This is a genomic window from Nitrosomonas aestuarii, from assembly GCF_003046585.1.
Taxonomy (GTDB): domain Bacteria; phylum Pseudomonadota; class Gammaproteobacteria; order Burkholderiales; family Nitrosomonadaceae; genus Nitrosomonas; species Nitrosomonas aestuarii.
The window spans coordinates 57,672-173,014 of sequence record NZ_QAAE01000006.1; the positions used below are offsets into that span (position 1 = coordinate 57,672).

The 115,343-nt window shown below is 45.2% G+C and carries 110 protein-coding genes and 3 tRNA genes (2 of these 113 cut by a window edge); 60 read left to right on the plus strand and 53 right to left on the minus strand.

What is annotated here, in order from left to right:
- The 6 genes from C8R11_RS06860 to C8R11_RS06885 form a co-directional block, all read right to left on the minus strand.
- A protein-coding gene (locus C8R11_RS06860) for a peptidylprolyl isomerase (RefSeq protein WP_107795068.1) crosses the window boundary here: on the minus strand, positions 1–425 show its 5' portion. The gene continues 370 nt to the left of window position 1, outside the view; 425 of the gene's 795 nt are visible here — the first part of the coding sequence; it begins with the start codon at positions 423–425; its stop codon lies beyond the left edge, outside the window.
- Between the two features lie 84 nt (positions 426–509).
- Entirely contained in the window at positions 510–812 is a 303-nt protein-coding gene (locus tag C8R11_RS06865; RefSeq protein WP_107795069.1) for a YciI family protein, read from the minus strand.
- Between the two features lies 1 nt (position 813).
- Positions 814–1,425 carry a septation protein A gene (locus tag C8R11_RS06870; protein WP_107795070.1) on the minus strand — a complete coding sequence of 204 codons (612 nt, stop codon included), beginning with the start codon at positions 1,423–1,425 and terminating at the stop codon, positions 814–816.
- A 24-nt stretch (positions 1,426–1,449) separates the two neighbouring features.
- Positions 1,450–2,601 carry an NAD(P)/FAD-dependent oxidoreductase gene (locus C8R11_RS06875; RefSeq protein WP_107795071.1) on the minus strand — a complete coding sequence of 384 codons (1,152 nt, stop codon included), beginning with the start codon at positions 2,599–2,601 and terminating at the stop codon, positions 1,450–1,452.
- A gap of 3 nt (positions 2,602–2,604) precedes the next feature.
- Positions 2,605–2,769 carry a rubredoxin gene (locus tag C8R11_RS06880; protein WP_090696987.1) on the minus strand — a complete coding sequence of 55 codons (165 nt, stop codon included), beginning with the start codon at positions 2,767–2,769 and terminating at the stop codon, positions 2,605–2,607.
- Between the two features lie 251 nt (positions 2,770–3,020).
- On the minus strand, positions 3,021–3,767 hold the full coding sequence (locus C8R11_RS06885; RefSeq protein WP_090697153.1) for an MlaA family lipoprotein: 747 nt from the start codon (positions 3,765–3,767) through the stop codon (positions 3,021–3,023).
- 384 nt (positions 3,768–4,151) lie between these two features.
- Between C8R11_RS06885 and C8R11_RS06890 the strand changes: the two genes are divergently transcribed.
- The 4 genes from C8R11_RS06890 to dapD all read left to right on the plus strand — a co-directional run bounded on the left by C8R11_RS06890 (position 4,152) and on the right by dapD (position 8,429).
- A complete protein-coding gene (locus tag C8R11_RS06890; protein ID WP_107795072.1) occupies positions 4,152–4,739 on the plus strand; it encodes a BON domain-containing protein in 588 nt (195 codons plus the stop codon).
- Positions 4,740–4,815: 76 nt separating this feature from the next.
- Positions 4,816–6,183: an FAD-binding oxidoreductase gene (locus tag C8R11_RS06895; RefSeq protein WP_107795073.1), complete on the plus strand. Its 1,368-nt coding sequence runs from the start codon at positions 4,816–4,818 to the stop codon at positions 6,181–6,183.
- A 162-nt stretch (positions 6,184–6,345) separates the two neighbouring features.
- A complete protein-coding gene (gene dapC, locus C8R11_RS06900) occupies positions 6,346–7,581 on the plus strand; it encodes a succinyldiaminopimelate transaminase (protein WP_107795074.1) in 1,236 nt (411 codons plus the stop codon).
- Positions 7,582–7,607: 26 nt separating this feature from the next.
- Positions 7,608–8,429 (plus strand): 2,3,4,5-tetrahydropyridine-2,6-dicarboxylate N-succinyltransferase, encoded by an 822-nt coding sequence (gene dapD, locus C8R11_RS06905; RefSeq protein ID WP_107795075.1) that lies wholly within the window; start codon positions 7,608–7,610, stop codon positions 8,427–8,429.
- A 97-nt stretch (positions 8,430–8,526) separates the two neighbouring features.
- Here dapD and C8R11_RS06910 read toward each other — a convergent pair whose 3' ends face one another.
- The 3 genes from C8R11_RS06910 to miaA all read right to left on the minus strand — a co-directional run bounded on the left by C8R11_RS06910 (position 8,527) and on the right by miaA (position 10,664).
- Positions 8,527–8,862, minus strand: a complete 336-nt coding sequence (locus C8R11_RS06910) for a BON domain-containing protein (RefSeq protein ID WP_090696996.1) — start codon at positions 8,860–8,862, stop codon at positions 8,527–8,529.
- Positions 8,863–9,420: 558 nt separating this feature from the next.
- Positions 9,421–9,582 (minus strand): hypothetical protein, encoded by a 162-nt coding sequence (locus C8R11_RS16130; protein WP_170841559.1) that lies wholly within the window; start codon positions 9,580–9,582, stop codon positions 9,421–9,423.
- Between the two features lie 110 nt (positions 9,583–9,692).
- Positions 9,693–10,664, minus strand: coding sequence for a tRNA (adenosine(37)-N6)-dimethylallyltransferase MiaA (gene miaA / locus C8R11_RS06915; RefSeq protein WP_244907594.1), 972 nt, complete (start codon positions 10,662–10,664; stop codon positions 9,693–9,695).
- Between the two features lie 215 nt (positions 10,665–10,879).
- On the opposite strand from miaA, the gene C8R11_RS06920 reads away from it, so the two are divergent.
- Positions 10,880–11,071: a DNA gyrase inhibitor YacG gene (locus C8R11_RS06920; RefSeq protein WP_090696999.1), complete on the plus strand. Its 192-nt coding sequence runs from the start codon at positions 10,880–10,882 to the stop codon at positions 11,069–11,071.
- A gap of 42 nt (positions 11,072–11,113) precedes the next feature.
- Here C8R11_RS06920 and C8R11_RS06925 read toward each other — a convergent pair whose 3' ends face one another.
- The 5 genes from C8R11_RS06925 to C8R11_RS06950 all read right to left on the minus strand — a co-directional run bounded on the left by C8R11_RS06925 (position 11,114) and on the right by C8R11_RS06950 (position 16,210).
- Positions 11,114–12,199: a Nudix family hydrolase gene (locus C8R11_RS06925; RefSeq protein WP_342352461.1), complete on the minus strand. Its 1,086-nt coding sequence runs from the start codon at positions 12,197–12,199 to the stop codon at positions 11,114–11,116.
- On the minus strand, positions 12,084–12,950 hold the full coding sequence (locus C8R11_RS06930; RefSeq protein WP_107795077.1) for an ATP-binding protein: 867 nt from the start codon (positions 12,948–12,950) through the stop codon (positions 12,084–12,086). The genes C8R11_RS06925 and C8R11_RS06930 overlap by 116 nt, the downstream gene beginning before the upstream one ends.
- A 49-nt stretch (positions 12,951–12,999) precedes the next feature.
- Positions 13,000–14,226 carry a bifunctional glutamate N-acetyltransferase/amino-acid acetyltransferase ArgJ gene (gene argJ, locus C8R11_RS06935; protein WP_107795078.1) on the minus strand — a complete coding sequence of 409 codons (1,227 nt, stop codon included), beginning with the start codon at positions 14,224–14,226 and terminating at the stop codon, positions 13,000–13,002.
- 186 nt (positions 14,227–14,412) lie between these two features.
- Positions 14,413–15,654, minus strand: coding sequence for a serine aminopeptidase domain-containing protein (locus tag C8R11_RS06940; protein WP_107795079.1), 1,242 nt, complete (start codon positions 15,652–15,654; stop codon positions 14,413–14,415).
- A 337-nt stretch (positions 15,655–15,991) separates the two neighbouring features.
- Positions 15,992–16,210, minus strand: coding sequence for a hypothetical protein (locus C8R11_RS06950; RefSeq protein ID WP_107795081.1), 219 nt, complete (start codon positions 16,208–16,210; stop codon positions 15,992–15,994).
- Positions 16,211–16,348: 138 nt separating this feature from the next.
- Between C8R11_RS06950 and C8R11_RS06955 the strand changes: the two genes are divergently transcribed.
- Complete coding sequence (locus C8R11_RS06955; protein ID WP_107795082.1) at positions 16,349–17,170, plus strand: tetratricopeptide repeat protein; 822 nt, start codon at positions 16,349–16,351, stop codon at positions 17,168–17,170.
- Between the two features lie 250 nt (positions 17,171–17,420).
- Here the strand turns inward: C8R11_RS06955 and C8R11_RS06960 are convergent, their stop codons facing one another.
- Positions 17,421–18,206 (minus strand): hypothetical protein, encoded by a 786-nt coding sequence (locus C8R11_RS06960; RefSeq protein ID WP_107795083.1) that lies wholly within the window; start codon positions 18,204–18,206, stop codon positions 17,421–17,423.
- 190 nt (positions 18,207–18,396) lie between these two features.
- Here C8R11_RS06960 and C8R11_RS06965 point away from each other — a divergent pair, with 190 nt between their 5' ends.
- Positions 18,397–19,065, plus strand: coding sequence for a thiopurine S-methyltransferase (locus tag C8R11_RS06965; protein WP_107795084.1), 669 nt, complete (start codon positions 18,397–18,399; stop codon positions 19,063–19,065).
- Between the two features lie 20 nt (positions 19,066–19,085).
- Here C8R11_RS06965 and C8R11_RS06970 read toward each other — a convergent pair whose 3' ends face one another.
- Entirely contained in the window at positions 19,086–20,000 is a 915-nt protein-coding gene (locus C8R11_RS06970; protein WP_107795085.1) for an ROK family protein, read from the minus strand.
- A 73-nt stretch (positions 20,001–20,073) separates the two neighbouring features.
- Entirely contained in the window at positions 20,074–20,661 is a 588-nt protein-coding gene (locus C8R11_RS06975; protein ID WP_107795174.1) for an NAD(P)H-dependent oxidoreductase, read from the minus strand.
- 557 nt (positions 20,662–21,218) lie between these two features.
- On the opposite strand from C8R11_RS06975, the gene C8R11_RS06980 reads away from it, so the two are divergent.
- The 7 genes from C8R11_RS06980 to C8R11_RS07010 all read left to right on the plus strand — a co-directional run bounded on the left by C8R11_RS06980 (position 21,219) and on the right by C8R11_RS07010 (position 29,431).
- Complete coding sequence (locus C8R11_RS06980; RefSeq protein ID WP_107795086.1) at positions 21,219–23,384, plus strand: VTT domain-containing protein; 2,166 nt, start codon at positions 21,219–21,221, stop codon at positions 23,382–23,384.
- Positions 23,356–24,075: an endonuclease/exonuclease/phosphatase family protein gene (locus tag C8R11_RS06985; RefSeq protein ID WP_107795087.1), complete on the plus strand. Its 720-nt coding sequence runs from the start codon at positions 23,356–23,358 to the stop codon at positions 24,073–24,075. The genes C8R11_RS06980 and C8R11_RS06985 overlap by 29 nt, the downstream gene beginning before the upstream one ends.
- Before the next feature lie 496 nt (positions 24,076–24,571).
- A complete protein-coding gene (gorA, locus tag C8R11_RS06990; protein ID WP_107795088.1) occupies positions 24,572–25,927 on the plus strand; it encodes a glutathione-disulfide reductase in 1,356 nt (451 codons plus the stop codon).
- A gap of 44 nt (positions 25,928–25,971) precedes the next feature.
- A complete protein-coding gene (locus tag C8R11_RS16940; RefSeq protein WP_280523878.1) occupies positions 25,972–26,106 on the plus strand; it encodes a hypothetical protein in 135 nt (44 codons plus the stop codon).
- Positions 26,103–27,422 carry a flavin-containing monooxygenase gene (locus C8R11_RS06995; protein ID WP_107795089.1) on the plus strand — a complete coding sequence of 440 codons (1,320 nt, stop codon included), beginning with the start codon at positions 26,103–26,105 and terminating at the stop codon, positions 27,420–27,422. Before C8R11_RS16940 ends, C8R11_RS06995 begins: the two co-directional genes overlap by 4 nt.
- 195 nt (positions 27,423–27,617) lie before the next feature.
- A complete protein-coding gene (locus tag C8R11_RS07000) occupies positions 27,618–28,037 on the plus strand; it encodes a hypothetical protein (RefSeq protein ID WP_107795090.1) in 420 nt (139 codons plus the stop codon).
- An 833-nt stretch (positions 28,038–28,870) separates the two neighbouring features.
- Positions 28,871–29,431, plus strand: coding sequence for a FecR family protein (locus tag C8R11_RS07010; RefSeq protein ID WP_107795092.1), 561 nt, complete (start codon positions 28,871–28,873; stop codon positions 29,429–29,431).
- Positions 29,432–29,611: 180 nt separating this feature from the next.
- On the opposite strand, the gene C8R11_RS16415 is transcribed toward C8R11_RS07010, so the two are convergent.
- Positions 29,612–29,785: a hypothetical protein gene (locus C8R11_RS16415; RefSeq protein ID WP_219908554.1), complete on the minus strand. Its 174-nt coding sequence runs from the start codon at positions 29,783–29,785 to the stop codon at positions 29,612–29,614.
- A 130-nt stretch (positions 29,786–29,915) separates the two neighbouring features.
- Here C8R11_RS16415 and C8R11_RS16135 point away from each other — a divergent pair, with 130 nt between their 5' ends.
- The 3 genes from C8R11_RS16135 (at position 29,916) to C8R11_RS07030 (ending at position 32,069) form a co-directional block, all read left to right on the plus strand.
- Positions 29,916–30,080 (plus strand): hypothetical protein, encoded by a 165-nt coding sequence (locus C8R11_RS16135; protein ID WP_181258193.1) that lies wholly within the window; start codon positions 29,916–29,918, stop codon positions 30,078–30,080.
- A gap of 510 nt (positions 30,081–30,590) precedes the next feature.
- Entirely contained in the window at positions 30,591–31,511 is a 921-nt protein-coding gene (locus C8R11_RS07025; protein WP_146159089.1) for an alpha/beta fold hydrolase, read from the plus strand.
- 69 nt (positions 31,512–31,580) lie between these two features.
- On the plus strand, positions 31,581–32,069 hold the full coding sequence (locus C8R11_RS07030; RefSeq protein ID WP_107795096.1) for a hypothetical protein: 489 nt from the start codon (positions 31,581–31,583) through the stop codon (positions 32,067–32,069).
- 200 nt (positions 32,070–32,269) lie between these two features.
- On the opposite strand, the gene C8R11_RS07035 is transcribed toward C8R11_RS07030, so the two are convergent.
- Positions 32,270–32,713 carry a hypothetical protein gene (locus tag C8R11_RS07035; RefSeq protein WP_107795097.1) on the minus strand — a complete coding sequence of 148 codons (444 nt, stop codon included), beginning with the start codon at positions 32,711–32,713 and terminating at the stop codon, positions 32,270–32,272.
- Positions 32,714–32,802: 89 nt separating this feature from the next.
- Here C8R11_RS07035 and C8R11_RS07040 point away from each other — a divergent pair, with 89 nt between their 5' ends.
- On the plus strand, positions 32,803–33,348 hold the full coding sequence (locus tag C8R11_RS07040; RefSeq protein WP_107795098.1) for a DUF3617 domain-containing protein: 546 nt from the start codon (positions 32,803–32,805) through the stop codon (positions 33,346–33,348).
- Between the two features lie 64 nt (positions 33,349–33,412).
- On the opposite strand, the gene C8R11_RS07045 is transcribed toward C8R11_RS07040, so the two are convergent.
- Together C8R11_RS07045 and C8R11_RS07050 are read right to left on the minus strand one after the other, a co-directional pair.
- Entirely contained in the window at positions 33,413–33,739 is a 327-nt protein-coding gene (locus C8R11_RS07045) for a hypothetical protein (protein WP_107795099.1), read from the minus strand.
- The gene (locus tag C8R11_RS07050; protein WP_181258194.1) at positions 33,736–34,299 is read right to left on the minus strand and encodes an EndoU domain-containing protein; all 564 of its coding nucleotides are present in this window, start codon (positions 34,297–34,299) and stop codon (positions 33,736–33,738) included. Before C8R11_RS07050 ends, C8R11_RS07045 begins: the two co-directional genes overlap by 4 nt.
- Before the next feature lie 128 nt (positions 34,300–34,427).
- Here C8R11_RS07050 and rimO point away from each other — a divergent pair, with 128 nt between their 5' ends.
- Positions 34,428–35,771, plus strand: coding sequence for a 30S ribosomal protein S12 methylthiotransferase RimO (gene rimO, locus C8R11_RS07055; protein ID WP_107795101.1), 1,344 nt, complete (start codon positions 34,428–34,430; stop codon positions 35,769–35,771).
- Positions 35,772–35,792: 21 nt separating this feature from the next.
- On the opposite strand, the gene C8R11_RS17060 is transcribed toward rimO, so the two are convergent.
- Positions 35,793–35,954, minus strand: a complete 162-nt coding sequence (locus C8R11_RS17060; RefSeq protein WP_342352462.1) for a hypothetical protein — start codon at positions 35,952–35,954, stop codon at positions 35,793–35,795.
- A 77-nt stretch (positions 35,955–36,031) separates the two neighbouring features.
- Here C8R11_RS17060 and C8R11_RS07065 point away from each other — a divergent pair, with 77 nt between their 5' ends.
- The 4 genes from C8R11_RS07065 (at position 36,032) to C8R11_RS07080 (ending at position 37,525) form a co-directional block, all read left to right on the plus strand.
- A complete protein-coding gene (locus tag C8R11_RS07065) occupies positions 36,032–36,403 on the plus strand; it encodes a hypothetical protein (RefSeq protein ID WP_146159091.1) in 372 nt (123 codons plus the stop codon).
- Positions 36,404–36,477: 74 nt separating this feature from the next.
- On the plus strand, positions 36,478–36,693 hold the full coding sequence (locus tag C8R11_RS07070) for a hypothetical protein (protein ID WP_107795103.1): 216 nt from the start codon (positions 36,478–36,480) through the stop codon (positions 36,691–36,693).
- A 24-nt stretch (positions 36,694–36,717) separates the two neighbouring features.
- Positions 36,718–37,029: a c-type cytochrome gene (locus C8R11_RS07075; RefSeq protein WP_107795104.1), complete on the plus strand. Its 312-nt coding sequence runs from the start codon at positions 36,718–36,720 to the stop codon at positions 37,027–37,029.
- Between the two features lie 85 nt (positions 37,030–37,114).
- A complete protein-coding gene (locus C8R11_RS07080; RefSeq protein ID WP_090697045.1) occupies positions 37,115–37,525 on the plus strand; it encodes an OsmC family protein in 411 nt (136 codons plus the stop codon).
- 204 nt (positions 37,526–37,729) lie between these two features.
- Here C8R11_RS07080 and C8R11_RS16945 read toward each other — a convergent pair whose 3' ends face one another.
- From C8R11_RS16945 to C8R11_RS07110, 7 genes are all read right to left on the minus strand, one after another.
- Positions 37,730–37,864 carry a VOC family protein gene (locus C8R11_RS16945; protein WP_280523879.1) on the minus strand — a complete coding sequence of 45 codons (135 nt, stop codon included), beginning with the start codon at positions 37,862–37,864 and terminating at the stop codon, positions 37,730–37,732.
- Between the two features lie 66 nt (positions 37,865–37,930).
- Positions 37,931–38,098: a VOC family protein gene (locus C8R11_RS16680; protein WP_244907586.1), complete on the minus strand. Its 168-nt coding sequence runs from the start codon at positions 38,096–38,098 to the stop codon at positions 37,931–37,933.
- Between the two features lie 589 nt (positions 38,099–38,687).
- The gene (locus C8R11_RS07090; RefSeq protein WP_244907587.1) at positions 38,688–39,467 is read right to left on the minus strand and encodes a DUF5995 family protein; all 780 of its coding nucleotides are present in this window, start codon (positions 39,465–39,467) and stop codon (positions 38,688–38,690) included.
- A gap of 161 nt (positions 39,468–39,628) precedes the next feature.
- The gene (locus C8R11_RS07095) at positions 39,629–41,023 is read right to left on the minus strand and encodes a phenylacetate--CoA ligase family protein (protein WP_107795105.1); all 1,395 of its coding nucleotides are present in this window, start codon (positions 41,021–41,023) and stop codon (positions 39,629–39,631) included.
- Between the two features lie 10 nt (positions 41,024–41,033).
- Complete coding sequence (locus tag C8R11_RS07100) at positions 41,034–42,134, minus strand: glycosyltransferase family 4 protein (protein WP_244907588.1); 1,101 nt, start codon at positions 42,132–42,134, stop codon at positions 41,034–41,036.
- 139 nt (positions 42,135–42,273) lie between these two features.
- Positions 42,274–43,101, minus strand: coding sequence for a DUF3025 domain-containing protein (locus C8R11_RS07105; RefSeq protein ID WP_107795106.1), 828 nt, complete (start codon positions 43,099–43,101; stop codon positions 42,274–42,276).
- Positions 43,098–44,423: an MFS transporter gene (locus C8R11_RS07110; protein WP_107795107.1), complete on the minus strand. Its 1,326-nt coding sequence runs from the start codon at positions 44,421–44,423 to the stop codon at positions 43,098–43,100. Before C8R11_RS07110 ends, C8R11_RS07105 begins: the two co-directional genes overlap by 4 nt.
- Positions 44,424–44,571: 148 nt before the next feature.
- On the opposite strand from C8R11_RS07110, the gene ppa reads away from it, so the two are divergent.
- Positions 44,572–45,120, plus strand: coding sequence for an inorganic diphosphatase (gene ppa, locus C8R11_RS07115; RefSeq protein ID WP_107795108.1), 549 nt, complete (start codon positions 44,572–44,574; stop codon positions 45,118–45,120).
- 128 nt (positions 45,121–45,248) lie between these two features.
- Here ppa and C8R11_RS07120 read toward each other — a convergent pair whose 3' ends face one another.
- The 3 genes from C8R11_RS07120 to C8R11_RS07130 all read right to left on the minus strand — a co-directional run bounded on the left by C8R11_RS07120 (position 45,249) and on the right by C8R11_RS07130 (position 47,908).
- Complete coding sequence (locus C8R11_RS07120; protein ID WP_107795109.1) at positions 45,249–45,665, minus strand: hypothetical protein; 417 nt, start codon at positions 45,663–45,665, stop codon at positions 45,249–45,251.
- A gap of 158 nt (positions 45,666–45,823) precedes the next feature.
- A complete protein-coding gene (locus tag C8R11_RS07125; protein ID WP_107795110.1) occupies positions 45,824–47,230 on the minus strand; it encodes a zinc metalloprotease in 1,407 nt (468 codons plus the stop codon).
- 42 nt (positions 47,231–47,272) lie between these two features.
- The gene (locus C8R11_RS07130; protein ID WP_107795111.1) at positions 47,273–47,908 is read right to left on the minus strand and encodes a hypothetical protein; all 636 of its coding nucleotides are present in this window, start codon (positions 47,906–47,908) and stop codon (positions 47,273–47,275) included.
- A gap of 187 nt (positions 47,909–48,095) precedes the next feature.
- Between C8R11_RS07130 and C8R11_RS07135 the strand changes: the two genes are divergently transcribed.
- Positions 48,096–48,671 carry a hemerythrin domain-containing protein gene (locus C8R11_RS07135; protein ID WP_107795112.1) on the plus strand — a complete coding sequence of 192 codons (576 nt, stop codon included), beginning with the start codon at positions 48,096–48,098 and terminating at the stop codon, positions 48,669–48,671.
- Positions 48,672–48,809: 138 nt separating this feature from the next.
- On the opposite strand, the gene C8R11_RS07140 is transcribed toward C8R11_RS07135, so the two are convergent.
- Positions 48,810–49,202: a hypothetical protein gene (locus C8R11_RS07140; protein ID WP_090697062.1), complete on the minus strand. Its 393-nt coding sequence runs from the start codon at positions 49,200–49,202 to the stop codon at positions 48,810–48,812.
- 561 nt (positions 49,203–49,763) lie between these two features.
- On the opposite strand from C8R11_RS07140, the gene C8R11_RS07145 reads away from it, so the two are divergent.
- Complete coding sequence (locus C8R11_RS07145; RefSeq protein ID WP_107795113.1) at positions 49,764–50,507, plus strand: EI24 domain-containing protein; 744 nt, start codon at positions 49,764–49,766, stop codon at positions 50,505–50,507.
- 9 nt (positions 50,508–50,516) lie between these two features.
- Here C8R11_RS07145 and C8R11_RS07150 read toward each other — a convergent pair whose 3' ends face one another.
- Complete coding sequence (locus C8R11_RS07150; RefSeq protein ID WP_107795114.1) at positions 50,517–51,035, minus strand: GlcG/HbpS family heme-binding protein; 519 nt, start codon at positions 51,033–51,035, stop codon at positions 50,517–50,519.
- 197 nt (positions 51,036–51,232) lie between these two features.
- Here C8R11_RS07150 and zapD point away from each other — a divergent pair, with 197 nt between their 5' ends.
- Positions 51,233–51,988 carry a cell division protein ZapD gene (gene zapD / locus C8R11_RS07155; protein ID WP_107795115.1) on the plus strand — a complete coding sequence of 252 codons (756 nt, stop codon included), beginning with the start codon at positions 51,233–51,235 and terminating at the stop codon, positions 51,986–51,988.
- 51 nt (positions 51,989–52,039) lie between these two features.
- Here the strand turns inward: zapD and C8R11_RS07160 are convergent, their stop codons facing one another.
- The 8 genes from C8R11_RS07160 to C8R11_RS07195 all read right to left on the minus strand — a co-directional run bounded on the left by C8R11_RS07160 (position 52,040) and on the right by C8R11_RS07195 (position 59,992).
- Positions 52,040–53,608: a GTPase family protein gene (locus C8R11_RS07160; protein WP_107795116.1), complete on the minus strand. Its 1,569-nt coding sequence runs from the start codon at positions 53,606–53,608 to the stop codon at positions 52,040–52,042.
- Positions 53,605–54,834: a YcjF family protein gene (locus tag C8R11_RS07165; RefSeq protein WP_107795117.1), complete on the minus strand. Its 1,230-nt coding sequence runs from the start codon at positions 54,832–54,834 to the stop codon at positions 53,605–53,607. Before C8R11_RS07165 ends, C8R11_RS07160 begins: the two co-directional genes overlap by 4 nt.
- A complete protein-coding gene (locus C8R11_RS07170; RefSeq protein WP_107795118.1) occupies positions 54,834–55,388 on the minus strand; it encodes a DNA-deoxyinosine glycosylase in 555 nt (184 codons plus the stop codon). Before C8R11_RS07170 ends, C8R11_RS07165 begins: the two co-directional genes overlap by 1 nt.
- 9 nt (positions 55,389–55,397) lie before the next feature.
- Positions 55,398–56,144 (minus strand): 2,3-bisphosphoglycerate-dependent phosphoglycerate mutase, encoded by a 747-nt coding sequence (locus C8R11_RS07175; RefSeq protein WP_107795119.1) that lies wholly within the window; start codon positions 56,142–56,144, stop codon positions 55,398–55,400.
- Positions 56,141–57,241 (minus strand): fatty acid desaturase family protein, encoded by a 1,101-nt coding sequence (locus C8R11_RS07180; protein WP_244907589.1) that lies wholly within the window; start codon positions 57,239–57,241, stop codon positions 56,141–56,143. Before C8R11_RS07180 ends, C8R11_RS07175 begins: the two co-directional genes overlap by 4 nt.
- Positions 57,238–57,681 carry an HIT family protein gene (locus C8R11_RS07185; RefSeq protein WP_244531764.1) on the minus strand — a complete coding sequence of 148 codons (444 nt, stop codon included), beginning with the start codon at positions 57,679–57,681 and terminating at the stop codon, positions 57,238–57,240. The genes C8R11_RS07180 and C8R11_RS07185 overlap by 4 nt, the downstream gene beginning before the upstream one ends.
- A 22-nt stretch (positions 57,682–57,703) precedes the next feature.
- Positions 57,704–58,447, minus strand: coding sequence for a phosphocholine cytidylyltransferase family protein (locus tag C8R11_RS07190; RefSeq protein ID WP_244907590.1), 744 nt, complete (start codon positions 58,445–58,447; stop codon positions 57,704–57,706).
- Positions 58,448–58,828: 381 nt separating this feature from the next.
- Positions 58,829–59,992: a cysteine desulfurase family protein gene (locus C8R11_RS07195; RefSeq protein ID WP_107795179.1), complete on the minus strand. Its 1,164-nt coding sequence runs from the start codon at positions 59,990–59,992 to the stop codon at positions 58,829–58,831.
- 365 nt (positions 59,993–60,357) lie between these two features.
- On the opposite strand from C8R11_RS07195, the gene C8R11_RS07200 reads away from it, so the two are divergent.
- Complete coding sequence (locus C8R11_RS07200) at positions 60,358–61,044, plus strand: spondin domain-containing protein (RefSeq protein WP_107795120.1); 687 nt, start codon at positions 60,358–60,360, stop codon at positions 61,042–61,044.
- A 678-nt stretch (positions 61,045–61,722) separates the two neighbouring features.
- Here the strand turns inward: C8R11_RS07200 and C8R11_RS07205 are convergent.
- On the minus strand, positions 61,723–62,340 hold the full coding sequence (locus C8R11_RS07205) for a DNA-3-methyladenine glycosylase family protein (protein WP_107795121.1): 618 nt from the start codon (positions 62,338–62,340) through the stop codon (positions 61,723–61,725).
- Positions 62,341–62,701: 361 nt separating this feature from the next.
- Between C8R11_RS07205 and trxA the strand changes: the two genes are divergently transcribed.
- From trxA to C8R11_RS07265, 10 genes are all read left to right on the plus strand, one after another.
- Positions 62,702–63,028 carry a thioredoxin TrxA gene (trxA, locus tag C8R11_RS07210; protein WP_090697079.1) on the plus strand — a complete coding sequence of 109 codons (327 nt, stop codon included), beginning with the start codon at positions 62,702–62,704 and terminating at the stop codon, positions 63,026–63,028.
- Between the two features lie 176 nt (positions 63,029–63,204).
- Positions 63,205–64,464, plus strand: a complete 1,260-nt coding sequence (gene rho, locus C8R11_RS07215) for a transcription termination factor Rho (protein WP_090697080.1) — start codon at positions 63,205–63,207, stop codon at positions 64,462–64,464.
- 639 nt (positions 64,465–65,103) lie between these two features.
- Positions 65,104–67,596, plus strand: a complete 2,493-nt coding sequence (locus tag C8R11_RS07220) for a sensor histidine kinase (RefSeq protein WP_244907591.1) — start codon at positions 65,104–65,106, stop codon at positions 67,594–67,596.
- The gene (locus C8R11_RS07225) at positions 67,593–68,030 is read left to right on the plus strand and encodes a response regulator (RefSeq protein WP_107795123.1); all 438 of its coding nucleotides are present in this window, start codon (positions 67,593–67,595) and stop codon (positions 68,028–68,030) included. The genes C8R11_RS07220 and C8R11_RS07225 overlap by 4 nt, the downstream gene beginning before the upstream one ends.
- 20 nt (positions 68,031–68,050) lie before the next feature.
- On the plus strand, positions 68,051–70,501 hold the full coding sequence (locus C8R11_RS07230; protein WP_107795124.1) for an EAL domain-containing protein: 2,451 nt from the start codon (positions 68,051–68,053) through the stop codon (positions 70,499–70,501).
- Between the two features lie 278 nt (positions 70,502–70,779).
- Positions 70,780–70,856: transfer RNA gene (locus C8R11_RS07240), tRNA-Pro, on the plus strand.
- A gap of 36 nt (positions 70,857–70,892) precedes the next feature.
- A tRNA-Arg gene (locus tag C8R11_RS07245) sits at positions 70,893–70,969 on the plus strand.
- An 86-nt stretch (positions 70,970–71,055) separates the two neighbouring features.
- A tRNA-His gene (locus C8R11_RS07250) sits at positions 71,056–71,131 on the plus strand.
- A 916-nt stretch (positions 71,132–72,047) separates the two neighbouring features.
- Positions 72,048–72,707: a PEP-CTERM sorting domain-containing protein gene (locus tag C8R11_RS07255; RefSeq protein WP_107795126.1), complete on the plus strand. Its 660-nt coding sequence runs from the start codon at positions 72,048–72,050 to the stop codon at positions 72,705–72,707.
- 993 nt (positions 72,708–73,700) lie between these two features.
- Positions 73,701–74,204, plus strand: coding sequence for a putative ATP-dependent zinc protease (locus C8R11_RS07265; RefSeq protein ID WP_107795128.1), 504 nt, complete (start codon positions 73,701–73,703; stop codon positions 74,202–74,204).
- A 247-nt stretch (positions 74,205–74,451) separates the two neighbouring features.
- Here the strand turns inward: C8R11_RS07265 and C8R11_RS07270 are convergent, their stop codons facing one another.
- On the minus strand, positions 74,452–77,352 hold the full coding sequence (locus C8R11_RS07270) for a zinc-binding metallopeptidase family protein (RefSeq protein WP_107795129.1): 2,901 nt from the start codon (positions 77,350–77,352) through the stop codon (positions 74,452–74,454).
- 300 nt (positions 77,353–77,652) lie between these two features.
- On the opposite strand from C8R11_RS07270, the gene C8R11_RS07275 reads away from it, so the two are divergent.
- The 3 genes from C8R11_RS07275 (at position 77,653) to C8R11_RS07285 (ending at position 83,256) form a co-directional block, all read left to right on the plus strand.
- Complete coding sequence (locus tag C8R11_RS07275) at positions 77,653–80,514, plus strand: aconitate hydratase (protein ID WP_107795130.1); 2,862 nt, start codon at positions 77,653–77,655, stop codon at positions 80,512–80,514.
- 427 nt (positions 80,515–80,941) lie between these two features.
- The gene (locus C8R11_RS07280) at positions 80,942–81,643 is read left to right on the plus strand and encodes a MauE/DoxX family redox-associated membrane protein (protein WP_107795131.1); all 702 of its coding nucleotides are present in this window, start codon (positions 80,942–80,944) and stop codon (positions 81,641–81,643) included.
- Positions 81,644–81,765: 122 nt separating this feature from the next.
- Entirely contained in the window at positions 81,766–83,256 is a 1,491-nt protein-coding gene (locus C8R11_RS07285) for a protein adenylyltransferase SelO (RefSeq protein ID WP_107795132.1), read from the plus strand.
- An 86-nt stretch (positions 83,257–83,342) separates the two neighbouring features.
- Here C8R11_RS07285 and C8R11_RS07290 read toward each other — a convergent pair whose 3' ends face one another.
- On the minus strand, positions 83,343–86,771 hold the full coding sequence (locus C8R11_RS07290) for a GMC oxidoreductase (protein ID WP_107795133.1): 3,429 nt from the start codon (positions 86,769–86,771) through the stop codon (positions 83,343–83,345).
- 274 nt (positions 86,772–87,045) lie between these two features.
- Here C8R11_RS07290 and C8R11_RS07300 point away from each other — a divergent pair, with 274 nt between their 5' ends.
- The 3 genes from C8R11_RS07300 (at position 87,046) to C8R11_RS07310 (ending at position 90,359) form a co-directional block, all read left to right on the plus strand.
- Positions 87,046–87,972, plus strand: coding sequence for a peptidylprolyl isomerase (locus C8R11_RS07300; protein WP_219908555.1), 927 nt, complete (start codon positions 87,046–87,048; stop codon positions 87,970–87,972).
- Positions 87,973–88,115: 143 nt separating this feature from the next.
- Positions 88,116–89,567, plus strand: a complete 1,452-nt coding sequence (locus C8R11_RS07305) for a metallophosphoesterase family protein (RefSeq protein WP_107795135.1) — start codon at positions 88,116–88,118, stop codon at positions 89,565–89,567.
- Between the two features lie 24 nt (positions 89,568–89,591).
- Complete coding sequence (locus C8R11_RS07310) at positions 89,592–90,359, plus strand: hypothetical protein (protein ID WP_107795136.1); 768 nt, start codon at positions 89,592–89,594, stop codon at positions 90,357–90,359.
- A 167-nt stretch (positions 90,360–90,526) separates the two neighbouring features.
- Here C8R11_RS07310 and C8R11_RS07315 read toward each other — a convergent pair whose 3' ends face one another.
- Positions 90,527–91,273: a substrate binding domain-containing protein gene (locus C8R11_RS07315; protein WP_244907592.1), complete on the minus strand. Its 747-nt coding sequence runs from the start codon at positions 91,271–91,273 to the stop codon at positions 90,527–90,529.
- Positions 91,260–91,436 (minus strand): helix-turn-helix domain-containing protein, encoded by a 177-nt coding sequence (locus C8R11_RS16685; RefSeq protein ID WP_244907593.1) that lies wholly within the window; start codon positions 91,434–91,436, stop codon positions 91,260–91,262. Before C8R11_RS16685 ends, C8R11_RS07315 begins: the two co-directional genes overlap by 14 nt.
- Positions 91,437–91,571: 135 nt before the next feature.
- Between C8R11_RS16685 and C8R11_RS07320 the strand changes: the two genes are divergently transcribed.
- Both C8R11_RS07320 and C8R11_RS07325 read left to right on the plus strand, forming a co-directional pair.
- A complete protein-coding gene (locus C8R11_RS07320) occupies positions 91,572–92,438 on the plus strand; it encodes a pirin family protein (protein ID WP_107795137.1) in 867 nt (288 codons plus the stop codon).
- A gap of 25 nt (positions 92,439–92,463) precedes the next feature.
- Positions 92,464–92,856 (plus strand): DoxX family protein, encoded by a 393-nt coding sequence (locus C8R11_RS07325; protein ID WP_107795138.1) that lies wholly within the window; start codon positions 92,464–92,466, stop codon positions 92,854–92,856.
- On the opposite strand, the gene C8R11_RS07330 is transcribed toward C8R11_RS07325, so the two are convergent.
- Complete coding sequence (locus C8R11_RS07330; protein ID WP_107795139.1) at positions 92,857–93,957, minus strand: aminopeptidase; 1,101 nt, start codon at positions 93,955–93,957, stop codon at positions 92,857–92,859.
- A 463-nt stretch (positions 93,958–94,420) separates the two neighbouring features.
- Between C8R11_RS07330 and C8R11_RS07335 the strand changes: the two genes are divergently transcribed.
- From C8R11_RS07335 to C8R11_RS07380, 11 genes are all read left to right on the plus strand, one after another.
- Complete coding sequence (locus tag C8R11_RS07335) at positions 94,421–95,311, plus strand: diacylglycerol/lipid kinase family protein (RefSeq protein WP_107795140.1); 891 nt, start codon at positions 94,421–94,423, stop codon at positions 95,309–95,311.
- A 128-nt stretch (positions 95,312–95,439) separates the two neighbouring features.
- Complete coding sequence (locus C8R11_RS07340) at positions 95,440–96,276, plus strand: metallophosphoesterase family protein (protein ID WP_107795141.1); 837 nt, start codon at positions 95,440–95,442, stop codon at positions 96,274–96,276.
- Positions 96,277–96,479: 203 nt separating this feature from the next.
- Positions 96,480–98,435 (plus strand): AsmA family protein, encoded by a 1,956-nt coding sequence (locus C8R11_RS07345; RefSeq protein WP_107795142.1) that lies wholly within the window; start codon positions 96,480–96,482, stop codon positions 98,433–98,435.
- Between the two features lie 33 nt (positions 98,436–98,468).
- Positions 98,469–98,786, plus strand: coding sequence for a BON domain-containing protein (locus C8R11_RS07350; protein ID WP_107795143.1), 318 nt, complete (start codon positions 98,469–98,471; stop codon positions 98,784–98,786).
- 111 nt (positions 98,787–98,897) lie between these two features.
- The gene (locus C8R11_RS16950; RefSeq protein ID WP_280523880.1) at positions 98,898–99,032 is read left to right on the plus strand and encodes a hypothetical protein; all 135 of its coding nucleotides are present in this window, start codon (positions 98,898–98,900) and stop codon (positions 99,030–99,032) included.
- A 192-nt stretch (positions 99,033–99,224) separates the two neighbouring features.
- On the plus strand, positions 99,225–100,490 hold the full coding sequence (locus tag C8R11_RS07355; protein ID WP_107795144.1) for a glutamate-5-semialdehyde dehydrogenase: 1,266 nt from the start codon (positions 99,225–99,227) through the stop codon (positions 100,488–100,490).
- Positions 100,491–100,537: 47 nt separating this feature from the next.
- Entirely contained in the window at positions 100,538–102,367 is a 1,830-nt protein-coding gene (lpdA, locus tag C8R11_RS07360; RefSeq protein WP_107795145.1) for a dihydrolipoyl dehydrogenase, read from the plus strand.
- 222 nt (positions 102,368–102,589) lie between these two features.
- Positions 102,590–102,994: a hypothetical protein gene (locus tag C8R11_RS07365; RefSeq protein ID WP_090697165.1), complete on the plus strand. Its 405-nt coding sequence runs from the start codon at positions 102,590–102,592 to the stop codon at positions 102,992–102,994.
- Positions 102,995–103,228: 234 nt separating this feature from the next.
- Positions 103,229–104,023 carry an ATP-dependent zinc protease family protein gene (locus tag C8R11_RS07370; protein ID WP_219908556.1) on the plus strand — a complete coding sequence of 265 codons (795 nt, stop codon included), beginning with the start codon at positions 103,229–103,231 and terminating at the stop codon, positions 104,021–104,023.
- 3 nt (positions 104,024–104,026) lie between these two features.
- Positions 104,027–105,574 (plus strand): inactive transglutaminase family protein, encoded by a 1,548-nt coding sequence (locus C8R11_RS07375; RefSeq protein ID WP_107795147.1) that lies wholly within the window; start codon positions 104,027–104,029, stop codon positions 105,572–105,574.
- Positions 105,555–106,568, plus strand: coding sequence for an alpha-L-glutamate ligase-like protein (locus tag C8R11_RS07380; RefSeq protein WP_107795148.1), 1,014 nt, complete (start codon positions 105,555–105,557; stop codon positions 106,566–106,568). The genes C8R11_RS07375 and C8R11_RS07380 overlap by 20 nt, the downstream gene beginning before the upstream one ends.
- Before the next feature lie 14 nt (positions 106,569–106,582).
- On the opposite strand, the gene C8R11_RS07385 is transcribed toward C8R11_RS07380, so the two are convergent.
- The 5 genes from C8R11_RS07385 to C8R11_RS07405 form a co-directional block, all read right to left on the minus strand.
- Positions 106,583–107,371: a phosphorylase family protein gene (locus C8R11_RS07385; RefSeq protein ID WP_107795149.1), complete on the minus strand. Its 789-nt coding sequence runs from the start codon at positions 107,369–107,371 to the stop codon at positions 106,583–106,585.
- Entirely contained in the window at positions 107,368–109,338 is a 1,971-nt protein-coding gene (shc, locus tag C8R11_RS07390; RefSeq protein ID WP_107795150.1) for a squalene--hopene cyclase, read from the minus strand. Before shc ends, C8R11_RS07385 begins: the two co-directional genes overlap by 4 nt.
- A 131-nt stretch (positions 109,339–109,469) precedes the next feature.
- Positions 109,470–110,270 carry an MlaA family lipoprotein gene (locus tag C8R11_RS07395; RefSeq protein ID WP_244531770.1) on the minus strand — a complete coding sequence of 267 codons (801 nt, stop codon included), beginning with the start codon at positions 110,268–110,270 and terminating at the stop codon, positions 109,470–109,472.
- A gap of 123 nt (positions 110,271–110,393) precedes the next feature.
- A complete protein-coding gene (gene hpnA, locus C8R11_RS07400; protein WP_107795151.1) occupies positions 110,394–111,410 on the minus strand; it encodes a hopanoid-associated sugar epimerase in 1,017 nt (338 codons plus the stop codon).
- A 388-nt stretch (positions 111,411–111,798) separates the two neighbouring features.
- Positions 111,799–112,425: a MotA/TolQ/ExbB proton channel family protein gene (locus tag C8R11_RS07405; protein WP_107795152.1), complete on the minus strand. Its 627-nt coding sequence runs from the start codon at positions 112,423–112,425 to the stop codon at positions 111,799–111,801.
- A 338-nt stretch (positions 112,426–112,763) separates the two neighbouring features.
- Between C8R11_RS07405 and xseA the strand changes: the two genes are divergently transcribed.
- The 3 genes from xseA to C8R11_RS07420 form a co-directional block, all read left to right on the plus strand.
- Positions 112,764–114,110 carry an exodeoxyribonuclease VII large subunit gene (gene xseA / locus C8R11_RS07410; protein ID WP_107795153.1) on the plus strand — a complete coding sequence of 449 codons (1,347 nt, stop codon included), beginning with the start codon at positions 112,764–112,766 and terminating at the stop codon, positions 114,108–114,110.
- A 73-nt stretch (positions 114,111–114,183) separates the two neighbouring features.
- Positions 114,184–114,558 carry a DUF423 domain-containing protein gene (locus C8R11_RS07415; protein ID WP_107795154.1) on the plus strand — a complete coding sequence of 125 codons (375 nt, stop codon included), beginning with the start codon at positions 114,184–114,186 and terminating at the stop codon, positions 114,556–114,558.
- 31 nt (positions 114,559–114,589) lie between these two features.
- Positions 114,590–115,343, plus strand: partial view of a THUMP domain-containing class I SAM-dependent RNA methyltransferase gene (locus C8R11_RS07420; RefSeq protein ID WP_107795155.1) — the 5' portion only. It continues 422 nt past the right edge of the window; only the first 754 of its 1,176 coding nucleotides appear in the window; it begins with the start codon at positions 114,590–114,592; the stop codon falls past the right edge of the window.

Sequence of the window (115,343 nt, forward strand, 5' to 3'; positions counted from 1 at the left end):
ATATGACGTGCCTTATATTCCTTGTCGCCCATTTGCACTTTCAGCATCTCATATTCTCGCTTCAATGTATCTTCACCAACCGCATTGTTTTTGATGTAATCAGCCTGCAATGCTCGTATTAAAGCGGCCTGTCTGGCGATCTCTAATTGAGCGATAACATCGGGATCTCTATCCATCCCTTTTTTAATTGCTTCTTGCGCCAGGATTTCTTCCGTAATCAGATTTTCTCTTAAGGCCTTTCTTAACTCAGGCCCATCTTCCTGGCCTTGAGCACCGCTTGCTTTAACCATTAAATCCAGACGTGACTGAGGAATCGGCACACCATTTACTGTCGCCATTGTTCCTGCTGACTGAGCCTGAACCGTCATAGCCATAAAACCGAAAGAACCAATGATTAAAAGTTGCGATAATTTAGTCAAACGCATGAAATTTCCTTTTTGTCTAATTTGGATAAAATGTCGCCGGTAAGTATACGCTTTAATACAACAAATACACAACAAGCGTCATGACTATTCGGGGAGCACTTTCTTGAAAGGCTTAACGGTCACATGACTATAAACGCCTGCCGTCATATAAGGGTCAGCATCGGCCCACATTTGTGCGGCCTGTAATGACTCAAATTCCGCCACGATCAGGCTACCAGAAAAACCAGCCGGCCCAGGATCTGCACTGTCTATTAAAGGATAGGGCCCAGCCAATAATAAACGTCCTGCTTCCTGCAATTGTTTTAGTCGTTCCAGATGAGCCGGTCGTGCTATCATCCTGCGGTCTAGGCTATCAGGCACATCCTCTGCGTTAATAACATATAACATCTTAATCCTTGTCTGTTCTATTTTCAATTTTCTCTTGAAGTGGCTGATCTTTTGCAACGACCTTATTTTCAGACGCTTCTGGGACAAATGTATTTAAATATTTATTTAACATTGCGATTTGTAAAACTACAAAAACCAACATCAAGCCCATCGAACCAAACAGTTTGAATGTAACCCAGCTGTCTACCGAAAAGTTAAAAGCAATGTAAAGATTAATACACCCCATAAACATGAAAAAAGCAATCCAGCTTATATTGAGCTTTTGCCACACCAGAGACGGCAGTACCATCTGCTTTCCCAGCATCGTGCGAATCAGGTTCTTTCCAAAAATTTGACTGGATATCCATAAGATAATGCCGAGCAACCAGTAAAGCACGGTCGGTTTCCACTTTATGAATAATTCGTCCTGAAAAACCAGCGTAGCACCGCCAAAAAGAATAATCACAGCCAGACTGATCCACATCATGTTATCAACCTGGCGGTGTCGATACCAGACCCAACCTATTTGCACAAAAGTTGCCATGATAGCAACGGCAGTCGCCACAAAAATATCATAGGCCTTAAAAGCTATAAAAAAAACTATAACCGGAAATAAATCAAATAAAAATTTCATAGTCAGAAAAACAGAAAATTCCCGTCACGCAAGAACAGGTGGCAACTTTGCCACCAGATCGTTTTTATCCATAATTGCTTTCCCTAATAACGCAAAGCCCAGCAAGCAACCGGTATCATCGTAAAAAAGTGCTTTCACACCATCGTCATTCGATTCAACCTGCCAAACACCTGCTTTATCCGCATCCGGCGGCGAGACAACCGTGGAACAGGCCGGAGTTTTAACCAAAACAGGCATAGCAGGATAGCGCACAGGCGTTGGATTTCCAGCCAAAGTCGCCGCCAAGGCACGCGCGGCATGTGTAATAGGCATAACGAAAGGCAACACCTTACCAGCCACCTCTGCGCAATCACCCACAGCATAGATATGCGCATCGTTCGTCTGCAGCAGTTGATCGACTACAATTCCGCGATTAATTTGCAAACCGGCTTCCTGAGCCATCTTGGTGCGCGGTTTTAATCCTACCGAAGATAGAACAATATCCGCCCGGATTGTTTTACCATTCGCCAGAGTCAAACACAATTGATTATCAATCTGTTCAACTGACTGCGTCGATGTATCGAAATGAAATACCACACCGACCGCCTCCAGTTTTTGTTTTAAATAAGCACCCGCTGCAGGTGGTATCAATCGCCCTAAAGGTTGCGCAGCAATATCGACGACATCGACATGATAACCGGCTGATGCCAGATCATTTGCAAATTCACAGCCAATAAGCCCTGCTCCAATAATAGCTACTTTTTTCTTGCCAGCCAGTGCATCGCGAAAGTGTTTGTAATCGTCAACATCATTAACCGTAAAAACTTTCGATACACCATTTCCTTGCAAAGGCAACCTTACCTGATCGGCACCAATGGCCAAAACAAGATTGCCATAGGACAACTGCTCATTATTTTTCAGTATAACTGTACGGTTTGTTTTATCAATTGCGACGACGCGTGTATATGTACGAATGGATACATTCAACTGAGAAGCCATTTTTTCCGCATCACCATTGATAATAGACTCGGGCGTTTTTCCGGTTGCCAATGCATTGGACAGCATTGGCTTGGAGTAAAAACCACCATGATCGGCTGAAAGCAACAGAAGTGGTTGATCGGCATCCAATCTTCGCAACTCTCGTGCTACAGCGTAGCCGGCAAGCCCACTCCCGACAATTACTACTGGGTGATTCATATCCTAAATCTCCACCATTTCGAAGTCCGCTTTATTCACACCACAATCAGGACAGGCCCAACTTTCCGGGATATCCTCCCAGCTTGTTCCTGCCTTGATACCATGCGCGGGATCACCAACCGCCTCATCATAAATAAAACCACATATATTACATTGATATTTTTTCATTTTATTTTATGTATCTCTTAAATTGATTTCTCAGATAATTGTTAAATCAAAATGACATATATAAAACCGCTTATTAATCAACGGAGCGGATATTTTTGCCGAAAGAATTCTACCTCCAACCCCAAAAAATGTATAAATAAAAAATGCACGCTCAGAAAAAATCATAATCTGAGCGTGCATTTTTTTCTTAATTTACATGAATAAAATCGTCGGGATGCGAAAGAAAATTCTCAAAGTCTAGCGTATTCAGTTTAATCTTTTAATTCAACATCCTCGTTGTTAATCAAGCTATCACGGCGCTGCAAATACGCATCTCGCACAAATTCATATTTGTCCAGAGCCGCTTCTTCCAGGGTTTTATCGACGTCCAGCAATTGAGCACGTGCATCAATCGCCATTCCTGCTGCCACAGGCGTTCGAACTGCTGTATCGAGCACATCGATACTGTCTAAATAAATAATTGTGGTAACCGGGTGCGCGACCAACGTATCCACGCCGCGACCTACTGCATCTCGCACAGTACTCGGTCCTAAAAAGGGAATGACCAGATAAGGACCGCTGGCTACACCATAACGCCCCATGGTTTGGCCGAAGTCCTCGTTACGTTTACTGATATTAAGATCACTTGCTTGACTGATATCACTGGCTATATCAATTGCACCAAACAAGCCGAATGTTGTGTTAATCAGAAACCGTGTCGCGCTGACAGCTGCACTCTCAAAATTAAGCTGCAAAATCGAATTTGCTGTCACCACGACATCGTTTGCATTTGAAAATACATTGCCTACCACCATTTCAATGGGATCAGGAACGAATCGCCGGTAATTTCTAGCAACAGGTTCCATGATATTTTCATCTATTATTTCATTGAAATTAAAAACAGCACGATTCATCGACTCGAAGGGATCCTCCTGACTATTATTCATTGAGGCACAACCCATCAGAAAAATGCTGAAGGACAACAGTAAAATAATTTTATATTTTGCAAGATATTTCATATTTAATTTATTTTTTTGATTGTTACATGACATGTTGCCATATTTACAAGACAGGTTCAATAAAAGATAGCTTTATTTATACCACCTTAATAAGCGTGATGCTTGACCAGAAACATAAGGTTAATTCCTCAATCTGGAAATTTTGTAACGGCAAATCAGCAACAAACTATACTTCAAAGTCTCCCTGATCAAACAAATCAAAATCCGAAACAATTCACCCATTTAATATAGTAATTAAAAAAAATTTGTACACTGATTTAACTGCAACAACAAATCAAAACCCCCTGAGATTATTGTCTACTCTGTGATGCTTAAGCTTATTGCTTATACGCTTTTTACTGTATTATCAAACCTAAAATCATAGAAAGACCAGGAGACAACGTAATGCAATTTATCGATTATAGAAAATGGTTATTTTTGGTAATTTTTCTCCCGTTTATAACGAGCTGCGCACCCATGGTTGCGGTTGGTGTTGGCGCGGGCGCGGGTACGGGTGCAATAGTGTCGGAAGATCGCAGAACCAGCGGTATTTTCATTGAAGACGAATCCATCGAATTAAAAAGTTCAAGGCGCATTTACGAACAATTAGGCAATCAAGTGCACATTAATGTGACCAGTTTTAATCGTATTGTTCTTCTGACTGGTGAAACACCCAGTGAAACGATGAAAGAAGAAGCCACCCGACTGGTCCGAAGTATTCAAAATGTACGTAATGTGATCAATGAAATCACGGTTGGAGAAAAAAGTTCGTTAGCTTCCCGCAGCAAGGACACTTTTATCACATCCAAAGTGAAAAGCCGTTTCTTGGCTTCGCGCAAATTCCAGATCAATCATATCAAAATCTTAACAGAGAAAGGTGTCGTGTTCTTGCTCGGCATGGTGAGGCGCGATGAAGCCGATAACGCCGCAGAAATTGCGAGTTCCACTTCCGGTGTTTCTAAAGTGGTCAGAGTTTTTGAGTATCTTGATTGATGATATTCGCTGATACTTACTTCACAGTCAATTGGCGTCTAATTTTCACAGTATTCACCACCCGAACATAATCGAAATGCTGCCCGCTGAACTGGTATCAACATTAAACAAAACACTTACACCTGATCAATTTTACACAGATCCCGTAGATTGTTACACCTACGCCTATGATAACAGCCGCAAAGTGTTTCCACCGCAGGCAGTTGTTTTTCCATTAACCGCCGATGAAGTGCAAACAATCGTTTCCCTGTGCAATCAATACAAAATACCGCTGATTCCGCGAGGACGCGGCACCGGTACATCTGGCGGCAGCTTACCCGAACAAGGCGGTATTGCGCTATCTTTGGAGCGCATGCTAAATATCATTTCGGTTGATGTCGCCAACCGCGTCATCGTTACCGAGCCCGGCGTGCTGAATCAAACCGTTCAGGATACCATAAAACCACACGGCTTCTTCTGGCCCCCGGACCCTTCCAGCGCGATGTATTGCAGCATCGGTGGCAATATTGCCACCAGCGCCGGCGGTCCACATGCAGTGAAATATGGCACGACACGCGATCATGTACTTGGACTCAAAGCCGTTACCGGAGCAGGTGAAGTAATCAAAACAGGTTGCTATACTACCAAAGGAGTAGTCGGTTACGACCTAACACGACTACTCATTGGTTCAGAGGGCACATTGGCCGTCATCACAGAAGCCACATTAAAACTCACCGCTTTGCCGAGCGCCGTAGCTGGCATTACGGCGCATTTCCGTGATTTAAAAGGCTGCGTTTCCGCGATCACACAGATTATGTCATTGCCGCAACTCCCCAGCGCATTGGAATTTCTGGATTCCGGATCATTGAACCTGATACGCAATCGCTATCCCGACATGCTTCCGCACAGCGCGAATGCCATGCTGATGATTGAAGTAGACGGCACTGAAAGTGAAATTGCAAAAACCATTACCGTTATTCTGACTGCCTGTAAAACAGACGGTCTGATACAAGCCAGTCAGGCTGAAAACATTGCCGCGCTCTGGAAGGCGCGCAAAGCCCTATCACCCTTACTGCGTGAAATTGCCCCCAAAAAAATTAACGAAGATGTTGTTGTGCCCGTCAGCTCGCTGCCTGAATTCTTAAATGAGCTTACGCGTCTCAGCAGTCAATATCAGATTGCCAATGTTAATTTCGGCCATGCCGGCAACGGCAACATCCATGTTAATCTGCTCATCAATCCAGATGACACCGACGAAGCCACCCGCGCAGAACAATGTTTAGATAAAATTTTTGATCTGGTGATTCGTCTGAACGGCACCTTGTCCGGTGAGCATGGCATCGGCAGCGAAAAACGAGCTTTTATAAACAAGGAAATTGATCAACCGACACTTGCGCTAATGAAAAATATTAAATTACTTTTCGACCCCAATAATATCCTGAACCCAGGAAAACTCTTTCCGTAGCAGAATCAACATATCCATAGCATGTTTTAATTGGCCTTTCTCAGGTTCACGTTCTATAATTCAAATACATAAATATATAAAATTATAAGAAAACTTTGAGACACCTGTTTTTCGTTGCTTTGGCTAAAAACAAGCAACGCAACCAAAATAGCCTGCAACAATATGAATTCTAACCTTAATCATCTGCAGCCCTATCCATTTCAAAAACTGCGAAAATTATTTGACGGCATAAAACGTAACTCTGCACTCACGCCCATTGATCTGCATATAGGCGAACCCAAACATGCTACGCCGGATTTTATACGTCAGGCTGCTATTGATCATCTGGGAGGACTTGCCAATTATCCAACGACACAGGGCACGCCTGCATTGCGCTGCAGTATTGCAGACTGGCTGATGCGCCGGTTTCATTTATCAAGGATCAACCCGGATACTCAAGTTATACCCGTGAACGGCAGCCGGGAAGCGTTGTTTTCTTTTGCACAGGCCATGATTGACGCATCTGCAGCCCATCCACCCTTTGTCGTATGTCCTAATCCTTTTTATCAAATCTATGAAGGTGCCGCTTTGCTCGCCGGTGCCACACCGAAGTTTATCAATACAACAGCGGATAATGATTTCAGACTGGACTGTTCTCAGCTAGCAGACGACATTTGGTCGCGCACACAGCTAATTTATGTCTGCAGCCCTAACAATCCAACAGGCAACGTCATGACGCTGGATGAATGGCACCAATTATTCGAATTATCTGACCGACATGGTTTTGTCATCGCTGCTGACGAATGTTATTCTGAAATTTACTTTGATGAACACAAACCGCCGCTCGGCGCACTGGATGCCGCACAGCAACTGGGTCGCATGGAATTTCCGCGCCTAGTCGTGTTCAACAGCCTGTCCAAGCGCTCCAATGTACCCGGTCTGCGTTCTGGATTTGCAGCGGGCGATGCCCAGATATTGGAAAAGTATTTAATATATCGCACCTATCATGGTTGCGCCATGAATCCCGTATCGCAGGCAGCCAGTATCGCCGCATGGAAAGATGAAACACATGTCGCAGCAAATCGGCGCATGTATTTAGAAAAATTTTTAAAGGTAACTGCTCTATTATCAAAAATTATGCCAAAACAAATGCCTGTGCAGATGCCGGACGCTGGTTTTTATCTTTGGCTCAACACCCCAGTCGCTGATACGGAATTCACCAAACTGCTATATCGTGACTATAATGTCACCGTGTTGCCGGGCAGTTATCTGGGGCGCGCTGTGCGCGGCATCAATCCTGGCGAAAATTATGTGCGCATTGCCCTTGTCGCTTCGCTGGACGAATGCATCGAGGCGGTTAATCGGATAATTGGCTTGTTGGAAAAGCTGGCCAGTCCGAACACAACGAATCTAAAATAACATCTATCTAGAATTTAGGAAAAATTATGAAAGAATTACAGACCACTATCGAAGAAGCATTTGACCGTCGCGCCGAAATCACTCCGCGCAATGTTGGCGCCAATCTTAAGGAATCCGTTGCGCAGGTTATAAATATGCTCGATAGTGGCAAACTCCGCGTTGCTGAAAAGATTGACGGCGATTGGATAACACATCAGTGGATCAAAAAAGCCGTGCTGCTATCCTTCCGCATTGAAGATAACAGTTTTATCAAAGGCGGGTTTTCCAATTATTACGACAAAGTACCCTCTAAATTTGCAGACTTCAGTTCACGCGATTTTCGTGATGGCGGTTTTCGCGTTGTCCCTCCGGCCGCTGTACGCAAAGGCGCATTTATTGCCAGCAATGTTGTATTAATGCCTTCCTATGTCAATATTGGCGCCTACGTGGATGAAGGCACGATGGTCGATACCTGGGCAACAGTGGGCTCTTGTGCCCAAATAGGCAAAAATGTACATTTGTCGGGCGGCGTAGGGATCGGGGGCGTATTGGAACCTATACAGGCCAATCCAACCATCATAGAAGACAATTGTTTTATTGGCGCGCGCTCTGAAATCGTCGAGGGCGTTATCGTTGGCGAAAATTCAGTCATTTCAATGGGCGTTTATATCGGACAAAGCACGAAGATATACAACCGTGAAAACGGAGAAGTGACTTACGGACGCATACCTCCCGGTTCTGTTGTCGTATCAGGCAGCCTGCCATCGACTAATAAAGAATATAGCCTCTACTGTGCTGTCATTGTAAAACAGGTAGACGCAAAAACCCGTTCCAAAACAGGAATCAATGAATTACTGCGTGGAATTTAATAAATAGACTTGTTGATTCGGTTGCACGATTGAATTTCAGACTTCCCCGTCTGAAATCAGGCGGGGAAGTCTGAAATTAATCATCGAGATCTATTTCTTATCGAACAATCACCTGGTTGTCGACATCTTTGACGCCATCTACCATCCAGGACAGCATGTTGATGCGCGTAATATGATGATTATTAGTCACCGTTCCCGTCAATAACACTTTGCCGTCATCAACCTTAATTTCTACATCGCTGCCTTGTAAATCAGGATCGGTATTGACTGCATAAGCGATTCGCGCATAGATCGTCGAATCATCATAATCAATACCTTTAGGTGCCTCTATCCAGGACTCATGCGTTCTTTCCGCATAGTTCTCACACCCGGTCAAAACAAACACCGACATGAACAAAATAGCAGGTGTTGTTAATTTACATAGATTAAACATAAACTTATTTCCTATCTGAGTTATCTCTAAAAAATGCCGACATAGTATGTTTCTATATAATTTTAGGCTCCAACCGCTTCGGTCTCATATTTTTCCCGTCATTTGTGAACTGCATTATTATTTTCGCCAATCTATTTGCGTAAATAACTAAATGTATAGCGAATCATAACGCCACTGTAGCGCGATCGACAATACAAGACAATACAAAAAGAGGAACAGGAAATCACAGACTCGACAACGAAGAAGAAAAGGAGGAAAAATAGGCTTACGGACTGACGAAATCTACCTAAATCATGATAAGGCAATTCAATCTACATGCAAAAAACTCAATAGCAGGTGCTGAAATTTAATTACGTTTGCAGTTTAAGTACTTAAAATTGGCTCAAATACGCATTTACCCATCTAAATCCACTTTTTGCCATCACTGCTTCGTTTCCAACAAATCTCAGCAACCTGTCAATGCTTGAATTGCAATAAATTTATAACTCAGGTATTCAGAATTCATGATAAAAGAAAACATTACAGTTCACTTTTCAATCATTCCCACTACCTTTAATTTTATTCTTCTTCTGCATCTCTTGGACTGGTATCAAAATCAGCTGCATCGTAAGCTGATGGTGTGGGTTTATCCATCAGGTGCCCATCAGGCGTTCTTCTGGGTTCACTGCATGCACTCAAAACAAACACAGCAAAAAAAACTACTAATAATGAATATTTCATACTATCTCCTAGTGATATGTTGTTTAAATATACAAAAATGTTAATTAGAAACCGGATTAACAGTCAATGTACAGTGTTTCAAAAAAATGAATACACCATATTGACAGTCATCAAGAACATCCGGCATTGAAATCTGTTGGTATTCTCATTTCATTCTTGACTTTTGTGCCTATATCTACAGTAAGCAAGAAAGAACATACTCGGTCGGACAAATCACTTCCCAAACAATCGAATTCAACGACTTCATATTTACGCATTATACTGCGTAACCAGGTCAGTTGTCGCTTGGCAAGTTGCCGTGTTGCTGCAACGCCCATGTCAGACAATTCTTGCAAATTGATTTCTTTTTCCAGATAAAGCCAGGCCTGCCGATAACCGACACAGCGCATTGACGGCATCTCGGGTCCTACAGCAAACTTCTTGCGTATCAATGACACCTCATCTACCAGCCCCTGCCGCAGCATGTTTTCAAAACGTATTGCAATACGCTGATGCAATCGGCTGCGGTCTGATGGCTTCAGAACCAGTTTGATTGTTCGGTATGGCAAATCAATTTTTCGTGGCGCCCTGAGTATTTCAGACATGGGGCGGGATGTTAACATGCAGACTTCCAAGGCACGCTGAATACGCTGGCTGTCTGTGGGCTTGATTCGGGCAGCGCTTTCAGCATCCACTTCGCGCAATTTTTCGTGCATGGCTGGCCACCCCAATTTTTTCGCATCGCTTTCAATCACTGTGCGCAATTGGCCATCTGCTGCCGGCAACACAGAAAGCCCGTCCAGCAGCGCCTGAAAATAAAGCATGGTACCACCCACCAATAGCGGTATTCTGCCGCGCTGGGTAATGTCACGCATAACATCCAGAGCATCTCTGCAAAACTGTGCTGCGGAATAATTCTCTGCTGGATCAATCAGGTTAATAAGGTGGTGCGGTATTCTGGCTACTGTTGCCTGATCCGGTTTGGCTGTACCGATATCCATAAAACGATAAACCTGCGCAGAATCAACACTGACAATTTCGACAGGAAATTGTTCGGCAATTTCCAAAGCAATCTGGCTTTTCCCACTGGCCGTTGGCCCCATGATAAAAATAGCAGGAGGCAGGTGATTGCCTTGCGCATTCTGCTTTGCAGCAGCATCCAACAAATTATCGTCTGTTTTTTTTGCAAACATGTAACATAATGATAAGATTATTGACCCTGATTATAGACTTTGCTGTTTTAGTTTAAACGTGACGACAAAACGTTTATTTATCTCATTGATTCGAATACTCCACAAAACAATTGACTCACGAAAGCATGAAACAACGTACCGTAAACTGCCCTCAATGCGGAAAATCAGTTGTATGGCATCAAAGCAATTTATTTCGCCCTTTCTGCTCTGAACGCTGTAAAACAATGGATCTTGCTCAATGGGCGCAGGAATCCTACCGTATTCCGGAAACAAAAAAAACTGCAGAAGATAACGAGCAGCAGTCCAACGATAAATAGAAAACACACAACACTACAAAACCAGTCTGTGTTTCAATAAATCTATATTCCATCTATGCCCCGCATCATGGCGACACCATGCGCACCCAGCTCCTGGGCGACCACCAGATCATCCAGTTTCAAACCACCCAGCGCATATACCGGCAACGGATAATGACGAATCAAAGCCGCGAACTTCTGCCATCCTAGCGGTTTTATTCCGGGATGACTCAAAGTCGGCAATACAGGGCCCAGTACCACAAAATCCAGGCCCAGCTTTTCAGCCTGATAAAGCTCCTCCACATTATGACAGGAAGCGCCGCACCAACCGTATTCCTGATCAGGGCGCTCAGGCAAAGTCATTAGTTGCGGCCCAGTCAAGTGCACACCATCAGCACCTAATTGACGGGACAATACCATATTGCTGTTCAGCAAAACCCGAGCATCAAAATCATGTGCGAGCCAGACGACTTTTTCTGAAAACAACCGCAGCGCCTTTTCATCCATTTCTTTTTCCCGAACCTGGATCAGGCGCAATCCGTTCCGAAAGGCCTGTTCGATCTGCTGTAACGAAGCCTCAACACCCTGTTGTGATGCATGTGTAATCGCATAAACCGATGGCAGCGACAACGCACGAAAAACTGGTGCGTTTGCCGGCAGAATAGGCGAGACCGTTATATTAACTGACGACTGCCAGGACAATTGTTGGCCTTCGCGCCCCCAGGGTTTTCCGTACCACTGTGTAATGCGAAAAAAATGCAAGCACACGGTTGCATGACTATAATTAAATATGCGTGTTATCCACGGGTCCGCTTTTTGAATCTGTATGCCGAGTTCTTCCTGCAACTCTCTGCCCAGGGCCTGTAATGGGGTTTCTTCAGCTTCCACTTTACCACCTGGAAACTCCCAATAACCGGCATAGGGCTTGCCTGCAGGACGGCATGTCAGTAAAAAATTGCCATCAGGTTGAGTAATCACAGCAGCAGCAACCGCCACCACCGTTGACGCATCAGTCGCGGTCATGCCCAAACCATTAGTTGACGCATTGCCGCCGGCCTGCGCAATCACGTGCAAACTGCCATGCCACCCGGCCACTGCGCGAGCCGCGAGCCAGCGCCCACTGCAGTGCTTCCAGTCGCGTCTTCGCATCCATTTCAGCAATACCAAAATCAGTCAGCCAATGGCTCACAATATTCAGGTATTGCGCCTGATCAAACGGATAAAAAGAAATCCACAGGCCAAAGCGTTCCGACAAAGCAATCTTCTCTTCTATCGTTTCACTCGGATGCACTTCTTCCCCCAAATGACGGGTATCGAGATTATCACGCATATACTCCGGCACCAGATGCCGTCGATTGGACGTCGCATAAATCAATACATTATCTGAAACGGTGGCAACGGAACCATCCAGCACGACCTTGAGCGCCTTATAGCCCGGCTCATCCGTTTCGAAAGACAAATCATCGCAAAATAAAATAAAACGCTCCGATCGTCGACGTATGACCGCCACGATATCATGCAAATCCACCAAATGTTGCTTTTCCACCTCGATCAGGCGCAGCCCATCGTTCGCGTACTGATTCAGCAGTGCTTTGATCAACGATGATTTACCCGTTCCACGCGCACCGGTCAACAGCACATTATTCGCGGAAAAACCCTGCACGAACTGACGGGTATTCTGATCAATCCGCTGCTTCTGCCCATCAATACCATGTAACGCATCAAGGTTGATCTGGTGCGGATGCAAAATTGGTTGAAAAAAACTCGTGTTACCTTGTCTGCGCCAATGAAACGCGACTCCGGTTTGCCAATCCGGCTCGGGTTGTTCAGCCGGCAGAAAATTCTCCAGACGGTCCAGAAGCCTGTCCGCACGATCACACAGTTTTTCTAGCTTATCCATAGTTATACTTAGAGACAATTCAGACGCCACCACATCTGAACCAAACAGATCAACTTCTATAATCTGCGTTTATCTTCACATAGTCGTAAGAAAAATCACAGGTCCATACGGTAGCCGATGCAGCACCACGATTCAACACGATTCGCACGACAATTTCAGATTGATTCATCACCTGCTGACCGTCCTCCTCCCGATACGCAAGCGCACGACCACCATTTTCAGCCACCAGGACATCACCGAGATAAAGTTGTATGCGAGTAACATCCAGATCATCAATACCCGCATAACCAATTGCCGCAAGAATTCTGCCGAGATTCGGGTCAGACGCAAAAAAGGCGGTTTTAATCAGCGGCGAATGCGCAACAGCATAAGCCACTTGTTTACATTCATTCACATGCTGTCCATCATCCACCTGTACGGTAATGAATTTGGTTGCGCCCTCACCGTCACGCACAATCATCTGCGCCAACGTTGCAGCAACCGCGGTCACCGTTGCCTGTAACTGCTTAAACGCCACGCTCTCCTGATCACAGATTTCAGCGTGATCTGCACAGCCCGTCGCCATCAATACGAACGCATCATTGGTTGAAGTATCACCATCGACGGTGATGCAGTTGAATGATTGATCTGCCACATTTCGCGCCATCCGCTGCAACATGGCTTGATTGATTTTTGCATCTGTTGCGATAAAGCCAAGCATGGTTGCCATATTCGGACGAATCATTCCCGAACCTTTAGCGATACCGGTAATCGTGATGGTTGCACCATTCAATTCAATTTGCTTGGATACACCTTTTGGCACGATATCGGTCGTCATAATCGCCTGCGCCGCAGCAAACCAATTATCCGGTTTAAGATCCACCAGCGCTGCCGGCAATCCTTTAATCAATCTATCAACCGGTAAAGGTTCCATGATGACACCTGTGGAAAACGGCAATACCTGACAGGGTTCACAGCCCAACAAGTCCGCCAGAGCCATACAAGTCGCACCGGTATGCTGCAAGCCAATTTCTCCGGTACCTGCATTTGCATTGCCAGTATTTACCATCAATGCATGCACAGAAGATTTTGCCAGATGTTCCTTCGCCACCACAACCGGCGCAGCGCAAAAACGGTTTTGTGTAAAAACACCAGCGACATGCGCATCCTTACTCAGCGTCATCACCAACAAATCCTTGCGATTGCTTTTTTTTATGCCGGCCTCAGCAATACCGAGCGATACGCCCGGTACCGGCAACAGATGTTCGGCAGATAAAGTGGGTATATTAACGGGCATAGTTATTCAGTCAGTCAGTCAGTCAGTCAGTCAGTCAGTCAGTCAGTCAGTCAGTCAGTCAGTCAGTCAGATAAAATATACTATGCTACCGTATCTTTATCCAGGATTTAGAAAAAAGTAATAATATTTTAGGCTTGCTTCTGCTTTCTCAGATCAGCTACTTACACCCTGCAAACAGAAATGGCCTCACTGCATTTCTGTTTCTGCATGTTTCATTGCGGCAAGTCGTCGGTCCAGCCATTGCTCAATATTCTTTATAATGGCATTTCTGCGCGGTTTTGTTAAAAACAAATGCTGATGGTAACGCAGCTCCGGCAACGCCAGATATGCATTGTCCTGATGATTATTCAGTGTAGCGTTGACAAAATCTTCGCTGCCCCATGCGGCGGTGATGGGGTCATGGGCCGAATAAATCAAATAATAAGGTGTGGCGAAATCATCCATATGACGACGAAATTGCACAATTTCACTTTCAATACCTTTTATATAACGCAATAAACTGCGGCGGATAATCCAGCCATCAGTTTGCAAGCGCGATCTTTCCTTCTCACTATCTGTCAGATAATCGACAACCCATTCAGGGGTGGTTGGGGTAAAAAAATACCGCAATCCCGGCCAGGAAAACACTTCGAATAATCCATCCAGTACCGGTACGGTCACCAGGGAAAGCATCTGATTGAAGACTAATAATGGCAGGGAATCATTTTGAGGATTCAGAAAATGTGTTTCAGCATGAAAAGACAGCTTGATCAGTGGTCCTGCCAACCAGCCACGCCAACCCGGCGGTTCGCTAACCGCAAAACCCGGAGCTTGTAATATAACGCCCTGTACGCGCCTGATCAAACTTTCTTCTTCCTTATCTTGCATCTGCAACAAATAAGAAGCGGTTATAAGAGATCCCAAGCTATGCGAGATTAGAAATACCGGTTTTTTTGATCCAACCTGCGCGTCACAGATCTGTATCGTTTTTTTAAGCGCGTAATCGAGGTCCCGGCGCATAAGTTCCAGATCGTAGAGTGGCACTTGCGCTAAGTAAGCCTGGCTGACATCTTGTCTGTCCACACCCGGATTAAGCGCTTTTTCTGCCTGTTGTAACACCGGATTAGACAAACCGTGTGCATAATAATCGAAACCGGCGACAAGAAATTGATTGGAGAAATGCCGCGCTACATCGCCGTAACGTCCGATATATTCATTCATCCCGTGAACGAGCAATATACAAGCTACCGGCGAGGTCGTTTCCAATGGCGACAATACCCGCAAAATCAACGGCGGATTATCACCAGACCTGGGGATACTGTATTCTTCTCCCCAGCGCGGATAAGGTTCACTGACATATTGCTGATGCATACAACCAGACAACAGGATCAGCAGCGGCAGGATAAACTTAAAATCAGCAATCTTGAATTTACAATAGGGTGTTGTCATATCTTCCAATCAAAGAGTTCCGACAGGGTATTCCAGGACCATAATGCGGCAATTGAAGTCACTGAAAACAGACAAGTCACAAAAAGAAAATGTTTCAAACGATTATTAGGCATGACTGGTACCTCAATCAAGTTTATCTAGTAACAACTGTAGTGTTTTTAGCGTAATTTGCACATCGTTTATTGCTAGATGGGAAAATAGTTGTTTGATTGTTTCTTCATCTTTTTGCAAAACTGTGTCAAATAACGCACGTCCCCGTACACTGAGCATTATATGTGGAGAGCGTTTGTGACGCGGATTGCCCTGCGCGTCAACTAATCCTTGAGAAAGCAACGAATTAAGGTAGTCTGTACATACTGCCTGGATACCTTGTACTGCTCGGCAATTGCAGGAACCGACAGTTTTTTTGAGAATAAAGAAATTCCATTACCGCCCTATCCGCAACAGAAATTCCATAATCCTCAAGATTCTCACTTGATTGCTGTGCCAAAGCACGAAAAAGCCTGCGTATCAACCAGATAATCTGGTACAGCTCCTTTTCATTGGTTTCTGTCATTCACACACACTCAACAACAAAACAACAACTCACTTGTCATTAATTAAGGTGACAAGTGAGTTGTCAATATAAACAACCTAAATTCAGATCAATTAAAAAAAATCTGGTAATATCTTAAAAAATAGAATAAAAATTATCATGAATACAAAATGCACGAATTGCGGCAGCGACAGTTTTAGAAAGTCCCGCGTGCGTCCGCATGAAAACAAATTGAAAAAATTTTTCCTAAGACCCATACGCTGTCGCGTATGCGGCGGGCGTCAATGGATTCTCAATTCCAAATTTTTTTATACTGTTGCCGCTGTTTTGTTGATGATTATTGCACCTTTCTTAATTGACCGGCTTTTGGAAAGCACTGAAATAAATACCGCTTCATCCGCTAACGATTTTGCAGAGCTCCCTCATTTTCTGGCAAATCACAAGCAACCTGGCTCAATACAGCCTGATCACAGCAAGCAACAAGCTGAAGATAAAAATGCAGCAGTTTCCGATCACAATCCGCCACCTAACCAACATATCCATCAATTAAACCCGGATCCATTAACCGGATCCAGTGAAAACCGCCAAATGCTTATACAACTTTATCATGACAGAGCATTGAATGGTCATGCAGATGCACAGTATCAGCTCGGACTACTCTATTTGACCGGACGCCACACACTTCAAGATTTTGAAGAAGCCGCCAAATGGCTCAAGTTATCAGCGGAACAAGATTATGCATTGGCGCAATATGAATTGGGTATACTCTACCTGGACGGCTTGGCTTTTTCTGTCGATCTGGAGAAAAGCTACAAATGGTTAAACCTTGCAGCTGCAGCAGGTATTGATAAAGCAATTCTTGCGCGAGAAAATGTCACTCGAAAGTTATCCAATGAACAGCTTCTCAGGGCACAAAAAAAAGCACGCGAATGGCTGCACAATCGAGAAAATGAAATTAACGGACATACTGCAATAAACTAAAAACTGATATTTATATTACTTACGTTAGTACGATCATAGCATTAATATCTGTGCTTAACATTCTTGTCAAAAATTAAAAAAGCTCCGTTCCCTTCCACTGCATCTGGCAGTGTAGTTTGGCAGATCGTTGCAGAACGTTTTCGAAGCAACCGATGCAAAGCGGATTCTACGCATAATAGAAGAGTATTTTTAATACTGCAACGGCGCAACGCAGACAGCTATTCAACAATCTTTGAGCAATCAAGCTGATTTAGTTCTTGTATGGCGCATTTAGCGTGCCTCTGACGTCACCATCCTTCGAGAAGATTAGAATAACATTATGGTAACGGGCGTTAAGGGGCATATAAATATAGTCATTTTTTTGACTACCGAACTCGTCCAGAAAAACCTCCAGTTCCTTCTTCATGTCGGCATTATGCGAAATAATTTCATCAATACTTAATTGCGCGGCCGATATCTCATTCCAATTTTCCTTTAAAGGACGATAAAGTTGAAATTGTTCAAACGGTGCCAGCTGTTTTTCAGTCGACAATGTCAATACCTCATGTATCTTTTCAATCTCAAGAGGGCGATAAGCATGAATTAATGCGGGCTTCTCGGCACTGAATTGCGTCAACTGATCGAGAGATATCTGCTGCGCTTGATAATTTTTTGACGGCATGCTGAAAAATTCGCCATCCCAGTGAACAATGGCAACAGGTCGTTCGTTATAAACGGTATAAACACCCCAGACCAGAACGCTTGTCTGCACAAGCGCGATGATTCCCAAATCAAAGCGGATTTCGCGCCCGGATTTCTTTGGATTAAAAATGATCAGGGTCATCAGCGGCCCCAGAACCAGATCAATCAAAGCAACTATCCGGATACCCTGCCAGCCGCCGTCTGCAGTAAAATAGGGAAGCGGATACCACTCAAAAATAATAAAATAGGCAAGAAGCAGAAAAATTACACCGCTGACAGCCAAATGAATCCCCGCCGCTTTAAATTTGGACTTGATTGAAGAAGTTCGTTTTTCCATAGCTATTGTCGCTTCCATTATTACCTCATAGCCTCCTGTATTATAGAATGTACAAATCAGAATTATTAATTCATTCCTGTCGTTTGAAAAACCCCTACTATAACGACAACGGATATTTGCGCTTTAACAACTTGCTGTACTTGGACATCCTTTTCTTTCCATTTTTCAGGAATGAGGACGTAATGAAACACGACAACTCGGTTTTAAAATGACAAAAGAATACTGGCTGGACAGATGGAAACGTGACGAAACTGGTTTTCACCAGCACGTGTTCAATCCATATTTAGTTCAATATTGGGAAATGCTGCAACTACCGCTTGGCAGTCAGGTATTTGTTCCACTTTGTGGCAAAACACGCGACATGATATGGTTGCGCAATGAGGGGTATTCCGTTCTGGGCATTGAATTAAGCACGCTGGCGATCAAAGCTTTTTTTGAGGAAAATAAACTGTCTGCAAATCATGATTCAGGAGAGAAATTTGATTATTACGCAGCCGATGCTATCCAGATTCTCCACGGTGATTTTTTTAACCTGGGCAAGTGTGACTTAAAAAAAATCAGTGCTGTGTATGACCGGGCATCACTGGTTGCGCTTCCACCGGAGACACGCAGGCACTATGTAAATCATATGCTGCATATTCTATCGCCCGCAACAAAAATTCTACTCATCAGCTTTGATTATCCCCAGTCAGAAATGCAAGGCCCGCCCTTTGCGGTATCCCGCGATGAAGTTATCGCACTTTATCAAAATTATGCCAAAATACGCCTGTTAGCAGAAATTGACATACTTGATGAAAATCCCCGTTTTCAACAACGTGGACTTAGCCGACTGCAAGAAAGCATTTTTTTATTGACTCTGCATCGTCCAAATCAATAATGCTCTTATGTTTTCCCACTTTAAATCTTGTTGTTTTTCTGCCAAATTTCGTCACAATGCCACAATTGTGCTGCACCACGTACGCCCGAACTGTCGCCATGCACATTTTTCAATACAGGCGTAATAAATTCATCATTAAAGACATAATGCGCCACACATTCACGTCCTTCGGAATAAAGTCTGTCTACATTTGACAAGCCGCCACCCAGCACAATGACATCCGGATCGAGTATATTCACCACCATCGCCAGCGCCCTGCCAAACCGGCAAAAAAAACGTTGCATGACGGCCTCTGCCAAAACATCACCTTGCGTTGCCAGTGCCACTACTTCGCTGGCCACCAATATATCGTCGCCACCGTGAAGATGAAAATCGGCCGCCAACCCGGGGCCGGAGATCAGTGTTTCGACACATCCTTTTTGACCACAATAACAATCAGGCCCGTCTAATTCCAGAATATTATGACCCCATTCACCACTGATATGCTGACATCCCTGATGCAATTGTCCATTGAACACCACACCACCACCCACGCCGGTGCCCATAATTACGCCAAACACTACACCGTATCCTTTTCCAGCACCATCCAGCGATTCACTTAAAGCAAAACAATTGGCATCGTTAGCAATACGCAGCGGCCGATCCAGCAAGGCCTGCAAATCTTGCTGCAATGGCTGTCCGTTCAGACAGGCGGTATTGGAATTCTTCATGGTACCTGTTATCGTCGAAACAGCGCCAGGCGTGCCGATTCCGATAGAACATTCCGCGCCAGCCTCAGCCTCAAGATCTCTGACCAATTGCGCAATTGTATTCATAATGGCGCGATAGCCTGCAGACTGTTGTGTTGCCACGCGCTTTCTCAGCAGCACTTTACCATCGCTATCCAGCACTACGCCTTCCGTTTTGGTCCCACCCAGATCAATACCAATGCGCATCTTTCTGTACTCAGCATTTGTGTTTAAAAAATCCTTCCAACAACGATCCATTCATCAGGCTAACCATTAATCATCAGTTTCCACATTCCCCAAACTTTCGTATTTTCGTTAACCACCTTACCCGTCGGCCTTCGCTCATATTTTCTATGGAACCAATCAGGGTAGATTTGATTGGCCCGATACCGGAGAGTGCAAGAATATTGCGCTCTAAATTCTTGAGGCCATGCGCAAAGTAGATCCACTGATAAATGAATGCAGGCATGCCCATACAAACAATAATTCGCGCCGATCTGCCTGTAAGTCGTTTTTTTGGCATCTGACCGGAATCACTATATTCGAAGGCAAAGCCGGGTCGCAAGGTTTGTTCAAAAAATGCTTTCAGCAAAGCTGGCATGGTGCCAAGCCATAGCGGATAAATAATGACCAGATGGTTTGCCCAACTGATTGCATCCTGCGCTTGCCTGATCGTATTGATTGGCGTTGCATTTTCAAAATCTTCCTTTGTTCGCAGCAACGGAAAGTCTATTCCCGCCACATCAATACTGCATACCTCGTGCCGTTCATTTTTCGCACCCTTCATATATTCCTCAGCCAGTACATGACAAAAATGACGCGCATGCCCATCGGGGTGCCCTTGAATAACAGTTATTCTTTTTGCCATAGCACTCTCTCCACCTTGTTTATTCAAATTTTCAACCGACATCATTATAATCCCGCTCAGCTAACAGCATATCAGGTTGTTGATGGGCCGTTCTGGAATAGTACAGCCATGGTTCATGCTAACAGGCCATTGAAAATTTTTTCAAGGTAGCCAATGCAAGTCAAAATAGGATAAAAAGCGACTTTTATGCATAATAAATCCGCATCTTGAGGATGTTTTAACATTGCAGCGATAACGCAGATAGCTTTTAACAGCCGGTTAAAACTTGCTTATAATCAGCAGCCCCGCTCTCATGCCATCTTGTTATGCTCAAAGCCTTATCATCAGAAAGTTAAACGAAGCAAAAGCGACTGATTGTCACTTAAAATAATGTGCATATGCAGCAGAATAGATGGTATAAAGAATCAGAAGCTTAATAATCAACTCAATCATCTGCGTTTTCTCATTGACACAAGAACCTTTTGCAAAACCAGCGTCGCCAGGAAGCAGGCCTCTATATGTCAGACTGTCAAGCGCATCTGATATGAATTTTTACAAAAAATACGCATACATAAATCATGTCATCTTTATTACAAACAGATAAAAATTGCTGGCGCATCGAAAACGCCGATCGTGTTAGCTTTCTGATCGACGGCGCTGATTATTTTGCGGCATTGCGCGAAGCGATGAAAAATGCGCAGCATGCGATATATATTCTGGGCTGGGACATTAACAGTCAGTTGGAGATGGTGCGTAATAACGAAAATGACGGCTACCCAAACCAACTGGGCGCATTTCTGAACGCACTCGCACAGCAGAAACAACATCTCAATGTTTATATTCTGAACTGGGATTTCGCCATGCTTTATGCGCCGAGCCGTGAGTGGCTCCCAATCTATCAGTTTGACTGGAAAACGCATTCCCGTGTGCAATTTTGTCTGGACGATCACCTGCCCAGCGGCGCGTCACATCATCAGAAAATGGTTATCATCGACGACGCTCTTGCGTTTATTGGCGGACTGGATCTCACAATGGGACGCTGGGACACTTCGGATCATCTTCACGACAATCCCAGACGGGATCGAATTGACGATAAAATTGCGAGACCGTTTCACGATGTGCAAGTGATACTGGAAGGTGACGTTGCACTCGCACTGGCAGAACTGGCTCGTGAACGCTGGCAAGTGGCTACGACCAAGACACTGCAGCCGGTTGACCGCAAGCAGCCATCAGAGCTGTGGCCCTCGGAAGTGAGTGCCGACATGAAAAATGTTGCAGTAGGATTGGCACGTACTCGCTGTGCATACGAACAGTTAACCGAAGTACGCGAAATACAGCAATTCTATCTGGACGCCATTCAATCTGCAAAACACTATATTTATATCGAAAACCAGTATTTTACTGTCCCCTCTATTGCCGAGGCGCTTCAAAACAGCCTTAAAAAGGAGCAAGGACCGGAAATTGTAATTGTGCAACCAAAGGCAACCGACGGCTGGATGTCACAGCTCACAATGGACGTATTGCGCACCAGGTTGATCAAACAGTTACAACAAAATGACCGGTATAAACGCCTGAAAGCGTTCTACCCCGATGGCCCAGGTCTCAGTGAAAATCCCATCAATGTCCATGCCAAGATCATGATCGTGGATGATACATTAGTGACTGTCGGTTCGGCGAATTTAAACAATCGATCAATGGGACTGGATATCGAATGCAATATCGCGATCGACGCAACATCCGATGACGCTCTGCAACAAAGTATAGCCGGCTTTTACCATCGTCTGCTGGCCGAACACCTTGCCAGCACGCCTGAAGATGTCCAGAAAACGCTGCGTGAAACTAACTCCCTGATCGCGGGCATAGAAAAACTCACCCAGACTGATGACCGGCACTTGAGCATTTTACCGCTTGACCTAGAACCGGAGATTGACCGCATGGTTCCCGACGCAGATATTACCGACCCTAAAGAACCGCTGGAACCGGAATTTTTTATGAGCCGCATTCTGCCCGAAAAATCGATGAAATCCATTAAATCCAGGATTATCAGCTGGCTGGTCATGATTGCTGGAATTGCAGCGCTGGTGGTTATATGGAAGTGGACACCGTTACAAGACTGGGCACATATACAATCCGCATCTTCTGCACTGGCAGAGTTTCACAAAACACCTGCACTACCGGTATGGATTGTAATGGGATTCATGCTGGCAGGATTTGTAAGGTTTCCCATTTCCCTGCTGGTTATACCGGCGGTATTTTTCTTGGGATTGCTCCAAGGTTTTATCGTTTCAATAGTGGGCGGCGTGTTAAGTGCGTTCACCGTTTATGTGATTGGAAAGAAACTCGACCGCAACACTATTCGCAAACTGGCCGGCTCCCAGCTCAATCTTATCAGCAACAAATTTGCACAACGGGGTATCATCAGTATTGTGGCAATGCGCATTGTACCGGCGGCGCCGTTTACACTGATCAACCTGGTCGCAGGCGCCTCGCATTTTCATTTCCGTGATTATATTGTCGGCACAATACTGGGTATGGCACCGGGTTTATTTGCGGTTTCAGTCATCACCAGTCTTGCACTTGCGGCAATTGATAGTCCGGCAACAGAAAATCTGATTTGGCTGGCGTTTGCTGTCACCGTTGCCATGGGTGCTGCGTATATACTGATGAGCTGGATAGCCGGCAAAGCCGGATATCGCAACAAAACCTCAAAAAAAAATGAAATCCGTACTATCGAAGAGGACTGAAATTACTTCACTGACACTCGCCACCTACAATATTCATCGCTGCTTCGGCACCGACGGTAAATTTAAACCAGCACGCATCATTGAAGTCATAAAACAACTGGATGCAGATGTAATTGCCTTACAGGAAGTGGAGACCTCGCGTGACGCAGGATTGGATTTGCTTGAACAAATAAGCCGCCAGACCGGTTTGCAGGCTATCGCGGGCATGACCATGCTCAGCGAAACCGCCCAGTATGGCAACGCACTGCTGACAAGGCTTGATATCGAAGAAATACAACGCGAGGATATCAGCATTCAGGGACGGGAACCACGCGGCGCCATTTGTATTAAAGCAAAGCTGGCCAATAAGGCCATTCGGGTTATCGCCACACATCTAGGATTACTGCCAAGCGAGCGCCGCACGCAAGTGAAACAGTTGCTGAAAATTCTGGAGCAAAACACTACCGACATTTCGGTACTCATGGGTGATCTGAATGAATGGTATTTATGGGGTCGTCCGCTGCGATGGCTGCACCAGCATTTTGATAAAAATATCGCAATCCCCACTTTCCCATCACGGTTTCCTGTTCTGGCTCTGGACCGCATATGGGTGGAACCGAAATCCTGTCTGCACACAGTCACGCCTTACAATACCCGGATCACAAAAAAAGCTTCCGACCACCTGCCCCTGAAGGCAGAATTAATTATCTGATTTTGAAAAAGTTTCAACCCGGATAATCTCTACCAGGGACTGCTACTTGTGAATAATTATCGGATGCACCGTGCATGATGCGACAAAACAGCAATTACAGAAAAACACACCGAAAGAAAAACCCCGGCCTGACATGAAATCAAAGCCGGGGTAGAGCCGTAGGAAGGAAGATAGAGGAGGGACTAATTCGCGTTAAAATTGATTACATTATCGCTCCGAAAAAACAGTCACTTTGAATGTGCAGCTGGCAGCAGAACCAGTACAATTGTAAAATCTAATGCCCACACCGGTATAATTCATGCTACCCGTTTTATCATATAAAGCTGGACTGCAATTATTCTCCGCAACAAAGTAAGTAAGGCTATTATCTGCCCTAAGACGAATAAAAACAATGTGACATATTGCCGCACCCGGTGTCTGATGGAATCTGTACAACTGCTTTTTTGATAAATCAAACAATAATATTCAATAACCGTTTTTAGTATAAAAATTACCTATGCCTCAAAAATTTGACTATATCTGCCTTGGCGCAGGCAGCGGTGGAATAGCATCAGCAAACAGAGCAGCGATGCATGGCGCAAAAGTCCTACTGATTGAGGCCAGACACATTGGCGGCACTTGCGTGAATGTCGGCTGCGTACCTAAAAAAGTCATGTGGTATGGCGCTCATATTTCTGAAGCGATTCATCTATTCGCCAAAGATTACGGTATGGATGTAACCCTTAATAAATTTGACTGGAATCGTTTGGTAAGCAACCGCGAAGCCTATATAGAACGTATTCAGAGTGCCTATGCAAACAGTTTTACGGGTAACAAAGTGACTTTTATCAACGGCTTTGGCCGTTTCGTAAATGACAACACCATCGAAGTGAATGACGAACAGTACAGCGCAGATCATATTCTGATTGCGACCGGTGGCGCACCGATCATTCCTGACATCCCCGGCGCATCACACGGCATTGATTCCGACGGTTTTTTTGCGCTGCGACAGCAACCGGAAAGAGTAGCCGTGGTGGGAGCCGGTTATATCGCGGTTGAGTTGGCTGGTGTGCTGCACGCTTTGGGCAGTGAAACACATCTGTTTGTTCGCAAGCATGCGCCACTTCGTAATTTTGATCCCATGTTATATGAAACACTGGTAGAAAGTATGGCCGCAACAGGCCCGATATTGCACTCTCACAGCATCCCGAAAACGGTAGAAAAAGAGCGCGATGGCAGCCTGACGCTGTATCTGGAAAACGGTGAGCAGTATACCGTTGATACCCTGATATGGGCTATCGGGCGGGCGCCGTCGACAAGCAATATCGGTCTTGAAAATACCGATGTGAAATTGGATGACAAAGGCTATATCATTGTCGACGAACAACAAAATACCCGTGCGCAAGGAATCTACTGCGTGGGCGATTGCATGGCTGGCGGCGTGGAATTGACCCCAGTTGCCATAAAAACCGGGCGTCTGCTGTCTGAACGTCTGTTCAATGGCCAGTCGAATGCTAAAATGGATTTCAACCTGATTCCAACAGTCGTTTTCAGCCACCCGACCATCGGCACGATGGGTCTAACCGAAGCCGAAGCCTGCACCCAATATGGTAATGACAATATCAAGGTATACACTTCAAGTTTTACCGCCATGTATACCGCAATTACCGGTCACCGCCAGCCTTATAAAATGAAACTGGTGTGTGCAGGCAGGGAAGAAAAAGTGGTCGGTATCCACGGTATCGGGCACGCCATGGACGAGATTCTCCAGGGCTTTTCGGTTGCCATCAAAATGGGCGCAACCAAGGCGGATTTTGATGCAGTCGTAGCAATTCATCCTACCAGCGCTGAAGAATTCGTGACCATGCGCTGACGTTTTATTTCGAGTAGCAAAAGAGATGTTAAAGAGCAATAAAAATGTCCAATGTACGCTCGGTGACAATGGCGATTTTTGGCAGGGATAACAGTGTCGCTGTTGATGCATGTCAAGCGGAAGTACTAGAAATTCAGCATCATGCCATTACTATTAAATTTTACAGGAGTAATGCATGAGCAATACACCTATGAAACAAACTGTTGCAGTAATCGGTGCCGGCAGTTCCGGGCTTGCCGCAACCCGCCATTTTCTTTCCCATGGCTTTAAAGTACATGTGTTTGAACGGGAAGACGATCTGGGCGGCAACTGGAATTACGGGAAGCCTTGTTCCCGTGTTTACCGGTCTACGCATACGATTTCTTCAAAACCAGGGACGGAGTATCCGGACTTTCCAATGCCGCAGGATTTTCCTGATTATCCGCACCATTCCCAGATTTTGGCTTATCTGCAGGCTTATGCAGAACAGTTTAATCTACTGGAACATATTCACTTTACCACCGGTGTTGCCCGTGTCGAACCGGTTACAGAGGGTGATGCACGCACCCGGTGGGGCGTGACGCTTGAAAATGGCCGCACAGCGTCATTCGATTGGCTGGTCATTGCCAACGGACACAACTGGTGTCCCGAATATCCCGAATATCCCGGAGAATTTTCAGGACATATTCTGCATTCTGCCGAATATCGCACGCCGGATATTTTCACTGATCGCCGCGCGCTCATTGTCGGCGGCGGCAACAGCGGTTGTGATATTGCGGTGGAGGCTGCACAATTTTCCAATCAGGCATGGCACAGTACCCGCAGGGCTTACTGGTATATGCCCAAGTATATTCTGGGCCGTCCTGCCGATCAGGTTGGAGATCAGTTGCTGGCGTTCGGTCTGCCGCTTTGGTTTCGCCGGCTCGCAGCGACTGTCATACACCGGCTGCTGGTTGGTCGGCCTGAGCAAACGGGCCTGCCGCATCCTGATCATCGATTTTTTGAAACCCATCCCGTAATCAATTCGCTGCTGCCCTATTATGTCGGCCAGGGAGACATCACACCCAAGCCCGATATCGTCCGATTTGAAGGAAACACAGTGCATTTTGTGGATCAGTCTTCAATTGAGGTGGATATCATTGTTTTTGCCACAGGATATTTGATCCGTTTTCCGTTTATTGACACGCGTCATTTGAACTGGCAGGAAGGGCGACCGCAACTGTACCTCAATGTGTTTCATCCAGATTATGACTCCCTGTTTGTCGCGGGACTGATCCAGCCGGACAGCGGCCAGTTTGGGTTAGTACACTGGCAGATGCTGGCAGCGGCGCAGTTCGCAGCAGCCGTACGCGATGGCCATCATTCAGCCGAAGCCCTTCGTCAGCAAAAATCAGATCCCCACCATGACCTTGGCAGCGGTATCCGTTACAAAGCATCCACCCGTCATTACCTCGAAGTGGAACACTGGCACTATCGCCGGTTGCTGAAGAACTGGGTCAGGCGATTCTCGCAATAGCACGACAAATCAACGAAGCATCATATAAATGGCGCTTGCTGCGCTTGACAAGGCTCAAATCACTTATCCGAACATTCCTGTGCAAACCTGCCGTCTAATGGTTTCACTTAGATAAGAATAATAATTTTCCCAATATACTTCAGATATTGACTCATTTACACTTGTCCACAAGTCAATATTCAAGGTATCACAATCATGAAAACAGAAACAAAAACTTATTTCACGATCTTATCAGTCGTTCTTTTCATGATTATCGCTGCACCGATGACCGCATTCGCAACGCAACAGGATGAAAAAGAAAATTTAACGTTGCACAGCAACCAGGAAAATGTCGATCATCATGCTTTGGCATATCACCATGAAGATCTGGCCAAAGGCATGCAGGCAAAAATACAAGAACAGATTGAAGCGTTCAATAATAAGCCGCGCAGCAGTTTTCTGGGTAGAAATGGGCAACATATCAAGAAACATGTTGTTTATAAAATACGGGAATATGAGAAAACTGCCCAGGCGCATATGAAAAAAGCAGCGTATCACAGTCATATGGCTGCAGAACAGTTATATCACGACTCAATCGCCAAATCGAAAAACACTGGCAACGAGATTGACTTGTAGATAAGCACGGAAAATACGTCTGTAACATGAAAGGTTCATTGGCAAAAGCAGCAAAAATAGTTATATTCACAAACCCACTTCGGTGGGTTTTTAATTTTGTAAAGACGCATTTAACTTAACCCGCTGATGTCAATGTATTTATTGATAGCACTGTCAGACAATTTATCAGTAACGCTGACATCAAGCACAACAAATAATATTTTTAATGCTAAATGGCTTCGGAGATATCAAATGGATAATGCATGGTCGCAATTCGTTTGCTCAAAAGTCGAACGTGAATCAGTTCTGATTAAGCAACGAATTATTTGGCTTTTTTTGTCACAGGCAGTATTTTTTACAGTTTTTTTTATTCTTCTTGACAGTGAACCTGCGTCTCAACCGGATTTGGAACTTAACACTATCCAAAAGAGCGCTTTTCTTCTTCCGGTAATTGGCATCATGATTAGCATGTCAGTGCTAATCAGTAATTTAGGCGCATACGTGAATCTGTATCAGGTATCGAGTTTATTATGTACAAGTCTGTTATGTATATGTCTTAATAGCAACAAAGACCGGTCGCCAGTGTTTAAAGGGAAATTTTCTTCTGTTCTCGGCCTTATTGCCTCAACAGGCGTCACATTAGCAATCCTGATCTTGTGGACTGCCATATTGTTCTTTATGACCTGTGATTATCAGTTTCCAAGCTTCCATCTCAGGAATCTTCATATTTGATTATGAAAAACTGTGTAAACATCCCGGTCAGTGCGCAAACATGCATGACATCATCTCTGGATTGCATGTTTGCGCCCGTTATAAGCCTTCAAGTGTTCACTTTCTTCTTATATCAGCGATAGATGTCTGCACCTAAACCTTCCGACCCATCACCCAAAAAACCTTTTGTTTTCAGCTGGCGCCGTTTATTCATACACCTCGCTCTGTTTAGTGTCTGCGCTTTTCTGGGATTGATGTCATGGCATCTCTCCAAACCCCAAAGTATACGGTTACATGAAACAAAGCCAGGCGAATATCTAAACATCAAGGTTACACCGGATATTTATATTTCGCTGGACAGTAGCAGTTCATTTGCCATAACAGACAACGAACCGCTGCGCATAGAACTGTTCAGAGGCAATACCTACTTCGATATCAAGAAGAATCCGGCCGATCACCTCACAATAAAAGTGGGCGATACACTGATCGAGGATATCGGTACGCGTTTCAGCGTTCGCATGCAAAAGAACGGCAATCACATTCTTTCAGTGGCACAAGGACAGGTCAAGGTGCATGTTGTCTCGGGCGTTTACCTGATCAGCGCACTTGAACAGGCTGATTTTGACGGTTACAAGGTCAGTAAACACAGAATGATCAGCGAGCGTGAAGTCGCGCCCTGGCATTCTGATCGGATAACACCTTAGCAAGGCCGTTGAAGAACTGTCTGCATTACCGCAACGACGAAGAGACATGCTCAAATGAATGTACTCATCCCGGCATTTGCGCCAACATTTTTTCGTGGCATCGCCGCCAAAACGGCGCATTGGCAAATTCGATTCTCCAACTGATAATACTGTTGACGCGTCTGCAGATAATGCCTGAGCTCAGAACTGAACACCTGTTAATACTGATGTCTCGCACCCGCTTTGCCTTGCAAAGATATCGCAGAACGCATCTGAAACCAGCAATCCATGCCGCAAAGATTTAAAAATAGCCCGTGATGAGAGCGGGAACAAAACAAGTGGCAGCATCGACTGCTGCGTACCAGCTTCATCCATAAAACCGGTCCAATTGCTGATTATGCGCCGGGTTTGTATGAATCAGTTTTTTTGCATATGGACGGTGCAGCTCAAGGTTTGGCACCGGCCACTACCTGAATCGCCGTCGAAGTGCGCACATGATACCAGTATGAGCCAACAGGATGCCCTGAGGCACCTTCACTTCATAACAGAAATTATTGAAAAATGTCGAGATGGAATCAAGATAGGCATTCTGATTTTCCTGCTCGAATTACGCCTGATTTCATCGGGTGTTTCTTTCTTTGGACAGCCTGTTTTTTCAGCATCAGATTAATGGCATCGCCCTGGCTGGCACGCAGTGTCGGCCCCACCAACTGACCGTTACAAGTGCGCAGTTTTAACGGTCAGCCGCCGAGTGCCGTGGTATTTGAATCCATACCCTGTACTACAGTCAAAGGAATATCAATTTTTCCGTTGTCTACGCGTATATCGAGCGGATTCTGAAACGGTTATTTGCCGTACTTGTCGATATTAAGCGGCAAGCAGGCGCAATGCGGTTGAATATTCTCAGTCATTATGGCTGTGCTGCTGAGTATGCATGTTAAATTGATCAATAAATGATACGCGCCCTTCATCCACTGTTTTTGCATCGCTTCTTTTTTACCTGAAATAGGTGTGAACGTATTGAATTTTGCTCTTTTATCAAATACGACACTTGTGTTCACAAGCATGCTTAATCACGTCAAACCGCAAAAACTGATCAAGATTGTACAATTTTGAAACAACTCTATCATCAAGTGCTTATAATATTCATTTCGTTGAAAAATATTGATCAGGCAGGTTGTTGAAATTATCATCAACGCAACATTTTCAGACAGATAATATGGACGAAAAACGGTATTTCCAGAGTTATGATGGCGCCACACTAATGTACCGGCGCTGGCTGCCAACTCAACAGGAACAGAGTATACCCATCGTGCTGTTACATGGCGCCGCCAGTAATTCAACCCGCTGGTGGCATTTTGTCGAACATTCGCGATTGATACAGGACAGAATATTATTGCGTCCCGATTTGCGTGGGAACGGTGAGTCCATGTGGCGCAGTGCAGCAGGTATTGATCATTGGGTTCAGGATATCGCGGAAATGTTACGACACTCACAACAGGCACGCGCCATCATTCTGGGGCATTGTCTGGGTGCCAATATTGCAGTGCACTTTGCTGCGCGCTATCCCAATATGTGCGCCGGGTTGATACTTGTAGAACCCATGGATGCAACAGCGATTACTGGCTTTCTGGCACGAATAAAACCTTTTGCGCCGCTGTTTCGGTTTATCGTAAAAACATTGAATCTGCTCAACCGGCTCGGCATTTATCGCCGTCACCTGAATACGGTTGATCTAAAATGCCTTGATTTACCGGTGCATCAAGCCGCGACCGGAAATAAAGAACAGGCACTGTCGAATCACGGATCCCTCTGGCGCGACCTGGGTGTGACACCAGCAGCACAATATATCAACAACTTCATAGCGACTTTACGACCGCTGCCAATCGCAGCGATAACACGCCCAAGCCTGATCATACAATCCAGTGGAAACAGCATGACGGATGCCACCAAAACAAAAGATTTGTTCGGCACATCTCCTCTGATGGAATTCTTTGAACTGGAATCAGAGCACTGGATTCCGACAACACACCCCGAGCGCCTATGTGAAAAGGTTGACGATTGGATTTTCAGGAATCAAAAATATTTTTACACCGCTTGAGAAGTATATTTATCACTGGCAGCAACGGATGATCATTAATCCACCAAATCTGAATTTATTGAGGTTTTTATGAAAAATCGACTCATTATTGTGACAATACTCACGGCATCCCTGGCTGCATGTGCAGCGATTAATTCAAAAGATAAGCCGTTACGTTATGAAGAAACGGTGTCTGGCGGCCATACTGCGTTAGCATACTGCGTTGCCGACAAACTGAATGCCGACGTCCGGTGGATTATGCAGTTATATCATTATATTTTCCGGATTTATCCTGACATCGAAACGTCCCAGATATACGCCTATGACACACGGTTTCTGCCATACATTTATTCGAGCAACTCTCCCCAGAACCCAGACGCAATAAGAGAATATGTTAACAAGAGTCCGGAAATTCTGCTTGATGTCAAAAATATGATTCCAGCTGAATATGTCTACGGGTTTGTATTAACAATTAAAAACACCAGCAGCACCATAAGCGTTGCATCCATGAAGGGAGATAAATATGTGAGCCGGATCGCATGGGACTATCTGCAGAAATGTGCATCCACAGAGAATTAATAAACAGTTAAAGTGCATATGCTCTGCAATCGTCAATTCCTGTTAACGTGAATTAAACGCACCCATTTTTTCAAATTTATTAATCAGACTATTGAATTTTTTCTTTGCGGTTGAAAGCTATTTCTGTTTCGCGACCTGCTGTATTTGAACAACTGCGTTAACCGATTTCGACATTGTATTTGAGAATGGTGATGTAACGGTTAATCAATGACTATTGCTAATGGGATTGTATCTGAACGACATTCAACAAAATAATATTTACCAATATCATCAATTGACTCCCGGCTGTCAACAAGTAAAAATTCAATGCAGTTGTCATCTTTAAAATGATATTGATAACTATCAGGGTACTTCATCGATGACGGCACTAATTCATGAAACAAACCATCTTTAATCCACCATAGGCCCAGTTCGGAAAAGCGATTGACGGTGCCATCCACCTCCACCAAACGAAACTCTATCCGATAGGTACCATCTTCTTTTCTTGTTTGCATCCATTTTTTAGTTGTACCGTCTTTTTCCAAATACTCGCCTTCCCAGACACCAACCAGCTTGTTATCTATGTGTGTCTGTTTTGCATCTTTTGGAACAGCCTCACAACCCAGTAAGGCGATCAATAAAAGTATTATCAGATTCAGCTTCATTTTTTTATCCTGTATTTCATTTTCCTGTCTGCAAATTGTTTCAGCAAAACTTATAATGTTTCATCCAACTTTCTAAGGCCTCGTTTATCATGTTCAAAATCTGCTTCGCAGTCATTTGCTTCATATCACACATTATACCTGTCTCAGCCGCACAAAATAACATCCGGCCAGGATTATGGGAAGTATCAACCACATCGGATTTATTGGCACTAGTACCACATATTCCATCCGCACAAATGCAGCAGATTACAGATCTGGCCAAACAATACGGACTGGTTATACCGAAAATCCAGAATAATGCAGCTGTTTCGCAAGTCTGCATTACAGCCGCAATGGCGGCACAGGAAATTCCTACCTATTTCTATAACGACCAGTCAGGCTGCACGGTCAAAAATGCAACGCGAAACGGAAACCGTTTTCAAGTAGATCTGGTTTGCAATAACGCCCAGTTTCAGGGGGATGGTACAGCAGAAGGTGTTTTTATCAGCCCGGAAGAATTTACCGGACATACTGAATTTGACAGTACAGTCATGGGTAATCCCGTTCATGCAACAGCCGAAACAAGGGGGCGGTGGATTGGTGAAAATTGCAGCATAGTTCAACCCACTTTGCCGGGTGTTTCCTCAGCACCTTGACAGGTTGTCGAAGAACCATCTGCGTTGCTGCTGCAACGTTGAAAAATGCAGGGTAAAGTTATGTTCAGTCATCATTGACACGATTATGAATCATGTCATGCCAGGCATTGACGGCTGCAGCAAATGTTACAATCGGTATTCGAATGGTTTCAGCTTCTTCTGCATAATCATCTTCAATAACGACATGGTGCGGATAAATATACAGACAATAGGCGTTACCCGGCCGTTCCCAGGATGATAACCTGCCTGACCGCACTGCTTTGATTTTAGCGATTAGCTCAGTTGTCCAAACCGGGCTTTTCTGGATGTCTACGGTCAAATACGCGATAATGCGGTCATGCACGGGATCACCTGGAATACGTCCCGGCCATGTGCAAGTAGTCGCACTCATTGGTAAAATGGAAAAGCGGTATTCACGCGATCATTTCTGGGTGGCGCAAAACCGATAGTAAAAAACCGGCCGTTAATGCCGCAGTATTTCGCATCATTGTCTACTGTATCTCCTGTCCCACCGGGCTTATTAGGGCCACATCGGGTCCAGCCGGGCGCACCTGCAGGGCATTGCGTCTGGTTTTCAATTGCATAGGTAATGGAATTCAGCACCTGACTGACGGAGCATTGATCAGGAAACATGGAAGAAAATTTATTTTGGCGTGGATTATTTTTATACGACCATCTGCCGGTATAAACACCGGCTGCATTGGCTTTATCCTGCACGGTAAATGAGGCCACGGTATCCGGATTGAAGCCACCCGGCCGCGAATGAAAACCTTTTGGACGATTACGATTCCATTCACCGCAAAACAGGTGATTCTGATTCATTTTCAGATTATTTTCGAGTACGGTCCAGTGCTGCAGCGTATTGCAGTCAACCTGCTGCGCCCAAGCATAAACAGGAAATCCATACAATAATATAAGCGCAGCAGTTATCACGGCACTGAATTTATTCATAACCATCATTCTTTGTGATTTTTCAATGTCCACTATCTGTTTACAAGATTAAAAACTTCTATCGTGCAGGATACGTTAAAATTCTACCATGCTAGCATCATCCTTTAATTTTCTTTCTATTGCATTCCATGTCATCACTTAAAGAACAAACATCACCTAAAGTCGGTTTCATCTCATTGGGCTGTCCCAAGGCACTGGTGGATTCCGAACAAATCCTGACACAGTTGAAAGCGGAAGGTTATGAAATTTCGTCTTCCTATGAATCGGCCGATCTGGTTGTCGTCAATACCTGTGGCTTTATCGACAGCGCTGTAACGGAATCACTGGATGCAATCAGCGAAGCGCTTGCCGAAAACGGCAAAGTCATTGTCACCGGCTGTCTGGGCGCCAAAGAAGACGGCAATGTGATCAAAAAAGCGCATCCGCAAGTGCTCGCAGTCACCGGGCCGCATGCCCTGCCGGAGGTCATGTCAGCCATTCACACCCATTTACCGCAACCGCATGATCCGTTTACCAGTCTGATTCCACCGCAAGGCATTCGTTTAACGCCCAAACACTATGCTTATGTCAAAATTTCCGAGGGCTGCAATCACCGGTGCACCTTCTGCATCATTCCATCCATGCGCGGTGATCTGGTCAGCCGTCCGATTCATCAGGTCATGCAGGAAGCGGAAAACCTTGTGAATGCAGGCGTTAAAGAGTTATTGATTATCTCCCAGGATACCAGCGCCTATGGCGTCGACATCAAATACCGTACTGGCTTCTGGCAAGGCAGGCCTGTCAAGACACGCTTAACCGAACTGGCCAGTGCACTCGGAGAATTGGACGTCTGGGTGCGGTTGCATTATGTCTATCCTTATCCACATGTTGACGAAATTATCCCCCTCATGGCCGAAGGCAGAATTCTGCCTTACCTGGATGTGCCGCTGCAACATGCCAATCCTCGGATACTTAAAGCCATGAAGCGTCCTGCAAATGCCGAAAACAATTTGTCGCGAATTCAACAATGGCGGCAAATCTGCCCTGACATCACCCTGCGCAGTACTTTTATTGTCGGTTTTCCAGGTGAAACTGAAGCCGAGTTTGAGGAACTGCTTCAGTTCCTGCAGGCTGCACAGCTGGATCGCGTAGGCTGTTTCAAATATTCACCCGTTGAAGGCGCAACTGCCAATATGCTGCCCGATCCTGTTCCGGAAGCAATCAAAGAGGAACGTTACGAGCGTTTCATGCAGGTACAGGAAGCAATCAGCCGCCAACGACTGGCTGACAAAGTCGGACGTACAATAACCGTTATGGTTGATCACGTCGAAGAAGACCAAGTCATTGCAAGAAGCAGTGCCGATGCGCCGGAAATCGACGGACTTGTTTATGTCAACGCACCACCGCATGGCTTAAAGCCAGGCGATTTCTTGCAAGTCGAAATTACCGACTCCGATGCGCATGATTTATATACCAGCATCAGCAGGCAATAAACGTGTCTGAAGCGTACACCGCTATGCCCAACCATCTCTGCGGCGAAACCAGTCCTCATTTGCTGTAACAGACCAACAATCCTGTCGACCGGTATCTTTGGAGTGAACAGGCACTTGCGCTGGCGCTGGCGCGCGCGCAAAACAAACCGGCCCTGCTCTCCATCGGTTTATTCCGCGTTTCATTGGTGTCATGTAATGGCGCATTACCTGTTAACCCCGGTAACGGTATATAGCCGCTCACCCTGTTATTGACGCTGAAAATGGCGGATTTGAACTGTCCCCAGGTTTTCCACCCTGCCGAGCTTTTGTTCTGTTCACAGTATTATGGCGCTACCCGTTATACCAATGCATTACATATGGTCTCATTCACACTGACAAAAATGGCCAGAGGCGGTATTTTTGATCAATTGAACGGCAGTTTTTTCTTTACCAGCCTTTATCATGAAACACTCATCCATCGTCTCAAACCAGCGTTGGGCAATACAACACCCTCAGGTAGTGGCATAACCGTAATAACATTGCAACGCCTGGAGTTTATTTTGGGAGAAAATCGTTACATATCCGCCTCAAAAAAACTGCAGCTTTTCTATTTATCCATAACCACGAAAACGAGCGGCTATGCATCGTCTTGAAATAGCAGATTTTGGCGCCACTGGTCATTATTTTACGGGGTCAGCTTTCTGAAAGTACAGCGTGACAAACGGCAATGCAACAACAATTTCCAGGCAAACTGGTTTTTAACCTGCCTGCGGAACTTGTCGATTTACCTGATTGTCTTAACAAAGCTCTGCCCACAGATCAAACAGCTAATGCAGTGATTGCCTGGGTTTGCAAAGCAGACAGTTCCCTGCCAGCCATGCCCGATTTACAGGAGATGCTGCATATCTGTGAAGTTCAGGGTAAAATAGTAATCCCTATATAAATTTTTAATAAGGAAATAAAAAATATGAGAGCAGTTTTAGTTGGAATGATCGCTGCATCAGCATTATTGCTGGCAGCTAATGTACAAGCTGACGCAGATCTGGCAAAAAACAGCGGTTGTCTGAACTGTCATAATGTTGACACCAAACTGGTTGGTCCGTCATTAAAAGAAATCGCTGCAAAATATGCAGACCAGGATGACGCTTCAGCGTATCTGGCCGGCAAAATTAAAAACGGCAGCAATGGCGTCTGGGGCCCGGTTCCAATGCCACCTAATGCGATGGTCAGTGATGAAAACGCCAAAGTTCTGGCGGACTTCATTCTGTCGCTTAAGTAATCAGGTTTCAGTTTTTAGAAAAGCCGACGTCTAATCGCGTCGGCTTTTTTATTGCTAACAAGTAACTTTTAATAATCAGAGAAACATGAAAACACATATTCAATGGAAAGGTAATGTCAGCTTTCTCGCTGAATCGGACAGCGGCCATCAAGTATTGATGGATGGCGCGCCCGAGGCCGGTGGACAGAACCGGGGTCCACGTCCGATGGAAATGATTTTAATGGGGCTCGGCGGCTGCACGACATTTGATGTCATTTTCATTTTAAAAAAAGCACGTCAGGATGTAACTGATTGTGCTGTAAATATTGAGGCGCAACGTGCAGCAACGGATCCCAAGGTGTTCACCCATATTCACTTGCATTTCATACTCACCGGAAACAGTCTCAACCCTCAGCAGGTTGAACGTGCTATCAATTTGTCCGCTGAGAAATATTGCTCGGCTTCGATTATGCTAAAGAATACGGTAAAAATTACACATGATTTTGAAATCAAATAATAATATGATCAACAACACTCCAGAACCTGTTTAACAGAATGTTACAAACGCTCCTGAGGCAGATGATGTCCGACAAAAACAGGCGAAAATGCCGGGGATAGACTTTTAACAACAGAAAGCTGCCTGAAGTTTGAGGCATATAATGTTACTGCGTAAGAAATATGCAGGGCATATGCTTATAAATAACACGTTTAAACCAACCGACTACTTCATTGAATGCAGTCCTATCATATTACCTTCAGTATCGGTAACCAGAGAAATAAAATCGTAATCACCAATCGAAAATTTTTCCTTAATGATTTTTCCGTTGTTTTCTGCGACTCTTTTTTCTTCAACCACGCAATCGCCACAGCAAAAATAAACCAAAGTACTGTGCCGCCTGAAAGACAGTCTCTGCCATCTTGACTATCGCACGAGACGCGCCATAGCCTTTTTGGACATAGGAAACGTATACGTTTCCATATCCGGCATCTTCAGCTCTTCCAGTTTTACCGAAAATACAGCTTCATAAAATTGCTTCGCCCTTGGGATATCCTGCACATAAATTTCAAACCAGCCGATCGGATTTTTCATCGATATCCCTTATATTCGAAGGGGAATTATAATGCAATCTGGCCCAAGGCAAGATCTTCACTTGGCTGCCACTTTATGATATCTAGATTTAGATTATAAGTGCATCAATTTGAAAACTTGGCCTCGCGCAATTGTGAAGAAAATGAATATACACGAGTCTTCTATAACCGACAGCGCAGACCGGACAAACTAATTTATAGTCCTCGGAAAATTTATTTAAACGGTAATTCTATAAAGACATGCTGGTAACAGGTTTTTATTTTTCGTCATATTAAATGCAACCTGTTTCGCTAGCTGTATCCCTTTTTTGTGGGGACTTGAGCATATGTTAGGACATAAAAACTCTGACGCGCAATCGGCTCCGTTAGGCTAGACGATTGTTTCCATTTCATGATCCAGAATAAACTCAGAGAAACGCATTTAAACTTTCAAAAGTAACAGCACATCACCCCACAATTCTCTCTCAAGATCGATTTCGCCTTCAACTCCATCAACAAACTTTAACCAAATACGATAGTCGTACGGATACTATGCTTAATCATTTTCAAAGTTGGATGTATACCTATCATCATACCCTTTGTCTCAAAAACTATTCCAAAATTTCAACTCGCTCCCGTATCGTTCCCCGCTCACCCAGACGTACAATTTTCAACACAGTTGAAAGCGTAAAACCCGGATGCAGAATGACATCGGAGAATACGGCAAACATGTCATCCTTTTGCATGATGGCCTGTTGGCGCAGTGCCTCCGGCAGCGGAGACAGTTCTTCGGCGAACGACCAGGCAGCGTCGCGGGCGTTTTCCATGCTGAAGTTGATGATGGCGGTTTCCACACTGCCAAGATAGCGGTTCATGATTCCCAGTATCGGCCAAATTTCGGCCAATTCATTTTTGACGCTGCCAACCAGGTCAGCCAGTACCTGGTTAATTTTATTGAAGTCACCTTTAAGATCAGGCAACTCTTCAGGCGGTACAGTTTCAGCTGCCGCAATGCCCAGATCGAGGTTGATATGCGCGTTCATACCCATCAGTAAATGCTGCAGCACGATGGGCCACCAGTCTTTGGTTGCATCAAACGCGCGCACCCAGGATTGCGTCGGCGTCTGGCCGGTCTGATACTGATAACAGGCGTGAATATAGCGGTTAGCGAAAATGACATCAAGACGCGCCATGCGCGGGCCGTCATCAAAAAAACCTTCTTCAATACCTTTCTTGACCTGAACCGTCACTTTGCGGTAAAGCGCAGCAAAATAGCCGATGCGGGAATTATTCTCCTTGGACCATTCGACGATACTTGTGAGCTGATTGATAACTTCGTCAATCGTTTCGGCAGGCATTGCAATTGAAGCAGGAAAATCTGTGTCAGACATATATATTTCTCCTTCATCAGAAAAACATTGATTTATTCTCCGGGTATAAACACACGACTATGCCAATTGATACGCAGAAGCCCGCTATTCCACGGCTCCACTGGCTTGCTTTGACCGCTTATATCCGGCAGTTTGGTAAATGGGTCCACCGGATGTTTGCTCTACCTGTCGGCAACCTTGCTCACCACATAACGAAATTTACCCGATTTCTCGGCGGGAATGTGTGCGACCTGTTTGATGACAATCGTCACCGCATGACCCAGCCTGGCTTTAAACGCACGCTCGATCTGCAATCGAACCTGTTGATCAAGGGTTGTTTTAGTCACTAAATAAATATGGGTTTCGTTCAGGCTTTCCTGAATGATTTTAAACGCTTCAATTTGCGGCAGGTCACGCAGGATATAAATCAGCGCCAGGCCGTGCATCACGGTGCCGTCCTGAGCTACGACAAAGTCGGTGCTGCGCCCCTGAATTTCGCGGATTAACGGCAGGCCGCGTCCGCAGGCACAGGGTTTGTCATGCAGAATGCCCATATCACCCGTTTTGTAGCGAATGAACGGAAAATCATGCGTAGCCAGGTGGGTAACAACGATTTCACCGGATTCACCCGGCGGCAGTGGAGTACCCTGCGCATCAATAATTTCGACGATGATATCTTCGGCGCTGATATGCATTCCGCCTTCCGGGCATTCATGCGCGATAAAACCGGCATCGCGTCCGCCGTAGCCGTTGGCAACCGGACAATTAAACACTGTGCTGATTTGCTGCCGTTGATCGTCGTATAAACGCTCTGAAGTTACAAACGCCGCCTGTATGCCCAGGTCGTCCATGCGAATGCCGTGCGTTTTGGCGTAGCGCGCGATATGTGATAACGCAGAGGGATAGCCGAACAGCATTCTGGGCCGCTTAGCACGTATTTCTGCCAAAAAACCATCGATTTTTTGCTCGGACATTTCAAAAGCCGGCAGCAACTTTGTGCGCATCATCCGGTCACGCAGATTGCGCAGGCGATCCTGCGCGCCGAGTTCGATCGGCGACCCCCATATGACGATCTCAGGATCGCCAATATCCACGCCCCACCAGCGTGTTGCGCGCCATTTAGCTGCGATATCGTGACTCGTGCGGCCTTTACCGATAAAGAACACCAGCGGTTCACCGCTGGAGCCACCGGTATTGTAGCGCGTCAGATACCGGGCGCTATCCGACTTCAAACCACCGATATTGCGCCTGATTACGGATTTGGTTAAAAATGGAAGGCTAGTCAGATCGGCCAAAGAGTGTACATTGACCGGATCAAATCCGATTTCCAAAAACAAATGGCGGTAATAAAGCACATGAGTCTGCACATGGATTAGAAAATCACGCAGTTTAGTCAGCTGAAGATCCTGCAGTCGCGCGTTATCCCACCATTGTGATTCTTCCAACTGCCTGCGCATGATAACGCTCGTATGCTTTTTAAGCTTCTCATGCAACGGAAAGAAAAATCCGGAAATCCAGGCTGTATAAAGACTTTTAGTTATTTTGATATTTTTTGATGTGACGGGTGGTTTATTCATCTAGATTCTATCAACGTTGATTGTTTTCCAGCACCTGGTGATAGACGGAAAACAAATGATGCTTGACCGAATGCCAGGTATATTGCTCAAGGGACGCTATGCCGTTTTTTCGCAGGCTATCTGCCCGTTCAGAGCTTTGCAGGATTTGCAGCATCGCCTCGGCCATTGCCGCGGCGTCTTTTTGGGGCACCAGCAACGCAGTTTTACCATGTTCCACAAGATATGGAATGCCGCCCGCATCAGAACTGACGACGGGTACGCCACTGGCCAGTGCTTCAAGTATTGAAATCGGCATGTTATCCACTAAACTGGCATTGATCATCATATCTGCACACTGGTAAAGCGCGGCAATGGCATCGTTATCAATACGACCGGTGAATTTAACTGCATCCTGCAGATCAAGTTCAGCTACCATATTTTCCAGCATTTGCCTTTCTGGCCCGGCGCCGGCGACGGTCAACCGCGCACCCGGGATAATTTTTTTTACGATATGAAATGCGCGTATCGCCGTAGCATTATCATAAATCGCTTCCAGATGACGTGTGACTACGATATGCGGAGCGTCAGACTGGTTTGCTTTATCTTCAACCGGTTTCGCATTAAACCGGTTCAAATCGATAATATTGGGTATGATTTTTGAGGCATAACCTCTCTGGCGAAAGATCGCTTCAAGAAAGCCGGATGGCACTATAATCGCATCTGTTCTATCCAGACTGCGCTTGACCCAGAAAAAGGATTTCTGAAAAAATGCTTCCGCTTCATCCCCCCGATAATTAACAATTACAGGTGTTTTTCTGAACTGGGCAATCCAGATAGCAGGCGCGGCGAATAAATGCCATGCCCAACCCGAATTCGCCATGATATGAAACAACTGCACCCGACCGGCAATCTGCCAGAGACAAGCCAAATACGGCACCAGTCTGAAAACAGCTCTGAATCCCTTGATTTTTCCAGCCCAGACGGGTTGATAAGGCGCGTTCACCTGAACCAATTCAACCTGAATGCCTTCCTGCTGCAAGAGCCTGGCCAGTTGACGGGTCTGATTAGCCATACCGCCATAAGGCGGCGGCAGCGGCCCCACCAGACCGATACGTAATAAAGGCTGACTCAAACCATCACTCCTAGGTCAATAATACAACTACGGTCGCCGACTTTATTGCGATTCATGATATAAAAAAAGTCCCTGTCTTATGTAAACTTCATTATAAGGCATTCATCCCCGCATGACATGGTTGCGCAGAATATCCGGTTCATTTTGTACGGACAAGCGGGCGAAAATATTGCGTATTGTCATAATAATCAACGGCGGCATTGTCATCCGACCATCCCGGGTACCCTAATATGGGAATCGGCGACAGGTCGGCATTGGAAGCCAGTTTTTGCAACAGAAAATCCGCCAACCATTGATCAACAGCGTGTAACTGCTCGACCAGCCTCTTCCGAAAGAACGCCTCGTCCACCTGAAAAAAAATACCCTTACCGGTCATGCCGACATAAGGATTAAGTGCTTTCTCGTATAACGCGTGACCAAATACCATAAAACGCATTGATGACAACACCGCTTTTCTGTATTTCCAGAATACTTCTTTCCACGCGTGCTGCCGCAGTAATTCCATGAGCGCCATCTGACTGCTCAATACAATCACACCCGATTCATCAAACAGCGTCGACGCATCTCTTAACGGGCCTCGTTTTGCGATATTGCGCTGCGCTGCATGAATCAGTGCGTGGTAGTGAATCTGGTTCAACGTGGCCTTGGCATGTGGAAATGTCATCCATACCAATGCATTAAAAAAATCATGCCAGTTTTCCGGCCGCGTAGCCACTTCACCGGACAGGTAAATCCGGGGCTCATACCATTGCTCAAATGCATCATTGGCTGCATTTTCCTGCGCCACAAAACGAACCGGAACGCCGGAGCATGTCAAGACATCGTGCGCTACGCGCAATTTCAGGTTATGTAAATCCTGGCAAGTCGGCCAGTCATTGAACGTCCCGATGGCCCCAGCCATTGGTTTGAAAGGTTCAAAAACAGGTGAAAGATCAATAAAATGCGGATGCCAATGCGTCAAATTCACTTTTTATCCAACTCTTCAATCGTTTTCAACCGCGTGACCAGCAAAATACCGATCACAGTGATCACAGCCGCAATCATACCCACGGTATCAAAATGCAGCATTTCTCCATGCACCGTCATCACCATCATGGAACCGGCCAGAAGCGAACCCAAACCAGCTGACAACTGTTGTATCGACATATGAAACGTCATAAAACTACCCCGCAGATGCGGCCTTACGCAGGCTGCCACCAGGGCCATTAGCGGGATAATTCTGCCCGTGACCAGTATCATGAATAATGTCGTCGCTGTCAGCGACATAAACAGCGACGCTTTTGAAATATGGGTAATCCACAGGATAGGCACTAAAGACAAAATCGCCAGCACCCCGAGCATTATTCTCTTGTCATACCGGTCGGTGAACCTGCCAAAAAGGTTTGCGGTGAAAAAACTGAATAATCCACCAAAAAAATAAAGATAGGGTAATTCGTCTTCATGCATACCGACATTTGTCACCATATAAACACTGATAAACGGGATAACCAGATAACCAGAAAACATCAGCATCGCGATGAGCAGAAAGGCAAAGACGTGATTCCGGTTCAGAAAAATATTTCTGAATTGATTCAGCACGCCCGGCGAGACATCCTGGTACGCAGGGTGCAAATGCGGTTTTACCGATGGCAACAATCGATAAGCCACCAGAATAATTATTAATCCCAACAGCGCCAATACCACAAACGGAACACGCCAGCTGATCATATTTGCCAGAAACAGTCCGGCCGGCATACCGGCAACCGCTGCGAATGAAAATGAAGACATCACGGTTCCGGTCGCTTTGCCCCGCCGCGAAGCCGGGATTAGATCTCCAATAATCGAAAATATGGTCGCACTCAACAACCCCCCAAACATACCAGCTATCGCCCTGCTGCATAACAGCATCTCATAGTTTATCGACAATGCGCACAACAATGTCGCCAGTGAGAATCCCGAACAAAAACAAATCAGCGCATGCTTGCGATCGAAACGATCCACCACAAACCCGGCCATAAAGCTGCAAATTGCAGCACTGAAGGTATAGGCCGTCACTAAAAAACCAAACTGTTGCGGCGTAATCTCATAAAGCCTGAAAAACTCCGGCCCCAGCGGCATAATCATCATAAAATCCAGAATATGCACAAAATGAATAGCAGCGAGCACGAGCAATACAGGCCACTCGTGTATGGTTTCTGCATCGGGTACCGCGCCACAATCGATTATCTCGGAATTTACACCCGTTTCGGGTACAGCCGCGGATGCATTCGGTGTTAAAGCAGTTGTTGGTATTTTATTTGATTCTGACATCAGGATGGATAATCCGGAACATGTATAAGACAACCTCTCTCAATCTTCTCAATTCTTCTTACAGCTTAAAATATCAAGGCAATCAGTTAAATCTATGTAATTGCAAACGCTATAATAGTAATCATTTTGTGTCACTTAAGGAGTCAACATGAATTTAGACCGCGTCAGCTCAGGTACCGATATTCCCAATGATTTTAACGTCATTATCGAAATACCAATGCATGCAGACCCCATCAAATATGAAGTGGATAAAAAAACCGGCGCCATGTTTGTTGATCGATTCATGTCAACGGCTATGCATTACCCTTGTAACTACGGATATATACCGCACACATTATCAGATGATGGCGATCCGGTGGATGTATTGGTGATCTCGCCGGTACCGCTGATCACAGGTGTGGTTGTACGCTGCCGCCCACTCGGCATGCTCAGAATGACCGATGAAGCCGGCGAAGATGCAAAATTACTTGCAGTCCCTATCAATCAATTGTGCAACCTTTATCAGAATATTGCCTCTTGCCATGATCTGCCACAACTAACGTTGTCTCAGATTGCGCACTTTTTTGAGCATTATAAAGACCTGGAAGAAGGAAAATGGGTCAAAATAGAAGGCTGGGAAAGCGTGAATAAAGCGAAGTCTGAAATTATCGATGGTATTGAGCGATTTAACGCAGCAAAAGAAAAACCGATGTTTTAACAGCCGTCGAAATTTTCGATCCGCAAAAATTGTATTTCATTAGATCAATTGATTATGCAGGTTGTCAACCTCGGCTTAAACAAAGGGTTTATTGATGTTCGCTTAACACGAATCACCAGTTAATCAAATTAAGATCGAGTAATTGCAAGAGAAGCCAGAATTGTAAATGTTAAAATTCCCCATATCAACCAAACTTTTCCTGCTTTCTTGGCATCCGGGTGTATTTTCCGCAGATAGGTAAACCCCATTGCTATACCTATAGGTGGGACAAATATTGACAGTACAATAATAGTAATATACATCCCGCTTGAAACAACCGGTTTTTCCTTCGCTTTATCCGGTTGAATATCAACATGGGTGATGCGGGGCGGGCGTTGCGGTTGTGCATTATCGCTCTCTACCGCTTCATGAGATGAAACGTTCTGTCCCGTTTGCATATTTTCCGTCTGTTCCGCCTGCATATTTTTATCGATTAATTTTTCACCACAATTGACGCAAGCTTCGGCTTGCTCAGCATTGTCTGTTCCACATTTTGGGCAAAGCATATCAAAATCCTTTTAAAATTGTTATTACTTCTTCCATGAAATACCGCATTCAAAAATATATCGCACTTTAACCGATTTATTGTGCGCAATTAAAAAAGAAATGACATTTATTCATTTTTATACACTATTTTAATAATCGGCTGCAACAAACCGAAAAACTAACGCGGCAGTAACGTAAACGTTACCGAGTTTTGATACGTTGCATCGAAAATCTGATCAAGGTTCTCGTCTACCGCAAATGTTACCGTATAGGTACCGACTGGTAAGCCGGCTGTCATGCTCTCCAGAATACTGAAAGCAGAGAAGTCAATCAATGCTCCCCCATGTACACGTATCGGAGTATCCGAACGTACGAATTGTAATCGGTTATTCAGCCAATAAACGCCAATCGGGGTCATCGCTCGTACCCAATAATCAGCCTGATCACCACTTTTATGCCCCGGATCAAGTCCCACCACCAGCGATAGGGGATCACCGGATAGCACAATAACAGAATCACCCGTCTGGTTGTTTGCCAGAATGGATACAACTGGCTGTTCCGGCACAGGGGGCGTCAATTCCGGATTAAAAAACCATATAAAACCTGTATTGAAAGAAATATGCCCTTTTTGTATCACAACATGTTTGTCATTTAGAAAAAATCCAGTAAGGCTACAGGCTGCAAATGAAGCCCGGTTATCAAAATTGAAAACAATATCAGCGTCATCCGTAAGACCTTCATATTGCAACGTCAATATATAATCATCCGGTGTGCCCGCCAATCTATCGAGGCCATTCATCGCCAGGCGCAGTGTCGCAATATCATCAGCTGCCAGCGTGCGCCGGGATTCGCCCGACAGAATACCTTGTTGCATCACGGCTTCGGTTGTCTGAAGCCCTAGCAAAAGTGATACCTGGCGATCACCGTTCGCTGCAAATTGATGGCCTGATGGAAGATCATCCAAATTCAGACTATAGGTAGTTATATCAATGATTTCTGCCAATACAAATGGATTATTATTTTCCCTGTTAAACCAATGCAGATTGATATCATCTCCGCGCAAGTCATCGGAGGAACCGATGATACCGTCAACACCGCTATCCAGATCAAACCGGTTGTTACTGCCGCTGATCGCTTTCGTATAATTTTTATCATTACCCACCAGCCCGGATTCAGTGGCCATATTAGGATGCGCAAGTCCTATGCAGTGTCCCAGCTCATGTAATGCAACCGACTCGAAATCAAATGTACGGCTTGGTACAATGCTTTCATCTGACTTGATATTTCCTGTTGTAGGCACCTGCTGGTTCCAGGTATTGATTGCATTTTGCACGGGTATTTCCATTTCAGCTGCATGCGGAGACATGGGAGCAATACCAACCGTCACAACCAGCTCGCCGCCACGGCCATTATATCCAGACGGATGCGTAATGATATCAACTTCGTTGACTTCATCGACAAACTCAAACACACCCGCTTCTGCCGACAGTATCCAGAATAATAAGACCCATAACAACGATATTGAGCATGCTTGCCGCTTTTGTGCCCAGTCATTTGTTCTGATTACCTTCAAATCACTCAACATCAGGAAAAGTCCTTTTTGAAACACATGGCTGACCGCATATTATCAATCCACCGACTGCAAATCTTTATGCTGCAAAATTGAAAGCATGAATGCCTGAATTTCAGATAACAATTGAATAGGTTCCATTTCCGGATAGTTTTCAGCGTCCCACCTCAAGCCAGACCAGTTGATATGTTTAACTGCATCACCGTCTGCACCCACCAGCCCAGGCGGTTGGTATCTGTTGGGATAAATTTCAAGCAACACTTCCGCTTTATCTGAAACACTCGTAATAACCGCACCAGATTCTTTTAATGATTGCTGTTTCTTGATCTGCATATCTCGCAAGGTATGCGCATCAAATGTAAGGATTTGTTCGTGGATCAGCAGACGCCAAAGCCCATCCAGCTGTTCCGGTTCCAACAATACATGATAATGTCCTGCCTGCTGCATATATTCAGGAATAACAATAAATACATCGCCTGTTCGATAGACAGCTATCGAAATAGCCTGATCAGGCGCATCACCTGCATTATGTGCTTCGGAATACCTGACCAGCATATCTTCAGGAAGAAGCGCATCCTGACCCTGAAATGCCTGCACAGGCTGACACAGAAAAAAAACCAGCAAACACTTAAAACATAATTGAGATAATTCAAAAACTTTCCTGAATAATAATCTGTCTAAAAAGATAATCATGGTTTTATTATGATGTAAGCAAATATCTGGCATACTACCCAAACTGTTTCTTGATAAGCAACTATAAAATTACGTTTTTCTGGTTTATGACACCCATTAATGTTTGTTTGACAGGTCACAATGAATCCGACCACGAACCATGCTAATCTTTGCCATTAGACGGTAAACCTTATTGGAGGAAGTTGCCATGCATAAAATTCAACGCCAGCTTTACACCGACCATCATCATTTACAAAGACTGCTCAGTTGTCTAAGTCACGAGATTGGCTGCTACGACTATGACAGCAAACGAAGTGCTGATCTCGATATCATTCTCAGCGCGCTGGATTATATTCAGACATATCCAGACAAATGGCATCACCCTACTGAAAATATCATTTTCGACAAACTCCTCGAAAAAGACGTTCAGGAAAGTGATTTGATTGAACAACTCAAAGACGAACACGAGGAAATAATGCTGGAAACGAAAAAGATATGCGAGTTATTCAACAGTGTTGCAGAAGATTGCATTGTATCGGCGGAAGAATTGCTTACAGGTGCTCGTCACTTTATTGCGTTACAAAGACAACACCTTGAGAAAGAAAACGAATTCATTTACCCATTAATGAATACTGCATTTTCCGAAAAAGAATGGAACGAAATTGAAAAAGCGACCAAATTACAAAGCGATCCACTTTTCAACAATCCGTCCAAAAAAGAATATGACCATCTATACCGCCATATACTCGAACTTGAAAAAGACAAGCAAAGCGACCAGGCATAAAACCATACATGGTTATAGAAGCAAACCGGAACCGGACTTGATTTGACCCATGCAGATGTAGCAACAGCATTTGAAAACATCGAGAGTCAGCCACAAGCAAGCAGCAATAAAAGCTGACTCTTTGGTTTTTAACAAAAATTATTCAAATAATGCGTATAACTTACCAAAAAGCGCGTCTACAATGGGTTGTAACGGTCCGAGAAAATTTTCCAACTGCAACATGCCCACGATTAAAATCAGCGTACCGCCCGCAACAATCCCGAATCTCACACCCGTGGTAAAATTTGCCGAGGCTGGTGCACGCGTATATGTATCATTTGAAAATGACAAAAAGATGCGCAAAATACCCAGTACAACACCTGCGCCAATACAGCTCAGAAATAAATGAAGCGAGCAACTCAGTCTTGTCCCCAGATCTTCTCCCGCCAGTTCAATACTGGAAAATCGCAGGCAAATAATAATCACAAGCAATATCACCAACGAATTCCAGAATCCTCCGAATTTCGCCTTGAATTCACTTTCCATACTCATCAAGAATTCTCCTTGTTAATAATTTTTGATTAAATGAAACACATCATTGTCGACAACATCATGTGAAGGGTATCTTTAAAATTGCTATTTTTGAATCACTTTATTGTAAAAAAGAGCAAACAATTTCAGTGATACCTGCATGTCGAATTGCATAGGGATCAACTATGCAATATGTGATCAGCTTTTACAACCAAAAACTTGTACTAAAAACATGGATCACCTTTTTTCACTTTACTATTACAGTCTTTGTATCCAATAATTCTTATTTATACTTGAATAGCATGCCACCTAAAGTAAAGATAAGGAGAGAGTAAGATCAGGAAAATTTTTCAAACATTGAAGGATACCGCATGGCCCAGGTAGAACTGCCGGCCATGCGTTTCCAATGAAACAGAACAAAAGCGAATAATTCACTGACAATGACTGTCATGATGCAAGTCTGAAAAAATCTTCAAATGTATTAGTTCATTCATTTATGTGGTTTTTCCAATAAATTCCATTAAAATAGGCTCTAAAAGTATATAAACTTCATCGCCATTAAACATTAATTATAAAGAATTTATGTCACAAATTTTAAATGCCATTGCGTATGCTACGCGTGATTTACTGCGGTTTAAAATGATATGGATTATGGTATGGCCGATTTTGGTATCAATCCTGCTATGGTTTGTTATCGGCTGGTTGTTCTGGGATACATTTTCCGAATTGATTTTTCTGGGTTTTGCTGAATTCGGCTTCAGAGAATGGATGGAAGGCCAGGCGCCAGGCTGGCTTGCTTACAGTATTCAATGGTTTATTCATATACTTTTTTTTATTCCCCTGGTCATTATCACCACATTGATTATTACGGCTATTTTTTCCATGCCTGCATTAATCAATCATGTCGCAAAAAGGCACTACCCACATCTGAAACGCGAAAGTGGCGGCACGATATCGGGCAGTGTTGTGAATGCGCTTTATGCAACATTCATATATATTTTGATCTGGATCATTACATTACCATTATGGGCGTTTGGTGCAGGTATTATTGTTCCATTCATAGCCGCAGCATTTTTAAATCAGCAATTATTTCGCTACGATGCGTTATCGGAACACGCCAACCATGATGAGATAAAAAAACTGCTGGCTTCCAGCCGGCTTCCTTTATGGAATCTGGGTCTGTTGACCGGGTTCCTGCAATATATTCCGATCATCAATTTTTTTGCTCCCGTGCTCACTGCGCTGGCTTTTATACATTATGAATTGGCGCGTCTGGAAAAAAATCGTGCACATACGGCGCAGGCAACTGTTGTGGACAACGTATAACGTATGCTATTACTCAAACAAATCCTCAGCGTGCAATACCTTTAAGCCTTCTCGCGCACAAACCTCGTCAAATTTAATCCCGGGTGCGCCACCCACACCGATTCCGCCGACGACTTCACCACCCAGCTTTATCGGGAAACCGCCCCCAAGCAAGAGAATGCTTTCATTCATGCGGGCGAGGCTATGCAAATCGGGGCTTTTAACAATCAATTCAGCAAACCTTTGCGTTGGCCCACGCAAGCTGTTGGCGGTATAAGCCTTGCGGCGACTGCTGTCGAGCGTATGCGGCCCGGCACCGTCAGCTTTTAATTGCACTTTCAGGAGGCCGGCATGATCGACGATTGCTACACTGACCTTGAATCCGTCATTTTCGCACTGCTTGATAACCGCCATTGCAGCCTTGACCGATGACTCCATTGTCAAGATATTTTGTTCCGGCTTTTCTTTGGAAAATGATACACCTGAAAACAGGCAGAGAAATAATGACGCGATCATAAGTATAATACGTTGAACTTTGTTGATATTCATGACATAAATTTCCTTTAATAATATTCTGACAAAACCTATTGTAAATACTCTCTGGATGATTACAACCCCGGCATGACAGCAGCTTCACTATAAATGTTTTTGCCGAAATTTCCCGCCAGAATAACAAATTTTCATTTGTATATTTTGATCGCATAAGGCAAGATTCGGTTTTCTTTTCATTTAAAAAATACCCCGCCGTGATCTGTTACGAACACCCGCTTAATGAACGCATCCGCACCCTGCTACGATTAGAAGATCTGTTTAAAAAAATAGATTTTTTCTCTGCAAAGGATTCTCCGCTGCAGCACCACGCTTCGTTGATAACACTTTTTGAAGTACTGGAAGTCACCAGCCGTGCAGATATCAAAACTGATTTATTACAAGAACTTGAACGTCAGAAACAGATACTGGAAGTGCTGCGTAAAAACCCGGATATCTCCGAAACTGCGCTGGATAATGTACTGGATAACATTCAGACCACATTTCGATCCATGCTACAAATATCCGGCAAAGCTGGCGAGCACTTGCGTGAGAATGAATGGCTTATGGCCATTAAGCAACGCACCAGTATCCCAGGCGGAGTATGTGAATTTGATTTGCCCTCATATCATTACTGGCTGAATCTGGATCCGGCATTGCGCCGCAAGGATTTTAACGAATGGCTTGCGCCGTTGCTGCCCATTCGAAATGCCTTTGGCATCGTACTTTATTTATTGAGAAACAGTGGAAAAACCACACAAAACGTCGCACAGCAAGGGATCTTCCAACAACCCGGCGCAGATTATTTTGCACATTTGCTTCGCATCAGAGTGAGCGAGGATTTTCCTTGTGTTCCAGAAGTCAGTGCCAATAAATACGCACTGAACATCCGATTTATTCCCTCACAATCCGGACAGCGCGTCAAAGTTTATGAGAAAGATGTCACTTTTGAGCTTACTTTTTGCAATCTGTAGCACTGTTTCATTCGGTTTCGAAGGCTCCCTGACTTCCTTGCAATCCATACATCACTTGTTACTCGCGTTTTGTTTATCCAGCATTTCGGGCAGGCGTCTGAGCAAGCGCCCTGCATTAATCATCTGACGACGTAACAATGTCCAGTTTTCTGTTTTTTTCTTTTCATCCACACAACGTAGCAGCCGTATTTTTAAAGCTTCTTCCTGGCAGTTTAGAATAGCAGCCCATAATGCATCATCCACATTATAAGAATGATTTTCCATAAGACATACCGGAATGACATGATCAACCGGCACCGCAAGATCATCAGCGACAGCATGCACGGCAGCGCGCATGTTGGCGGCTTTAGTATTTTTCGGATGCATCAAATCGTATGGCGGGCACCACTCACCTGTCGGTCGCAAACGGTCAATATGACTGACAACCACCAGTAATGGTGGCGGACGACGATTCATTTGTGTTGACTGAAAAATGCGCAAAGCATCCAGACAATCACGTTCGGTCTGCCGGTCAGGCCGGTTTACCGGACTGACCCATAAGATCAGATCAACATCCTGCGCAGCAAACTGTAACTGCTTGGTGTCAAAATATTCGCTGTCGTATCCTGGGGTATCAAATATGAGTGCCTGAGTTAATCCTTCCCGAGACAAGACAAAAGGTTTAAGCATCTGAGTACTGTCTGGCAGGATATCTGAAACCGTGGTCAATTTTCCAAACAGGGCATTAATCAAACTTGATTTACCGGCATTGGTGCGACCCAGTACCAGAATACGCAACGGTTCTTCTATACTGCCAGCCGCATTCTGTGTTTTATCCAGATTATCCATATCCGCACTGGACTGGGATGTCCGTGACGTCACCGGCTCATCGTCAGTGAGCGCCAAACGCCCGCTGTAAAGGTCAATGGCGTAATAACCTACCTTGCGAATATAAGTGCGCAAAAACCAGCGATGCAGCTCGTCACGCGCCTGCAAAAAACTGCGCTCGCGCAGATGCCGCCAGGCCTCACCGAGCAGCGCATCAATCGGATTGACAATCGCCCTGCCCGCCCGGTAAACATTAAACACCTGCTCCGCTCTGTTTCTCCAGCGCTGCATACGGAACAGATCGCCGATTGTCAGGCGATTGCTAAAAGGTATGTTTTCAGTCACATCCCGGCGCAAATCGTGGCCCGCCCGCTCGATTACCAACAAGGTATGCGGTACTGTGAGCTCAAGCAGCGGTTTTTCAACATCCGGATAATAACAACGCGCCACCGTTTCCATTGCGCGCTGGCCCAGCTTCAATATCCAGTCACCTTTTTCCAGCGGCCAGTCTTCAGGCTTGCAGGATTCTGCCAATGTCTGAACCTGCTGCCACGCATCATCTGCGCTAAGCGGCCATTCCGGATTAGGCTCGGTAGCCGCTTCTGCGAGCAGTTTACGGTCGCGCCGCAGCAACCACTGTTGCAGCCCATAACCCAGACCACTGCACAGCAACATGACAAACGCCCAGAAAAGCAAAAAACCATGCTGCCACAGCCATGCCATTCCAAAACCCAATAATGCCAGAAACGGCAAAATCAGCAGCATAAAGGCCAGCAATCGAAGCGAGTCTATACCATAAGGCAATAACTTCATTCAGATCTGCCCCGCAAGCGGTCTTTCAGGACAGCTGCGCCGCGCTCCAGTTCTTCTGCATAGATGCGTCGAATTGTAGCGGAATCTACATGCAGGTTATTCCGGTGTCTGACGAAAAAATACACGGCGGCTTTACCCAACGCATACGTTGCCGCACCGCTGGCGCTGGCACCCCATACCGCACCCACCGTCTGCCCCCAGAACGGAATCAACTTGGTAACCGCGCGGCCGACCAATCGCGTCAGATAACCGGTTGCAACGCCCGCGCCCATCAGGCCCAGAAACTCGGAAATAGTACGCTTATCCCAGATTTGACCATATAAAGCGGCCAGACTGTGCAGCAGTTTTGCCTGCACGGCCGAAACCGCCACCAGATCGACCACCGGCAAGGCACCCAGACCGGCCGCTGTGGTTGCATAACCCACAATATGCTGATGCGCAGCCCGTTCAAACAGATCATGCACCCCCTCATCGCCGCTCAACAGATTTTCCAGACCCAGCGATGACAAAGATTCGATCGCCACCCACAAGGCTTCCAACCCATAATCCTGCGGATCAAATCCGTCTTCAGATAGGGTCAAATCCACTGCCACCCATCGTACCGGCGCATGGCCCGGCAATTGTGCAGCGGTAGCACGTTGCGCATGCAAAGCGCGCTTCAGATCAACGGGCACTGAATCCGGCAAAGGTTCCTGGTCATAGGGCCAGGGATTAATATGCCGCCCTCCGATTGGATAGCACTCATGCAAACCGGTTTGCACAATCAGCAACGGCCATTCCGGATGACGCTCACGCACTGTATGCAGCACATCAAACACCGCCTGCTGCCTGATATCCGCAACTTTCATAACCGCGATCAATAAATGTGCCTTGGATTCACAATAGCGGATATCCTCTACCGGATCATAGGATACTTCACCCAATCCACGCGTATCGAGAAACCGGACTACCGGCATATCCGCTGGAAAATCATAAAAACGGGATTGCCGGGTGCATGGTTGAAAACCGTTACCGATCTCGGCGGTTTCACTGCCTGTCATCGCACGGATAATTGATGTTTTACCCGCCTGTGTCTTGCCAACCAGCCATAACACCGGCACAGGTATCTTCTCCCGTGCCTCACGCAGCGATTTTTCAAGCAACGCTGCATCCACGCTCGGATCCAGCAATACTGATCGCAGATGCTTCCAGTAATCGGTCCAGTTTCCTAAATTATCCCATTTCATCAGACTGAAATCTTTTCATTACTGTGATACGGAACAGGCAACCCGCCGCTCAATAATTGATGCCATTGTTCTCGCTTGCGCGCGAAAGACAAGGTGGCATTAGCCGGACTGGTGGAGGGCAAGCGCGTCAATTGCAACCACCGGATTGAGTCCGGTATATCTTTATTGAGCACATATCGCTTAAAACAAGTTTGAGCCTTTCCGCCATTGAAAAAAACATATCTAATCCGGCGATACTGATGGAAGAAGGATTGAAAATCATTGATAGTCTGTGACTGGGTTTCAATACTGGAATCAAGACTGCCTTTGCGTCTACAGGATTGCAAAACATCCCAGAGTGCAATGTGCGCCTTTTTCAAAGCAGCTGTTTTTTCCGTATAAGAAGCAACTGCCGGATTAAAATCCAATAACTCACCCATAATGCGCCAAAATGCATTTTGCGGATAGGCATAGTATTGATTGGCTGACAATGACGCCCGTCCCGGCATGCTTCCCAGTATGAGAATCTCGGCATGCCGATCAACAATCGGCGCAAAACTGTAAATAGTCGTCATTGCAAACAGTCATTTTCCCGGCATTTCATCCACGTAATAATGCTGAATGGCATTCAATTCGTGATCCAGTTCATATATCAGCGGCCGTCCCGTTGCCAGCTTCAATTTCATCACCTGCCGTTGCGACAGATTACTGAGTTGCATCATCAATGTACGTAGCACATTTTTATGCGAAACAATCAACACCCGTTTACCTTGCAGCAATTCAGGTTTAATGACTTCCTGCCAGAAAGGTAGCAGCCGCTCTCCCGCCTGTTTCAGACTCTCACCACGCGGCAGCACATCCTTCTCTACCATACCATAGTGTGAATGATTACCGGGAAAACGCGCATCATCTAACGCCAGACTGGGAGGCACGCCATCAAACCGTATTTGTGTACGCAAAACAGGCCAGACGCCAAATTTTTTCAGCGCAGACCAGCGCCCCATACCCTCCAATGCACCATAGTGACGCTCATTCAAGCGCCAGCATTGTTGTATAGGTAGTTCATTGAGTTCCATAACTGATAAAACCGTTTTCGCTGTCTCCAGCGCACGCTGCAGCGTAGAGGAAAAGCAACTGTCGAATGCAAACCCGGCTTGCTGCAGCTGATGTGCAGCATCCTGCGCTTCCTGCTGACCTTTAGGACTGAGCGCAACATCGCTCCAGCCGGTAAATACCTTGTCCCGATTCCAGACACTCTGACCGTGTCGCAACAATACAAGTCGGATCGGCGCCTGAATGGGTTTTTTTAGCGCTGAAACTTCCGGTATCATGGATTATCGTGCGTACTTTTTTGCATATCGGACGTACTGGATTGAGCGGATTCCTGCCAGATACGTGTCAAGGCATCCCACAGGCTATTACGCATGGTCGTCAGATAAAGCGTATTGTCACTAAGTCCGGTGACCAGGCGTCGTTGCGCTTTTCCGAGGTTATGGTAGGGCATGCTCATAAACAAATGATGTGTCGCATGAAAGCGCAATCCAACTGGCGCCCACAATGGTGTAATCAATGGATTTCCGGGTACGTTGATAGAATCCAGGTATTGTTCTGCATGAGTCATAGACTCAGCACCTGGATTACGATAGGCATGCGCAGCCAGCGTGCGCAGTGAGTTCAAAATAAAAACCATCACCGCAATAAGATACCAGAGTATTAACACCGCATACGAAAGCACATCCAGCAGCACCAGCGAGATCACTGCCAGGGCCAGCAAAAATGCGGCCAGCTCTTGTTGCCGCCAGTTATGGTCATTACGAATTGCATTTTCCGGGCGTTTGTAACCGGGATCGATCGTCAACGATGAGGCGCGCTCCCATACGACCTTGCGTAATGGCGGAATCAGATAAGACAGTGGCGTTAGCAGCAGAAAACGGATCACCAGCAGCGCCGGCAACAAAAAGGACAATAAAACATAACTAACCATTTCTATCGGCTTCCTAGTCGCGAACGGCACATATTCACCATCCTGGAACGTCCCGTAAATGTCACGTTTATGATGTTCGTTATGTACGCCATCATAGGTAAATGATGGAATCATGAAGGGTATGCCGCAAGTGCAGTTCCACACCAATCGGAAAATTTTAAATGAACCTTTTTTCAAATGCACCAGTTCGTGTATAAATATAGCCGATCGGTATACCGTAAACACGGCCACCGTATATGCGGCGATCTGCCACAATGAAAAAAGCGGAGAAGTGAGTGCGGTAATAAATGCCGCCCAAGCTACAATAATATTGAATAGAAAATCCGCCCAGTAAATCCATGGATTGGGCGTCATCAAATCACTGACCAGGCTATGCGCCTCACGAAGCGGGAATACTTCTGCACCCGTTTCTGACATTTTAATTGGTTCTGCGACTTCTTTCATGACCAGCAGGTTCTAATATGATCAATAATCAATTGATTTATTTTTTCATCGGTTTCATTCACATGCCCAAGATCGGGAACAGCAGGCCAACCCGCATCGACAAACACTTTATCCGCAAACTGCTTTGATTGTTCATAACGTGGAATGACATGAAAATGCACATCCGGGTCGACCATCATCAGCATCAAGTAGTTCAGTTTGTCATATTGAAACGCTTTGGCAAGTGCGTGCTCAATCTGGCCAGTAACTGCATGCAATTCAGCAAAGCATGCTGGACTCAGCTCTGAAAATGCCTTTACAGGCTCATGTGCGGCTAAAACTAACGCGCCCAGCGTCGCCTGGGCGGGGCGCAGCATCACACTCCAGTATTGAAACGAGTGAATAATTGTTTGTGGTGCGCCAAACTTGCGCATGGTTGCATTGAGAACAGGTAGATTCACACTTGCCCCTCTTTAAACTTTATTAATCGCCTTCCTGGTTAAAAAGCATGCCCGCTCGGGCCAGATCTTCGACAAAATCGATTTCACACCAGCGATATCCCTTTACAGAGCATGCATTCACCAGACGCTGGTCTGCCAGCTTGTCAATAATGGACAAGTACCAGGACTTTAGCTCAGCAGGATGACGTAACGCAGCTTCTATCGCCTGACGGAAGCAGACAGGGCCATGTTCGCGAAAATAAACCAGACCAATTGATTCTGCATCAATCTGATCCGGCGGCACAATCTTGCTTACCTGCTTCACCCAGCCATCCGTATTGAGTTGCACTTTCATGTCATCTGCATCATAGCTTTTCTTGAAATCTACACTCAGTGTAATCGGGGCAGACGGTGAATTCAATACTTGCAACACTAATTTGGGCTCAATAACTGTATCTCCGTTCAGCAGCAAAAAATCACTGCTCATATCCGAACGGGCCAGCCAGCAGCTGGCCAGGTTATCCGCTACTTCATAAAAAGGATTAAAGACAATTCTAATACTGCTGCGATCCGCATAGCGCGCTTGCAGCAATGCTTCTATCTGCCTCACCTGAAAACCCGCAACTATGACAATTTCATCGATGCCTGCAGTCTGCAGCGCATCAATCTGCCAAGCGAGCACAGGCTTATTGGCGACAGGGAGCAGGCATTTGGGGGAATTTTCGGTCAGTGGCAGCAAACGCCGCCCTTGTCCGGCACTCAAAATAATGGCTTTTACAGCATTCACAAATTCAGTAACTATTTTTTAATGGTAGAGTACTTGATTTTAACCTGAATGCTTCGTCTATTGCTGAAATTTGGCGGACAGTCATAAATAAAACGGAGGCAGGTTGCTGAAAAATGGATTAACAGGCTGTTGATAAGCTATCTACTTTGCCACTGCAGCGTTTAAAAAGTTCGAAATGCTCAATTGATTTCACACAAGCTTCGCTTTTTACTCAGCACATTATATGCCTTGCCCTTAGGACCGGCTTTAAGCCTTTCAAATCTGCTTACTGCAATTTTGTCACTTGTTTCTGCGTTGCGCCGCCTGCCCTGGATACAATTACAATGGTCTGTTAAAACAACCAGAGCAAGGCATCAGCTACGCAGGCAGTTTTTTAACCCGCTATAGCGTTAGACTACTCATACTTCTCAGCGCAGCCACGATCTCTTTTATCGCTTGCAAGAATGCCTCAACTTGCTCCATAGTATTACTGTACCCGAGACTGACACGCACCGCGCAACGCGCAAGCAGCGGGTTAATTTGCATAGCTTCCAGCACATGACTTTGCCCCGGATTAACACTGGAACAAGCCGCACCGCTGGCAACCGCAAAGCCCGCCTTGTCCAGTTTCACCACCAGCGTATCGCCTTCCATATCCGGCAGGGCGAAATAACAAGTATTGGGTAAACGTTCAGCACCTGCACCGAAGATAACCGCTCCCATTTCAGTTAACCCCTGTTCCAGTCTTTCACACAATTGGGCAACATGCTGTGCCGTCTCCATAGTGCGTGCTTTAGCAAGCTCACAAGCCACGCCAAACCCCACAATCGCCGGTACATTTTCCGTACCGGAACGCAGTCCGTTTTCGTGGCCACCACCATAAATCAGCGGTTTTAATAGCAAACGCTTATCGACTATCAACGCTGCGGCACCCTTCGGTCCGTAAATTTTATGCGCCGACAATGTCATTGCATGCACGTTAAGTGCTGCAAAATCGACCGGGATTTTACCCAAGCCTTGTATTGCATCGGTATGCACATACACATCCTTATTCTGGCATCGGGCTATTTCGGCAACGGCTGCAACATCCTGAATCACGCCTGTCTCATTATTCGCCAGCATCACTGAAACCAGCGCAGGTTTTTGCACGGACAATGCTTCATTTGCCGCACCCACATCCACCTGTCCCAGTTTATTAATAGCCAATTGGTGCATGACCCAACGCTCACCAGAGCGTAACGCTAACGCCTGCGCCGGTTTTAAAACGCATGGATGCTCAATTCCGCTAATAAAAATATGACCGGGTTTAAGGCTATCTGCAGCGCCACGAATGAACAGATTATTGGCTTCCGAACCGCCACTGGTAAAAACCACCTGCATCGGTTGCACGCCAATCGTGTCAGCTACCTGCTCCCTCGCTTTGTCAATCGCACGCCGGGCTGTCGATCCGTATGCATGCCGACTGGATGCATTCCCGAATTCTTGCTGAAAATAAGGCAACATCGCTTCCATCACTGCATCATCCACCCGAGTGGTGGCATTATGGTCAAAATAGTTAAGTGTCATTGGATGAAATAGGTAAAAAAACAATAATCTACTAGGGCAGCACTTCAAATTCATTTTTTGTGCCGATCGGTTTATCTGGAACACAGTAATCCCAAATGTTTATATAAGCATAAATCAATTTTGATATTTTTGTATCACTACAGTTCGTTTTTTATTAATTTTTTACACTAACAAAAAACAAAATAATTGTTTAATAACATACATCTATGTGTTACATTATCAAAGTTTTAGAAGCTATAACATTTTGAATTCTATTACAGATAGGTATATAGAGTCCGGAGTGATGACACGGCCTGTTTTCACTGCACTACAAATGAACACAAACTGGTTGTTCCCATTTTTAACGATTGAAGAGGACATCATTCATGTTAATTAAAAAAATAATGATCTGTCTTGCACTATTTTGTGTCAGCCAGTCTGTCATCGCCGCTGATTATCGCATTGAAATCACCAACCTAACCTATAAAATTGCTTTTACGCCGCGAATTGTGATTGCGCATGTCCCCGTATCTTTTTTCGCTGCAGGTGATAATTTAAACGATACCACGGCTGGTTTGTTAAATGGGCAAATCAATAATGCATTAAAAGAAATAGCGGAGGCAGGAAATCTAGGCCCCATAATTGCCATTTTAGACCAGGAATCAATACAGAATTTTGTTTCTTATACCGTCGGAAACGGATTATTACCCGGTGGAAGGAAGCAGACAGTAGAATTACTGGATGTTGATGAGACACTGAGCAACATTTCATTATTTGCAATGATGCTGCCGACAAATGACGGTTTTATTGCATTAAATAATATGGAATTGCCGCGAACTGGAAGTGTACGTTATCACTTGAATGCATATGATGCCGGCACGGAAACCAACACCGAATCCTGTGCCGACATTCCGGGCCCGTTATGCGGAGGAACAGCGCAGTCCCCAGATGACACGGGGGAAGGATTTGTACATATTCACCGCGGCATTAAAGGTTTGACTGCCACAGTAAACCCGGCTGAATATGATTGGAAAAATCCGGTTGCCGTCGTGACCATCACTCGAATACAATAACAGACTGCACAGATTGCGTACTCGCGTATATTTACATCATAAGTCAGCACACAACCAGTTTAGGCCAAACAAGCCTCAAAAAATACACAGCGAAACCAAATGACAGCGCTTATATCTGCTTCTGTCTGGTACTTTGTTAACCTAACAGGCGGTTAAAAAATATTTTCGAAGCAGCAAATGCAAGACAAAAACAGGTGATATTGCTACAGGCAGATTATGAACGGCTGAAAGTGACCCGAAGAGCGTGGCACATAATTTGTCCAGTAAGAAGAAGTGGAGCTTATGCATAATCAATGAGCATTTCGAACTTTTTTAACACAGCAGTGGCAACGCAGCCAGCCTGAATATCGCACCAGTTACTGGCAGTTAAACGCCGAACTGTTATTGAATTTGGCGTGCTCGCGACCAAAGACGCAGTTACAGAGATCATTAGACATATAGGTTGCAGGTTGAAATTTTACCTACTGATACAATATTCAGGCTAGTTTTTCAACAATCCGCTAAATTTAGCGGGGCATCAGGTACAGGATACAGTTTTATGAAGCTGACTTAATGTTTGCGGCTTCCACTATTTATTTTTAACTTAATTCATTTGCATAAGAAAAATTATTTTCAGTAGCTTTGTGTTGCGCAACTGCAAAGACAACTTCACTCCATCCAGACCCATCAAAAAGAGTATCAATACTCAACTGGCAATGGATCCAGGCTGCGCCATAGATACCAGGTTGCAACAGAGCGCCAAGGTTGCCATGACCGGGCGAGAGTCTGCATTATTTTTTTATCAACCGGCTCGCTGTCATAGTAATGCCGGCTGATAGCACGTTGCAATCCGATATCGTCCAGCGGTAATACATCCGGACGCAACATATGAAAAATCAGAAACATTTCAGCTGTCCAACGACCGATGCCTCTCACTTGTACCAACTCGGCAATGAGCGCTTCGTCGCTCAACGCATCCCATGTGGATACGTCTAGCATCCCTTCCCGAAAATGCCGCGACAAATCCTGCAAATAGGTTATTTTTCTGTGCGACAATCCGCAGGCACGCAGCAGGCCTTCTTCTGCTGCGTGAATCGTATCCGGCGTAATATCCGGAACAGCATTGATCACTTTTTGCCAGACACTTTCTGCTGCTGTAACGGAAATCTGCTGACCGACAATCGATCGCGCAAGTGTTGAAAAAGCGTTGCCGCGTGATCTGAGCGCGATATCATCAAAACGCTGAATCAATTGGTTCATAACCTGATCACGCGAGGCCAGATCCTGTATAGCCTGTGTCCAGTAGGAAGGTTTCATTTGAGGAAAAAATGTATTTAAACAGATGAATCTATCATAAAGCAGCAACCCAAATTTTTTGGGTTTTTATTAATTTTATGATTTGTTTTTTAGAAACGAAGTAAAATTTATCAATTAAGCCCGCTCTGTAAAGAGCAAAACATTATACTTCTGGTATGATTTCAATGTGAATCAATCGTTTCATAGCGATTGGCGCTTCCCTTTTGCCCGATTTTTATATAGCATAGGAAGCTAAACAGATTTTTGATCGTCTTTCTTATTTATACAAGGATATTTTTTCAAATATCCTAATTCATTACCCAAATTCATCATTTAATTACTTTACAAAAAAGTACCGCAAATAATTTTCAATGAGGATCATATGAGTCAGCATATTCATTACGTTACTGATGCAAATTTTGAAGCAGAGGTTTTACAGTCTTCGTTGCCTGTATTGGTTGATTACTGGGCAGAGTGGTGTGGACCGTGCAAAATGATTGCACCCATTCTGGATGAAATTGCCAGTGATTATGATGGCCGCCTTAAGGTTGCCAAGTTGAATATTGACGAAAACCAGGTAACGCCGCCAAAATATGGCATACGGGGCATTCCCACACTCATGCTGTTCAAAGACGGCAACATTGAAGCAACAAAGGTAGGCGCATTGTCGAAATCTCAATTAACCGCGTTTGTTGACAGCCATCTTTAAAGTGGCTATGCTCGCTTACTGAATAAATTACAGGCTAAGTGGTTTAGTAATGAATCACTCGCCTGATTTCTTTCTCTGTTTTTAATTATCCCATCAGCAACGACTTTCCTCCCAACGTTCACCATTTACATTAAATTTCATTAATCTCTACGTTTCTATTTTCAAAGAATCTTTTCATGCGCTTATCTGATCTCAAACATCTTCATGTTACCGAATTAGTTAAAATGGCCACCACCAATGAAGTAGATGGTGCCAATAGAATGCGAAAACAGGACCTGATTTTCGCATTGTTGAAAAACCAAGCCAAAAAGGGCGAAAGCATATATGGCCATGGCACACTTGAAGTTTTGCAGGATGGCTTTGGTTTCCTGCGTTCACCGGACACATCATACCTGGCCGGACCAGATGATATTTATATTTCACCGAGCCAGATCAGGCGCTTTAATCTGCATACAGGCGACTCAATTGATGGCGAAATTCGTCCGCCTAAGGATGGTGAACGTTACTTTGCCTTGGTTAAGGTCGACAAAGTCAACAACGAACCACCCGAGAATTCAAAACATAAAATTCTGTTTGAGAACCTGACACCATTATTCCCAACCGAACCACTCAGACTCGAACGCGATATAAAAGCGGAAGAGAATATAACTGGCCGGATCATAGATTTAATTGCGCCGATAGGCAAAGGACAGAGGGGCCTACTGGTCGCCAGCCCGAAATCGGGTAAAACGGTAATGCTCCAACATATTGCGCACTCCATTGCAGCCAATCACCCCGATGTCATTCTCATGGTGCTACTGATTGACGAGCGTCCTGAGGAAGTCACGGAAATGATTCGTTCGGTCAGAGGCGAAGTGGTTTCATCCACATTTGATGAGTCGGCCATGCGTCATGTTCAAGTGGCGGACATGGTCATTGAAAAAGCCAAACGTCTGGTGGAACATAAAAAGGATGTCGTCATTCTGCTCGATTCAATCACACGCCTCGCGCGCGCCTACAATACTGTTGCACCGGCTTCAGGAAAGGTCTTGACGGGCGGTGTCGATGCCAATGCATTGCAACGGCCCAAACGCTTCTTCGGTGCCGCACGCAATATTGAAGAAGGCGGCTCGCTAACAATTATCGCCACGGCACTGATTGATACCGGTTCCCGTATGGATGATGTGATTTATGAGGAATTTAAGGGCACCGGAAACATGGAAATCCATATGGACCGTCGCATGGCCGAAAAAAGGATGTACCCGGCCATTAATGTCAATCGATCAGGAACACGCAGAGAAGAATTATTAATAGAACCCGATGTGCTGCAAAAAATCTGGGTCTTGCGCAAACTGCTACATCCGATGGATGATATGGATGCAATGGCATTTCTGTTGGACAAAATCAAAGCAACCAAAAACAATTCCGATTTCTTCGATTCCATGAGAAGAGTGTAATTCTTTAATCTAACAGATTGCAGAAAAACCCAAAACCTTAACCTGAAATTCCTTTTTTAATAATTTGTAAGTAATTCGATCGTTTTCGCGAATCTATTACTACAAAATTGCTCATTTTTAAAGCAGTCTTGCTGTGGTCATATTTTATAGTTTTTTCCACTCGCTTTCTGCAGATTATGGGTGCACAACCCTCCTGTTCTGTTAACAAGATCACTGACTGCGGTAGAAATGGCTTTAGTTGAACACGACTACACAGGCCAATTTTTTGTTTGAAATGAAGTGAATTGAAACTGACAGGCGCCCAGGCAACCACACATAACACCTTCACAAACTCGAATCAATGTCAAGCGGCATTAGGCGACTGAATACCCCTTTTATTTATTGAGGAATAAAAGAAATTATGTATAGACTTTGAAGGCTTTTGGCAATCATCTCAGGCAGTGGTTGCTCTCTACAAGCTGTTAAGTTTATGGCTCTAATTCCAAGAAGAGTCTGAACGGATCCTAAGGAATTAAAAATTCTTCACAATATTGGATTGATTGGGCATTCATGGCATCGAATTTAAAGAACACATTGAACTGGCAGTTCACAAAACATTTCTTACGCCTATCTCTCCCATTAATTTTAATTTTGGTTGCAATGCTATGGCTTCTTTATCGTACTCATTTGGATACAACCCTTACGATCATGCAAGCCAACGAACAGCAATCAATACAGCTTGCCAGCCAGACTGTTGATGCTGTATTCGGAGTATTACACGGCGATGCATTGTATCTTGCAGAAAATTCATCACTGCAGCAATGGCTGAATACGGGAGATCCTGTCATTCGATCACATCTCAACGCCGATTTTCTCGCATTCACCCGAAGTCGACGACTCTATGATCAAGTGCGTTTTTTAGATCAGCATGGACAAGAACTAGCGCGGGTCAACTGGAACGACGGCAAGCCGGAAGTGGTTGCAGAGGAACAACTACAGAGTAAACTGGATAGTTATTACGTAAGAAAAACCCTTGCACTAAATGAGCAGGCCGTCTTTATGTCACCTTTCGATCTTAATATTGAGCACGACGTCATCGAACAGCCAATCAAACCGACGATACATCTAAGCACACCGGTATTCGACAGCAAGGGTCAAAAAAGAGGCCTCATCGTGCTTAATTACCGAGGCCAACGATTGCTTAATCGTCTGCGTGCGATCGCCGACAAGAAATCTGGCGGTCTATGGTTCCTTAACAAAGAAGGCTATTGGATACTGGGCCCACACCCGGATATGGAGTGGGGATTTATGTATCCGGACCGTCAAACGATGCGTTTCGGTCATGAATACGGAGAGGACACTTGGTTGTCTATGCTGAAGGGCCTTCAAATCAACCAGTGGCAGGACGAGAAAGGATTGTTTACCTATACTCGAATAACGCCGGCGACAGCGAAGATAGCGTCGACTGAGCCAGAAGAGTATGTTGGGAACGAACAATGGATAGCGGTTACTCATATTCCGCCTTCAAGCATTAGTGCAAGCATGGCTGGACATGTTCGCGATCTGATCATTGCATTCATGGTGTTGGCACCTTTACTGGCACTGTTGAGTGGGATAATTACCTATCACGATATGCGACGACGGCAAGCTGAAGCGGATGCGCGCAGCAGTGAAGCACGTTATCGCGGACTGCTCGAATTGGCCCCGGACGGCATTGTTATCACGAATAGAAACGGGTGCATTACCATGGTGAATGCGCAGGCGCAAAAGTGGTTTGGTTATACAAAAGATGAATTGATCGGACAACCAATAGAAAAGCTGGTACCCGAGCGGTTTCGTGCCACACATCCCGCTCACCGGCAAAACTATCTTGCAAATCCAGTTGTCCGTCCCATGGGAGCTGGTCTTGAACTATATGCAAGACGCAGCGACGGTAGTGAATTTCCGGTGGAGATCAGTTTAAGTCCCTCGGAAACGGAACAGGGTTTATTGGTAACCAGTATCATTCGTGATATTACTGCGCGTAAGCAGGCTGAAAAAGTACAGGAACAAACCAGAATCCGTTACGAAAAACTGGTTAATAACCTGCCTGTGGGCGTGTATCGCAACAAACCCGATAAAATAGGGAAGTTCCTGGAAGTAAATCAGGCAATGGTAGATATCTTTGAAGCAGAATCCACTGAACAACTGCTTTCTCATCCCTTCAGCGAATCGTATTGCGATCCGGTTGATCGAAAAACTTTCATCGACACGGTGATACGCCAGGGCCATATTCGCGATCACGAAGTTTGTTTGAAAACAATGCAGGGGCGAGAATTTCATGCTGCGCTAACCGCCGTGATGAAGAAAGATGCCAGCGGAGAAATCTTTTTCGACGGCATTATGCAGGACATCAGCGAACGCAAGGAAACGGAACGCAAAGTCCAGCAATTGAACGAAAGTTTGCGCGTCCGCTCGATGGAATTGGAAACAATCAATCAGGAACTCGAAGCATTCAGTTATTCTGTTTCCCACGATTTGCGCGCACCATTGCGGGCCATAGATGGTTTCAGCCGCACATTGCTCAACGAATATGCTGATCGTCTGGATGACAAGGGACGGGACCGGCTTTCCAGAGTACGTGCTGGCGCTCAACGTATGGCGAGTCTCATTGACGATCTGCTCAAGCTGTCGCGGGTTACCCGTACAGAACTCAAATGGAAATCAGTCGATCTTTCGCTGCTTGCCAGCGAGGTAATCGAAAATTTGCGTCAGGACGAACCGAACCGAGCGGTACAGTTCTCGGTGCAGCCCGGAATCACCGTTCAGGGCGATGTGCATTTGCTGCGCGTGGTTATGGATAATCTCCTGGGCAATGCCTGGAAATTTACCAGTCAACGCTCCGAAGCCAGGATTGAAGTGGGTTGCAAACTTGACGAAAAGTTAACTTATTACGTACGTGATAACGGCGCCGGATTCGACATGGCTTATGCGGACAAATTATTTGGTGCTTTTCAACGATTACATGATGCCAGCGAGTTTTCTGGTACCGGTATCGGGCTAGCCACTGTGCAGCGCGTAATCCACAAGCATGGTGGCCGCATCTGGGCTGAAAGTGCTGTCGATCAAGGCGCTATTTTCTACTTTACATTGAACGAGAAAGAAAACAAATGAACGATAAAACGATACTGCTGGTGGAGGACAACCCGGATGATGAGTTATTGACGCTGGAAGCACTGGAGGCAAATCGAATCGGAAATAACGTAATTGTAGCGCGTAACGGCGTTGAAGCACTCGATTACTTGTTTGGTGAAGGTGCTTACGCAGGACGCGATGCTATGGACTGGCCAGCAGTCGTGTTACTGGATTTAAAGCTACCGAAGATAGACGGTCTGGAAGTATTGCGGCGTATTCGTGCCGACGAACGCACCCGGCTGCTGCCAGTGGTAATTCTGACTTCGTCCAATGAGGAAGAGGACCGACTCAAAGGTTATACGCTCGGAGCCAACAGTTATGTACGCAAACCTGTTGATTTCGATCAATTTATCAAAGCAGCGGGACAACTGGGACTCTACTGGTTATTGCTGAATGAAGCGCCACGTGGCTGACATCAATTAGGAAAGTATTCATGCCGAATACTCAGAATCATACAACACCCTTGCGTATATTGCTCATTGAAGATGCAGAAGATGATGCACAACTGCTGGTAGACCACCTAGAGTCAGAAGGATTGGTGTTTGACTGGAGGCGGATTGATACCGAACGCGACATAATTGTGAAGCTACAGGAATCATGGGATATCATTATTTCAGATTTCTCCATGCCTCACTTGAACGGTACCCATGCACTCGAAACCGTTCGTCGGCTCGACCCCGATGTTCCTTTTATTTTCGTTTCGGGAACTATCGGTGAAGACACTGCTGTAAAAGCCATGAAAAGCGGTGCACATGATTATATCATGAAGAATAATCTGAACCGCTTGCTGCCGACGATTCAGCGCGAACTACGTGATGCTCAGGCGCGTCGAGAGGGTCGTCACGCTGAACAGATACTTCGCAAGCTGTCGCTGGTTGTAAAGCAGGCAACTGACAGTGTTTTTATTACCGATTCCAAAGGACGTATCGAATATGTCAATCCGGCTTTTGAAACGCTTACTGGCTATACTGCCGATGAAATAAACGGGAATACGCCCGCTATCCTCAGGTCTGGCAAACATGATCTTGCTTTTTACCAGCAGTTATGGCGCACCATCAACTGTGGTGACATTTTCAAAGGCACTTTGATCAATCGTCGCAAGAATGGAGAATTGTTTCATGAGGAAAAGGTGATCACGCCTTTGAAAGATGCACAAGGGCACATTACTCATTTCGTTTCTACCGGCAGAGATATTACTGCTCGCGTATATGTTGAGCACGCAAACGCCCGACTGATTTCTATTCTGGAGGCAACGCCTGATCTCGTTGCTATTTTTGAACAAGATGGGCGTATCCGCTATTTGAATAAGGCTGGGCGCCAGCTTCTCGGTTTAGATTTCGAAGAAGAAGTCAGTACGCGCCATGTACAGGATCTGGTTCATAATGACACAGCGCAACAACACATCTCTCAAGCTCTGTTAGCTGTCCGCGAGTATGGTATATGGAATGGGGAAACGGTTTTACGAGTTGCTAAAGGAAAAAGGTTGCCGGTTTCACAGGTGATACTGGCACACCGGAATACCGATGGCAGTATTGAGTATCTGTCGACCATCATGAGGGATATCTCAGAGCGGAAACATTTTGAGGCTGAACTGCAACACCAGACTAATCACGATCGTCTGACCGATCTGCCAAATCGTTTTTTTCTTGTTGACCGGTTTACGTCAGCGCTGGAATATGCAAAGCGGCACGGCGAATATGTTGCCGTACTATTCCTGGATATGGATAATTTCAAGAGAGTCAATGACAACCTGGGCCACGCAGCCGGGGACTCCTTGTTGCAGCAGGTAGCTCAGCGGCTAAAGGGTTGCTTTCGTTCAAACGATACAGTTGCGCGTCACGGCGGTGATGAATTCACCATCGTAGCTAATGATATCAAAAACTCGGAAGATGTACTTCGATTGTTGCAAAAGCTACGTACCGCTTTTGAGCGTCCAATATTTATCGGATCGCAAAACATCTATATCACTTTCAGTATCGGTATTGCCTTGTATCCGCACGATGGCGATCAGATAGAAGATCTGTTACATCATGCCGATATTGCCATGTTCCGGGCTAAATCGAGTGGACCAAACCAATATCGTTTTTATGCATCCGAGATGAATGCGCGTAGTCATGAATTATTGAAGCTGGAGGAAGACTTGCGCCTGGCTTTAGACCGTGAGGAATTCTTGCTACATTATCAGCCCCAGTTAGATTTACGCAGTAATCGTATTATCGGCATGGAGGGATTGATTCGCTGGCAGCACCCGGTGCGCGGACTTGTCTCACCTGCGGATTTTGTACCTTTGCTGGAAAATTCGGGTATGATTATTCCTGTCGGCGAATGGGTGTTGCGGCAGGCCTGCAGGGCTCACCGTACAATCCGTGAAGCGGGATTTGATAATTTTCATGTTTCCATCAATGTTTCTGCAGCTCAGTTTAGTGATGAGTATTTGTTCGACAAGATAAAGCGTACCTTACAAGACGAACAGATGCCTCAACAAGCGCTGGAACTTGAGATTACGGAAAATATTCTCATCAAAGACCCAATAAGTGCCACCGAAACGTTGCGAGCGATACATGGACTAGGTGCAAGGATCGCAATTGATGATTTCGGCACCGGATACTCGTCACTGGCTTATTTAAAACGTTTTCCGCTTAATGTACTGAAAATCGACCGGACTTTCGTCAGTGACCTTATCGATGACCCAAGCGATGCTGCGATCGCTGAAGCAAGCATCTCGCTGGCGCATAAACTTGATCTTGAGGTAATTGCTGAGGGTGTTGAAACCGTGCAACAATTAGAGTTCATGCGCACTCATGACTGCGACATGGTTCAGGGATATTATATAAGCAAACCCTTACCCTGGCTTGAATTGATGAAATTTTTACAAAGAAGATAGCATTAACAGGAATAGCAGTTCTGGTGCTAATAATAGTGATGATCAGGTTGCAGCAGGCAAAATTGAGCCTGGGCCACCGGCTCTCTTTCATGCTTTCACGCCAGCACAACTACCAATTCGCCATTGAACAAATCTTTTATAAGAAAGGGCAGAATTCAGATCGCCCGGTTCTGTCGGAGTTTAGCGGACTGAGCGGGTTATTAAACGAATTACTGACGACAAATAAAGCAATTGTAAATTGACCTTTAGCAGATGAAAGAGTATAGTGTCGGCTTTTCCGGGGTGTAGCGTAGCCTGGTAGCGCGCCTGGTTTGGGACCAGGATGTCGGGAGTTCGAATCTCTCCACCCCGACCAATTACAGCCCTAGATATATAGGGTATGCTCGATATGGTGCCCGTAGCTCAATTGGATAGAGCACCAGCCTTCTAAGCTGGGGGTTACAGGTTCGATCCCTGTCGGGCACGCCAGTTATATTTCTATCTAATAGTTGGTCTTTTACACTCTAAACCACATCAGTTTGTGTAAAATAAGCATAAATGCTTATTTTTTAATGGTGGCTGTAGCTCAGTTGGTAGAGTCCCGGATTGTGATTCCGGTTGTCGTGGGTTCGAGCCCCATCAGCCACCCCATAAATCAATCACTTAGAACAACTTGACCAAACCCTGGCTCCTTCTGCGAGACACGAAAAAGGACGCTGCCCAGAAAGCTCAATCTATTCATTCCTCCTGTATTTTAGTTTTCAATTATTAACTCATTTGAATATCACGCCACTCGAGCCTGTGGACAGCTATATCTTTTTACCAGCCAGTATCCCATTTGGTTATACACCATTATAAATCGTATTTTATGATGATAGATCAATATATTAGGTAATTTCACAAACAAACTTATAAAATAGCAAGCTGTCTATCATAACCAACAGATTACAACCTGAATATCAGACAGGAATCTGATTCAGGAAACATTCATGTCATTATTTTCCAACCAGAAATATGGCACTAACCGAGTCAGGTATCAACAAACATAACGCGATTAATAATAAGCGGTAAGCATGTTTCCGTCATGACGCAAGATGATGGCTAGACGACATAAAAAGGTGATAACTGCATGAGCGATGGCAAACTTGAGCGCGAATAACGTCCGCGAATAACGTCCTGATATTACAGTATCACTTTACTTACCCACAGCAAAATTATCTTTGCTGTGGATTATTCATAGACGCAATTTTTAATTCTTATCTTCTTTTGTTAAAAATAGTTTCCTGTCTTTCGAAAACAGAAATCCTCTCAGGAAGTTTTTTCATTATCGCCTGCAAATTCTTTGAGATAATTAGATTGTGATAGTAATAATCGTTATAACGTAACCCTATAAACATAACCCGAGAGCCATGATAACAAAGCCGAAGGTGTCGAGATTCTTTACTCCCCAAAATCATCGCAGAGTTAATGAGTTGATTTTATTAAAATAACATTATGGCACGGATTTTGCTTTGACTACTTACGTGTTTCTCAACACTACAAATGAATAAAAAAAGAGGAAAGAAATATGTCCATACGACAAATCATATTTACGATGTTATTACTGCCAGCTTTCAACATCACAAATGCTGTTGCCGCACCAGTTTATCTCAATAACACTAATATTAGTGTTGCGGTTGGAGCAGGCACCTCCCCTGGCAGTTTTAACAATACGTTTAACGGCGGCAACACTATTGATAAAGTGATTGACGCACCTTCTGCTACTGCGACTGAATTTCACGATCAAAATACTCACATCTGGTTCACAGCAACCAATGTGGGTGGTGGACTGGAACTTCAGTTCAACTTTGGCCAGGAATTTGACTTAAGAACATTGCACTTCTGGAACTATACAAGTGAAGGTTATGATGTAGATAATATTAACTTCACTTTTTTCAATAGCTCTAACACCCAGGTAGGAACGTTAGGAATTGTGCCTGCATTAGGCAGCTCTCCTGGGATTTTAGCACAGGACATTCCCCTTGCCGCACCGTTGAATGTTCAATTTGTGACGGCGTTCTTAACTGGCACCAATAGAGAAGTTGATTTCCAGAACATAGGATTTACTGCCGAAGTATCCACGCCCAGACCCACCCCAAACCCAAACCAAGTCCCTGAACCAGGAATTATTAGCCTTCTAGCAATTGGTTTGTTTGGCACATTAATAGGCAGGCACCGATTTCTCTAATATACACCTCAAAGTCAACTGAGACGTGCACTCAGAAATAATCGTCTAGCTGAGCGAGACGTGCTATTAAAAAATACTGTCGATCTGGATTTATTAATTAGCTTTGCACTGACTCGCCGATTTCACCGAACCTGCCAGCCGACGCTGGCAGGTTCGGGAATAACTGAAAATTGCCAGTTCTTATCCGAATGCTAATCTGAGTACTGCTGTTTAATGTCATCGGTTATATTGCCACTTGTAGCGCAAGAATAGCCTCTGTAAAAAACCTGCCCCCTATGCTGTAATGATCAGAAGATGCTTTATTGCTCACGGGAGTCTCTCTGCTCTCCAAGAACAAAATAATCAAAACATAACTCATTCCTAGATTCGTATAATAAGCTAATTTTGTAATAATCAAAAACAACGCACCTTCAGAAATTAACGCATAAAAACACAGCTGACTAATTTTGGCACACCCCGTTTAATGATTTTTATCATCCTGCTGCTTTTGCGCTCTATTGGCAGCGCGATTTTATTCTGGACATAAATACTACAGCCAATGACTGCTGTATAATGTAAATGTAGTAATTTAATCTGCTGAACTTCATCTCGAATACGGTCGTCATGTTCCTGTTTCAGGCCGCCTAAGAAGCTTTTCAAACGGCATCAATGCGTCTTCAGTCATGCAATTCAATGGTAACCACACCAGACATTTCTGCATGAACAACGAACACAGCACATGGATAATGTGCGCAGAGATCACAAAGCAGCGTCAATTCTGAAACAATCAAAACTTTTATGAAGAAACAACAATCATTCGCGGAATACAGGTCTGTTGCAATCCAGAATCAAACGCACGATTCCATCGTCAGGCTTAATATCGGTTCATGAGTCCTCACTGGCAAACACAGTAAAAACTGCTTGAATAATGTGCTCAGGAAAAAGTATATTGGTGCATGCTGAGAATCTCTCGTTAAGAAAAAGAAAACTTTTTTGCATTATAAGGAAGATACTATGATTCTATATTTTAAAAAGATACTTTTGCTATTCATACCTTTCATTTTTGGCATGGGAATACATTTCCCGGCCTTAGCACTAGACAGCATTGATGTGCATAAAAAAGTAATCAGTCCAGAAGAGCACTTCTGGATTGAAAGTCAGGCACGCTTTTCGGCACGTATTGATAGTGGCGCAAAAAGTACATCTATTCACGCCATAGATATTGAAGTAGAAGATGCAGCAGAATCCATGGAGGAAAATGTCGGTAAACAGGTCAGCTTTACCATCGTTAATGAGAAAGGTGAGCAATGGTCGATGTCCAGGCGAATCAGCTCTGTAACCAAAGTTCGAAATTCACAAGGCGTCGAGTATCGTTACAATGTTCCGTTACGCATTGGCTGGAACAAAATTAATAAAACAATCGATGTTAATTTACGCGATCGCAGCAGAATGACTTACAAATTACTTGTTGGACGAGACTGGATGAAGCGCGAAGTAGTCATTGATTTAGAACAGTAATCTATATTATCACCTGTCCAGAAACGTGCATCCCTGCACATTCGCTTACCAATACCAGTATCTGTGCGCGCCGTCTACGATAAGCGGCGTGTCACCCTCAATGAATGACACCTTCAAGTTGATCACGCTTATCAGATATCGTTGCCACCTCGTATCGCTTTCTCATTATATAGGCTATGGTTATACTGCTGTGAAACCAGATTGTATCCCAAGTTATTTTATTGAAGCGCTACTAGACAATTCAGGATTATTTTTGCATGACGCATGCCGCAATATTACAGGTATCGTGCAGCGCACCCGAAACAAAACGGTCCATTTTTGATAACCATTTTGCCGGCATATAGTTTTCAGTGATATTGACCAGATTAACGCCGGTCAAATCTTTACGTTGCAAGACATCCTGCATCACCGTAAAGGCCAGTAAATTTCCAAGGGTTAAATCGACCATCATTTCCATTTCGTTCGGATTGTGACTGCCGCCATAACTTCTTTCCATTAACAGCACTTGACCGGAGTCCAAAAGCTGCGAGGGCTGTAAGTGCTGCTTAATCTCGTGTCTGATTTTGACTGCAAAGCTTTCCTCCAGATTCCTGACAATATCATCCACTGCCTCCTGCGCTTTTATCATGACCGAATCATTTGCCTCACGCATATCCAATGATAGTCTCACCTGCGCATAATTTTTGACAAAACTAACCGGCTCAATACGCCCAATGGTGATGCCTTCACCTCCAGCAGACACCTGAGCGGTCAATTCTCCAGCCGCAGCGGCCTGCAGAATACGCAAGATTTCTTCACCAAATTCGGGAGTAAAATTTTCAGCTTGTATGGCCAGGGTAACAGCAGCCTGACCGGGGATGACGTTACGGTTAGTACCAGGCTGAATGTCTATATCTCCAATTACTGATTGCAGCTCATTGAAATACCCGGCGTTTTTTACAATCCAGTCATGGAATATACGCGCTAATCTCGCAATCCCGACACCGGGGTCTCGACGATCTGCTGTTGCTGTGGCACCGGCATGGTTTTTTTCTCCTTCCAGTTCGCAACGCAGTGCAAAACCCGGATTGGCATGACAATAACTATCACCAATCGGATGTATCATGCCCACTGTAAAACGTGTATTCAAAAAAGGCGTTTGCTGAGTAAGTTCACGCAACCGGCAATTCATCTCCAAAGCAGCTTGCTCAGCCAGCAGTCCATCAAAGAAAAAATCTCTTTGATGAATACCCATAATTGTTCCAACTGTAATAATCGGTACACCCGCACGATCCAATACTGGCCCCTGCTCGATATGCCGCTCAAAAGTATGCCTGGTGAAGAAATCCGTCGGGTTATAACAAGAATTAATCAAATCCTGGCCTGTTCCCTGTAATTCATGGGCCAGATTTATTCTGCCATCTTCACAGGCCATTTTGAATACCGTCAGACAGTCAATCAGTTTATCACCATAACGTTCACAATCTTGGTTAACCATGTTGTGAACCGATTCCGGTCTCGCATGACCTGCAACCGCAGCACTGCCAGACATGGAAACACCTTCGCCCGTAAATGTCATTTCTTCATTATTAAACGCGGTGACAGCAAGCCTGACCATGGAATCATCATCCGCTATTTTAATGTCACAATATTCCTCCAGGTCAGCTATCAGTTCTGCTGTTTGAATGCCGCCCGTTACACCCAAGCGGCCATCGAACTTTCCGCCATCATTGACTGTATCTATGTGAGAACAATGATTCACGCTATGACGCAGTATATTCCTTATGTTAAGTTTTTTCTGGCTGAGCGCATTACGTTCTGTATGATTCAAACGTACACCATGTATATTCCCAACCTTGTCAATGAAAACGGAAAGCTGAACCTTGTTCATTTGCCGAATGGTTTCCAAGGCACATTTTTGAAACTGCACATTGAGCGCTCTGGCGTCAATATGGCCGTCATCTCGTGTAGCAAGCACGCCCAATTTATCAATGCGCCGTCGCTGCCGAACGCCGATGCCACGTAGCGGACTGTTTGCAGTCACAGTACGTAAATGTTCGCGCAAATCTTCCCCATTTTTTATTTTTTCAGCCAAGTATTGCAACGAATTAAAATATACAATTGTAATCGCGCAATCAGCCAGTGCCTCCAATTCTTTTTCAGCCCAAAATGCATCACCGGCCAAAATCTGCGCAAGCTGCAGCTTGTCCGCCAAGCTGTCAAGTTCAGTACGGATACTGCCTATAGCATGATGATGATTTTCACGCGCTTCGATTAATGCCGGTATATGTAAGTGAAATTCGTCCCCACTTCCCGTCAATTGTAATTTCTCATTTCGGTACTGCTCGTCTTCGTTATGAAAATTGTTAACATAACTCCAGGTATCAGGATCGCCTATGGAACCCGGTTCTGCCCCGGTTAACGACCGGATCAACTGATTATGTGCTTGTAGATCGATGTCTTGCAATCTGCTCGGAGATCCAAGTTTTTTTGAGACTTCAGTACGTTGATCTCGCGTTAGATACTCCGGGCGTAACCGGAAATGTCCCAATAAGTATGCAGTAAACAATAAAGATTCGGAAGCATCCAGTTTCTCGCGAAGCGCCTCGATAACAAAGGGCCCTGCGGGTTCCAGTGTTGGGTCGATCACGCGCTCCACCACTCGTTGATGCACCTGATCCCAAAACTTCAGTACTGTAAAAACATGGCTTCGCGCCAGAACAAATTGAATTACTTTTTCGTGATGCAAGGCATATGCGCCCACCTGAATTGTTTTTTGAGTGGGATGCACATTTGCGACCACATTGGATAGCATTTTGCGTAACTGCGGATCGAGCAAATCACCCAGTTGAGCTAGCGGATTATGGGCGCGTAAAGCATGAGGACGCAAACGCATGTCAACTTGATCGAGTGCATCCGGCGACATATCACGCTCAAGAATCATACCGCGTTGAATAGCCCAGCCGGGAATCTTCATCTCTATAAGCTGTTTGATAATCAGGCTGGTTTTTTTACCGCAACCATATTCAGCAACGGAATACGGAAGCGATAGATATGTGAGTATTATTTTAAAAATCGCTTCCTGTTCGGTTAGCAGCGGCAACCCTGAAGAAGCATCCTTTGCAATGGCAGCCGGCAGCCCATCAATCGGTTCGCAATAAAATAACATAGGACCTCAATAAAGCTTTAAAAGCCTTTCATTCTGAACCGATGCACATTCAAACTCAAGCACGCCTGCAATAAAAAAGATATTCGATTCATCTGAAATCTCTAATAAACGTGACACAAGCCTTTCAAAAAGTTATATTAACCCGACACTCGCTTTACCTGAAACCGGATTTATACTAAAAATGCGTTGATCAGGGATGAATATCCACATCTATTGACTATTCATGCGAATAATCAACCCCGGTTTTTAAGATATTGCAACCCATATTTAATAAACACATGTACTACCTAGGAACATACCATGACGCACAATCTATTTAACAGCCAGCAAGATCTGACAATTTCTAACGGAACGAGCGCTAAATATTTTTCTCTGCCTGCACTGGAGAAAAATGGACTGGGTAAAATCTCCCGATTACCGGTATGTATCCGAATTATTCTGGAATCTGTGCTACGCAATTGTGACGGCAAGAAAATTACGGAAGCGCATATCCGGCAACTGGCTGGCTGGGAACCTAACGCTGCAAGAACGCACGAAATTCCATTTGTTGTTTCCCGGATCGTTTTGCAGGATTTTACCGGCGTGCCATTACTGGTAGATCTGGCGGCCATGCGTAGCGCTGCCAAAAAACTAGGGAAAAACCCTGAGTTAATTGAGCCGCTTGTGCCCGTTGATCTGGTGGTTGATCATTCCATTCAGGTTGACCATTATGGCAATAAGGATGCGCTCAAGCTGAATATGGAAATTGAATTTGAACGTAATCATGAACGGTACCAATTTATTAAATGGGGAATGCATGCGTTTGAGACATTCAAGGTAATTCCACCGGGCATCGGTATCGTGCACCAAGTTAATCTAGAACATCTTGCACGCGGCGTGCACCTGAATAATGGCGTCATTTTTCCAGATACGCTCGTCGGCACCGATTCTCACACCACCATGATTAACGGCATAGGTGTTGTGGGTTGGGGCGTTGGCGGCATCGAAGCCGAAGCAGGAATGCTCGGTCAGCCAGTTTACTTTCTGACACCTGACGTCATCGGTGTTAATTTAACAGGCCGGTTACGCGAGGGCGTTACCGCAACAGATATGGTGCTTACAGTCACCGAGATGCTGCGCAGTGCAAATGTAGTCGGAAAGTTTGTTGAATTTTTTGGCGAAGGTACCGCGTCACTAACAGTGCCTGACCGTGCCACAATTGCCAATATGGCGCCAGAATACGGAGCGACCATGGGTTTTTTCCCTGTCGATGACGCCACCATTGCATACTTTAAAGGAACAGGACGTAGTGAAGAGGAAATAGACATACTTCAGCGTTATTTTCAGGCTCAACAGATGTTTGGCATTCCTCGCCTCGGCGATATCGACTACAGCAATGTTCTGGAGCTCGATTTAAACACGGTTTCACCTTCGCTCGCCGGCCCGAAAAGACCGCAAGACCGCATTGATATGGCTCAAATGAAAAACCGCTTCACTGAGCTATTCTCAAAACCGGTTTCTGAAAACGGTTATGGCAAAAAACACGACGATCTGAGTCAACGCTATCGGGTACGTCATGCGCCCAATGAGGAAGCCGATGTGTGCACCCGTATTGACACCAACATCCCAGATGAAAGCGGTTTGCCATCCGGCAGCGAGCGTCATATTACTGAAATGGTCAGCAATCACCCAACGCCTGACGCAGTTGAATTACCCTGTGATAATTTAGAAGAGACCATTGATCTGGGGCATGGGGATGTTTTGATAGCGGCCATCACCTCCTGTACGAACACTTCGAATCCAAGTGTGCTTCTTGCAGCCGGTTTATTGGCCAAGAAAGCGGCAGAAAAAGGACTGTCTGTCGGGCATCATATCAAAACATCGCTCGCACCCGGCTCCAGAGTAGTTTCGGATTATCTTGCGGTCACCGGTCTGTTGCCTTATCTGGAAAAACTGGGCTTTAATATAGCCGGTTACGGCTGCACCACCTGTATTGGCAATGCCGGACCGCTGGCTGAGCCTATCGAAGAATCTATCGTCAAGAATGATCTGGTATGCGCGGCGGTCCTTTCAGGAAACCGTAATTTTGAAGCGCGTATTCATACCAATATCCGCGCAAATTTTCTGGCCTCTCCACCACTAGTCGTGGCTTATGCCATTGCCGGCACAGTATTAAAAGATCTTACGACCGAACCGTTAGGCACAGATGATAAAAATAATTCCATCTTTCTCAAGGATATATGGCCAAGCAGTGAGGAAGTCCAGGCGTTGATGAAATTCGCGACCAATGCCGACACATTCCGCAAACTCTATAGCGATCTCACCAAAGATCATCCACTCTGGAACAGTATTTCATCTGCCACCGGTGAAACATATGATTGGCCTTCATCCACCTATATCGCTGAACCGCCGTTTTTTGAAAATTTTTCCATGCAACCTGAAAAATCCGATAAAACAAGCGATATCCAAAACGCTTATGCCCTTGGAATATTTGGCGACTCGGTTACAACAGACCATATCAGTCCGGCCGGAGCAATCAAAGCAGCCTCTCCGGCGGGTGAATATTTACTGGAAAATCATGTTGCAAAAGCTGATTTCAACAGTTACGGCTCCCGCCGCGGGAACCATGAAGTAATGATGCGCGGAACTTTCGCCAACGTACGAATCAGAAATCTGATGGTACCTGGAAGCGAAGGCGGCGTTACTTTTTATCAAGCGGACAAGCAGGCAGAAAGCAAACAAATGAGTGTTTATGAAGCCGCCATGAAATACCAGTCACAAGGTATTCCGACTATTGTGTTTGGCGGCAAGGAATATGGTACCGGCTCCAGCCGGGATTGGGCCGCAAAAGGAACGCAACTGCTGGGTGTAAAAGCAGTTATCGCATCCAGCTATGAACGCATCCACCGCAGTAATTTGATTGGCATGGGTGTGCTTCCCCTGCAGTTCAAGAATAATGACAGCGTCAAATCACTAGACATCCAGGGTGATGAACAGTTTGATATTCAGGGACTGGATGATCTGCAGCCACAACAGGATGTAACACTTGTTATACATAAAAAAGACGGCACCGAAAAAGAAGTCAGGCTTTTATGCCGCATCGATACCGTAATCGAAACAGACTACTATCTGCATGGTGGAATTTTACCTTACGTACTCAGAGAATTGCTTCACAAAGACTAAACCCGGGGGATCGGCATCAAAATTGTTTTAATGCGTCAAAAAGTCGATCATTTAACAGACGGGGCAACAAACAGATTGAATTGAGTAATGTTGATACATTCATGGGCAAACTCGCTACAAATATTCGTACTTAGCCTGAACGCCATCAACTGAGTAATGACATATTAATAGCCGATTTTGTGGTCAAAATTGAACGTGGCTCAATACCAGATTGGTTGTCTGTCTGAATATAGTTACAGGCATGATAGTGATTCTGGAACACAATACATGATGAACTATTTCGATCTTTAAAAGACAAACAACCTTTCATTTGGTTTTACGTTAAATGACAAATGCGTACAATCGTTTGGCCAGATGAAACCGGTTTCACGCAGATTACAATACACCTTTACTGGCCTGGCTGATAAACCCAAAACAGGAGACGGATATGAATGAACAAATATCAAACGAAGTATTCCGGAAAGAGACCTGTCCCTATGGCAAAAAAGCAGTCAAACTGCTTGATCAGCAAGGCGTAGATTACCAGGATCATATCTTCCAGTCCGAGAAGGATGAGGAAGATTTCAAAGCACGCTGGCGTGTTGATACTACACCGCAAATCTTTTTAAATGGCGCGCGTATTGGAGGCTATACAGAGCTGGCAGATCATTATGATGTAGAGACAGATAAGGATGAGGCTGAAGAAACTTCATATATTCCTGTAATCGCTGTTTTTGGCATCGCTCTCCTCATGGCGATACTCACACAGAATATCATGTACAGCTTTATGGGATATGCCTTGTGTCTATTAGCTTGTCTTAAGCTGATGGATCTGAATGGTTTTGTAGAAGGTTTTAAAAAATATGATCTCATCACCAAAGTCTGGCCGTTTTATGGAAAAATTTATCCTTTTGCTGAATTGATTGCCGGACTGGGTTTTTTAGCACCGCAGTATCTTCATCTCACTGGTTGGTTAGCCTTGTTCGTCGGCATTGCCGGTGGCATTTCTATTTTCAAGGCGGTTTATATTGATAAAACCGATTTAAACTGCGCCTGTATCGGCGGCGGATCCAACGTGCCGCTTGGGGCAGTGAGCTTCTCTGAAAATGCCATGATGGCGCTGATGGGCGCGTGGGTATTATTTATTTAGCCGAGCATTAATTCTGCAACTAGGCATGTTTTTTAAATATAAATTTACGCTCAACACCATATATTCTTATTAATCTGCGGCAATGCTTTTTTAACCCATAATCTCCAACTGAACCCGACAATATGGCACAGACAACTCCGGATACAAAACACGCAGTCGATAGCGTGGGCTGGCAATTTGATAACAGTTATGCGCGTCTGCCGGAATCCTTTTATGCTCGGATTCACCCGGTACCGGTGCGGACGCCGCGTGTAGCAATATTGAACCATACGCTGGCGGAATCGTTGGGACTGAACCTACGCACTTTGTCCCAAGCTGAAGCCGCAGCACTGTTTTCCGGCAATGTTTTGCCTGATGCAGCACAGCCTATCGCACAAGCTTATGCCGGTCATCAATTCGGCAGTTTCACGATGTTGGGAGATGGACGGGCAATTTTGCTTGGGGAACACACTACCCCGGACGGTAACAGGTTTGATATTCAGTTAAAAGGCTCGGGACGTACACCGTTTTCACGGCGCGGCGACGGCCGTGCGGCACTCGCCCCCATGCTTCGTGAATACATCATCAGCGAAGCGATGCATGCGCTGGGCATTCCCACCACACGCAGCCTGGCCGTTGTCACGACCGGTGAACCTGTTGTAAGGGAGACACTGTTGCCGGGTGCCATACTCACGCGCGTGGCGGCAAGCCATATCCGCGTAGGCACGTTTGAATATGTTGCAAGGTCGACAGATGTGGAAGGTATCAGAATTCTGGCCGATTATGCCATCCGGCATCATTACCCGGACCTTCTCGAAACTGACAACCCCTATCTTGCGCTGCTACACAACGTGATCGAACGTCAGGCGTCACTGGTGGCGCAGTGGCTGCTGGTGGGTTTCATTCACGGCGTAATGAATACGGATAATATGGCGATCAGTGGTGAGACGATTGACTATGGACCATGTGCGTTTATGGATACATACGATCCGAATACGGTATTCAGTTCGATCGATCATCAGGGGCGCTATGGTTATCATAATCAATCACGCGCCGCACAATGGAATCTTGCGCGCTTTGCCGAAACATTGTTGCCGTTGCTGCATCCGGCACAGGAAAAAGCGCTTACTTTGGCGGAAGAAGCGATCCATGCTTTTCCCGGGATTTTCCAGAATTACTGGCTGTCGGGCATGCGCAAAAAATTAGGGCTGTTTACTGAGGAGATGGAGGATATTCAGCTCATTGAAACGCTGTTGACCTTGCTGCATAAACATCAGGCCGATTATACCAATAGTCTGCGGGCACTGGCTTTGGAAGTCTTGCCTGATGAAAACGTGTTTCTGGATGACGCATTTGTTACATGGCATACGCACTGGCAGGCGCGATTATCACACCAGCCTGAGTCCATGCAATCGTCCTTGAATTTGATGCAAAAAAACAATCCGGCGATCTTGCCGCGTAATCACCGCGTTGAAGCGGCACTGACCGCAGCTTCTGAACAGGGCGATTATGCGCCGATGCACCGATTGCTTGCAGCAGTGGCCACTCCCTATACTGATACACCGGAATATCTGGATTATCGTACCCCACCGGAACCAACAGAGCGCGTCTATCAGACATTCTGCGGCACGTAAGCAAATGAAGTTTTCTTCAATCGAAGTGTGCACTCAACTGCGTAGCTGCCCCGGATTACCCTCGGGGCAGCTACGCGGATCATGATTTAGACTGCCTGATTGGTCTGGTCCAGCGCTGACAGCATATACGGATAGACATCTTTCACTGCATTTTTGCCAAATATGCAATCAATATGACCGTAACCAGGTATCACATGGCGCGCGTAGCCATCCGGCCCGTTGACTTCCACCAGCTTACTGAAGCTGCGTTCGGTGGATTCTGGAAGATAGCTGGCATTTTCCACACCGTGAATGAAAGTAATGGGAATCTTTAATTTATCCCAGTGCGGCGTATAAACATTTTTACCTTCCGCATTTACGATATGTTTCTCACGGGCGCAAAGTGCCAGATGTCGAAAGATATCCATATGACAAATACCGAATAATTCATGCAAATTATCATGCGTCAGACGGTTTAGCTGGTCATGTTCGTAAAGCAGGGAATACATGAAACTGACACGGTGGCATACGGCACTTGCGCAGCGCTCTTCCACATCAAAATGTTGCAGATTGAGCGCCTTGTCATATAACTTGTTCAACCAACTGCTTTTATTGTCAGCATAAGCGGTGGCTGAATCGACGCCAATCGCATCCAGCAGTGACGGCAAATGCAAACCAGCTTTTGCTTTTACAATCGGCGCGACGATATGATCCGGTCCGATTTGTGAAGCTACCGCAGCGCGAACATGTTGCAATCCGCTCATCATGGCCATGAAAAATGTGGTGGATCCGGCGCAATGAACCAATGCTTGGATATCCGGGCTACCTGTGGCATCCAAAATAATCTTAACAGCCGCCGGATAATCGTAACGGGCAATGTCATCAAGCGTCCACCCCTGCTTCGCACTGGACAAAGCAATACTGATGCGCATTTCCAGCAACCAACAGTCATAGCCGTTGATATAGAGATATTCCAGCAGATTGGTATCGATAGTATCCGTCGTAAAAATTTGACTGGAAACACCGGCACCATGCACCATCAGCAGTGGCCCTTTTTTACCCCCCTGATAACGGGTAAGGCGCAGAGGAACGCCGTCGCTTGTATTGAAATGATACACTTCCGGTGCGCCGACACGCAGACTGCGCTTTTTACGCGGCGGCGCATCTGCATCCAGGTATTGTGGAGGCACCAGCACGCCACCGTAAATATGGTAGAGATCTCCGGCGAAATAAATACCGAAACGTGCAATGGCTTGCAGCCGATCGGTCATAGTTAGTGCACCTATTGCGTCAATAGTGGTGATCTGGCGGACAAAATCAAGCGGCTGAATGTACAACATCCCGCGCCCTTTAACTGCAGCAGCATCATCCGCACCGTCGTAGATAGTGATATATAGTTGAGTAGTATCAGACCAGATATCGATACCTGGGTCATTATGAATGATTTTGTGACCTTCGAAATACCAGGTTTTGCCGTCTTCTGCGTACATCTGGAAACGGTATTTCATGTATTCCTGACCCACCTGCTTGGGATCACGTGCGAACAGATTAAAAACGCCTTGTGTGACAGTCAAGGGGGATGCCGACAGGCCGGGTGCAGTGACTGTACCCACCATGCCGCCATTATAGCCACCGCCTTGCTTAATTAAGGCATCGAGATCATTGACACTGACGGTCAGTGTAAAATCCAGACTATTACCGCCTTCCTTACCGGAGCGTACGGCTTGCTCATAATCACCGTGTTCAGCCCACCAGCCGCGCATTGTTTCGGTAAAGCGCACGCCGACGGTGGCCGGTTCCGCTTCACGAGGCTGCGAAAGACTGGTGAAATCATAGGTGTAACCCTCAGCTTCGGCGAAAAGCTCCATGCTGCGCTCAGTAAGCGCGGAAATGGTCAACAATGGATTAACGCCCAATGAGCGCGGCACAATGCTGCCGTCAGCCACATGAAGTCCTTCATGCACCGTGGTGCCCGCCGTGCCGGTAAACACCCTGCCGCGGTGATCTACCACGCCGGATTGTGCATCTTTGCCCATGCAGCAACCACCCAGCGGGTGCACAGTAACCAGACTGTTATCCAGTTCTTTTGTCCAGATTGGATTCTGAACGTAGGTACCGCCATTGGCGGCGGTAACCTGCTCCATAAAATCGCTGTCACGTTTAAACACGGGTTTGTCCCCGACATCAGGCCAATCGACACTGATGCAATTATTGTGCATGGTCAAGCGGCCATCAGAGCCGTCATGGCTCATAATCAAATAAACTTGGGTATTATGAACCGCACCGTGGTAAGCGCCACGCACCATACTTTCCAGAACGCGTCCATGTTCGCTGATTTCATCGTTCAGGCCACTATCCGTATCCTTGCCAATCAAACCGGCAGCCGATGCCATCAGTCCTGGCAGAATACTGCTGAGCGCACCGGGCAGGCTGCCCTCTTCCAGAATTAAACCCTGTTCCAGATCTGCGGTTGCGCGATCATCAATCATGGTCGTGATGCAGGGCCCGACCGGATCAATCTCGCCTACCGGATGATTGCCAAAACCGATCGCGTTAATTGGCATATCATTGTTAAAACCGAACCCCAGCACATCGCCATTCGATGAAAAGTGCTCGCCGACTTTATCAGAAAGGGGCAAACCATTTTCTTTCGAGCGCAATAGAATTTCTGTACTGCCAAGCGTACCTGCACCGAGAAATACCTGCTTACAACGCAACACAAGATCGGGCGCATCGAAAGTTTCCCGCCCGACTTCCATGATCTGGCAATGCACCAGCCAGTCATTACCGTCTTTTTCCAGCCAGCGTACGGCTATCTGGGTGTAGATTTCCACGCCGTTGTTCCAAGCGTCCGGCAGGTAATTCATCAGCGTAGTATTCTTGGCACCGTAGTTGCAACCGGATACGCAGTCACCGCAGTAGGTACAGGCCGGCTGATGCACGCCAGCTTCATTAATCCGGTCTTTGAACGTTACATTGATCGGCGGAAAGGTGACCGGTCGGTTAACCGCTTTGGCGGAATTTTTCTGCGCTTCCGCCTTGGGCAGCGTCGGTACGCCATGCTGACCATCCGGGAACGGCTGCGCGCCAAGCATGGTCATTGCGCGGTCATAACAGGCAGACATCCGCTCTCTGTCCTGACGGATTTCATCCGGCCAGCGCGGGTCGTCAAAGACGCGGTCATCCGCTTTCAGAGACACATTGGCATTGATCAGCGAAGTGCCGCCTAAACCGCAACCAACAATAACATTCATGTCCTTGCCGGCATACAGATTGAACAGGCCGGTATGGTCACCAATATGTTTGTCATGCAGGTTGATTTGAAACTCTTTACCTGCTTCGAGCAGGGTATCAGGGTACTCGCCGGTCTGGATTTCCCTGCCGCGCTCCAGCAGACACACGTCCAGCTTGCTGCCGTCGCCGCGCTTCATTCTTCCCAAACGGGATGCGGCGATAGCACCGCCATAACCTGAACCAATTACAATTGCATCATATCGATCTTTTAAACGGGTGCGAGGTGAGGCAAGGCGTTTCATTTGTCGACTCCATGAAAAAAGTTGGACATTGAATGAAATCAGCTTTTCCTGCTATCTTTGTACATAGCATTGGCTGAGTTTTGCAATATTAATTGCAAAATACGTTTTAAACAAATCAATACCGCAGTACACTTTGAGTGCGCCGGCGCTTTCATTAACAAGCAACTGATGACACCTTAATTTCCGGCAATTAGTTGCTGCAAAAACAGCGATGTTTTCACCAAAAAACAAGGCATTCGTATAATATTCCGTTTAATCTACTGTGAATCACATTATGTCTTTCATTCAAAATTACGCTAAAGCACTCGTAACCGCAAGCCTTATATTTGCCCCGTCCATGACGCAGGCTAATCCGGTCGCCTGTTTCAACACTAATCTAGGAAATTTCTGTATGGAATTACTGGAAAGGCAGGCGCCCAAAACGGTGGCTAATTTTGTCAACTATATTGACAGCGGGGCTTATTTGCAGAGTATATTTCACCGCAGTATGCCAGGGTTTGTCATTCAAGGTGGTGGATTCAAGGTGATAAAAGGCGATAATGGCGCGACAGTTACAGCAGTGAACACTTTCGACCCGGTTGAGAACGAATTTGGTATTTCCAATACTCGTGGCACAGTCGCCATGGCGAAACTGCCGGAAAAACCCGATAGTGCGACTAACCAGTGGTTTGTTAATCTGAGTGATAATTCAGGCTCCCCGGCATTTTTAGATACTCAAAATGGTGGTTTTACCGTTTTTGGAAGAATTCTGTATGACGGAATGGCCGTATTTTCTGCCATTGAAGATTTGCCACGCACTAATTTTGGAGAACCTTTATCCAGCACGCCGACTGTTAATCTTGACGTTACCAAGCCAGCCATGATCGAAAATTTTGTGCGGGTCAGCAACGTGGAATTGCATGATGTGACAAGCGTTTTTAACAATAACATTTTAAGTTTTGCAGTCGATGCCGGTAACAACGGTTTTTTTGAGGCACAGCTGGAACTGGTTGTCACAGATACGGGTGTCGTGTTTGAATTTGACCCTGCCAGCGTCATATCATTATCGACAGCGCCGACCAATGTGGCGACTTTTTCGGCACAGAACCGTACACTTACTATTCCATCCGTGATAGTGAATGAAACAACTCTGCTGAACAATGTGGTGCTATCGCTAACTGATCCGGCTAATTTACAATTTACACTGGTAAGTTTTGAGTAAAAAGATGCTATCAGGTTATAAAAAAGCATATTCACAGAAATGGAGAAATCGATGATTCTACGGTAGAATCAGTTACAAAGCCGGATCATCAAGAAAGTGCAGCATACTATGTTCCTGCAACCACAAGCCAGAGGGGAGCCAAATTGCAATTATTTGCTTACAATCAGGTGGGGCAAACTGACGAACTCGTCATTTGGGTTGGCGTCCTGGGTATATCCGATCCGCCGCCCGTATCATTTTCGATTGCCGGAGGCGATGCGGTCATCCCAAAAGATACAGGAGCATCATTTGAACCACTGGGTGATGGCAGCGCGTTAAATCACCGCGCCATATTTGTATTTGACTGGCCTGACACGCCTGAACGTTTCCCAATTGAGGTGGCTTGCGGCGATGCAAAAGTGCATTTAACCAGCAAACGTCCGCCACGCTTGTTGCCGGTTCTGGGGGAAACCAGTTTCAACTTGCTCCTACTATCATGCTATTACCAGCCAAATGACAAGACCGCACGAAATGTTGCCTGGTTGATCAGACAACTCAAACCAGCCGCTGATTTTACGTTTCTCGCCGGAGATCAGGTTTATCTTGATTTGCCTTTACTGCAAGACCTTCCAAAAGAAAAAACAAAACTGGCGCAAATCTTGGGGAAAAAATATCTAACCAACTGGTTCTCAGCCCAGCTATCACAACCGGGATTAGCCAACTTGCTCACGCATGGTCCGGCAATGTGCATACCCGACGATCACGAGTATTGGAATAATTATCCTTATTACCAATTACAGCTCAATAACACACACTCAACCAATGACAGGGAAAACTGGCGTGACGTAGCGACATTGCTGTACCAGCGGTACCAGATGGCACCTGCCCAAAACAACGGCTTTTTCCGTATGGATATAGCGCCGCTGTACATGCTGTTTGTTGATGGCCGCAGCGTACGCGACGATGCAGACGATCATATGTTCAATGCGGCATCAATCAATGCGTTAACGCAATGGACAGATGAATTGCTGGCCCGAAAAGCGGCCAATATGTCCGCAGTGGGTTTACTAAGCTCCGGCCAGGCGTTTCTGATGGAAAAGGCAGATGCATGGAGACGTCGTTTGGTGGATGCTGAAATGCCGAACTATAAAGATTTTGAAACCTTGAAAACAGCATTGACCAAATTGATTAACGCCGGCATACCGGTGATTTATTTGACCGGCGATGTCCACTGGGGACGTATCGTAGAGGGCAGAAATAAAACAGGTGAAGTGATGTTCTGTGAAATTATTGCTTCACCTGCGCGTCTGATTGATTCGATTGGTCAGGATCAGTTGAATTTTGTAAATAATAAACTGCGCAAGATTTTTGACGCAACCAAACCTTTTCCCTATCACACTGATCCTCCAGATGAAGTACCTGATATGAAACTTGCGAATCTTGATTTTTCAATCAAGCATAAACAATCCGGAGATCATGTCGCAATGCTGCGTTTTAACCAGATTCCGGGCGGTGTTTCTTTAGCAGTGGATTACTACTGTACTGATCCGGATACTCAAAAACGTACTATGTATAGCAAAACAGTTGCGCCTATTAAAATAGTAAGCCTGAATTAAATATATTGGATAAAGGGAAGTAAAATGATCAAGCAATGTCTTTCAAAAAGCAGTATTGACAGCCAGAAAATCCATTTGTTATCACGCAATAAAAATGAATCCAATGTCAATTGGCTTGAGCGTGCCTATCATGACCTGAATATTGCGAACCCGAGTCAATGGAACTGTATTGTATTGACGGGGGGGAAGGATATTGCGTCTTTTCGCATCCGCGTAGCCCAATCCTACCTGCGTGGAGACATGCTGCCTTCTTTCTGGTCTGATTGCGGGTTGCTAAAAGTCAATTCCAAAAAATTCGCCAATTCCAAGTTTTATTATTTACCTTTACTGCAACCGTCTACCGACAGCTATGCACCGAAACGCAACGGGCTGGTGGAAATACAGCTCAACAAGTTATTTGATCAGCGAGAATTTCCAAACTTGGCGCTACTGGCAATTCCAGTTGCACAGAAAGGCATTTTTGACACATTAAAAGACTATAAAAATGAACGCATCGTGTATGATGCCGTAGAAAATATTTTGCCCTGGCTGGCTTACGTATGGGGCATCGGTAACGCCACCAATCCTTTGATGCAGCAAATTGGTTTTCCCTCTGCAATGATGTTGAGTCAATTATTCAGCGTTCATAATTTTGATTTGGCACCTGGTGCCAACGGCAGTCTTTCATCACCGGAAGTCTTTTGGAGCGGGGTGAAACACTGGCAGGATTTTTACAGTAAAACGCAGGAAAATGGCTTGCTGCCAGAAGCACGCTATGTGACAGATCATATTTATGATATTGATGAAAACTGATAAACGCGGCAGATACGCGCAAGACCCACCAGACCATCATCAATTGACAGTGTCAAGGTTTCTTATCAGAAAACCATTTTTTTAGACCAAAACTGAAATTTCACGATCACATGGTTTTTCTTGATCGTATTCATTGTTTTCGTTTGCGAAAATAATGTGCGTGTCATTCACAACGCTTTCTGTCGACACAAATCCCAGTAAGGCGTACCTTTAAACCGCGCCACCAGAAAGTCAATAAACACCCGGACACGCTGCGAAAGATAACGAGTCTGCGGATAAATAGCGTAGGCTGTTAACTTCGGGCACGTATAACTTGTCAGCAGCGGAACCAAGGCGCCCCGCTCAATTTCCCGATAAACAATAAACGGCGGAATTAGAATGATACCCAGTCCATTGACGGCGGCATCGCGCAGAAATTCACCGTTACTGGCTTTCAGACAGAGATTTATTCTAGTTTTGATCAAGTTTTTATCGGCGTCGCATAAATGCCAGTGATTGTAATCGCGAAGCAGATTATAGGCCAGATATTGACGGTTAATCAGGTCATTCACTGATGTTGGCATCCCCTTGCATTCCAGATAAGCCGGGCTGGCGCATATGACGGCTTCGATGACCGCAAGGCGGCGTGCAATCAGATTGGAGTCTGCAAGATTGGCAATACGAACTGCCAGATCAAAGCCTTCCGCCATCAGGCCCACCTGGCGGTCATTAAAATCCAGATCGAATTCAATACGCGGATGAATTTGTAAAAATTCATGAATAGCCGGCCCCAGATGCATTAAACCAAAACTTAGCGGCAATGCTACTTTTAGCGTGCCATGCGCTTCGGATACTGCATGCTCGGCTTCAAATAAATCATCCAGTATGCGTAGCGACTGATGATAAAACGTACGCCCGGTTTCAGTCAGGGTCATGCCGGGTTGTTCGGTGAAAAAGCGCGGCGCCCAAGTGCGTTTCCAGCTCTTTCAAACGCCGACTTACAACAGATTTTGCAACGCCCAGCCGGTCTGCCGCGCCACTGATGCTGCCTGTTTCAACCATGCGTATAAACGTATGCATATTTTCGAATCGGTTCATTGTGAATTTTATAGTTGCTAAAAACAGAACAGTTATTTGTCAATATGGTTGTTTATTCTTAATAAGATAACAGCAATAATACTTCTGACACACATTGACAGTGAAATTACAACGTAAAAAACAGGTGGAAATATTATGGACAAATCAACACACAACACCCGTTTCATCCCTGCAACGGCAACCAGGGAAGGTGCCGGCGTTACTGTGTTCCGCACTATCGGCACACCCGCATTGAGAAACTATGACCCGTTTCTTATGCTGGACCATATCAGCAGCAACAATCCCGCTGATTATATTGCCGGGTTTCCGTCACACCCGCATCGCGGATTTATCACTTTTACATACATGCTGGATGGGCAAATGATACACCAGGACAGCATGGGCAATACGGGCAACCTGGGTCCGGGTAGCGCACAATGGATGAAAGCCGCCAGCGGCATTATTCATTCGGAAATGCCGAAACAGGAAAATAGTCTGCTGCGAGGTTTTCAGTTATGGATCAATTTGCCTGCGGCACACAAAATGGATCGTCCCGAATATCTGGAATACGCTGCCTCGGCCTTTCCTGTCGTAAACACATCCGACTATACACTCAAAGTGTTAATCGGAAACTATGCCGACACATTCGCACCGATTCGCGATGACATCACCGAAGTGTCTTTCTTTGACGTACAGGTTCTACCCGGCAGGTCATTTCAGTTGCACGCTCCGACTAAATGTAGTGGCTTTCTCTATCCGTATGAAGGTGCCGGACAACTCAATGGTTCCAACGTTGCCTCTCAAACGCTTGTCATTGCTGATATTGAAGATAATCCGGTTGAATTTACCGCCGGTTCACAAGGGGCACGGTTTCTTGCTGTGCATGGCAAACCGATAGATGAACCCATTGTTCAGTATGGCCCGTTTGTTATGAATACCCGCGAAGAGATTGAACAGGCCAAGAAGGACTATGAATCGAACCAATTTGTGCGCGATCAAGCATGGATTTATCAGGGCAAATAATTTTTTAATACATTAGGAGATACAAATGAAACAAATCAGTCAACTGATTGCACGTGTTTTTATAGGTCAACTTTTTTTACTGTCCGGCATCAGCAAAATGCAGGGATATGAAGGTATGCAAGGCTATATGAACGCGATGAGCGTACCAGGCGAACTGTTGCCGTTGGTGATCATATTGGAAGTGGGCGGCGGATTGGCCGTTATCGCGGGATGGCAGGTACGCAGGGTATCAATCGCATTGGGATTGTTTACCCTCGTAGCTGCTGCAGTTTTTCACAATGATTTTGCAGATCAAATGCAACTGATCATGTTCATGAAAAATATCGCGGTAGCAGGCGGTCTGATGTTGCTTGCCGCACACGGCGCAGGTGTTTACAGCCTGGATCAGCGTCGCTCAGCAGTTTATGCATCATCATAATCATTGAGAGTACGACTCAAAAACGCCGGCAAAATTAGTTTGCCGGCGTTCATGCATGGTTATTTTCAGAAAAGCAGAACGTTCCTCTTTAGAAAGTTTGCCTATTTCTTTGACAACACTGAAAAAGCTGGCCATGTCGCCATTTTGCTGAAAAAGCAGTGCCTCAAATGCTGGTATTAACTGAGTATAGACTGAAACATTAGCCAGACGCGCATTGTTGATCGGTTGCGAAAACCAGCGATCATAGCGTCTGAATTCAGCTCTACTGGTTTTTAATAGCGCAAATTCCTCGCGTAAATCATCAAAAATACGCGCCTTCCCAGTACGCTTTTCTATTTCGCTGATGTCTGCATCAAAAAGCGTTTCCAGTCGCATGCGATGATTGCGCACAAGAGTATTAAATATCGTTTGTCTTTTCCGTCGAGCGCGATATTCGGCATATTCATTTGTCGTACCATTGTGCGCAAGCCAGCGTTTGACACCTTCCTGCTCAACCAAAGTCGCGAACGATTCGTTGAAGACCGTATCGCCAGGCACATAGACAACCTGATGTGCAAGTTCATGAAAGATCAAACGCGCAAGTTCCAATTCCGACTCGATAAAAGTATTCAACACTGGATCAACAAACCATCCCAACGTTGAATAAGCAGGGATTCCGCTGACGTGAACATCGTACCCTTCGGCCCTAAGCTTATTTGCATAGTTTTCAGCCTTGGTCAGCGAGAAAAAACCGCGATAACTCACACAACCTGCTTGTATGAAGCACCACTTTTTTAATTTGAAAGAAAACTCTGGCGCGGCGACAACATTCCAGACTGCGTAAGGCCGTTCCAGATCGGCATATTTTGTGTAGCTTCGATTATTGGGAAGCTTGAGTTCGTTACTTGCAAAGCTACGTATTGTTATGATCTTATTGAGTGTACGCTTCAAATCAGGATCGACACTGGGATCAGCAATCAGAGTATTAATCGGCTGGGATCGGCGCAAAATATCCATATGGCCGCCGACTGCTTGAGCATAGTAAGCCAAATTAGCGCAACCGCTGACCGATGTTATCAGGGTGGCAATTGTAAGTATTTTTAGAAAATGTGGAATCTGCAAAATTTTTTAAATAATTGCCTGATGCGAATCAACTCCCGTCAATACTTTTCTAACTGGAGAGGATGATTTGCGTATTTTTTTAAAGAAGTGCTAGCACCTAATTTTATCACTCAAATAGAACCATTCCTTCGATCTATTAATCCTCAAATCCGGGCACGCTGGGCTCAAGTTGCAAGACCTGAACAGAAATAGCAGAAAAACGCTTGACACATCTACAGCGAGCATTCTATTGCATCCACGCTATCAAGATTCTTGATGCTATCATCTACTTTTTTGTGTTAATTTGCACGTTGTAAAGTGCTGAACTGTTAACTCTGATTTCCAATACCCAGATTCCTTATTTATTGTCTCCATGCCCACTTAAATGTTTTTTGCACCACTTTTTAACCTGCATTATTCCAGCACTCATTTTATCTGAGCATTCATAAAAACATAATGACAATATATTACTGAAGTACCCATTATGTCTAACGAACGATTAGTTATTATTGTAAACCGCAAAGCGGGAACAGCAAGGCGACTGGGACGCACCGGCCTGCTAAAAGCGTTACAGATCGTCAACAGACCCATTCAACTGATGTGGCTTCACCCGTCAGAATTATCAACCTGGATACAGAAACTGATTAATGACGGTACCGACAAACTCGTCATTGGCGGCGGAGACGGTACAATCAATCAGGCAATCCAATATTTGGTCGGCACTAAAATTGTACTTTTCCCCCTGCCACTAGGCACAATGAATCATTTCGTCAAGGATTTACAACTACCAACCCAACTCGATGAATTTTTACCGTTACTGAATAGTGAAGTCAACCGGCATATTGACGTAGGCTGCGTAAATAATCAGTTCTTTTTGAATAACGTTTCCCTGGGCATGTACCCGCTTGTCGTTCGATATCGGGGAATGGCCCGATTCTCACAGCGCTTCCCAAAGCTGATCGCAACCATTTATGCACTGACAAAAGTGCTGTTGCGCCATCAATCCAGGCGATCATTCTTATGGCGTACCAATAAAGGGGACGACATCAAATCACCGATGTTTTTAATTGCTAACAATCATTACGAGCTTGATATTACCTCATTGGTCCATCGAAAGCGTCTGGATCGTGGAAACTTGATGATTATTGCCCCCGTTGATGTCAAATTATTGACATTGCTGGAAGCGATGCTTTACGCCTGGACCGATCGCATACAAGACGCCACTCGCCTTGACATCCGTGCAGTCACAGATATCGTCATCAACACTGATTCAGATCATACCCACGCCGTTATTGATGGAGAACTCACAAAACTGAGCACACCTATTAAACTGCGGACGAAAAGTGCAGCATTATGTGTCGTGGATGCAAATTGATAGTATCGATTGCATAAGCGCTTTGGTAGAAAAATTTCATTGGACATTTCCGTTCATATAGACTAGGCAGTTTGGAAACTGTATTGTTAAAGTCTGAAAGATAAGTTCATACGTATTTCTCAGAATCAATGACAAAAATCCTTCACTTATCTGACCTGCATTTTGGAAAGCACTTTTTACCCGGTGTGAGCGAAGTCGTGTTGGCACAAGTTGAAATGCTGTCCCCGGATGTGATCGTGATCAGTGGTGATTTTACCCATCGCGCCAAAACGCAGGAATTCGAAGCCGCACGAAAATTTCTACAGCGCTTGCCACCACTTCCGCGCGTTATCGTCCCTGGAAACCATGACGTGCCACTGTATCGTTTTTGGGAGCGCTTATGGCATCCGCACGCGCTGTATCTCAGCTATCTGGCTGACAGACTCGACACCTCACTTTGTGTCGATGACGCGATATTTGTTGGTCTGGATTCCACCGCACCATACCAGGCGATTAAGAATGGTCGATTGAGTCGAGAGCAGCTAGCGTTCTGTGCGCATACCTTTGCTGCGGCACCGGACGATATGTATAGAATAGTCGTCATGCACCACCATCTGGTACCGGCACCAACATTCGACCGAACCTGGCCGATGCCGCAAGCCAAACGTACTCTGGAAGCATTTACGCGCATGCAGGTTGATATTGTATTAGCGGGCCACCTACACCGCGCCTATGTCGGTCATTCTCTCGACGTATATGCAGGGGAAAATCGGGATCACGGGATTATCATCGTACAATGCGGCACAACAACCTCACGCCGTGGCCGTGGTCTCGAACGTGAAAAAAATTCTTTTAACTTAATTACACTTTCGGACACGAATATTTTGGTAGAACATTATCACTATCATGAACAGATAACTATTTTTGAATTAGTAAGCCAGCATGCTTTTAAACGCCGCAGGCCAAAAGGAACTAATCACAATTGAAAAAAACAAAATCATGACAAGAACACAATTGTCTGACTGTAACCGTCCAGACCAGTTCCGTCTTACTTGCTATTTCTACAGTGCAATTTATTTGAATAATGCAATCGTACGGCACTGTATGAAGTGATCTCCCCATCAAGTCAGATTAAATATTACATTTATTCTGAAATTCAAGGAAATAAAGTGAAATGAGATTATAAATTATGACTATCTTAAAATGGATCGGAATCACCTTCATATCGTTCGTTTTTTTATGTGTAATGTTAGTCTCATTGATGAACTGGAATTGGGCGCGCGATATGGCTGCGCAAAAAGTCAGTGATTTGACGAACCGAAAACTGACCATTGATGGCGACTTGACTATCAAATGGTCTATATCTCCCCACATAAGAATTGAACAAATACAATTTGAAAATGCGGCATGGAGCAGTCAACCAAATATGCTGGAACTCGCAGTGCTGGAGCTACGCATTGAGCTGCTCGAACTGATCAAAGGTCGTGTGGTGTTTCCTGAAATTATACTTACGAAACCACATATAATTTTAGAGAAATCGCCGGAAGGTAAACCCAACTGGACATTCTTCAGCACTGATGAAGAGCCTCCATCGAAAGATCGTACCGAATTTCCAATTATCGAACATTTGAGCATTAAAGATGGAAGTTTGGTTTATCGTGATTCATCTGCACAGACAGCCATTACTGCAACACTTGCGACGATCAATGAGCAAACGGATGAAGAAACCACCGAACTAGAAGCCAAGGGAGAAATTAATGGGCGACCGGTGGAAATAAGCTTAAATGCCGGCCCATTGATTGCAATTCTACAAACAGAAACTCCCTATCCACTAGCTCTGGATTTACAAGCCGGGAAGACGACTCTTAATATTAGCGGCACAATTACACAGCCTTTGGAATTCAAGGGGCTGGATTTAAATTTTATAATAAAGGGACCTAATCCCGAAAAATTATCACAGATACTCAGATTACCATTGCCCAGTTTGCCACCTTATCAGTTGAAAGGTGAATTGTCTTACCTGGATAACACATTGCAATTGAAAGCTCTGGATGGACGAATCGGTAACAGCGACATCGCCGGCAAAATCAGCTTGAAAATGAGTGAGCCTCTTTTCATAGATGCAGACCTTACTTCGCAAAATGTCGATTTAGACGACCTTGGTCCACTCATCGGTCTTGCTCCCGATACCGGGCCTGGCGAAATGGCCTCTGTAGCGCAGGAAAAAGAAGCAAGAGAAGAAGCAGCCAATTCACTGGTTTTGCCCAAAGAATCCATTGATTTTGAACGCATAAAAACAATCAATGCCAATATCGTCTTTCGAAGCAAACATGTCGAATCAAAGCTGCCTGTGGATGATCTTGTTATGAAGGTCATCCTTGATAGCGGGCATTTAATACTTGCCCCGTTAGATTTTGGTGTCGCTACCGGGAGTATTCGATCACGCTTTGAACTTGACGCGCGAACACAGCCGATTGAAAGTAAAATAGAAACTGAAATACGTCACGTTCGACTGGGTGAAATTTTACACCGTTTTGAAATCGCAGATAAAAGTGCGGGGCTGATTGGTGGCCAAGCAACATTTTGGTTCAACGGCGATTCTATTTCGGAAATGTTCGCCTCAGCTGATGGCGGGCTACTTATGATTATGACAGGTGGTCAGTTTGACGATCTCTTGGTGGAACTCGCCGGAATTGACATCGGGGAGGCATTGGTCGCATTATTCGGTGATCAAAAAAATGATGCAAAGATTAATTGTGCTTTTGTAGATATTCCAACCAGTAACGGCATCATGAACATGGATACCCTGGTAGTTGATACAGAGGACACTGTTCTTCTGGGCAAGGGTTCAATTGACTTCAATACGGAACAACTGGATTTAATTATTGATCCAAAACCAAAGGATCTGAGTCTTTTTTCAGCCCGCGCCCCACTGCATATTGAAGGCAATTTCAATGAACCAACCTTTACAATTGGCAAATCCGCTATTCTACGCGGAGCAGCTTCGCTTGCATTATTACCTTCGGCCCCGATTGCGAGTTTATATTCACTTCTTCAGGAAGAAATGAGAGACGGAAATAAAAACAATCAGGAAAACATTCATTGCTCTGGTCTTGTAGACGCCATTCATGAAGCGCGAGACTAGAAAATATTTTTAAATTGCGATAGAGAACAACTGATGATCAAAATAATACGTCACATATGGATTCTTGGTTTTTTAATTATCATGATTGGATTAAGCGGCTGCGCTGGTCTACTCAGCACAGAAACAGTAGAAAGCGCATCAGAGGAAGATGTGATTTTGGCTATGGAAATTAAAGCAAAGCTCATTGAAGCAACAGAACTAAGTGCCGCACCCATACATGTGGAAGCTTCTAACGGCATTGTAGTACTGAGCGGTTTCACCGAAACAGAGTCACAACGTCAATTAGCCAATTCGATTGCGCGGAAAACACGTAATGTCAAGCAGGTCGACAACCGGATCCAAGTCAAGTAATCTTGATGAGCAGTCGCACAGACTTGATCTGAACACTTATACAGTTAGCTTGGATGACGCGGCACCCAGACTTAACAATATCTCCAGACAGAGTTGTTTGGAGTCTGACAGATGAAATCGAAGCCGATGTCTATCCTGCGTCTGGCCAATCAAGGGCATTCGTTTAAAACAGCAATTCGAACACGAGTACTGTTAGCACTGACCGCCCGTCATACGCTGCACACCTTTCCATCGCCTTATGTTTAATTCCTTCAACTCACCGGCGAGCTTGATGTTGCGAAACGAAGTAATCGTGAAGCAGCGACTTGTTGCAGACGATTTGGTAATTACAGACAACATCCTTCATGATACTTGGCGCTAAAATACTGCAAAGTCCATCTTGTACTATAATAGCTGACATGTACGGCAACATATCATTTCAATATTCAGATACATTCCATGAACATCACCGAAATTAAAAGCTATATGCAATCCGTTGGCCATGAAGCACGCGCAGCATCTCGTCTGGTTGCGAAGGCCGAGACGGCAGTCAAGAATCGGGCGCTGATCGCTATGGCAGACGCGATCAGCCGCGATGAACAAAAACTCCTGATCGCCAACGCACATGACCTTGACATTGCAAAAACCAAAGGACTGGAAGCCGCCTTGGTTGACCGATTGAAGCTATCAGCCAAAGGGATTTCGAGCATGGCGGAGGGCCTGCTGCAGATCGCAGCACTGGCCGATCCAGTGGGTGAGATCAGCGGGCTGAATTATCGACCATCCGGCATACAGATCGGAAAAATGCGCGTGCCCTTGGGCGTAATCGGCATTATTTATGAAGCACGCCCCAATGTGACGGCGGATGCCGCGGGACTTTGCCTGAAAGCGGGCAATGCGGCGATTCTGCGCGGTGGCACAGAGGCGATTCACAGTAACCAGGCAATCGCGGCATGTGTTCGAGAAGGCTTGAGAGCTGCTGGATTGCCGGAAACCGCAGTGCAAGTTATTGAGACGACAGACCGTATGGCAGTGGGTGAGTTGATTACAATGCAGGATTACGTCGATGTCATTGTGCCGCGCGGTGGCAAAGGATTGATTGAGCGCATTTCAAATGAAGCGTGTGTTCCCGTGATCAAGCACCTGGACGGTGTCTGCCATGTCTATATCGACGATCAGGCAGATTTCGACAAGGCAGTCAAAATTGCCGACAATGCCAAAACACAGCGTTACGGTACCTGTAACACCATGGAAACGCTGCTCGTACATAGCAATATTGCCGGAAAAGTATTACCGGTACTCGGAGAAATCTATCTGGATAAAGAAGTTGAAATGCGTGGTGATGATGCCGCTCGTGCAATCATTGCGCAGATGAATCCGGCCACGGAAGAAGACTGGTCGACGGAATATCTGGCCCCCATTCTCAGTATTCGGGTAGTCGCCGATCTGGATCAGGCGATCGATCACATCAATCGCTATGGCTCTCAACATACAGATGCGATTGTCACTGAGAATTACTCACGCGCACGCCGCTTTCTGCGTGAAGTAGATTCCAGCTCTGTCATGGTGAACACCACCACGCGCTTTGCAGACGGTTTTGAATATGGACTGGGTGCCGAGATCGGCATTTCCACTGATAAGATTCATGCGCGCGGCCCGGTGGGGCTGGAAGGTTTAACCAGTCAGAAATATATTGTGCTCGGAGATGGGCAAATCAGGCAATAACACACCCTATTGATTTCAACGCTTACTGTACACTTAAAAAAATAATTATGGCTCAAGTTGTCGAGATAAAAATTCCGGATATTGGTGATTTTCAGGATGTGCCTGTGATTGAAGTACTCGTTTCGCCCGGTGATACTGTGGAAAAAGAAACTGCACTTATAGCGCTGGAAACAGACAAAGCAACAATGGAAATCCCGTCTCCGCAAGCCGGAACGGTCAAAATGGTTACCGTAAAAGTGGGTGACAAGGTTTCACACGGCACCTCTATCCTGACGCTGGAAGCAGTCGATCAAGAAGCACAAACCAACGCCTCCGACACTTCCGTTTCCGAGGAAAAACGACCGACAGCGCAAATCAACGAAACGCCTGCCGATCCACCGCCCGTAAAACCCGAGCTCCATACTGAGAATAATAACAAAACCTCAACAGAACAAAGCAAACCAATGGGAAATATACCACGGGGCGATTTACATGCGGAAGTTGTGGTACTGGGTGCAGGACCAGGAGGTTATACTGCCGCTTTCCGCGCGGCTGATCTGGGTAAAAAAGTGATTATGATCGAACGTTATGCCACGCTGGGTGGCGTGTGCCTGAATGTCGGCTGTATTCCGTCTAAAGCACTTTTACATATGGCCAAGGTCATCACTGAAGCGGGTGACGCTGAAAATCATGGTATCGTTTTTGGCAAACCGAAAATTTCTCTCGAGAAACTGCGAACATGGAAGGAATCCGTTGTCGGAAAGCTGACCAAGGGCCTGAAGACGCTCGCCAAACAACGCAAGGTAGAAATACTGCATGGCACAGGAAAATTCGCCACTCCACACATGATACAGGTAGAAACCAGTGAAGGTAAGAAATCTGTTTCATTTGATCACTGTATTATTGCTGCCGGCTCGAACGTAGCGCGTATACCGGGTTTTCCTTACGATGACCCACGCATTATTGATTCCACCGGCGCCCTCAAGCTGGAAAAAATACCCAAACATATGCTGGTTATCGGCGGCGGCATTATCGGATTGGAAATGGCGACTGTTTATGCGGCACTGGGCAGCAAAATCAGCATTGTTGAATTTATGGATCAGCTAATTCCAGGTGCAGACAGCGATTTGATCAAACCTCTCTACAGACGGATCAAGAAACGCTATGAGGCCATTTACCTGGAAACCCGCGTGACCGAAATTGAAGCCAGGAAATCCGGTCTCACCGTCAGCTTTGAAGGTGAGAACGCACCGGCGCCACAGACCTATGATTGTATTCTGATGGCAGTTGGTCGCCGTCCAAATGGTTTTAATATCGGTGCTGAAAGTATTGGCATTCAGATTGATGAAAAAGGCTTTATTCAAGTCGACCAGCAACTGCGCACCAGTATCACGCATATTTTTGCTATCGGTGACATCATCGGCAGCCCTATGCTCGCACACAAAGCAACTCATGAAGGCAAGCTCGCCGCCGAAATTATTGCCGGACATAAGGTCTTATTTGATGCACGCACAATTCCGTCTGTTGCCTACACAGACCCAGAAGTTGCCTGGATGGGTCTGACCGAGCATGAAGCAAAAAAACAGGAAATCGAGTATGAGAAAGCCAGCTTCCCCTGGGCAGCCAGCGGACGGGCTATTTCTATGGCACGGGATGAAGGCATAACGCAATTTATTTTGGATAAAAAAACACGCCGCATTCTGGGAGCAGGCATCGTCGGTATAAACGCAGGTGAACTCATTGCAGAAACTGTGCTGGCGCTGGAAATGGGCGTAGACATGGAAGACATCAGTCTGACCATTCATCCCCATCCCACTCTTTCTGAAACTGTTCTTTTTGCAGCCGAAATGGCTGAAGGAACAATTACAGATTTGTATGCGCCCAAAAACAAAACATAGCTGCTTTTTCTACATTATCAGTCAATTGATTTTATTTCATGAACTTATCCAAAGTTACACTGGCTTTGTCTTGCCACTCCTGTTATATTCCTTAGCATAGGGTTATAGGTTAAAAATCATTAATTAGCTATGACTTAATATCGGCGACCTATTTCCACATCGTCAACAAGACAATTTAACATTTTAAAAATCATGAATTTATTTAATGGTGATTAGATGCTTATGGTGCTAAAACGAAATTACATCATTACATGTCTGTTGGTTTTATTTTTTTGCGGCGTTACCATCAACGCAAGTGCCACACATATATCAAAACCCGTTCTTGTTGAATCCGACACACACTATATAGTGGGAGAAAAAATCGTTATTAACGGATGGGTAGATTACAATGCACAACCAACAGCGGATGTTTTGTTGAATTTTCAAGTCATTACCGAGAACAATACAGTAATTGTCGAGAAGTCTTCCTCCAGCGATAAGCAGGGTCATTTCCAATTTGAATTAGATACTAAAAATCTGCCACCAGGTATCTACAAGATTATGGTCACTTCTCATTGCCTTGAAGTTCACCGTAGTATCTGTTCCTACAACAGTGAAACTTTAGTTGTTGAACTCAACAGCCCGTAACGCCTGCTGCCAACACCTACGCTTGTTACCGTAAAAAGGTGATTGGAGGCTGGCATCATAGTCGGTAAAATCAAATAGTGAGCCTGGTTAGATTGTCTAGCTATTACTCTCATTACAAGCACATCTTTATTCATACAATACCACATTACTAATATGCTGTTTCTTAATAGTAAAAAGTTAATTCTTCCAAAATCACGTCCACATTATCTCTTTTTTATCATCAACTTGGTGTTTTTGTCCGGATGCCAGTCACTCGATCATGTGCCCTCAGACCATAATGAGTTAAATCCAGCATTCTTTTCTCGGCAAGATAACCTTGAAGAACGGATTACTGAGTTGAATATGCGCGAAAAAGCACTCATTTCGCGCGAAGCAGCTATCAGCGCGCGAGAAAGTGAGTTGGTAACATTGTTGGCTGAATTATTTAAACAAAAGGAGCAACTGGAAAGTCAGCAGGAAAAACAACATAATCAAACGAACAAAGCTGCGCTCCCGCCCAATTCGCGGCCAACTGGACAATCTCCCAAACCCGTTACGAATAATTCGCGCACCCCGACAAGCAAAACCTCAAATACTTCAAATAAAACAAATACCAAAGATAAAAGAACGATTCTTGGCGGTCTGGAATATGTCTATCTTGACCCACCTGGCATTAGCCTGAGTGCCAGAATTGATACCGGTGCACAAACTTCATCGCTGAATGCACTCGACATGGTCGAATTTGAACGTGACGGCAAACCCTATATCAAGTTCAATATTATCGACCCGAATACAGAAGAAAAAATTGAGTTAACACGCCGCATACGCGGCCACACCAAAATCAAGAAACACAAGATAGAATCCCAGCGCCGCCCCATTGTTCGATTACGAGTCAAATTGGGCGACATCGACGAACAAATCAGCTTCACTTTGATTGATCGCAGCAAATTCAAACAACAGGTTCTCATTGGCAGAAACTTCTTGCGCGACTTGGCAATTGTCGATGTCAGCAAGGAATTCACCCTGCCCAAACCAGATAATACTCAATAATAAATGCAAGCCAAATCCAGACTTTATACTGTTGTTTTACTGATTCTGTTCACCGGTATCGGATTAATTCTTTACAAGCACCTGATGCTGGGCTTTCCACTTATGCCGGATGACAAAAAGTTTGTCTGGACAATCGAAGCAAAGATTGATTTTCAGGCTCACGGGGATCCGGTCATAGTCTCCTTGGCCCTGCCACCGAAAGAACCACATCTCACCTTCATGGAAGAAGATTTTGCATCATCCGATTACGGCTTCAGTGAGCTAGTGTCTAATAGTGAGCGTCGCGGCCAGTGGAGCAAAAGAACAGCCCAGGGTACTCAAACGGCATACTACCGCCTAAGTGTCTACGAAAATGATAAAATTATTGAAATTCCGCCATCCGATGCACCAGAACAACTCAAAAAACCTGAATTGGATGAAGTATTCCTGACGGCCTCCTTGACATTATTAAAAAAGGTTCGAGCCAGATCTGCAAACCCTGAAATCTTCACACGCGAATTGGTTCAAACATTAAACTCGACATCTCCCGGTCAGAATCAACGCTTATTACGCAATGACAAAGCTGGTGAGGATTATAAAACACAGCTGATTCTTGACTTGCTGGCACTGGAAGGTATCAGCGCGCGTGTTGTCCGCGGTCTTTTTCTTGAAGACGGACGCAGGCGCCAGTCTCTCACTAATTTTGTGGAAATACATGACGGAAACCAATGGATATTATTCAATCAGGACACAGGTAAAAGTGGCAAGCCGAAAAATTTTTTGATCTGGCAGCGCGGCGGACAATCTTTACTGGACGTAGTTGGCGGCAAAAATTCACAAGTTTCTTTTTCAATTATTAAAAATACGCATTCAACTCGAAATCTTGTTGTCAGCAGCAGTCTGAACAAACAGGCAACTGTGATCGATTTTTCTATTTACAGTCTACCCATTGAACAACAGAATGCTTTTAAAATGATCCTTTTGCTGCCGATCGGTGCATTAGTCGTAGTCATCATGCGTATTCTTGTTGGCATCCGTACCTCCGGCACCTTTATGCCGATTCTGATTGCGCTAGCCCTGATTCAAACCACCCTGATAACGGGTATTGTAATCTTTCTACTTGTCGTAAGTACCGGTCTGCTCATACGCTCCTATTTATCGCGACTCAATTTATTACTGGTCGCACGCATATCTGCGGTCATTATTGTCGTCATTACCATTATTGCAAGTATTAGCATTATCAGTCACAAGCTGGGTCTGAGTCAGGCGCTCACGGTAACTTTCTTCCCGATGATTATTCTGGCATGGACAATTGAACGCATGTCTGTACTCTGGGAAGAAGATGGCCCCAGAGAAGTTATGATTCAAGGTGGAGGAAGTCTATTAACAGCAGTGATTGCCTATATTTTCATGACCAACCGTACTGTTGAATACCTGACTTTCAATTTTCCGGAATTAATGCTGGTTAATCTGGCATTAATTTTGATACTTGGTCAATACACTGGTTATCGTTTAACCGAACTTTATCGTTTTCATTCAATGGGAAAGCAGCATGTTTCTGACAAGCTTTAGAAGACTCAAGAACATGGGTATTGTAGGCATGAACCAGAGAAACTTCGCTCTGGTATCGCGTTATAATCCACGTCACTTATACCCGTTGGTAGACGATAAATTGAAAACAAAACAACTGGCGCAAGCAGCCGGTATTACAGTGCCCAAATTGCTTGGGACCTTACACTATCAATATGATGTCAAAGAGCTCAAAAACATGCTCAACGCCTATCAGCAGTTTGTTATCAAGCCTGTTAAAGGCAGTGGAGGAAAGGGTATTCTGGTCATCACCGAACAAAATCATAATCTCTACTATAAACCCAGTGGTGAAGCCGTCAAACTCTCGCATATCGAGCGGCATGTTTCTAATATCCTGAGTGGACTGCATAGTCTTGGTGGCAAACCCGATTCTGTCATGATCGAATCTCTGATACAAATTGATCCGGTTTTTGCTGATTATAGCTATGAAGGCATTCCGGATCTTCGCGTGATTGTCTTCAAAGGGTATCCCATTATGGCCATGTTGAGACTGGCTACACATGCTTCTGATGGCAGAGCCAATCTGCATCAGGGTGCAGTCGGTGTCGGTATCGATATCGGCACCGGCGAAGCACTGCATGCGGTTCAGTATGGGATCCCTGTTTATCATCATCCAGATACACACAAGGCATTTAATGATTTAACGGTGCCACATTGGAACAAACTGCTTACATTGGCTGCCGCATGTTACGAAATGACCGGACTGGGTTATCTTGGCGTTGATATTGTCATGGATAGGGACCAAGGGCCTATGATAATCGAGTTGAACGCTCGGCCTGGACTTTCCATACAAGTTGCCAATTTTTCGGGGCTAGCGCCTCGTGTTGCAATCGTTGAAGCACTGGAGAGTTTTGATCATGATGCGCAATCGCGCGTCGACTTTAGCAAGAAAAATTTTGCCGCCGTTCGGAATTTAATACGCCCTCGAAGACGGACAAATCATATCAAAAATGCATCATTTCTTATTCTTAATTAAGTACCAAACCATCATCACTTGTTGTTATCGGTTCTCTCGCTAGCCGATTCTTTGTTTTCCGTTTGAGCATACACGTGGTTCCGATCCGTTAATTCACTTTTAAAATCCAAACCGACCTTCTCTACGACTTTTGTCAGAGTAGAACGCGCCGCATACATTCCCATTCCCAAATGAAAAAGTGTTTTTAAGGGAACGGAGCCATTGAAGAGTAAAGGTATCAGTCGCACAATATCGGTGGTGCCATCAGCATAGACCACATCCAACAGCGCGGGTGGCGGCGAAAACTCCAGGGGATCAACGATTGCACGTATCGCAATAAAAGGAATATCCTTTTGTGCGGCAAAATCCGCTACGATCGCTGTTTCCATATCTGCTGCACAAGCACCTGTTTCCTCTCCCAGTTCTAATTTTTCTCGTCGTGAAAATAACGGCGCCCGACTGCCAGTCAGCGTTCCGCCCACAACAGTTAAGTATGAAGGCAGTAACTTTAGCACACGTTCACGCCACTCCAATGTCACCGGCAATTGCCTGCCGTTATAATAAATACTTTCCGGCACCACCAGATCCCCGGGTACCAATTTGTTATCCAGGGCAGCAGCCACGCCAAAGCTAAGCAGGGCATCAACTTCATACTCATGCAGTATCTCAGATGCTTTCAGTGCGCCTTCATTGCCCATTCCACTGAGGCAAAGCCGCGTAGTCGGTGCGATTCTGGCAATTTTAAAAAGTGGAAAACGTAGTTTCATTAAACAACTGGCTTCAGACTTTAATGCCGACACAATGCCCACAATACTATCACTCATTCCTTGTGCTCCCAGGTTAAGGCGCGATAACGGGCCAAAGCCCATACTGGAAAGTATTTAGAATACCCATGATATTTCAGATAAAAAACACGTGGAAAACCTGGCGCAGTAAACCACGGTTCCTCCCATAGACCTTCTGCAGATTGACTGCGCAATAAATATTTGACTCCATCGGACACTGACTGACTGTTGACCTCTCCGGCAGCCATCAAACCAAGCAGCGCCCAAGCCGTCTGAAAAGAGGTGCTGGTCTCAAACCGACCCGCCTGTTGTTGATCGAAGTAGGAATCGTTTGTTTCACCCCAACCTCCATCTTCTCGCTGCACCGATTTCAGCCACTGAACTGCCCGTCGAATTGAGAAATGATTCACATCAAGTTTGGCCAGCCTTAAAGCCTCCAATACTGACCAGGTTCCATAAATATAGTTTGTACCCCAGCGACCAAACCAGGCACCATTGGCTTCTTGTTCATGAAGTAAAAAAGCGATACCCTGCTGTACCGCCTGCTGATGACGCGACTCACCATATAGACTAAGAAAGCCAATGCAACGAGCGGTCACATCACTTGTCGGAGGATCAATCAATGCGCCATGATCGGCAAATGGAATTTCATTGAGATAGTGATAAGTATTATCGATATCAAACGCAGCAAAACCGCCGTTGCTTGACTGCATACCCGCAAGCCAGTTGGCGGCACGCATGAGCGGTTGTTCATAAGTTCGCGCATTTTCAGATGTTTGTGCTTGCACCAACGCCCAGGCAACAGCTGCAGTATCATCAAGATCCGGATAATGTGGGTTGGCATATTGAAATGCCCAGCCGCCACCCGGCAGTCTCGGACATTTATCACGCCAGTCACCCGCTTCATCCAGGACTTGTTTTGTCAACAACCAGTCCATTGCCGTATGTATCGGTTTTTGATCCGTTCCGGGATCTTCCTGTAGCGCCAGTCCACTTAGCACGGTATCCCATACAGGCGATGTGCATGGCTGACACCAAGCTTGCTCGCCATCATCGATTAACAGACCTTTTAATGCATCACGGCAAAGTACCCGATCAGGGTGATCATCACTATATCCTAGTAACGCCAATGCTTGATATGCATTGACCATAGCAGGAAAAATAGCGCCTATCCCACACTCACCATTTAATCGCTCCAGCGTCCATCGTTCGGCTCGTCGTATCGAGTAGCGACGCAGAAATTCGGGAACACGCGGCTCCACCCTGGATAAAATGCGTTCCACCCCCATAAAAAATCGTTTCAGGCGCGTTTCCGCTTTGGGAAAATAATTCGTTTCTTGTTCGGGTGGAACTGTAAACAATTCACGAATATCAATATTTCGCGGATTAACCGCTTTCGCTTTTAAAGTACACAAAATTGAAAGCGGCACCATCACGGTACGCGACCAGTACGATATCTTGCTTAGATGAAACGGAAACCAGCTGGGTAACAATATCAATTCAGACGGAACAACAGGAACGCCGCGCCAGGGTATCTGTTGATACATCGCCAGCAGCAAACGTGTAAAAACATTTGCCCTGGCTGCACCCCCACGTTTTAGAATTGCTTCGCGCGCACGAACCATGTGGGGCTCTTCAGGAGAATCGCCCACCAGCTTCAACGCATAATAAGACTTGATAGTGCAACTGATGTCAAAATCCCCACCATAATACAGTGGCCAGCCATTATGTACCTGATCCTGCTTCGACCTGATAAAACGGGCAATTTTGTTTTCAAGCGCTATATCCACCTCATCCATAAAATGCATCATCAAAATATATTCTGCGGGTATCGTGCAGTCGGCCTCCAACGGAAAACACCAATGACCATCATGATTCTGTAGTGCCAATAACGCCGAACGTGCCTTGTTAAATTGGATATCCAGCGCCAGTTCATCTGCTCCATTTTTGTTGGTTAAATCAGTATTGTCCTGGGTCATTTCTATGCGTTCATGCATCCCGTTCATATAAATCTTCAATGTAATTAGTGGTTGGATCTCAGTAATGTATTCATGTTGTTTTAATTATTCGGATCAGATCCGTTTTCATGAATGTCCTGCTTAGCGGTATCCTGCATCAGGGGCTTTCCGGGCGCACCTTAATCAGAAATCTGTTTTTTTATTTTTGTCTCAAATGGATTGTCTTGAAATGGCTCTTCATCATAAAGATTAAGCGGCGGATTGCCGTCGTAAACCAAAAATTCTCGTTGCTGCAGTGATGCTTCCCGAACAAATAAATAAGGATCAAGCGCCGCCTGATCACGTATGCGCATAGGACCTGCAAGACGCGCCCGTTTATCAACCGCTCCCAAAATGGTTAAAGGCGCAAATACCCCAGCCCCGGCAACCGCACCTACATAAAACAGCACATTGGTTACCATTGTCACCGGCACGCTTGCCACGTCGCGCTTGCTACTGGGCCCCAAAATAGGAATAAATAAATAAGAGCCTGTATCGACACCCCATACGCCCAAAGTTTGTCCGAAATCCTCATCGTGTTTTTCCAGTCCCATATGGGTTGCCATATCAAACAAGCCAAACAACCCTACTGTCGAATTAACTAGAAAACGTAAGCCATCCGCAAACCCCTGTTTCACCTTTCCTTGTAAAAAGGCATTTAAAACAACATTCGGATACGAAAGGTTGTCATAAAAATTACCAATCGAACGCTGTGCAGCATTCGGCACATATTCCACATAAACATCGACTACCGGTTCAAAAAACACACGATCTACCTTATCGGTGAAATTATATGACGCACGGTTAATATCCTCATGCGGATCAACTGGGTCCACATCACTGCCGTCTTTTTGAGACAGTGTAGAGCAGCCTTGCAGTATTAAAATAAGTGCCAGTAAAAAAATAATTTTAGGCAAATTATTGATTTTATTCGAACTCATACTGTAGGAGGACTGAACATATCCATTCATCTACCAACAAAACCGATCAACGTTATCACTTTATAAAAGTTGCTATTTTATATGGGATGTTCCACCATGTCACAAAACTGAAAAATGCGGCAGCTAAATCCGTTGCTGCATTGGTAAGCGGCGCGTGATGAGTCCTTGGCCACTTAACCAATCAATTTCATCCTCCAACGCTTTACGCAATGTATTTTGTGGAAGCCCCAGCTCTTTGACTGATTTATCGCTATCAAAATGCATCGGATAACGCGCGAGTCTCACGCCAGTTAACGGTGCCCTAGGTTGACGGCGTGTAACATAATCAGCAAGAAATTCAGAAACAGCACCTGCAGTTAACGCAACCCAATACGGAATGCGAACTTTGGGCATAGCAAGTCCGGTGATCTCCTCAATCATACGCAACAACTCACCCAGCGTCATATTTTCATTACCCAGTATATATCGCTCTCCATACCGGCCTTTCTCGGCCGCAAGTATATGACCAGCGGCGATGTCGCGAACATCTATCAAATTAAACCCACAATCAAGATAAGCCGGCGTGCGTGTATTGATAAAATCCAGAATCATGCGTGTAGGCGGCGTAATTTTACGATCACCCGGACCAACCGGTAAAGTAGGTGCAACAATGACAATAGGCTGACCATCCTTGGCCGCTTTAAAAGCAGCCTGCTCTGCAAGAAATTTTGACCGGCAATAAGGTCCTGGCATTTCATGTATTCCGCGCTTTATGGCTGCATCAATCGCATCAACATGGCGCGCCTTTCCCGTTAAAATAGATTCAGTAGAGGTATAGACAATGACATCAAGATCATGATTTGCAGTTTCATTCAGTATGGTGCAGGTACCTTCATAATTGACACGCCTGAAGTCATTTTTATCACGCGTCCACAAGTTCGGATTGGCCGCGAGATGATATAATCTGTCGACGCCTTTTAATGCTTTTTTGACAGCATCGGCATCACATACCGAACCACGCACCACTTCCACGTCAGACGATAACGGCACATCTGCTAATTCCAACACTCTGACAGTTTCACCACGTTCAAGCAATTGCTGAACCAAATGCGATCCAATAAACCCTCCTCCGCCTGTCACCAACGAGCGTCGATTACTCACGCCTCTTCCTGTTTTTTTAACAGCATAAAGATTCTTTTATAAGGAAAACAATTTTTAAAAACGTGCAGCAATATTCATTTACTGCAACAAAATGAGCTGTGCAGCTGACACGAAAACATAGAAAGGCACACTTATGAGGTATCCTACTTGTTGTTTCTAAATAGTACTAAACTTATACATGATAAGAATAATTAAGCACAATATTTATTCAATTTTCTTTACAAAACCAAATTTTAATATTTTACAATAAAGCAACACATGATCTGCATGAGTTTATAGCATTTTACTATCCCTTAGAACAGCCCATTCTGATGTTGGGCGCACTCCACTCATATCTGTGTGCTGCACCGCATGTCACATCACTATATAAGCGTCAGATATTTAGTCATCAAATTGACGGCACACTGGTGGACCGCCGTTCTCCCTGAACAGTTTCAACGAGTTTGAGCGCTTGCAATTCCATTTCAATTGCCAGTGCATCGACTTTTGCGCGGAAATGACGGTAGAAAATCATACTTGGTATAGCAACCAGTATACCAAAGGCAGCATTATACAACGCTACAGAAATCCCGTAGGCCAGTTGCCCAGGATTACTGCCTGCCGGCGAATTAGACCCGAAGATCTCAATCATACCGACCAGAGTCCCGAACAATCCCATTAACGGACTAAGCGCTGCAATGGTACCAAGTGTTGTTAAATAGCGATCCAGATCGTGCGTAACAACACGCCCCGCCTCTTCAATAGATTCCTTCATGATCTCACGCGGACTATTTTCATTTTGTAATCCTGCTGCAAAAATCCGTCCTAACGGGGAATGCTGCTGGAGCTTTGAAATCATATCAAGTGTCACACCGCTCCTTTTATATTCATTCAATACTCTCGGCAACAAATCTCTTGGCACAACAACACGTTGACGCAACGACCACATCCGTTCACCAATGATACCTACAGCAATGATGGAAGCAAAAATAATAGGCCAAACAGGCCAACCCGCTGCTTCAATTAAAGATAACACGCAAAACTCTCCTCATTAATCAGACCGAATGCTTTTGATACAAAAAAATCATGTATCCTAAAACCCAAACCAGTACATAATGTATCCTGTCGATTTGTTTTCAGCAACAATCCTTTTTATTTTGTTCACAAATTCTGTGCATAACTTTGTGAATATCTTTTGAGAATCAATATTAAGTCACCAAATAAAAAAAGATTTTTATAGATGGCTGCATTTTAAGTAAATTTGATAAGATTAATACAAACAATGTGTTACACCAAACGCCATGATTGTAAAATTGTCAGGCCTATTATCCGCTCATTTACACCCAAACATGTGGATTAATATCAAATATTAGTATGCAATTGTCACCAAAACTTGAGATTTCGCATAAGATTATAACGGTAAGCGAATTGAATCGCCATGCCAAAACCGTTTTGGAAAATACCATACCATTGCTCTGGGTAAATGGTGAGATTTCAAATCTAAGGCAATATCCTTCAGGGCACTGGTATTTTTCACTTAAGGATACTCATGCACAAGTGCGTTGTGTCATGTTCCGGCACAAAAACCAGTATATTGAATGGCAGCCTCAGGAAGGTGGGCAAGTAGAAGTGCTTGCGTTAGTAACGCTGTATGAAACGCGTGGCGATTTTCAACTGAATGTAGAAACCATGCGCCGTGCCGGTCTGGGGGCATTATTTGAAAAATTCGAACAACTCAAGACACGACTGGAACAAGACGGTTTGTTTGACGCTGCCCGCAAAAAAAAAATACCCACCTTTCCCCGGCAAATCGGTATTATTACTTCTCCAGCTACGGCTGCCTTGCATGATGTAATCACCACCTTAAGGCGCCGCATGCCCATGCTGCCGATTGTCATTTACTCCACACCCGTTCAAGGCAAAGATGTCGCAAAAAGTATTGCTGCATCCATTGCAACTGCGTCCCGGAGACGGGAGTGTGATATATTGATTTTATGCAGAGGTGGTGGCAGCATTGAGGATTTATGGGCATTTAATGAAGAACTCGTCGCACAGGCCATCGCAGCCTGTACAATACCTGTCATCAGCGGCATAGGCCACGAAACCGATTTTACCATTGCCGACTTTGTTGCCGACATACGGGCCCCCACACCGACTGGCGCCGCTGAATTGGCCAGCCCGGAAATGAAAGAACTGCAACAACAGCTCAACAGACAATACAAAATGCTGCAACACACAATGCTGCATCATCTGGAAAACCGCATGCAGCGAGTTGATCTGCTCGCTCATCGTCTCATTCATCCGGGCGAACGTATTAACAATCAATTTGCACATCTTCAGCATTTACGCGAACGATTGACCGGAAACTGGACTTATCAAATCGAAAGCAAATTCTGGAAAATTAAAGTATACGAGCAACGGATTTTATCCAACCGTCCCGACTTCACTCAGCTAACCGAACAACAGAGCAGATTGACCGCACAGTTGCAACAAACTTTTTCTCATTACGTTGATCTCCTTGTCAGTCAATTACAGCATCGGCAGGTCAAATTAACGCACTTAAATCCTCAATCAATCTTGGATCGAGGGTACAGCATTACTTATTCTCTGCAAGATACGGTTGTACGGAATGTTAATCAAATCCATATAGGCGATAAAATTCAGGTAAAATTCGCCCGAGGGCAAATCGATGCAGCAGTAATAAAAATTAAAAAAAGATAACTGCGGAAAAATCCTCGACAAACGAACGGCCTAATAATCAGTTAAACTCAACAACTCCCAAAAGGAAAATTCTATGCATAAAACCTTTCTGTTACTGGGTGCCATCAATATCTTTTTTTGTATTGCTCTGGGCGCTTTCGGCGCACATGGTTTAAAAAATATACTCAGCAACGATATGTTGAGTATTTTCCATACCGGCCTGCAATATCACATTTATCATGCACAAGGCCTGCTATTTATTGGATTGCTATTGTTGTATTATGCCAAATCACGTCTTATTGAACTGTCCGGCTGGCTCATGCTACTAGGCATCGTACTGTTTAGCCTAACCCTGTATGTGATGAGCCTGACCGAGCTGCGTATTCTGGGCATGATCACACCATTTGGTGGCGCATCCTTTATGATAGCCTGGATTGTATTGGCCGTTGCACTATGGAAAGCAAAATAACCATCCCACTGTTAATTGCTTTTAAAATCTATTGAAACCAGATTCATTGCAATTTTTTGCCCCCTGCCCGCGAGGGCTGGAATGTGTATTAGCCGAAGAATTGATAAAAATAGGTGCCAAATCAATCAAATCAGCTAATGGCGGCGTACACTTCAAAGGAAGTTGGGAAACCTGTTATCAAGCTAATCTAGAAAGCCGTATCGCGAGTCGTATTTTATGGCAGATAGCCCAAAAATCATACCGCGATGAACAAGACATCTACAACACAGCTTATGCATTCGCCTGGCATGAATGGTTTTTACCCGAACTAACCATACGCGTCAATTTGGCTGCTATTAAATGTCCATTGCGCAGTCTTGATTTTATTACGCTGAAAATCAAGGATGCCGTATGTGACAAGTTCCGGAAAACAACCGGAAAACGTCCCAGCATCAGTACCATACAGCCCGATATTCGCATTCATGGCTTTCTGGATGCACAGGAATTTACGCTGTATTTGGATACTTCCGGCGACGCTTTATTCAAACGCGGAAATCGAAAAACTGCTGGCGATGCACCCTTGCGCGAAAACCTAGCAGCCGGCATCTTGCAATTAACCGGCTGGCAACCGGAAACGCCACTACTGGATCCGATGTGTGGCAGCGGTACTTTCTTGCTCGAAGCTGCACAAATCGCACTGAATATTCCACCTGGATCACAACGTCGCTTTGCCTTTGAGAAATTCAAGCAATTCGACCAGACTTTATGGAACAAGCTTAAAAATAAAGCACTTTCAGGACAGTTAT

Coding starts and splice junctions, on each gene's coding strand:
- C8R11_RS06995 (WP_107795089.1), top strand. CDS start 26,103: ATGAGCAATACACCTATGAAACAAACTGTTGCAGTAATCGGTGCCGGC.
- C8R11_RS07045 (WP_107795099.1), bottom strand. CDS start 33,739: ATGAGTGCGACTACTTGCACATGGCCGGGACGTATTCCAGGTGATCCC.
- C8R11_RS07120 (WP_107795109.1), bottom strand. CDS start 45,665: ATGCTTTGCCCAAAATGTGGAACAGACAATGCTGAGCAAGCCGAAGCT.
- C8R11_RS07140 (WP_090697062.1), bottom strand. CDS start 49,202: ATGAGTATGGAAAGTGAATTCAAGGCGAAATTCGGAGGATTCTGGAAT.
- dapC (WP_107795074.1), top strand. CDS start 6,346: ATGAATTCTAACCTTAATCATCTGCAGCCCTATCCATTTCAAAAACTG.
- shc (WP_107795150.1), bottom strand. CDS start 109,338: ATGAACGGGATGCATGAACGCATAGAAATGACCCAGGACAATACTGAT.
- C8R11_RS07325 (WP_107795138.1), top strand. CDS start 92,464: ATGAAACAAATCAGTCAACTGATTGCACGTGTTTTTATAGGTCAACTT.
- C8R11_RS07395 (WP_244531770.1), bottom strand. CDS start 110,270: ATGAGTTCGAATAAAATCAATAATTTGCCTAAAATTATTTTTTTACTG.
- C8R11_RS07220 (WP_244907591.1), top strand. CDS start 65,104: ATGCTATGGCTTCTTTATCGTACTCATTTGGATACAACCCTTACGATC.
- C8R11_RS16135 (WP_181258193.1), top strand. CDS start 29,916: ATGAGCCAACAGGATGCCCTGAGGCACCTTCACTTCATAACAGAAATT.
- C8R11_RS07280 (WP_107795131.1), top strand. CDS start 80,942: ATGAATGAACAAATATCAAACGAAGTATTCCGGAAAGAGACCTGTCCC.
- C8R11_RS07365 (WP_090697165.1), top strand. CDS start 102,590: ATGGTGCTAAAACGAAATTACATCATTACATGTCTGTTGGTTTTATTT.
- C8R11_RS06950 (WP_107795081.1), bottom strand. CDS start 16,210: ATGACAGAAACCAATGAAAAGGAGCTGTACCAGATTATCTGGTTGATA.
- C8R11_RS07145 (WP_107795113.1), top strand. CDS start 49,764: ATGTCACAAATTTTAAATGCCATTGCGTATGCTACGCGTGATTTACTG.
- C8R11_RS07000 (WP_107795090.1), top strand. CDS start 27,618: ATGAAAACAGAAACAAAAACTTATTTCACGATCTTATCAGTCGTTCTT.
- C8R11_RS06865 (WP_107795069.1), bottom strand. CDS start 812: ATGTTATATGTTATTAACGCAGAGGATGTGCCTGATAGCCTAGACCGC.
- C8R11_RS06970 (WP_107795085.1), bottom strand. CDS start 20,000: ATGCGCATTGGTATTGATCTGGGTGGGACCAAAACGGAAGGCGTAGTG.
- C8R11_RS07355 (WP_107795144.1), top strand. CDS start 99,225: ATGAACATCACCGAAATTAAAAGCTATATGCAATCCGTTGGCCATGAA.
- C8R11_RS07165 (WP_107795117.1), bottom strand. CDS start 54,834: ATGAAATGGGATAATTTAGGAAACTGGACCGATTACTGGAAGCATCTG.
- C8R11_RS07315 (WP_244907592.1), bottom strand. CDS start 91,273: ATGACCCTGACTGAAACCGGGCGTACGTTTTATCATCAGTCGCTACGC.
- C8R11_RS06880 (WP_090696987.1), bottom strand. CDS start 2,769: ATGAAAAAATATCAATGTAATATATGTGGTTTTATTTATGATGAGGCG.
- C8R11_RS17060 (WP_342352462.1), bottom strand. CDS start 35,954: ATGAAACGCGGAATAAACCGATGGAGAGCAGGGCCGGTTTGTTTTGCG.
- C8R11_RS06955 (WP_107795082.1), top strand. CDS start 16,349: ATGAATACAAAATGCACGAATTGCGGCAGCGACAGTTTTAGAAAGTCC.
- trxA (WP_090697079.1), top strand. CDS start 62,702: ATGAGTCAGCATATTCATTACGTTACTGATGCAAATTTTGAAGCAGAG.
- C8R11_RS07225 (WP_107795123.1), top strand. CDS start 67,593: ATGAACGATAAAACGATACTGCTGGTGGAGGACAACCCGGATGATGAG.
- C8R11_RS07180 (WP_244907589.1), bottom strand. CDS start 57,241: ATGAAAGAAGTCGCAGAACCAATTAAAATGTCAGAAACGGGTGCAGAA.
- lpdA (WP_107795145.1), top strand. CDS start 100,538: ATGGCTCAAGTTGTCGAGATAAAAATTCCGGATATTGGTGATTTTCAG.
- C8R11_RS07310 (WP_107795136.1), top strand. CDS start 89,592: ATGATCAAGCAATGTCTTTCAAAAAGCAGTATTGACAGCCAGAAAATC.
- C8R11_RS07385 (WP_107795149.1), bottom strand. CDS start 107,371: ATGAGTGATAGTATTGTGGGCATTGTGTCGGCATTAAAGTCTGAAGCC.
- C8R11_RS07345 (WP_107795142.1), top strand. CDS start 96,480: ATGACTATCTTAAAATGGATCGGAATCACCTTCATATCGTTCGTTTTT.
- C8R11_RS07050 (WP_181258194.1), bottom strand. CDS start 34,299: ATGAATAAATTCAGTGCCGTGATAACTGCTGCGCTTATATTATTGTAT.
- C8R11_RS07080 (WP_090697045.1), top strand. CDS start 37,115: ATGAAAACACATATTCAATGGAAAGGTAATGTCAGCTTTCTCGCTGAA.
- C8R11_RS07335 (WP_107795140.1), top strand. CDS start 94,421: ATGTCTAACGAACGATTAGTTATTATTGTAAACCGCAAAGCGGGAACA.
- C8R11_RS07300 (WP_219908555.1), top strand. CDS start 87,046: ATGTCTTTCATTCAAAATTACGCTAAAGCACTCGTAACCGCAAGCCTT.
- C8R11_RS06925 (WP_342352461.1), bottom strand. CDS start 12,199: ATGCGAAGACGCGACTGGAAGCACTGCAGTGGGCGCTGGCTCGCGGCT.
- rho (WP_090697080.1), top strand. CDS start 63,205: ATGCGCTTATCTGATCTCAAACATCTTCATGTTACCGAATTAGTTAAA.
- C8R11_RS06965 (WP_107795084.1), top strand. CDS start 18,397: ATGACAAAAGAATACTGGCTGGACAGATGGAAACGTGACGAAACTGGT.
- C8R11_RS07130 (WP_107795111.1), bottom strand. CDS start 47,908: ATGATTATCTTTTTAGACAGATTATTATTCAGGAAAGTTTTTGAATTA.
- C8R11_RS07255 (WP_107795126.1), top strand. CDS start 72,048: ATGTCCATACGACAAATCATATTTACGATGTTATTACTGCCAGCTTTC.
- C8R11_RS07070 (WP_107795103.1), top strand. CDS start 36,478: ATGCAACAACAATTTCCAGGCAAACTGGTTTTTAACCTGCCTGCGGAA.
- miaA (WP_244907594.1), bottom strand. CDS start 10,664: ATGGGGCCAACGGCCAGTGGGAAAAGCCAGATTGCTTTGGAAATTGCC.
- C8R11_RS07035 (WP_107795097.1), bottom strand. CDS start 32,713: ATGAAGCTGAATCTGATAATACTTTTATTGATCGCCTTACTGGGTTGT.
- C8R11_RS07200 (WP_107795120.1), top strand. CDS start 60,358: ATGTTAATTAAAAAAATAATGATCTGTCTTGCACTATTTTGTGTCAGC.
- C8R11_RS07010 (WP_107795092.1), top strand. CDS start 28,871: ATGTCTGCACCTAAACCTTCCGACCCATCACCCAAAAAACCTTTTGTT.
- C8R11_RS07030 (WP_107795096.1), top strand. CDS start 31,581: ATGAAAAATCGACTCATTATTGTGACAATACTCACGGCATCCCTGGCT.
- C8R11_RS06975 (WP_107795174.1), bottom strand. CDS start 20,661: ATGGCAAAAAGAATAACTGTTATTCAAGGGCACCCCGATGGGCATGCG.
- C8R11_RS07380 (WP_107795148.1), top strand. CDS start 105,555: ATGTTTCTGACAAGCTTTAGAAGACTCAAGAACATGGGTATTGTAGGC.
- C8R11_RS07065 (WP_146159091.1), top strand. CDS start 36,032: ATGGCGGATTTGAACTGTCCCCAGGTTTTCCACCCTGCCGAGCTTTTG.
- xseA (WP_107795153.1), top strand. CDS start 112,764: ATGCAATTGTCACCAAAACTTGAGATTTCGCATAAGATTATAACGGTA.
- C8R11_RS06985 (WP_107795087.1), top strand. CDS start 23,356: ATGAAATCCGTACTATCGAAGAGGACTGAAATTACTTCACTGACACTC.
- argJ (WP_107795078.1), bottom strand. CDS start 14,226: ATGCCCGTTAATATACCCACTTTATCTGCCGAACATCTGTTGCCGGTA.
- C8R11_RS16415 (WP_219908554.1), bottom strand. CDS start 29,785: ATGGATGAAGCTGGTACGCAGCAGTCGATGCTGCCACTTGTTTTGTTC.
- C8R11_RS16685 (WP_244907593.1), bottom strand. CDS start 91,436: ATGAACCGATTCGAAAATATGCATACGTTTATACGCATGGTTGAAACA.
- C8R11_RS07270 (WP_107795129.1), bottom strand. CDS start 77,352: ATGTTATTTTATTGCGAACCGATTGATGGGCTGCCGGCTGCCATTGCA.
- C8R11_RS16130 (WP_170841559.1), bottom strand. CDS start 9,582: ATGAAATATTCATTATTAGTAGTTTTTTTTGCTGTGTTTGTTTTGAGT.
- rimO (WP_107795101.1), top strand. CDS start 34,428: ATGTCATCACTTAAAGAACAAACATCACCTAAAGTCGGTTTCATCTCA.
- C8R11_RS07320 (WP_107795137.1), top strand. CDS start 91,572: ATGGACAAATCAACACACAACACCCGTTTCATCCCTGCAACGGCAACC.
- C8R11_RS07230 (WP_107795124.1), top strand. CDS start 68,051: ATGCCGAATACTCAGAATCATACAACACCCTTGCGTATATTGCTCATT.
- C8R11_RS06910 (WP_090696996.1), bottom strand. CDS start 8,862: ATGTTTAATCTATGTAAATTAACAACACCTGCTATTTTGTTCATGTCG.
- C8R11_RS06920 (WP_090696999.1), top strand. CDS start 10,880: ATGAAACAACGTACCGTAAACTGCCCTCAATGCGGAAAATCAGTTGTA.
- C8R11_RS07150 (WP_107795114.1), bottom strand. CDS start 51,035: ATGAATATCAACAAAGTTCAACGTATTATACTTATGATCGCGTCATTA.
- ppa (WP_107795108.1), top strand. CDS start 44,572: ATGAATTTAGACCGCGTCAGCTCAGGTACCGATATTCCCAATGATTTT.
- C8R11_RS07290 (WP_107795133.1), bottom strand. CDS start 86,771: ATGAAACGCCTTGCCTCACCTCGCACCCGTTTAAAAGATCGATATGAT.
- C8R11_RS07285 (WP_107795132.1), top strand. CDS start 81,766: ATGGCACAGACAACTCCGGATACAAAACACGCAGTCGATAGCGTGGGC.
- C8R11_RS07160 (WP_107795116.1), bottom strand. CDS start 53,608: ATGAAGTTATTGCCTTATGGTATAGACTCGCTTCGATTGCTGGCCTTT.
- C8R11_RS06980 (WP_107795086.1), top strand. CDS start 21,219: ATGTCATCTTTATTACAAACAGATAAAAATTGCTGGCGCATCGAAAAC.
- C8R11_RS07415 (WP_107795154.1), top strand. CDS start 114,184: ATGCATAAAACCTTTCTGTTACTGGGTGCCATCAATATCTTTTTTTGT.
- C8R11_RS06930 (WP_107795077.1), bottom strand. CDS start 12,950: ATGGATAAGCTAGAAAAACTGTGTGATCGTGCGGACAGGCTTCTGGAC.
- C8R11_RS06885 (WP_090697153.1), bottom strand. CDS start 3,767: ATGAAATATCTTGCAAAATATAAAATTATTTTACTGTTGTCCTTCAGC.
- C8R11_RS07340 (WP_107795141.1), top strand. CDS start 95,440: ATGACAAAAATCCTTCACTTATCTGACCTGCATTTTGGAAAGCACTTT.
- C8R11_RS06960 (WP_107795083.1), bottom strand. CDS start 18,206: ATGGAAGCGACAATAGCTATGGAAAAACGAACTTCTTCAATCAAGTCC.
- C8R11_RS07205 (WP_107795121.1), bottom strand. CDS start 62,340: ATGAAACCTTCCTACTGGACACAGGCTATACAGGATCTGGCCTCGCGT.
- C8R11_RS07110 (WP_107795107.1), bottom strand. CDS start 44,423: ATGTCAGAATCAAATAAAATACCAACAACTGCTTTAACACCGAATGCA.
- C8R11_RS07090 (WP_244907587.1), bottom strand. CDS start 39,467: ATGTCTGACACAGATTTTCCTGCTTCAATTGCAATGCCTGCCGAAACG.
- C8R11_RS06875 (WP_107795071.1), bottom strand. CDS start 2,601: ATGAATCACCCAGTAGTAATTGTCGGGAGTGGGCTTGCCGGCTACGCT.
- C8R11_RS06940 (WP_107795079.1), bottom strand. CDS start 15,654: ATGACAACACCCTATTGTAAATTCAAGATTGCTGATTTTAAGTTTATC.
- C8R11_RS07075 (WP_107795104.1), top strand. CDS start 36,718: ATGAGAGCAGTTTTAGTTGGAATGATCGCTGCATCAGCATTATTGCTG.
- C8R11_RS07125 (WP_107795110.1), bottom strand. CDS start 47,230: ATGTTGAGTGATTTGAAGGTAATCAGAACAAATGACTGGGCACAAAAG.
- C8R11_RS06870 (WP_107795070.1), bottom strand. CDS start 1,425: ATGAAATTTTTATTTGATTTATTTCCGGTTATAGTTTTTTTTATAGCT.
- C8R11_RS07095 (WP_107795105.1), bottom strand. CDS start 41,023: ATGAATAAACCACCCGTCACATCAAAAAATATCAAAATAACTAAAAGT.
- C8R11_RS07175 (WP_107795119.1), bottom strand. CDS start 56,144: ATGATACCGGAAGTTTCAGCGCTAAAAAAACCCATTCAGGCGCCGATC.
- C8R11_RS07275 (WP_107795130.1), top strand. CDS start 77,653: ATGACGCACAATCTATTTAACAGCCAGCAAGATCTGACAATTTCTAAC.
- C8R11_RS16950 (WP_280523880.1), top strand. CDS start 98,898: ATGAAATCGAAGCCGATGTCTATCCTGCGTCTGGCCAATCAAGGGCAT.
- C8R11_RS07265 (WP_107795128.1), top strand. CDS start 73,701: ATGATTCTATATTTTAAAAAGATACTTTTGCTATTCATACCTTTCATT.
- C8R11_RS06895 (WP_107795073.1), top strand. CDS start 4,816: ATGCTGCCCGCTGAACTGGTATCAACATTAAACAAAACACTTACACCT.
- C8R11_RS07040 (WP_107795098.1), top strand. CDS start 32,803: ATGTTCAAAATCTGCTTCGCAGTCATTTGCTTCATATCACACATTATA.
- dapD (WP_107795075.1), top strand. CDS start 7,608: ATGAAAGAATTACAGACCACTATCGAAGAAGCATTTGACCGTCGCGCC.
- C8R11_RS07350 (WP_107795143.1), top strand. CDS start 98,469: ATGATCAAAATAATACGTCACATATGGATTCTTGGTTTTTTAATTATC.
- C8R11_RS07170 (WP_107795118.1), bottom strand. CDS start 55,388: ATGACGACTATTTACAGTTTTGCGCCGATTGTTGATCGGCATGCCGAG.
- C8R11_RS07375 (WP_107795147.1), top strand. CDS start 104,027: ATGCAAGCCAAATCCAGACTTTATACTGTTGTTTTACTGATTCTGTTC.
- C8R11_RS06890 (WP_107795072.1), top strand. CDS start 4,152: ATGCAATTTATCGATTATAGAAAATGGTTATTTTTGGTAATTTTTCTC.
- C8R11_RS07135 (WP_107795112.1), top strand. CDS start 48,096: ATGCATAAAATTCAACGCCAGCTTTACACCGACCATCATCATTTACAA.
- gorA (WP_107795088.1), top strand. CDS start 24,572: ATGCCTCAAAAATTTGACTATATCTGCCTTGGCGCAGGCAGCGGTGGA.
- C8R11_RS07195 (WP_107795179.1), bottom strand. CDS start 59,992: ATGACACTTAACTATTTTGACCATAATGCCACCACTCGGGTGGATGAT.
- C8R11_RS16680 (WP_244907586.1), bottom strand. CDS start 38,098: ATGAAAAATCCGATCGGCTGGTTTGAAATTTATGTGCAGGATATCCCA.
- C8R11_RS16940 (WP_280523878.1), top strand. CDS start 25,972: ATGTCCAATGTACGCTCGGTGACAATGGCGATTTTTGGCAGGGATAAC.